Genomic DNA, 90815 nt, shown 5'->3' with positions numbered 1-90815 from the left:
CTCTTCCTTCAGCCCGTCATAGAGATCGTCGTGCATCTGCTGCACCAACTCGTCGTCGGAAAGTTCGGAAAGGATGATCTCGTCGTCGGACATTTTGCTGCCTGCGCGAATTGCTGCCAGTGTTTCACGGGCCGCCGGCACCTTTTGTGATGGGCGCCGGCAGCGTTTTCTTGCAAGTCTCGGGAATTATATCAGGCGTCGAGCCAGACGCTCTGGAAGTCCATCTCGTAGGTCTGGTGCATTCCGTAGTTCTTTACCTTCTTGTTCATGTGGCAGTAGAGCTTCTGCCAGAAGGGCTGGATGATGACGCCGGAATCCTGGAGGATCTGCTCGACGTCCTTCATCACCTCCTTGCGCTTGGCGGGATCGGCCAGCGAAAGCGCCTGCTTGAGCTTGGCGTCGAAATCCGGGTTGGCATAGGCCGTTTCGTTCCAGGCCTCGCCCGAGCGATAGCCGAGTGCCAGCACCTGGACGCCCAGCGGCCGCATGTACCAGATGGTCATCGAGTACGGATACTTCGTCCAGTCGTTCCAGAAGGTCGAGCCCGGCAGCACCGTACGCTTCACCTTGATGCCGGCATCGCGCAATTGGCCGGCGATCGCATCGCCGGTGTTCTTCTGCCATTCGTCCTCGACAGTGATGAGTTCATGCTCGAAGTCGGCCTGACCGGCATCCGCCATCAGCTTCTTGGCGGCGGCAGCATCGCGCGTCTTCTTGGGCAGCGGATAGTATTCAGGATGGATCGGGGCGACGTGGTGGTTCTCGCCGACCGTTCCGAGCCCGGCGTAGCCGAGTTGCATGACGGCATTGTTGTCAACGGCCATCTGCAGCGCATTGCGCACCCGCTGGTCGTCATAGGGCTTGTGGGTGATGTTGGTGCGGGCAACCAGCGTCGTCGCCGTCGCCACCTCCGATTTCACCAGATCCATCTTATCCAAGGCGTCGATGAAGTCGGCCGGCGTTTCGAAATCGAGGTCGATCTCGCCAGAATCGAAGGCATTCAGCGTGGCGTTGAAGTCGGTGCCGTAGTCGATGAACTCGACACCGTCGAGCGGCGTTTCGCCACCCCACCACTTGCCGTTCTCGCGACGCTTGACGACCGCCTTCGTACCCACTGCATAGGACACCAGTTCGAAAGGCCCGGTACCGATTGGCTTCTTGATCGGGTCGGCGCCATCCTTGTCGAAGTCGCGATGCACGACCAGAGCCGGATAGTCAGTGAAGCCCGGTATGATCGCGATGTCGGGTTCGGACAGCTTCAGCTTGACCGTCTGGTCGTCGACTTTGGTGATGGCGCCATCCTTGGCCTTGCCGGTCTTTGTGTCGATCAGCGCGCCGACGCGTGCCGCCATGGAGTTGCCGGAAGCACCCTTCTCGCACCAGCGGTTCAGATTGGAGACCACGTCATCGGCGTTGAAAGCATCGCCATTGTTCCAGGTGACGCCTTTGCGCAGATGCAGTGTGTATTCGGTGGCGTCGTCATTGACGTCCCAGCTTTCGAGCAGGACCGGCTCGAAAGTGAACTGGTGCGTGTAGCGGACCAGCGGCTCAAGCCAGGTCCGGGTGACGTTTGCCATTTCCGTCCAGTCATAAGTGCGCGGATCCTTCTGTGCCTTGACCGACATTGCGACACGCAGCGTTCCGCCCTTTTTCGGTTCATCGGCCAGGGCTTTTGTTGGCGCAGCGAGGCCAATCATGCCATAGGCGAAAGCCGTCGAGGCGCCGAAGGCGCTTGCCAGCGCCAGGAATTCGCGCCGGTCCATCCGGCCCGCGCGCGTCTCTTTCGCCATTGTCTCGATGGCACTTGGAACGCGGTCGCCATTGCTTCTGAAGAGCGTCATGTTTTCCTCCCTTGGTGGTTCCGTCAGGTCTTCGCCTGTCTTATCAACTAACGCTGTCCGGCAGTTTTTCCTCACGCCGCGCGATCAAATCCTTGAGACCCTCGGCGATGCCCTCGTCGAGCTTCGGCTCCTCATAATCGGCCAGCATGTTGCGCGCTTTCTCGCGACCGCGCGTGTCGTGGTCCTTTGCGCCTTCGGCCTTCCACTGCTCGTACGAATTGAAGTCCATGATGCTGGGCATGAAGAAGGCGGACTCGAAATGTTCGAGCGTGTGCTGGGTACCGAGAAAATGGCCCTGCGGGCCTACCTCGCGGATCGCCGCCATCGCTTCCTTGAAATCGTCGAACGGCAGCCCGCCGGCATATTTGTACCAGCCGATGAGCTGTTCGCAGTCCGTCGCGAATTTCGAATAGCCGCAGGTCAGGCCGGCCTCGAGCCATCCGGCGGAGTGCCAGATGTAGTTTGCGCCAGAGAGTATGGCGGCATGCATCAGCATGTTAGACTCGTAGCCGGCCTGGGCGTCGTTGAGCTTCGACCCGACATGGAAGCCGGACGTGCGCCATGGCAGCCGGTATTTCCGCGCCAGCGCTCCCATGAGATACATCATCTGCGCGGCCTCCGGCGTGCCGCCCATGGGGGCGCCGGTCTTCATGTCCACAGTGACCATGAACTGTCCGTAGATCTGCGGCGAACCCGGGCGCAGCAGTTGCGTGAAGGCGACACCGGCCAGCGCTTCCGCATTGACCTGCGCGACCGCGCCGACTGCGGAAGCCGACGTCGAGGCGCCGCACAACGCGAAGGGCGCCAGGATCAGCGGCTGGTTGCTCCGCGCATACACCTTCATCGCATCCAGCATGGTGGCGTCCCACACCAGCGGCGAGTTGCAGTTGGTGATCGACACCAGGACCGGGTTGTCGCGGACGAACTCCTCGCCGAACACGATGCCTGCCATCGCCATCGTGTCTTCCGCTCGCTCCTTCGAGGTGACGATGCCCATGAACGGCTTATCGGAATACTTCAGCGCCGAATGGATGATATGGAGGTGACGCTTCGGGACCGCGATTTCCATTGGCTCGCAGATGACCGAGCTCGACGAGTGCAGCGCCGGCGCCATATAGGCGAGCTTGTGGAAATTGTTGAGGTCGGCGAGCGAGCCGTAGCGCCGGTTATTGTCAAGGTCGCGCACGTAGGGTGCGCCATACATCGGCACGAAGATAGAGTTCTTGCCGCCGACGCGGACGGTACGATCGGGGTTGCGGGCATTGAGGGTGAATTCCGGCGGGACCTTCGAGACCAACTCCATCAAGAGCGCACGGTCGATGCGAACGCGCGTCTCGGAGACATCGGCTCCTGCGGCCTTCCACAGGGCGATCGCCTCGTCGTCGCGGAACTCGCAGCCCACCTCTTCGAGGATCAAGAGCGATTCCTGGTGGATCAACTCCACCGCCTCGTCAGGGACCATCTGATAGGCGGGAATCTGGCGCACCAGCGTCGGGAACGAGACTATGGGCGCGCCCCGTATCGCCTTGCGCCCCAGGCGGCCGCCGCTTCTGCGATTTGCGTGTTCGGTCACTGCAACGGCCGGTGCATTCATGGCAACTCATCCTCCAACTGCCCATCAACTTAGCGAGACGAAATGTAGCTGTGACGCTGGAAAATCCTGATCTCTTGTATAAACTCTCCTTATGCGAAGCCTACGCCATCTCCTGCCCTCCGCCGGCAGCCTGATCGTCTTCGAGGCGGCCGGCCGGCTGTCGAGCTTCACCGCCGCCGGGCGCGAGCTCGGCATGACGCAAGCGGCTGTGTCCTACGCCGTGCGCGGGCTGGAAGAACAGCTCGGAGCCCAGCTATTCCAGCGCCGCCACCGCCAAGTCGTCCTCACCGAGGCCGGCGAGCGCTTCCACGCCGATGTCTCGCTCGGGCTGTCGCATATCCGCAAGTCGGCGGAAGATCTGCGCCTGCAGGCGAGTGGCGGTCATGTGACGCTGGCCGCCTCGACCGCCTTCGGCTCGTTCTGGATGATGCCGCGCCTGCAGCAATTCCGCGACGAACTGCCGGGCGTTGATCTGCGCATCCAGACCGCCGACCGCGATCTCGACATCATCGCCGAAGGCATCCCGCTCGGCGTGCGCGGCGGCGTGCCGCGCGACTGGCCAGATTATCATTCGCTGTCGCTTGCCGACGAGGAGATCTTCCCGGTGGCGGGCCCCAGTTATCTGGCGAAGTTTGGGTTGCCGGAGACCGTCGCTGAACTTGCCATGCACCGGCTCATCCATCTCGAGGAGCCCTACCGCGAGGCGCCGAACTGGGACGAATGGTTCGCGGCAGCCGGAACCAGCCTCCGTAATGCCGAGCGCGGGTTGCGCATCAATGACTATGCCTTGGTGATTCAGGCGGTCATGGAGGGACAAGGCATCTCGCTCGGCTGGCGGCATCTCGTCGAGCGCCTCGTGGCATCAGGACTGTTGGTGCCGGTGACGGATCATGTGCTGAGGACCGGCATCGGATTCTACGTCATCTGGCCAAAGAACCGCGAGCTCAGCGACAATGCGCGGAAGGTGAGGGATTGGCTGGTGGCGCAAGCGTAATCCATGCCGCGAACTGATCCACCGCTTTCGCGACTATGCCTCTCCCGCAAGCCCCGAATCCGCCTATAGTGCCGCCATGCCCATTCGCCAGCTTTCAGAAACGATGATCAATCAGATCGCCGCCGGCGAAGTCATCGAGCGTCCGGCAAGCGTGGTCAAGGAACTGGTCGAGAATGCGCTCGACGCCGGCGCTTCGCGCGTCGAGATCGTCACCGCCGGCGGCGGACTGAGCCTGATCCGTGTCACCGATGACGGCTCCGGCATCCCTGAATCGGAACTGGCGCTGGCGATTGCGCGTCACTGCACCTCCAAGCTCACCGAGGATATCAACGATATCCGCTCGCTCGGCTTCCGCGGCGAAGCGCTGCCGTCGATCGGCTCGGTGTCGCGGCTGTCGATCCGTTCGCGTACGGCCGCCGGCGACAGTGCCGCCGAAATCGGCATCGAGGGCGGCCGCGTCTTGCCCGTCAGGCCGGCAGCGGCCAATCGCGGCACCACGGTGGAGGTGCGCGACCTGTTCTTCGCCACGCCGGCCCGACTGAAATTCATGAAGGGCGAGCGCGCCGAGAGTTCGGCGACCAGTGACGTGATCAAGCGCATCGCCATCGCCTTCCCCGCCGTGCGCTTCACGCTGGCCGGCTCGGACCGCTCGACGCTGGAATTGCCGGCCACGGACGACAGCGCGGCAGGCAGCCTGCGTCGCGTCGCCCAGGTGATGGGTGCCGATTTTCCCGACAATTCGATTGCCATCGAGGCGATGCGCGAAGGCGTGCATCTGACCGGTCACGTGTCGATCCCATCCTTCACCCGTGCCAACGCGCTGCAGCAATATGCCTACGTCAACGGTAGGCCGGTGCGCGACAAGCTGATTGCGGGCGCCATTCGCGGTGCTTATGCCGACGTTTTGCCGCGCGACCGCCATGCGGTGACGGTGCTGTTCCTGTCGCTCGATCCGGCCATCGTCGACGTCAATGTCCATCCGGCCAAGGCCGATGTCCGCTTCCGCGATCCCGGCCTCGTGCGCGGGCTGATCGTCGGCGCCATCCGCCAGGCGCTGGCCGATTCCGGCATCCGCGCCGCCACCACGGGTGCGGCCGGCATGATGGCGGCCTTCCGGCCCGGTGCTGCATCTTACGGCCACGGCGGCCCGGCAAACGGTCACCGCAGCTACGACGCGGCCTATCGCGCGTCAGGTCCGTCCGGCTTCGATCCGGCCCGGTCGCCGCAGCGGCCGTTCGACATGGGTTTCGAGGGCGCGGGCTTCGACCATCGTGGTTTGCGTGAGAACGAGCAGGCGGCGTTCGATGCCGGCCCGCTTGCCAGCGCCGATGTGCGTGCCGGGCAGGATGAGGCGGCCGAGACGCTGCTTGGCGCGGTGCTGGGCGCTGCGCGCGCCCAGGTGCATGAGAACTACATCGTCGCGCAGACCAAGGATTCGCTCGTCATCGTCGACCAGCATGCGGCGCATGAGCGCCTGGTCTACGAAGCGCTGAAGAATGCGCTGCATTCGCGCCCCGTGCCCTCGCAGATGCTGCTTCTGCCTGAGATCATCGACCTGCCGGAAGAGGATGCAGAACGGCTTGCGCTGCATTCGGAAACACTGGCCCGCTTCGGCCTCGGCATCGAGCGCTTCGGCCCGGGCGCCGTCGCAGTGCGGGAGACGCCATCGATGCTCGGCGAAACGAATGTCCAGCAACTGGTGCGTGACCTCGCCGACGAGATCGCCGACAACGACACGGTCGACACGCTGAAGGAACGGCTGGACAAGATCGCCGCGACCATGGCCTGCCACGGCTCGGTGCGTTCCGGCCGCCTGCTCAAGGCCGAAGAGATGAATGCATTGTTGCGGCAGATGGAGGCGACGCCCGGCTCCGGCACCTGCAACCACGGCCGCCCGACCTATATCGAGCTCAAGCTGGCGGATATCGAAAGGCTGTTCGGACGGCGCTAGGCGTGTCCTGGTTGTCCAACCGCCCACTGCAAGGCTGGGTACGCTGCGTCATTTCCTTTGCTGATACTTCCCAGTCGCACGGTTGAAGACGTAGTCCGTGGTGTGGCCGGCGCCACCGCCGCGAAAATTCACGGAAATGATGTCCTTGCCACGCTCCACCCCTTTCTCGACGTTCATATAGATGGACGTCATCAGCATGCCCGCATCGCAATCATCTTCATCGAAGGGGATTTTCTGCACGACCTTGCCGCTGTTCTTTTTGATGACCAGCATTTTCGTCATGCAAATGCCAGAGCTGGTATTCACGTAAACGCCGGAAAATCTGGCGGCGGCGGTCTCAGCCCAGAACGGAATCTCAACGGTCCCGTCGATCTTTGCCTCGCCCGTATCGTCCAGGCTGGCGACTTTCCTGAGGACAACCGGATATGCGTCCGCGCCCTTGCTCCAGGTCCCTGTTGCGCCGCTTTTGCCGACGTTGAGAGAAAACGGGCATCCGGTGATGTCGACGGGCGTTTTCTTCCCTATGGCCAGCACCCGCTCGAATTCCTTGTCGTCCGCAATCTCGCAAAGGGAGACGCTGGTGCCACTGATCTTGCCGTACACCGCTATCGGGATTTGCTTGGCGTCGTAGAAATAGTTCCCCTCGACCGTAATCCCGCTGCCGAAACTGTCATACCTCTGCAACGACAGATGGACTGGTTTGGCCCCGATCGACCCTTCGTAATTTTCGACCTGATACCAACCCGCGAAGGCTTCCGCGGTCAGCAGCAAAACGCAAAAGAGTGTCGATATGAAGAGTTTTCCCATTCCGTCCCCCAGCGAATGCAGCTCACCATAGCTGTCCTTGCCCTGGGTGTCTGTATGCGGGCGAAGGCGGTTCTCGCTTTGAGTCCGCAAACAGCTCCAGCCTTTTGTTTTACCTCTTCAAATTCACCACTATGACGCCGCCCAGCGCCAGCGCGCCGCCGAGGATGCCTAGCAGTGTCGGCACTTCGCCCAGCCAGAAGAAGCCGATCAGGGCAGACATGGGCGAAACAAGGTAGAGGAAGTTCGAGGCACGTGCCGCAGGCAGGCGCGACAGCGCGGTCGCCCAGGCGGCATAGGCGATCAGGCTGGGCACGATGCCGAGAAAGATCACAGCGCCGAGGCCGGCGGTGTTGGCAACCGCTGCCTGCGCAAAGCCGCTCGGCAGGAAGGGCGACAGGCAGAGCGCACCGAGCACCATGTTCGAAGCCGAAATGGTCAATGGATGGTGGCGGGCAAACAGCGGCTTCTGGACGATGGTGTTGACGGCCGAGCACAAGGCCGAGCCAAGCACCAGGAGAGCGCCGGCATTGAAATGCAGGCCATGCCCGTCGGCCATGGCGATGACGCCAATGCCGGCGAAGGAAATCACCGTGCCGGCCCAGGCCATGCCCGAGAAGCGTTCGCCGAGCAGCGCCATTGCCATGATGGCGGTGAAGATCGGGCTGACATTAATGATGAAGCCGGCGGCACCGGCCGAGACGGTCAATTCGCCGAAATTGAGCATTACGGTGTAGAGCGCGACGAAGATGGCCCCGCCAAAGACCAGGCGCCACACTTCGTCCAGCCTGGGCAGCGCCGGGCGCTTGACGGCGAGGAAGATCGCCGCCGGCACGGCGGCAATGGCAAAGCGCAGCGCACCCAGTTCCAGCGGTCCGAAGGCCGCGAGACCGGCGCGGATCGCCGGAAAAGCAGAGGCCCAGCCAACCACAGTCAGCGCCACCGCGATGGCCGCCGTGGTGTCCATCCGCTGTGTCGAATTCAACGTGCCCGTCATCGTGCTCATCTAACCACCCTCGTGTTCTTCGGTCCTGAAAGGCAGAAAACGCCTTTTCGAACCGATTGACAAACGACCAAATCAAGGATCACCTGTGACTATGGATCACAGCTCAGACACAATGGTGCCGCTTGAAACGCTGCGCGCCTTCGACGCGGCGGCGCGGACAGGCAGCTTTTCGGCGGCCGCCGAAAAGCTCAACATCACCCACGGCGCCGTCAGCCGGCAGATCGCCAAGCTTGAAGACTGGCTGGGATTGAAAGTGTTCGATCGCGGCGCGCGCGGCGTTTCGCTGACGATCGAAGGCAACCGGCTGCATTTGCGTACAGCGGAAGCTTTCGCGCTGATTTCCAGCCATTCCGACCGTTGGGTCGAGCCGCGCGGCACCGCCGTGGTGCGGCTGACCTCGATCCCCTCGGTCAGCGGGCTGTGGCTGATGCCGCGCATGGCGGCGCTGGAGAACAATCCCACCAAGCTGCGCATCGTACTCGATGTCGACATCCGCCAGGCCGACCTTGCTGATGAGGGTATCGATCTCTCCATCCGCTGCGGTCGCGGCGGCATTCCAGGCCGCATTTCGGTGCAGCTTTTCGAGGAACATGTCTTCCCCGTCGCGTCACCCGAGCTTGCCCGCGAGATCGGGCGCGGCGACCCTGCCCGGCTACTCAAATTTCCGCTGATCAACGATTCCGACGCGTCAGCCTGGCGCGCATGGTTTGCCGCGCAAGGCATGGACTACCGCCCGCGCCCGCAGGACCGCCGCTTCGAGGACTACAATCTGGTGCTCGACGCCGCCGCCTATGGGCTCGGCATCGCGCTGGCACGTCCGCCTCTGACCGGGCATCAATTGAAATCGGGCCGCATCACTCCCGTCGACGAACGCACCGCGCTCAATCCGGTGTCCTACTGGCTCGACCGGCCGATAGGACGGCCGCGTGCCGCCGCGGCGGAATTGGCGCGCCGCATCGCGGAGCAGGCCGGGCTGGCGCCGGAAAAGATGGAAGCCTTCATCGAGGCCGAGGGTTAGCGAAGCAACAACAGAACAAACCCAAGGATCACGGTTCCCAGCAACCCGGCCATTGTCGAAACGAAGCCGATCTTCACCAGCAGGTGCTCCGGGTTCGGCGCCGCACCATGGGATTGATTGGCCGGCCTGTGCCGGCCCGCCGGTGTATCCAAGGCGGCAGCGCTGCGCGGGACTGGAGCCTGCGGCGGGATAAGCGACAGCAATGACAACCCCGCAACCCGGGAGGGGGCATTGTCATTGGCCGTTGCCGAAGGCGGCAAGACGGCTCGTTGCGTTTCGGGTTCAGGCGTTGCCTTTCTTGCCACGACCGTTGCCAACGCCGCTTCTTCCCCCGTCTCGAGCTGGGCAAGATAGGCCTCGACGATGCCAGCCGAGGCGATCTGCTGCGATTTGATGACCATCGGCGCCGCCGGCAAAGCCAACAATGCCGGTGCTGCTTGTTGCGCAAGCATGGACGGCGCAGGCGGTTGGACCAGAGCCTTGACCAGTGCCGCCATGACTGGATCGGCCTTTGCCAACGGCACGGCTTGCGGCGTCATCGCTTCCCTGGACAAGGCGGCAAGGCGAGTGGAGGAAATGTCCATAGTGCCCCGACTTCAGCATTTTTCTCCCCAACAATAGGGGGTCAGCATTGTCTCAGGCTTGTCGCATGCTTGACCTCGCCGGGAATTTATGGCGATGAAATCCCCATGAACCTCGGCGTCCCTGCATGATGAACCGTTTCGAAGGCCCCGGCGGCAAGGAAGCCCGCATCCGTTACCTCGATGGCGACTTCCAGGTTACCAGCCCCGGCGCATTTGTGCGCTGCGCGGTAACAGGCGAAAGCATTCCGCTCGACGAGTTGAAATACTGGAGCGTTGCCAGGCAAGAGCCCTACATCAACGCCACCGCATCGCTGCGCCGCGAAATCGAGGTGCATCCGGAGCTGCGTAAGCGGGGCTAGTTGTTTTGACGCAATTCCGGACGGAAAACCGTTTCACACTTTTCTTGGAATTGCTTTAGCCCTTCAGCTTACGCTGGCGCCAGGCATCGAGCGTTTCGCCGATGATGCGCTCTGGAACATTGTCGAGCTCGAAAACCGTGTCGATCTCCAGCACCTCGAGCCGATCGAGAAAGTCCTGTGAGGCGCCGTGACGCAGCCGGGCGGCGTCCTTGGCGGTGGTGATGAGGCCGAGGCCTTCAGCACTTGCGGTCGCCGCCAGCTCGGCAAGTTCGTCCTCACCATAGAAATGATGGTCCGGAAACGGCCGCGTCAACGCCAGCTCGCCGCCCGCCTCGCGCACCGTGTCGAAGAATTTCTCGGGATGGCCGATACCGGCGAAGGCGAGGAACCGCTTGCCGGCAAGCCCTGCCTTACCGCTTGGCTCGGTGTGGGCCTCGAAGATCGGCCGGCCGGCGCGTGCCGCCTGGCGGACCACGGCGTCGGCCGCGGTGCCCTCGCCCATCTTCAACAGCCCGCTGGTGAAAACCAGTTGGTCGACGACCCTGGCCCGGAGCGGACCGCCCGGAATGACGCGGCCATTGCCGATCCCGTAGCGCGCATCGACGACGACCAGCGCGTAGTCGATGTGGATGCGGGCGCTCTGGAATCCATCGTCCATGATCAGGAAATCGCAGCCATGCCGTTCCAGCAGCAGCCGGGCGCCGGCGGCGCGGTTCGGCGTCACCGCCACCGGCGCGTGTTCGGCGAGGAGCAGCGGCTCGTCGCCGACATGCCTGGCGCTGTCATGATGGGCATCGACAACATGCGGCTCGGCGAACGAGCCGCCATGACCGCGCGACAGGAAGCCCGGCTTGAGATGCATGCGCTTGGCCTGTTCGGCGAGCGCGATGGCCACCGGTGTCTTGCCGGTGCCGCCGACCGTAAAATTGCCGACGCACAGAACCGGTGCCTCGATCTTCTCGCGCTTGGCCCGCCGCATGCCGCGGCCGGCGACGGCCGCATAGATGGCCGATAGCGGCGACAGAGCCAGGACCCGCCAGTCCGGCTCTTCCCACCAGAATGGTGGTGCTTCGGAAGCCACGCTAGCGCCCGTTAGCGCCCTTCAGGCGCGACTTGACGACCAGCGGCTGGATGTAGGGCTCAAGCGATTTCAGCGTGCGCGCCAGCGCACCGCGCATCTCGTCGACGGTCGCCACGCCCGCCGCCATCATCTCGTGGCGCGCCACTTCGTTGGTCAGGAGGAAATTGACGGCGCCGGCCAGCATGTCGCGATCGCGCACCAGCTTGGCGCCGCCGCTGTCGAGCAGACGCTGGTAGGCCTCGCGAAAATTCTGCACATTGCGCCCGGCAAGAACCGCCGTGTCGAGCATGGCCGGCTCCAGCGGGTTCTGGCCACCCTCGGAGGTCAGCGAGCGGCCGACGAAAGCGATTTCCGTCAGCCTGAGATAGAGCCCCATCTCACCGATCGTGTCGCCAAGCAATATGTCGGTATCGGCAGTGATCCTGTCGCCCTTGCTGCGCCGCGCGACCTTCAGGCCCATGCCGGAAATCTGTGCCGCCAGCGCCTCGGCGCGATCGGGGTGACGCGGAACGACGATCGTCAGAAGACCGTGGTGACGCTTGTGCAGTGTCGCGTGGACCTCGGCAGCGACCACCTCCTCGCCGTCATGGGTCGATATCGCCGCCCAGGTGGGGCGCGCGCCGATCTGCCGCCGCAGCGTCGCCAGCACCCGTTCGTCGACCGGCGGCGGCGACGTATCGACCTTGAGGTTGCCCGACACCGTAACCGGCCGCGCGCCGAGCGCCAGAAACCGCTCGCCATCGACATCCGACTGCGCCACCACATGAGCCAGGTTCTCGAACAACGCCTCGGCGATGTTGGCCCGTTTCTTCCACGACTTGAACGAGCGGTCGGACAGCCTGCCATTGACCAGCACCTGCGGCACCCGGCGCGCGCCAAGCTCGAGAATGGTCATCGGCCAGATCTCGGATTCAGCGATGATCGCCAAATCCGGCTGCCAGTGATCGAGGAACCGGCTGACCGCCGGCTTGAGGTCGAGCGGCACATATTGGTGGATGATGCGGTCGCCGAGCCGCTCGTCGGCGACCTGCGCCGAGGTGACCGTGCCAGTCGTCAGCACGATGTTGACGCCGTAGTCGAGAATGCTTTCGACCAGCGGCACGACGGCTATGGTCTCACCAACGCTCGCTGCGTGAATCCAGATCACCGGCCCTTCGGGGCGCGCGCGGCCGGCGACGCCATAGCGCTCGCGGCGGCGGTAGCGGTCTTCCTTGCCGCGCGAGGTGCGCCAGGCAACATAGGGTCCGACCAGCGGATAAGCGGCCGCACCCGCGAAACGGTATGCCGACAGCATGGCTCGCGCCCAGCGACCGCTCATCGCGGAGCATCCACGAGACGGTAGGCCTCGGCGGTCGCGGCATTGAGCGCGACGGTCACTTCCTGACGCTTGCGCTCCATTTCGGCTTCATCGGCGCCGGCCGCCACGAAGATCGGCGTGCCGATAACGATCGACGAGCGGCCGAACGGCAGGTTGATGGTGGTCTTGTCCCAGCTCTTCTCCAGCACCTTGCGGCGGCTGGTGGTGATGGCGACAGGCAGCAGTGGCCGACCGGAGAGCCGTGCCAGGAGAACGATACCAAGCCCTGCGTCTCGCGGCGTACCGTGCGGAATGTCTGCTATCATGGCGACGTTCTTGCCGGCACCGAGCGACTTTTTCAGGGCGATAAGTGCTTTTGCCCCGCCCTTGTCGAGGTGCCTGGCATTTTCTCGCCCACCCGAGCCGCGCACCGCTTCGATGCCGAATTTCTCCAGCATCAGCGCGTTGAGCTCGGCATCGGCGCTGCGTGACACCATGGCGACGAGCGGCTTGCGCTTGGGGTAGTAGGCTGGCGTCAGCAGATGCTGGCCGTGCCACAGGGCGATGATGCCAGGCTCGAACTCGGTATAGGCCCCGCCCGAAAACCGCGCCGATCCTTCGACGAGGCGATTGGTGAGGCGCACGAACCGGACGAACTGGGCGAACAGGCTGGCGATGGCGTTCTTGACGAATCGCGACTGCGCCAGCGGTTGGCGAATCTTGCGCCAGAAGGCCTTGGTCGTGCGGCTGCGTCCCCTGCCCGTGGGCGCGGCCTCGTTCGCTGGCCCTTTCGCCAGATCATGCTCCATCGAAGTCAACCGGCAGCCTTGTTGTCGGGGTCGAGCAGGCGATGCAGATGAACGACGAAATAACGCATGTGGGCGTTGTCCACGCTGGCTTGCGCCTTGGCTTTCCAGGCCGTGTGCGCGGATTGATAGTCCGGATAGATGCCGACGATGTCGAGCCCGTCGAGATCGCGGAAATCGGTGCCGCCAAGCTTCTTCAGTTCGCCACCGAACACCAGATGCAAAAGCTGTTTCTTTCCGTCTTCCGCGGCCATGTCGGTCCTTCACATATCGTGAGTTTGTGACAGGTCTAGACCAAAGCCGCCGACTTTGGAACCTTTAGAGCGAGATGAATTCACCTCGCTTAGGAAAACGCTTTCACGCATCCAGCCCGGCGATGACGCCGGCGAGCACGGCCAGCAATTCACCGCTGCCGGCGGCAAGCGCGCCGTGGCGGGTCACCTCGCCGGCATAGAGCGGAGCGCGGCCACGCTGGTCGAGCAACTGGCCGCCGGCCTCGCGCAGGATGAGATCGGCCGCCGCAATGTCCCAGTCATGCGCGTTCGGTTTGACGAAAGTGCCATCCAGCGCGCCATTGGCAATCATGGCCAACCGATAGGCGAGCGAGGGGCTGTAGGGCGCCCGCTTCAGCCGCGCCCGCCATTCGGCCGGCATCAGGTCGGTCAACTGCTTCAGCCCAGAAATCTCGGCCGTATCCGCCAGCTCGCGCACTGCAATGCGCTTGCCGTTGCGGAAGGCGCCCTGGCCGGGCAGCGCCCAATAGGTCTCCTCCATCGCCGGGCATTCCAGCACGCCGGCCAGGGTGCGGCCTCGCTCGACAACAGCAACGCTGACGCACCAGGTGCGCTGGCCTTCCAGGAAACCGCGCGTGCCGTCGATCGGGTCGACGACGAAGGTGCGGCGTGCCGAAAGCCGAACCGGATCGTCGACTGTTTCTTCCGAAAGCCAGCCATAGTCCGGTCGCGCTGCCAGCAGCGTTTCGCGCAGATAGGCGTCGGCGGCATGGTCCGCCTCGCTGACCGGCGATGTGCCACCCTTCATCCAGACTTGCGGCTTGTTGCCGAAATAGCGCATGGCGATGACCCCCGCCTCGCGGGCGGCATCGCGCAGCAGCGGCAAGTCTTCGGTGGCCCCGGCAGTGGTCAGGTCATGCTCCGGCAAGGGTCATGCCTTCGATCAGGAGCGTCGGTGCCGCGGTGCCGAAATTGCGGTCGAGATCGCTCGCAGGCACCATGTTGAGGAACATGGTCTTCAGGTTCGAGGCGATTGTGACCTCGGCGACCGGATAGGCCAGTTCGCCATTCTCGATCCAGAAGCCGGACGCGCCACGGCTGTATTCGCCGGTGACCATGTCGACACCCTGGCCGAACACCTCGGTGACGTAAAAGCCGGTCTTGAGCGATTTGATCAGCTCTTCCGGCGACCGCTCGCCAGGCTCTATGGCGAGATTGGTGGAGGATGGCGTCACGGAAGAGCCACCGCGCGCGCCGCGCCCATTGGTGGTCAGACCAAGCTCGCGCGCGGCCGATGTCGACAGGAACCAGTGGTTGAGCACGCCCTTCTCGACCATGAACAGCTTTTCGCCCTCAACGCCTTCGCCGTCGAACGGACGCGAGGCCTGGCCACGCCGCCGGAGCGGCTCGTCGGTGACGGTGATGGCGGACGCGGCCACCTGCTTGCCCATCATGTCGCGCAGGAACGACGTCTTGCGCGCCACCGAGGCGCCGTTGATGGCGCCGGCAAGATGGCCGGTGATGCCGCGCGCGACGCGCGGGTCGAACACCACGTCGATCGGCCCGGTCGCCGCCTTGCGCGCGCCAATGCGCCGCACGGCGCGCTCGCCGGCCTTGCGGCCGATGTCTTCGGGCGCGTCGAGGTCGGCAAAATGCTGGCGCGAGGAGAATTCATAGTCGCGCTCCATGCCGGTGCCCTCGCCGGCAATGACGCTGGCCGAGCGCGAGAAACGCGAGCCGATATAGTGGCCGAGGAAGCCGTGCGAGGTGGCCAGCACCAGGCCACCCAGCCCCGCACCGGCGCTGGCGCCGGCCGAATTGGTCACGCCCTTGACGGCAAGGGCGGCCGCTTCCGCCGCAAGTGCCGCCTCCTTCAACTGGTCGGCCGACACTTCGGTGGCATCGAACAGGTCGAGATCGCGCGTCTGTTTGGCGAGCAATGCCGGGTCGGCCAGCCCCTGATAGGGATCCTGGGGCGACACTTTCGCCATCGCCACGGCGCGTTCGGCCAGCACCTTCGGATCCGAGGCCGCCGTCGCCGAGACACTCGCCACCCGACCGCCGACGAAAACGCGCAACGCGACATCCTCGCTCTCGGACGATTCGGTGCCCTCGACCTTGCCGAGACGCACCGACACCCCGGTCGAGCGGCCGCGCACGGCCACCGCGTCGGCGGCATCGGCGCCGGCCTTCTTGGCAGCCTCGACCAGAGCCGCGACGCGGTCGGTTAATTTTGCTGCGTCTGATATATCGGTCATGCCTGAAATCCTGCTGGTGCGGCCGGCGTCTGGCCGTTGTCCACCCATCTATTGTTCCGGTCCGGCTTGTGCAATGGCATAGGCTTCAATCAAGATGCAGGGTTGACGGTTCAAATCGCGAACTGTCGCATCGCAACCTGGCCCTATCGCCCGCTCGGAGCATTTTCGATGACGCCTTTCCATCTCGCCTTCCCGGTCCGTGATCTCGATGAAACCCGCGTTTTCTATGGCGAGGTGCTGGGCTGCGCGATCGGCCGCTCGTCGGCGACCTGGGTGGACTTCGACCTGTTCGGCCACCAGATGTCGGCGCATCTGCGGCCGCAGGCCGCACAGGCTCCCAGCGACGGCAAGGTCGACGGCATCACCGTGCCGATCCCGCATTTCGGCGCCGTGCTCTTGATGGACGACTGGCAGCGCCTGGCGACGCGGCTGGAGGCGCGCGACGACATCGACTGGCTGGAACGGCCGATGGTCCGCTTCAAGGACGAGCCCGGCGAACAGGCGACGCTGTTCATCCGCGACCCCTCGGGCAATGCCTTGGAATTCAAGGGCTTTCGTTCGCTGGAGCAGGTTTTCGCGCATTAGAGCGGATCACCGTTTCACGGAAACCGTGAACCGCTCTAACTCTTTGTTTTGACGCAATTCCGGACGGAAAACCGTTCCACACTTTTCCTGGAATTGCTCTAAATCAGGACGCAGGCACCGGCCGATCAACGACCGAAACGATCCGCCGCAAAGGGTGCGAGGCGCGCGGGATCGCCGCGTCCGCCGATCAGGTCCGCGACCAGCCGCGCCGTGATCGGGGCGAGCGTCAGGCCGAGATGGCCATGACCGAAAGCATGGATCACCCGGGAACTGCCCTGTGAAGGGCCGATGACCGGTCTGGAATCCGGCAGGGACGGCCGGAAGCCGAGCCATTGCGACGACGGTGAGCCGAGCCTGGGGAAGATCTGCCTGACGCCACGGTCGAGCAGCGCCAGCCGGCGCGGATTTGGCGGCGCGGCGAGCCCGCCGAGCTCTACGGTTCCGGCGACCCGCAAACGGCCGGTCATCGGCGTCAGGTAGAAACCGAGATCGACGGGGCAGACGGGCCGGGTCAGCAGCGGCGCATCGGTCCGGAATTCCAGGTGATAGCCGCGCTCGGTCTCGAGAGGAATCCTGTCGCCAGCCTGCGCGGCCAGCGCGCGCGACCGCGCACCGGCGGCGATCACCACCGTACCCGCCTTGATGCGAAAGCCGGGGCCGCTGAGCTGGACACCGTCGGTCTCGACCTGCAGCCCGGTAATCTCAGCTTGTCTCACCGACACACCACGGGCGGTGGCCGCGCCCATCAGTCTCTGCATCACCGCCCTCGGGTCGGTGACATTCATCGAATCCGGGAAGTACAGCCCACGCGTCCCGCTCGCCGGCAGGCCGGGCTCAAGTGCTGCCACCTCGTCGAACGTCAGAATCTCCTGGTGAATGCCGAAGCCGGCGCGCATGGCCCGGCCACCGGCCCCGGCGGCAAAATCACTTTCGCGGCGATAGAGGTAGAGGCAGCCATTGCGGCGAAGCAGATCCTCCAGGCCGGCCTCGCCGGTCATCTCCTCCCAGGCCGGCAAGGCGTCGGCCAGCAGTCCGGCAAGCGCCAGCGCATTGGCGCGGGTGGCCGCCGGCAGCGATTGCCGCATGAACCGGACCAGCCACGGCGCCAGCTGCAGCAGTGCCGGCCAGCGCAGCGAAAACGGGCTGTCAGGATCGAGCAGCAGCTTTGGCAACGCGCGCAGCACGGCAGGCGTGCCGACCGGCATGCAAGCGTATTCGGCGATCGTTCCGGCATTGCCTGATGAGGCGCCGGAGCCCGGCTCGTTGGGGTCGATGAGCAGCACTTCGCGACCGTCCGCGGCAAGGCGGAGCGCCGTCGCCAGCCCGACCACGCCGGCGCCGACAATGGCGATTTCGACGGTTTCCTGTGCTGCCACTGCTGGATCTTCCCGATTGACCTTGAAATCCCGTACCGATCACGTGGTCTCTTGGTTCGGGGTCAGGGTCCAGCCTTCATCCTTGAAATCGAATGGGCCAGATCTTCGCGCGCGTCAGGCGACCGGCGTCCAGATGACGTCTTCGATCTTTTGCGCGCCGGTCGCCAGCATCACCAGCCGGTCGAAGCCGAGCGCGATGCCGCTGGCCGGCGGCATGATGGCGAGGGCGGCGAGGAAATCCTCGTCTAGTGGATAACGCTCGCCATAGATGCGCTGTTTCTCGTCCATCTCGATGATGAAGCGCCGGCGCTGCTCCTCGGCGTCGGTCAACTCGCCAAAGCCGTTGGCGAGCTCGACGCCGCAGCAATAGAGCTCGAAACGCTCGGCAACGCGCGGGTCGCGTGGGCTTGGCCGCGCCAGTGCTGCCTCGGCCAGCGGATATTCGCACAGGATGGTCGCCCGCCCTTGCCCGAGGAACGGCTCGATTTTTTCCACCATGACCCGGCTGAACAGGTCGGCCCAGCTGTCGTCGGGCGCGGTGCGCAGGCCGGCCCGGGTCAAGGCGGCGTATAGCGCGTCGCGGTCGGTGCTGCCGTCGGCGGCGACCGTGGCCAGCAGATCGATGCCGGCATGGCGAGAGAAGGCGTCCGCCACCGTCAGACGTTCCGGCTCGGCGAACGGATCGCAGTCGCGGCCCCGGAAGGAAAAGCGCGTCGCCCCTGCCCTTGTCGCGGCCAGCGCCAGAAAGGCGGCGCAATCCAGCATCAGGCTCTCATAGGCCTCGCCCACGCGATACCATTCGAGCATGGTGAATTCGGGATGGTGCAAGGGGCCCCGTTCCCGGTTGCGGTAGACCGGACCGAAGCTGAAAATGCGCTGCTCGCCGGCGGCGAGCAGCTTCTTGCAGGCGAATTCCGGCGAGGTGTGGAGATAGAGCGGCGACCGCACTCCGTCCGGCCCGACCGCTTCCGTGGCAAAAGCCGCCAGATGCGCCTCGTTGCCGGGCGAGATCTGCAAAGCCGCCGTTTCCACCTCGACGAAATCATGCGCCGCGAACCAGTCGCGCAGGCTGGCGGCGATGGCGTTGCGCAGCATCAGCCGCGGGCGGCGGTCGGCGTGGACATGCGGCGTCCACCAGGGCGAAGCTTCGGTCATGGGGCTCAGATCATGGTGGAATGGGGCTGGCGGCGGCGGCCAAGATGCGGTAGGCCCCCATCCAGCGCCGCACAAGCCGGCAAACGCCAGTCAACTCTTCTTGCAGGATTTAAAACCGTGGTGAAAGTCATCGCCAGTTCGCTCCGCAAAGGCAATGTCGTCGACAAGGACGGCAAGCTTTATGTGATCCTCTTTGCCGAAAACATCCACCCCGGCAAGGGCACGCCGGTAACGCAGCTCGACATGCGCCGCATCGGCGACGGGGTGAAGGTTTCCGAGCGCTACCGCACCACCGAACAGGTGGAGCGCGCCTATGTGGAAGAGCGCGAGCACACGTTCCTCTATCGCGACGGCGAAGGCTTTCATTTCATGAACCCGGAAAGCTACGACCAGGTGGCTGTATCGGAAGCCGTGGTCGGCGACATGGCGCCCTACCTGCTGGAAGGCATGGCCGTGCAGGTGTCGCAGTTCAACGGCATTGCCATTTCCCTGGTGCTGCCGCAGCGCGCCACCTTCGAAGTGGTGGAAACCGAGCCGACGACCAAGGGCCAGACGGCCTCGTCGTCCTACAAGCCGGCCGTGCTGTCCAACGGCGTGCGCACGCTAGTCCCCCCGCACATCGCGCCGGGCACCCGCGTGGTGGTGATGACGGCTGATGGGGCTTATGTGGAGCGGGCTAAGGACTGAGGCGTCTCGAGCTCGAAGGGCTTGCGAGCAAGGCCTTCCCATGCACAGGCGGGCAGCTTCGAGACACCGCCTATTGCTTGAAACAGTGCTCGCGGTGCCATTGCAAGAAATGAGGATGCGGGCGTTCGAGCTGTCGGCGAGGCCGAAGCGCGCGGCGCGTCTTGTTTATGAAGCCCTGCACGCTGTCGAAGTCATTGACCTGTCTGGAGATCAGGATTTCCAAATCGTCCGATAGGCTGATCAATCCACGGTCGAACATCCAATGCGCAGTGCCGGACAGCGCGATCCCGTTGTTGACGACATCAGGCCCGTTCGCTTCAACCGGTCGAATATGTGCGGCAGAAACCTCTGCCCGGCCGCCGCCATTTATCAGCTTGAGTCCGGTGATCGCGCAGCGCTCGTCATAGGCGCGTAAGACGATGCGACGAAAAATGCGGTCCCGCACGATTCGCGATCCGATGTAACTTACCCGATCACGACTCTGCTCTTCGAATGGCGCCTGCTCATCCTGAAAGCCGGCAAATGTGCCGACCTCATCAACGCGCGGCAGCAACAACTCATTCGTGTCCAGGCCCAAATCGATGATGCGGTTGAAGTCACTTGAGCTAAGTGGTCGGACGGCAGATTGGGCACGACCGGAAATCCGCCCCTCATCGTTGAGCAACCCTCGCTCGACGAGACCATCAGATCCGCTGAATGGAACAGGATTGACGAAATCGAGGTAAGTTCCGGGCTCAATCAGGGCCAGGTACATGTCTGGTATCACAGGATCGGGAATGATCTGCTGCACTTTCGCCACAGCATAGTAGCCCCGTGTATCGTTTACCTTGCTGGGCTCATAGTAAATGATCCACTTGCCGACACATGCTTCAACGCGGCGCAGATACGGGCGAGGAAACTGGTATTGCTCTGCGGGGCGGTCGTTGTATCGCGAATCCGAGCGGTGAATGAAGACCCCGAATTCCATGATCTCGTGCAATGCCTTCTTGGGAACAACCGCCTCGGATGTAACACCAAAATCCGAACTTGGGGATTTTAGTCTGGGCCTGCCTCACTTTCCCCGCGGTATTGGTTCTCGCAAGTTCGCGCTGGAAGTCCATCCTCCAACGAAGTGAAGCTATTTTTCGCGAAGCGTGTCGCAAACGGCCTGCGCAGGCCGTCCTCTGACGGAAGAAGGAGAGCACCATGCGAAAACTTATCGTCACCGAATTCATCAGCGTCGATGGCATTGCCGAGGTCGAGAAGCTGCCCAGCGTGACCTGGAATGATGAGATGAACAGGTTCAAGGAAGACGAGCTTGCCGACAGCGGCGCCATGCTTTTGGGGCGCACGACCTATGAGATCTTTGCCGGTTCATGGCCCACGGAAACCGGGGATTTTGCCGACCGGTTCAACGCGCTGCCGAAATATGTCGCTTCGACCAGCCTGAAGGCGCTCGACTGGAAGCCGGCCGAATTGCTGAAGGGACCGCTGCCGGAAGCGGTCAGGACGCTGAAGCAAGGCAGCGGCGGCAACATCTATGTGCATGGCAGCCTCAGCGTCGCGCAGGAATTGCTGCGCCATGGCCCGGTCGACCGGGTAAGGCTGCTCAGCTATCCCGGCACCGTCGGCCAGGGCAAGCCGCTGTTCCCAGCCGGCGAGCCGGTGTCGCTCGAATTGATTTCGGCCACGCCGTTCAGCAACGGCGTTGTGGCGCTGGAGTATGCGCCGGTGGCGACGAAGTCGTAGTCGGCTTCCATGCGTGGTGGTGATGACGGTTGATGGGGCGAGGACTGAGGCCTCCGACCAGCAGGCATGCCCCTCGCCGCTTGACCACTCCGTTTCGGACTGACCTGAGGTGGCGAAATCGCCTCATGGCCGGCTGAAGCGTTTTCAATTGCCGTTCGTCGCCAAAGCTCCTCAACTCCCCGCCTAAGATTGAACCTCTGCGGGGAAGCATGCGAACGACGGCCAGAGTGCGCAGGGTGCGCGACGGCAGACTGGAATTCTCCAGGGAATGGTTGCAACTGCGCAACCCGCATGCCCCGATCGAGGTGCTGACCGCAGAGCAGATCGAGGCGATACACGACGCTTCGATGTCGGTGCTCGAGGATGTCGGCATGCGCATCCAGGACGAGGAAACGCGAAAACTCTTCGCCAGCGCCGGCTTTGCCGTCGACCACGGCACCGAACGGGTCGTCTTCGATCGCGAGGGCCTGCTGGCGCTGGTCGCCAAAGCGCCGCCGGTCGTCACCGTGCGCGGCCGCGATCCGGCCAAGAAGCTGTTCATGGGCCAGGGCCAGGTCGCCTTCACAGCGGTCAGCGGCCCGCCCTTCGTGTCCGATCTCGACCACGGACGCCGCGCCGGCACGTTTCGCGACCAGGAAAACTTCCTGAAGATGACGCATATGACCGACGTGCTGCAGATCGAAGGCGGCACCAGCGTCGAAGCCCAGGACCTGCCGGCCGACACACGCTATCTCGATTTCTACCTCGCCTGCTGCAAGCTTTCGGACAAGCCGTGGAAGCCGCTGACCATCGGCCGCCACCGCGCCCGCGACGCCATCGAGATGGCCAAGATCTGGTACGGCGAGGACGAAGACAGCCTCGCCGCCAATCCGGTGTTCTTCGTCAACACCAACACCAACACGCCGCTGGTGCTCGACGGCGAGATCGCACAAGGCGTCATCGAATATGCGCGGCTCGGACAGGTCGTCTGTGTGACGCCCTTCGGCCTCGCCGGCGCGATGGCGCCGGCCACTGTCGCCGGCGCGCTGGTGATGCAGAATGCCGAGACGTTGGCTTGTTGCGCGCTGACCCAGATCATCCGCCCCGGCTGCCCCTACATCTATGGCGGCTTCATCTGCAATGCCGACATGAAGACCGGATCGCCGGCCTTCGGCACGCCCGAATTCACGCTCGGCGCGCAGGCCACCGGCCAGATGGCGCGCCGCTACGGCCTGCCGTGGCGCTCGTCCAACGTCAACGCGTCGAATGCGCCGGACGCGCAGGCGGCCTACGAATCCATGATGTCGCTGTGGGGTGCGCTGACCGGCCATGCCAGCGTCTTCAACCATGGCGCCGGCTGGCTGGAGGGCGGCCTGGTCGGCTCCTATGAAAAATTCATCCTCGACATCGAGATGGTGCGCATGATGTGCGCCTGGATGACGCCGCTCACCGTCAACGCCGATACGATCGGCCTCGACTCGATCAAGGAGGTCGGCCCCGGCGGCCACTTCTTCGGCACGGCGCACACGCTGGCGCGCTACGAAAACGCCTTCTACAAGCCGTTGGTTTCCGACTGGTCGAACTTCGAGAACTGGCAGGACAAGGGCAGCCCCGACGCCGCCCGCCGCGCCAACGGCATCTGGAAGCAGATGGTCAACGAGTATGAGGCGCCCGCCATCGACCCGTCCGTGATCGAAGAGCTCGAGGACTATGTCGCTCGGCGCAAGATCGAGCTCGAAGCCCTGCGCTAGTACCCTTTGAAAACAGCAAAAAGTGGATTTCTGACGGAATGGATACACATGCCCGCGTGGTGGTGATCGGCGGTGGGATAACCGGCTGCGCCATCCTCTATCACCTGGCCAAAAAAGGCTGGAAGGATGTGGTGCTGCTGGAGCGCTCGGAACTGACATCCGGCTCGACCTGGCACGCCGCCGGCAATCTGTTCTCGCTGACCAGGCCATCCAACGCCCAGCGGCTGCAGGTCTACACGATCAATCTCTATCCGGAGATCGAGCGCGAGAGCGGACAGGCCGTCGGCTACCATCCGACCGGCGGCATGCATCTGGCGGCATCGAACGACGAGGTCACGACGCTGGCGATTGCCCGGGCCCGCGCCCGGCGCAACGGCGTCGAGGCGGAATGGATCACCTTCGAGGAAGCCAGGGACCGAGCGCCGGTCCTCGACACCAAAAACCTCAAGGCGGTGCTGTGGGAGCCGATCAAGGGCCATGTCGATCCGTCCTCGGCGACCAATGCCTTTGCCGCTGCGGCGCGCAAGCTCGGTGCGAAGATCCATCGCCACACGCCGGTGACGGCAACGACGCCGCGCGCCGATGGCGGCTGGGACGTCAAAACACCAGGCGGCACCATCCACGCCGAATTCGTCGTCAACGCCGCCGGCCTGTGGGCGCGCGAGGTTGGCGCGCTGGCCGGCATCAAGCTGCCGCTGCTGCCGGTCGAACACCACTATCTGGTGACCGAAGCGATCCCCGAAATCGAAGCGATGGACCACGAGTTGCCGACGATCGGCGAGAGCGAAGCCGGCTATTACTCACGCCAGGAAGGCAAAGGCATCCTGCTCGGCGCCTATGAAAACACGTGCCATCACTGGGCCTTCGACGGCACGCCGCTCGATTTCGGCCACGAGCTGTTGCCCAACGACCTGGCCCGCATGGATCGCAATTTCGAGGTGGCGATGGACCGCATGCCGTGCCTCGGCGAAGCCGGCATCAAGCGCGTCATCAACGGACCGATGATCTTTTCGCCCGACCTCGGGCCACTGCTCGGACCGCATCCGGAGCTGAAGAACTATTTCTGCGCCTGCGGCGTGATGAGCGGCCTGAACCAGGGCGCCGGCATCGGCAAGGTGATCTCGGAATGGATCGTCGACGGCGAGCCGGAGATGGATGTGAATTTCTGGGACGTCGCCCGCTTCGGCCGCTGGGCCGGCAAGCGCTTCACCTTCGAGCGGACCAAATATTACTACGAGAACCGGCAGGAGCGCCCCTACCCGCATCTCGAATGTGCCGCCGGCCGGCCCTTGCGGACGTTTCCGGCCTATGCGGCACAGAAGGCCAGAGGCGCCGTCTTCGGCTTCAACAATGGCTGGGAGCAGCCGCTGTGGTTTGCGCGGCCTGGCGACGAACAGCGGGATATCTTCGGCTATAGCAGGCAGAACTGGTGGAAGACCGTCGGCGAGGAATGCAAGGCGGTGCGAAGCGCTGCCGGCCTGTTCGAAATATCGACCTTCGCCAAATACCGCGTCTCGGGAGATGCTGCCTGCGGCTGGCTGCGGTGGCTGCTGGCGGGACGGATTCCCGAACGACCCGGCGCTGTGGCGCTGTCGCCGATGCTGTCGGAAAAAGGCCGGCTGATCGGCGACCTGACCGTGTCGAAACTCGACGACGGCAGCTATCTCCTGCTTGGCGCCGGCACCATGCAGGGTCAGCATATGCGCTGGTTCGACGCCCACAAGACGCCAGGCATTTCGGTCGAGAACCTGTCCGACGGCTGGAGCGGGCTGATGCTCGCCGGGCCGAACGCGCGGCGGATTCTGGCCGGGATAACGCACAGCGATGTGTCGAATAATGCGTTTCCGTTCCTGTCGGTCAGGCACATGGAGCTCGAGGCGGCGACCGATGCGATCGTGCTCAGGGTCTCGTTTTCAGGCGAGCTCGGCTACGAGATCTACACGCCCGCAATGTACCAGGCCGGCCTTTACGATGCGCTGCTGCGCGCCGGCGCCGGCCTTGGGCTGGTGCCGGCCGGCAGCCGGGCACTGGCCAGCCTGCGCGTCGAAAAAGCCTTCAAGAGCTGGGGCCTCGATCTGGCGCCGGATTACACGGTCATGGAGACCGGCATGGACCGTTTCGTCGACTGGAAACGCTCCGGCTTCATCGGCGAGGAAGCGGCACGCGGTCATCGTGCGCAAGGGGCCGCCGAGCGCTTCGTCACCTTGTCCGTCGATGCCGGCGACGCCGATTGCAGCGGCGGCGAGCCGGTGTTCCGCGACGATGTCTATGTCGGCTACGTCTCCTCGAGTGCTTATGGCTACACGACAAATGAAAGCCTGGCACTTGGCTATCTCAAATCGCATATTGTCGATAGCGGCGCCGGCTTCGAGGTCGAGATCAACGGCAAACGCCGTGCCGCGTCGGTTTCGGACGGCCCGCGCTATGATCCGCAAGGGCTGCGCATGCGGGCGTGACGCTGCGGTTGGGCCTCCAATCTTCCACCGTCTCTTGAAAACCCCTATAGGTGCGGCGCTGGAGCAGTGGGTTCCGGCGCCCGGAGGAGTTGGCGAAAATGGCAAGGCGGTTACCTCCCTTTGCCGCGTTGCGGGCCTTCGAGGCAGCGGCCCGGGCCGGCAGCCTGGCCGACGCCGCCGAAGAACTGCTGATTTCGAGTTCCGCCGTTAGCCATCAGATCAAGTCGCTGGAGACCTTTGTCAGCGCCAGGCTTTTCCTGCGCGAGCAGACCGGCCTGAAGCTCACCGAGATCGGCGAGAAATATCTCGAAGGGCTGGGCGACGCGCTGGACCGCATCGAGGCGAGCACGCTGTCGGTGATGCAGGACACCAAGAATGGCGGGTTGACCATCCACCTGTTCCAGTCGCTGGCACAGATGTGGTTGATCCCGCAGTTGGACGATTTTTTGTCGTCCAATCCCGAGATAACCGTCAAGCTGATAACCAAGCCGGACGACATCGAATTCTCCGGCTCCAGCATCGACATCGACATTCGCTATGCCATGACAGCGCCGGCGGAACATATGTGCGAGAAGCTGATCGACGAGGTTATCGCACCGGTCGTCTCGTCGGACTATCTGCGCCACAACGGGCCGATCGAGACGCCGGAGGACCTGATTGGGCGGCGGCTGATCGGCTGCGAATACGTGCCGCATGAATGGGATTTCTGGTTCGAGAAAATGGGCGTTGCGGGCTCGAACCAGGTGCCGAAACTGATGTTCGATTCCCGCTCCCACGCCTTGCTTGCCGCAAGCGAAGGCATGGGCGTGGCGATGAACCGCCGCCCCTATGGCGATCTCCTGCTGAAGCGCGGCTCGCTGATCGCACCCTTTGCCGAGGATGTGCCGACCGGCGGCGCCTATTACTTCATCGCACCGAAGCGCTCGACCGGTCTCGCCCGCGTCAAGCATTTCAAGGCCTGGCTGCTGTCGCTCAGCACCAGCCTTCGCAGCGACTGACGGGCTTTCGCCACCGGTCCGAAATCAATTCATCGGCAGCGAAATTTTATTCGATTGAGACGCTTTGGGCGCGCCCCTAGGGTCGCCATGAAAAGCGGGGCGATCTTGCGAAACGGCGGTCAGATACTCATCAGCTCTCTGTTGCAAAACAGCTGCAAAGCCGTCTTCGGCGTGCCGGGCGAAAGCTATCTGACGGCGCTCGATGCGCTGTGGCAGCGCGCCAATTTGATCCGCTACATCACCTGTCGCCACGAGGGCGGCGCCTGCTTCATGGCGGCTGCCTACGCCGACGCCACCGGCGAGCCGGGCGTCTGTTTCGTCACCCGTGGTCCGGGCGCGATGAACGCCGCGATCGGCCTGCATGCGGCCTATCAAGGATCGACGCCGCTCATCCTTCTGGTCGGACAGATTTCGACCGCGCACCGTGACCGCGAAGCCTTCCAGGAACTCGACTATCGCCGCGTCTTTGGGCCGATGTGCAAATGGGTGGCGGAAATCGATCACCCGTCGCGCATCCCCGAATACGTCAACCGGGCCTGGCGAACCGCGATTTCCGGCCGCCCCGGCCCTGTCGTTCTGGTCCTGCCGGAAGATATGCTCAAGGCCGAATGCGACACGCCGGACCTGAAACCGGCGATGGCGACGCCCGTCGCGCCGCTGGCCGCCGACATGGCCGCGATCGAAACCATGCTGGCACGCGCCAAGCGGCCACTGCTGTTGCTTGGCGGCGCCAACTGGACGCAAGCCGGCCATGACGCCATCATCCAGGCAGCTGAAAACTTCGGCCTTCCCGTCGCCGTCGGCTTCCGCCGCCAGGGCCTGTTTCCCCATGATCATCCAAACTACATAGGCAACCTTGGCTTCGGTGGCGCACCGATGCCCAACGACTATTGCCGTGAAGCCGACCTCATCCTTGCCGTCGGCTCCCGGCTGGGTGACGGCACGACACTGAAATTCTCGCTGATACCATCGCCCGTTGCGCACTGCCCGCTGGTGCACGTGCATCCCGGCGCCGAGGAGCTTGGCCGGCTCTATCAGGCCGACCTTCTGGTGCAGGCCGACCCGAATGCTTTTGCAGTTGCCCTGGCGGCCATCGCGGCACCCGGCGGCACTCCAGGGCGCGCCGCGATCCGTGCCTCGGCAAGGCAGCGCTACCTGGCCATGCTCGATCTTGCCGTGCAGCCCGGCCCCGTCGACATGGGCGCGGTCATGCGGTTCCTAAGCCAGCGGCTGCCGGCCGATGCCTTCGTGACCACAGGGGCCGGCAATGCCTCCGACTGGCCCAACATCCATTTCCGCTATCGCCGGTTTCGCGGCGCGCTGGCGCCGGTGTGCGGCGCCATGGGCTTTGGCGTACCGGCAGCGGTTGCCGCCAAGATCGCCGATCCCGATGCGCCGGCCATCTATATCGGGGGTGACGGCGACTTCCTGATGAATGGCCAGGAGTTCGCCACCGCGATCCAGTACGGTCTCGATCCGATCTTCATCGTCGTCGACAACCGTTCCTACGGCACCATCCGCATGCACCAGGAACGCGCCTTTCCCGGCCGCAATTCCGGCACCGGCCTCACCAATCCGGAGTTCGCAACCGTGGCGATCGGCTATGGCGGCCATGGTGAAACGGTGGAAGCGACCGACGATTTCGAGCCGGCGTTCGAACGCGCTCTGGCCAGCGGCAAGGCGGCGGTCATCCACGTCAAGGTCGGCGCCGATCACCTTGGCCCGAATATGACGGTGTCCGCCTTGAACAGCCGGCGCACCGTCAGGCAGCGTCTGTCGAATTGAATGAGGGAGGTTTTAACGTGACCAGCTTTTCCGAGTTTGCCGGCAGCCTGACATACGACGCCATTCCCGAAGCGATGCGCGCCGTGCTGAGGCGCAGTTTTGCCGATACGCTTGGCGTGGCAGCGGTGGGCTCGACGACGGAGATATCGTCGATCACCAAGACAATCGCCGATCGGCTGTGGCGTTCGTCGCCCGAAATCGCGGCCCGGATGATCTTCGACGGGCGCCCGGTCAGCCCAGCGGGTGCGGCCTATGCCGGCGCCTTCACCATCGATTCCATCGACGGACATGACACCACCAGCCCTTGCAAGGGCCATGCCGGCTCGGCGGTGTTTCCGGCCCTGCTCGCCGTTGCGGATTCGCTCAGGGCCTCGGGCGCCGCACTCTCCGGCGAAGAGTTGATGGTTGCGCTGGCCGTCGCCTATGAGGTTTCCTACCGCGCCGGGCTGACCCTACACGGCACCGTGTCCGACTATCACACGTCAGGGGCGTGGACCGCGGTCGGCGTAGCGGCCGGAGTGTCCCGGCTGCTGCGGCTCAGCCAGGAGCAGACGCGCCATGCCGCCGGCATTGCCGAATACCACGGTCCGCGCAGCCAGATGATGCGCTGCATCGATTTCCCGACCATGCTGCGCGACGGCGTCGGCTGGGGCGCGCCGTCCGGCGTCATGGCGGCCTATATGGCGGAACTCGGCTTCACCGGGGCACCGGCGATCACAGCCGAAGGGCAAGCCGCCGCACCCTGGTGGAGCGACCTCGGACAGGCCTGGCGCGTCGTCGAAGATACCTCGTACAAACCCTATCCCGTCTGCCGCTGGGCGCACCCATCGATCGATGCCGCGCGCGACCTGATGCGCGACAACAAGCTTTCCAGCGAGGATGTCGCGCGCGTGCGCATCCAGACCTTCCACTATGCGGTGCGGCTTGCCGGCCACAATCCGAAGACGCTGGACGAGATGAGCTATTCGATCGCATTCCCGGTCGCGACGATGATCGTGCGCGGCAAGATCGGACCGCAGGAGCTGCTGCCGCAAGTTCTGCAGGACGAAGAGATCCGTCGCATTTCCAACGCCACCGAATTGGTGGAGACCGAGCACTATACCCGCATCAGCGTCGGCAAGCGCTGGGCCGACGTGACGCTTTACCTGAAGGACGGACGCGAAATCATGTCGGAGCCGCGCACGCCGAAAGGCGATCGCGACAACCCGATGAACGACGACGAGTTTCACCAGAAATATGCGACTTTCACCGACGGACTGATCGGCAAGGACCGGGCCGACGAAATGGAAGCGATGGCGCTGTCCTTCGATGCCCTGGACAGCCAAGGGCTTAGCCGGCTGATCGATCTGACTGTCGCGCCGCTCGACTGCTGAAGCCACGGACAATCGCTATCGCGGCGCCGGACGGAATTATTCTCAGCCGGCGCTGAATCCTTTTCGATCCCATCGCGCCGGCCAATGTCTACGATGAACCAACAAGGCCGCTGCAATCAACAGCGCATCAGGGATTGAAACCAAGGGGAGAACGCAATGACAATGTTCAAGAGCAATGGCGGCCGCATTCCTGATTTCGTCACGGCGATGGCCGAGAGCGCCAAGGCAGGCGCGGTCGACCGTCGCGAGTTCCTGGCGATCGCCAGTGCATTCGGCGCAACGACCGCAGCCGCCTACGCAATGCTTGGCCTCGCCGCGCCGACGGTTGCGCGGGCCGAGGAGCCGAAAAAGGGCGGCGTGCTGAAAGTCGCGACCAGCGTCAAGGAACAGAAGGATCCGCGGACCTATGACTGGTCGGAAATGGCCAACGTCACTCGGCAAACGCTGGAACCGCTGGTCAAATACACCAACGAATTCACCTTCAAGCCGATCCTGCTTGAAAGCTGGGAAATCAACGACGACGCCACCGAATACACGCTCAAGGTTCGCCAGGGCGTCACATGGAACAATGGCGACGATTTCAACGCCGACGACGTGGTCTTCAACCTGACGCGCTGGTGCGACAAGTCGGCCGAGGGCAATTCGATGGCGGCGCGCATGGGCGCGCTCATCGATGCCAAGACCGGCAAGCTGCTTGCTGGCGCCATCGTCAAGGTCGACGACTACACGATCAAGCTGAAGCTGCCGGACTCCGACATCTCGATCATCGCCGGCTTCTCCGATTATCCGGCGCTGGTCGTCCACCGCGACTATGAGAAGATGGGCAGCAATTTCGTGAAGAATCCGATCGGCACCGGACCGTTCGAACTGGTGTCCTACGATGTCGGCTCGAAAGTCGTGCTGAAGCGCCGCGTCAACGGCAAATGGTGGGGCGGCGAGGCGCATCTCGATGGCATCGAGTTCATCGACTACGGCACCGAGGCCAACGCGATGATCAGCGCCTTCGAATCCGGCGAGGTCAACACCAACTACGAGACGACAGCGGACTATGTCTCCATCCTCGACAAGATGGGCTTGGTCAAGCATGAGGTGGTGACGGCCAACACCATCGTGGCGCGCACCAACGTCAACAACAAGCCTTACGACGACCAGAAGGTGCGCCAGGCGATCCAGCTTGCCGTCGACAATGCGACCGTGCTGAAGCTTGGCTATGGCGATGCCGGCACGCTCGGCGAAAACCATCACGTCTGCGCCATCCATCCCGAATATGCCGAGCTGCCAAAAGTGTCGCGAGACATCGCCAAGGCCAAGGCCTTGATGACCGAGGCCGGCCAGATGGAGTTCGAGCACGAACTGATCGGGCTCGACCAAGACTGGCACAAGAACACTGCCGATTCGATCGCAGCCCAGCTCCGCGAGGCCGGCTTCAAGGTCAAGCGCACGGTCCTGCCGGGTTCCACCTTCTGGAACGACTGGACGAAATACCCGTTCTCGATGACCAACTGGAACATGCGCCCGCTCGGCGTGCAGGTCATCGCGCTCGCCTATCGCACCGGCGAATCGTGGAATGAGTCCGCCTATTCCAACAAGGAACTGGACGAGAAGATCGCCAAGGCGCTGACCGTCGCCGACGTCGACAAGCGGCGCGAACTGATGGTCGATATCGAGAAGATCCTGCAGAGCTCGGGTATCATCATCCAGCCCTATTGGCGCAAGATTTACAACCACTCGACGAAGTCGGTGAAGAACTACGGCATCCACCCGACCTTCGAACAGAATTTCGAGAATGTCTGGTTGGACGAAAGCGCCTGAACGAAGATCATGCGATGGGTCGGGAGACGATACCGGATCGTCTTCCGACCTGATCTTCCAAGTCATCTCAAGTGATCTGCAGGGATCGAACGACAGCTCAGCTGGCGATCCGCTTGCCGCTTTTGCGTTTGCTGCTCCTCGCCTCCAGCACCTTCTCCACCTGCCGCTTCAGCTCGTCCTTGATATCGACCGTCTCGTTCATCAAGGCGTCGATCTTCAGGAAATCGAGCACGCGGAACTTTGATACAGCCGGGCGGACCAGGATGTCGGGTCGGGATTGCTTCAGCTTGTTGGCGATGATCGACTGCATCATCAGCTGTGTCGCGCCGAACATCAGATCGACGGAGGTCGGCTGTTTGCGGTCGACCTCTTCCGGCGCGCCGACCACGTCGACGCCGATGATGATGTCGGCATCGTTTTCGATCAGGTCGAACGGCACGGGGTTGTAGATGCCGCCGTCGATCAGCAGCCTGCCGTCGCGCGTCACGGGACGGAACACGGCGGGTATGGCCGCTGACGCTGCAAGTGCGGAGTGCAAATCGCCGTCGTCGAACACGGCGAGCTTGTGGCCGAAATAGTCTGTCGCCGTTACCTTGAGCGGGATCTTGAGTTCGGCAAAGGTTTCGGGGATGGCCTCGGGCAGAAAGGCCTTCAGGATACGCTCGACATTGAACTGGCTGACGCGGATACCGCCCTGCATGGCTTCGGCGATCGTGCCAGGCCGTGCCCGCCACATGCGGCTCGCCACTTCGGCGCGGCGGCCGAGGATCGAGCGGGCATAGTCGTGGATGTCCTTGCCGGTCATGCCGGCGGCCATGCCGGCACCCATGATGGCGCCGATCGACGAGCCGGCAATGGCCACCGGCCTGATGCCCAGTTCGTCAAGCGCCTCGATGACATGGATATGCGCCAACCCTCGCGCGCCGCCGCCGCCGAAGGCAATGCCAAACGTCGGGCTCATCCCTTGCCGGCTCCGACCAGTTTCGGTCCTATGACCATGATGGTCGGCTCGGCCGACAGCAGCTTCTTCGCCGCCGCCTTGACCTGATCGAGCGTCACCGCGTTGATGTAGCCGGCGCGGCGCTGCATGTAGTCGATGCCGAGATCGTCGAGCTGCAGCTCGACCAAAGTCGAGGCAATGGAACTCGACGAGTCCAGATTGTTGATGGCATAGGCGCCGGTCAAATATTTCTTGGTTGCCGCCAGCTCCGCTTCGGTCGGGCCTTGCTCGGCCATCTGCTTGACCACGTCGCGGACGATGCCCAGCGTCTCGGCCGCCCGGTCCGACCGCGTCCCGGTGCTGACGATCAGCGCGCTGGCGTGGTCCTGGTTGATCAGCGAGGAGTTGACGCTGTAGGCCAGCCCGCGCTTTTCGCGCACCTCCTGGAACAGGCGCGAGGTGAAGGTGCCGCCGCCGAGAATCTCGTTCATCAGCACGGCGGGAAAGAAATCCGGCGCCTTGCGCTTCACGCCGGGAAAAGCGAGCTGCAGGGAGGTCTGCGGCAGGTCGTAGTCGACCTCGACATGCTGCGCCAGCTTTGGGTCGATATCGGCCACGGGGGCGAGCGCCTGGTTTTGCGGCAGGTCGCCGAACACCATGTCGAGCTTCTTCTTGAGCGTCTCAGGGTCGATGGCGCCGACGACGGCGACATGCAGCCCACCACGCGCGAACACCGCTTTGTGAAAGGCTTTCAGATCATCCGGCGTGATGGTGGCTATGCTCTCCTTGGTGCCCTGATCGGAGCGGGAATAGGGATGGTCGCCATAGAGGGCGCGCGCCCATTTGCTCTGCGCGACCGTGTCGGGATCGTTCTCGCCGGCGATGATGCCGGACAGGATCTGGGCGCGGATGCGGTCGATCGGCGCTTGGTCGAAGCGCGGCTGGTTGACCGCGAGCCGCAACAGCTCGAACGCCTCGTCGCGCTGCTCGGCCAGCATGCGCATGGAGCCGTAGATGCCGTCACGGCTTTCGTCGAAACTCATCTCGGCGCCGGCATCGTCGAGCTTGATCTGGAAGCCTTCCGAGTCGAGCGGGCCGGCGCCTTCGTCGAACAGACCGGTCATCAGGTTGGCCAACCCTTCCTTGCCCGGCGGATCCTGCGTCGAGCCGCCGCCGAAGACGAAGCGGATGGCGACGATCGGCACGGAATAGTCCTCCACCAGCCAGGCGGTGATGCCTTTTGGCGAGGTGACGGACTGGATGTCCATGGCGCGCGCCGTGAGTGCGGGCAGGATCAGGAAGAGGATGGAGAGGAAAAGGGTTGCGAGGGGCGCGCGTGCGCGTATTGCGTTCGTGCTCTTCATCATCAATTCCCCGCCTGTTGCTGCGGCAAGAGATAGCCGGTCGTCGACCGGGCGAGCACCAGATAGCGCGCGGCGACGGCCTTGACCTCGTCTGTCGTGACCTTGCGGATACGGTCCGGCCATTGCTGGACGTCCTGCACATTGCCGCCGGTGGCCAGCGTCGAGCCGTAGATGTTGGCCATCGAATCCTGCTTGTCGCGGGCAAAGATCATCGACCTGACATAGCGGTCCTTGGCCTTTTCCAGCTCCGAAGGCGTGACGCCATCCCTGACGATGCGTGCCACTTCGGCATCGACCGCCGCTTCGACGTCGGAGATTTTGGCATCGCCGCGCGGCGCGCCGTAGATGGTGAAATTGGTGTCGTCGAGCATCGTGCCCTGGAAAAAGGCGCCGGCGCTGGATGCGATGCCTTGCTGGACGACGAGCGCCTGGTAGAGCCGGCTGCGATTGCCGCCGCCGAGGATTTCCGCCAGCAGGTCGAGCGCTTCCGCCTCGCCCGGCTTGCCCGAATGATAGGATGGCACCACCCACTGCGTGGAAAAGCTCGGCACGCTGACGCGGGCATCGGCGAGCGTCACCGTGCGCTTGGTGTTCTGCTCCGGTTCGACCGGGCGGATGCGCGGCGGCAGATCGGGGCCGCGCGCCACCTTGCCATAGGTCTTTTCGGCCAGCGCCCGCACCGTGTCCGGCTCGACATCGCCGGCCACGATCAGCACGGCGTTGTTGGGCCGGTAGTATTTGTCATAGAAGGCGGCCGCGTCGGTGCGGTTCAGCTGCTGCATCTCCTGCATCCAGCCGATGACGGGAATGCGATAGGGCTGGTTCTGCCACAGCGTGGCATCGACCTCCTCGTCCAGCACGGCCTCGGGATTGTTGTCGATGCGCGAGCGGCGCTCCTCGAGGATGACATCGCGCTCGGTCTTGATGACATCGTCGGTGAGGATGAGGTTGCGCATGCGGTCGGCCTCGAAGCTCATCATCAGCTCGAGCGCGGACGGCGCCACCGTCTCGTGGAAGGCCGTGTAGTCGTAAGAGGTGAAGGCGTTGTTGGAGCCGCCGATATCGGAGATGGCGCGGTCGAACTCGCCCGCCGCATGGTGGGTCGTCGCCTTGAACATCAGATGCTCGAAGAAATGCGCGATGCCCGATTTGCCGGGCGGCTCGTCGGCGCTGCCGATCTTGTACCAGACCATATGGGTGACGATCGGCGCGCGATGGTCGGGAATGACGACGACCTCCATGCCGTTGTCGAGCAGGAAATCCGTCACCTTGAACGCGTCCGGCGCGCTCTCGGCCAGCGCCGAACCGGTGATCGTGAAAGCCAGCGACGTCGCCAGCAGCGTTGCGCGCAGCCATTCAGCCTTGGATGTCATCAATGGCTCCGGTTTTCTTGGCAGGACGATAGGCAGGGTCTGGACGACAAGCAAAGTGAATTGTTGGTCATGTTGCCGGCAAAGGCGGCGGCAAAGAGGCCGGCCGTGGATGCCTGGCTATGGATGGAGCGCGTATCAGGCCGCCTCGATGAAGCGGATGACGGTCTCGCCATAGTTGCGTTCGTCCAGCACGGCAAAGCCGGGGCCTGGTTCGAAGGGCGCCACCGCGGCCTCCTCGACCACACACAGCGCGCCGGGGCGGAGCCAGCCACCGGCTTTCGCCGACTGCAGCGCGCGCTCGCCAAGGCCCTTGCCATAGGGCGGGTCGGCGAAGACGAGACCGAACGGCGACAGCGTGCCGGCCTCACCGAGGCCGGTAGCGTCGCGGCGAAAGATCTTGGTACGGCCGGTCAGGCCGAAGGCCTCGACATTGTCGCGGATCAGGCCTCGGCCTTCCGCCGATTCTTCGATGAAGACGCCGTAGGAAGCACCGCGCGACAGCGCTTCGAGCCCGAGCGCGCCGGTGCCGGCGAACAGGTCGAGCACGCGCGCGCCGTCCAATTGCTCGGCAAAACGATGCGCCAGCACGTTGAAGACCGCCTCGCGGGTGCGATCGGTCGTCGGACGGATGGCGCTTGAGCGAGGCGTCGCCAAGGGACGCCCGCGAAACTCACCGCCGACGATTCTCATCTCGCTTTAGGCCTCATCTCGTTCTGGGACCTTTGGGACCACTGCGCGGCCGCTCGCCGCCAGCACCGCCCGGACGCTCGCCGCGCGGCTTGCCGAACGGCTTTGCACCGGCGGGTTTGCCATAGGACGGCTTGAACGACGCCTTGCGCGCCTTGGCGTCGGCCGCCTTGGCGGCGTCGGCTTCTGCCCTGCCCTTGCCGATCGGCCGTGCGCCCGGCGCCATCCAGACATTGGCCTTGCGCTGGCCGGGCGGCTCGATCGGCCGTTGCTCGCGCTCGGATTTCTTGCCGCCGCCCGGCTTACCGCCAAAAGCACCACGAGGCTTGTCGCCGAAGCCGCCGCGCGGCTTGTCGCCAAAATTGCCGCGGGGTTTGTCGCCAAAGCTGCGTTCGGGCCGCGGACCGCGCTCGCCAAAGCTCTTCTCGGATCCCGCGCTTCTGTCGGGGCTTGTCGACAGCTTGCCCAGCGCTTCGTCGCGACTGCCTTCGCGGCGTTTGCGGTTCTTGATCAACCCGCCCTCGCCGATCGGACGGCGCTCGCCGTCACGGGTGAATTTCGGCCGTTCCGGCTCCGGCTCGCGGATTTCGGTGCGCCGCACCGGCTTGTTGGAAAACGGTTTGGTGACATCGGCGTCGAAATTGGCGCCTGATTCCTCGACCAGGCGCTCGCCAAGCTGGTCGCGCAGCACCCTGCCCTTGATCTCCAGCACATGGCCCTCGGCGAGGTCATCAAGCTGGAACGGGCCGTAGGAAATGCGGATCAGCCGCGTCACGTCGAGGCCAAGCGAGCCGAGGATGTTCCTGACTTCGCGGTTCTTGCCCTCGCGCAGGCCGATCGTCAGCCAGGCATTGGTGCCTTGCTCACGGTCGAGCGTCGCTTCGATGGCGCCGTAAAACACGCCGTCGACGGCAATGCCTTCACGCAGGCCGGCAAGCGCGCTCTCCTCGACCTTGCCGTGGACGCGCACGCGGTAGCGGCGCAGCCAGCCAGTGGCCGGCAGTTCGAGCACGCGCGATAGGCCGCCATCGTTGGTGAGCAGAAGCAGGCCTTCGGTGTTGATATCCAGCCGGCCGATGGTCATCAGCCGCGGCAATTCAGCCGGCAGCACGTCGAAGACGGTCTTGCGGCCCTCGGGATCGCGGTTGGTGGTGACGACGCCGGCCGGCTTGTGGAACAGGAACAGGCGGGTGCGCTCGATTGGCGGGATTTCCATACCGTCGAGATGGATGATGTCATCAGGCATGACGTTGAAGGCCGGCGAGGTCAGGGCGCGGCCGTTGACCTTGACGCGGCCGGCGGCGATCAGTTCCTCGGCGTCGCGGCGCGAGGCCAGGCCGGCGCGGGCCAGCCGCTTGGCGATGCGTTCGCCGGCCTCTTCCGTCGCGTCCGCGGGACGCGGGCGCGGCTTGAAGCTGCCGCCTGACGCGCCTTGCGGCCGATCGCCAAAGTCGCGCTTGGGGCGGTCAGCGAAGTCACGCTTCGGGCGATCGCCGGCGTCGCGCGGCGCGCGGTCGCTAAAATCACGCTTGGGACGGTCGAAGCGCTTTTCGCCGCCCTCTGCCGCCGCAGCCGGCCGGTCGCCACGCGGTGCATAAGGTTTGCGCGGCCCTTCGCGCTTTTCATAGGACTTGCGCTCGCCCTCAGCGGCCACCGGGCGGTCGCCGCGCGGTGCGTAGGGCTTGCGTGGGCCTTCGCGCTTCTCATAGGGCTTGCGCTCACCTTCAGCGGCCACCTGGCGGTCGCCGCGCGGTGCGTAGGGCTTGCGTGGCCCCTCACGCTTTTCATAGGGCTTGCGCTCGCCCTCAGCGGCCACCGGGCGGTCGCCGCGCGGTGCGTAGGGCTTGCGTGGCCCCTCACGCTTCTCAAAAGGCTTGCCTTCGGGGCGCGGACCTTTGCTGAATGGCTTGTCACCGCCCTTGAAGTCGCGCTTCGGCCGCTCGCTATCGGCAGCCATCGGCCGATCGCCACGCGGTGCGTAAGGTTTCTTGGCGCCAAAGGACGGCTTGCCGCCTTTGCCGGCGGCGCCATCACGGCTGCGCGGTGCCGCGGCTTTCGAGCCGCTTCTGACCGGACCCTTCTTGGGTCGGAATTTCTTGTCGTTGTCGTCCATGTGGCCTTTGTCCGTTTGCGCTGCTACAGCGTGGCGCATCCTTTTGGGCGCGCAACGAACGCTGTAGCATTTTTGATGTGGCGCATGATCATTTCCGAAAACCGAGTCCGATTTTCGAGGTCATGCGCTCAATAACAGGATCACCAGAGTTTGTCAGGGAAAAGTGGTGACCGGTTTTTCCGAAAGGACAAACGAAAACCAAAAGCCTGGAGCAAGTGCGGTTCATTCTGAAACGGACTTGCTCCAGCGAGTGGCGAGGAGATAATCGGAATGGAAATCGCGTGAAGCGGCCCGATTTCATGGCGCTGGCGCTGAAGGAGGCCGAAGCTGCCGCCTTGCGTGGCGAAGTGCCGGTCGGCGCCGTCATCGCCAACGCCGATGGCGTTGTCGCCAGTGCCGGCAACCGCACACGCGAACTTGCCGACCCGACGGCGCATGCCGAGATGCTGGTCATCCGCGAAGCCTGCCGCAAGCTGTCGGCCGAGCGGCTCACCGGCCATGATCTCTATGTGACGCTTGAGCCTTGCGCCATGTGCGCCGGCGCCATTTCCTTCGCCCGGCTGCGGCGGCTCTATTTCGGCGCCGCCGACGACAAGGGCGGTGCGGTGGTCAATGGCGTGCGCTTCTTCGCCTCGCCGACCTGCCACCACACGCCCGACATCTATCCGGGCATCGGCGAGACCGAAGCGGCCGTGCTACTCAAAGGATTTTTCCGGGAACGGCGCGGCTGAACCGGGCGCCCTTCGGCAAGAAACAACAAAGGGGCAGTTTTTACAAGGACGGCATCCAGTCGAACCAGCCGCTGCCCTTCTTGCCTTCCGCCTCTTTCTTGAGACGACGTTCCTTCTTGTACTCGTCCTCACCAAGCTCATTCTGCGGCGCTGTGCCAGCTGCCACACGATACTGCACCGGCGGTTCGCTGAGATATTTGCGGGTGTTCGGGTCACCCTGCTTGCTATCGGCGAGGCGGCGCTGGATCTCGGCGGCACGACCCTTGTCGGAATCAGCGGGTGTCCACGCCGGCGGGTGGCTCGAACCTGAATCCGCCATCGCCTTCTTCACCGAGGCCGGATCGGTCTGCACGTCGTCGACGATCTCCGACTGATAGGCCGGATCGTTCTGATGGGCGGTGGCGTCGGCGCGCAAGCGGGCGCGGCGCTGCTCGGGCGATTCGGGCCATTCGGCGCTTGCCGTCTCGATGCTGTCCTGCGGCGCCGGCAGCGCTTCCTTCTGGCCTGGCGCCGGCTTCACCAGCGTCGGGCGCGGCTTGTAGTCGATCTGTTCCTTGCGCTTCGGCGCGAACGAAAAGGCGCCCGAAATATCGCCGGCCAGCTGTTCGCCGGCGGTCTTGTCGGTGCCATAGGTCGGAGACCCCATGCAGCCGGACAAAGCGAGGCCCGATGCGACAAGCGGCGCCAGCAGCGCCAGGCGCACGTTATATCTCTCGGTCATGCCAAAAAGTCCCACTGTAGACAGCCTCTCGATTGCCACCGGCCTTATGACCGGTCCCCATCGTCCAAGCACTTGCGACGGAAATCCGGCGACAATTTGTCTTCCGGAGTTTCGCGTGTTTACCTCAACCACTCGTTAAGGGCAACGCGCGGGCGGTTTTCGCCCGCCCGGCGTGGCATTTGTGCACCGATCAAGCTGGCCGGCCGGCCTGTTAAAGCCGGCCAAGCGCCTTCAATTCGTGCAGTACCGCCGCATCGCGCGCCGAAACATCCGGAAATTCCGGATCCTGGCCGACATCGGCGGTGTAGCGCCAGGACCGTGCGCATTTCACGAGGCCGCGATCCTCGGCCTTTTCGACCACCACGGCGACACCCCTGACGTCGTCAAGCGTGAAGGCACCCACAGGCGCTTCGCCATGAGCGATCACCAGATCGCTGGTGATCGCCATCTCGGCCATGTCGACATCGGATATCGCCGCTTCGAGCGCTGCATCGTTGATGGTGACGACCGGCACTGCTTCCAGCGACGACCCTATCACCTTCTGGGCGCGCGCGATCTCCAGCGCGCCGGTGACGACACGCCGCACCTGCCGCACCTTGCGCCACTTTTCCGCCAGCGCCTCATTCTTCCAGTCCGCCGGGATTTGCGGGAACTGGTCGAGATGCACCGAGACGGCGTCGGGATGACGATCGAGCCAGGCCTCTTCCATGGTGAAGGGCAGCATTGGCGCCAGCCATTTCACCAGGCAATCGAAGAGATGGCGCACCACTTGCACCGAAGCCTTGCGTTTTAGGCTCGACGGCGCGTCACAGTAGAGCGCGTCCTTGCGGATGTCGAAATAGAACGCCGATAGTTCGACCACCATGAAATCGAGCAGCATGCGGGTGATGCGCTTGAATTCGAAGGCGTCGTAGCCCGAGCGCACGACTTCATCGAGTTCGGAGAGCCGGTGCAGCATCAGCCGCTCCAGCTCCGGCATCTTCCCCAGCGGCACCTCCTCGCCATCGTCATGGGCGAGCGTGCCCAGCATCCAGCGGATAGTGTTGCGCAGCTTGCGATAGGCGTCGATGTTGGTCTGCAGCACGTTCTTACCGAGCCGCTGGTCCTCCCAGTAATCAGTCGTCACCACCCACAGACGCAGGATGTCGGCCCCCGACTGCTTGATGACGTCCTGTGGAACGACGGTGTTGCCGAGCGATTTCGACATCTTGCGGCCATCCTCATCCATGGTGAAACCATGGGTGACGACGGTGTCGTAAGGCGCCCTGCCCCTGGTGCCGCAGCTTTCCAGCAGCGAGGAGTGGAACCAGCCGCGATGCTGGTCGGAGCCTTCGAGATAGACGTCGGCCGGCCATTTCAGGTCAGGACGATCTTCCAGCGTGAAGGCGTGCGTCGAGCCCGAATCGAACCAGACGTCGAGGATGTCCATCACCTGCTTCCATTTGGAGGCATCGTGATTGCCGAGGAAACGCTCCTTGGCGCCGGCGGCGAACCAGGCGTCGGCGCCCTCCTGTTCGAAGGCGTCCATGATGCGCTGGTTGACCGCCTCGTCCTTCAGCACATTGCCATCGGCATCGGCGAAGACGGCGATCGGCACGCCCCAGGCGCGCTGACGCGACAGCACCCAGTCCGGGCGCTCCTCGATCATGGCGCGGATGCGGTTCTGGCCGGCGGCGGGCACGAAGCGGGTGTCGTCGATCGCCTTCAGCGCGCGGCTGCGCAACGTCGAGCCGTCGCCGAGGTCCTTGTCCATGTAGACAAACCATTGCGGCGTGTTGCGGAAGATGATCGGCTTCTTCGACCGCCAGGAATGCGGATAGGAGTGTTTCAGCCGACCCCGCGCGAACAGCGCGTTGCGCTTGATCAGCTCGTCGATGACCGCCTGGTTAGCGTTGCCCTTCTTGCCGTTGTCGTCGATGACGCGCGCCGGCCCACCCTCGCGATCCGGGCCAAAACCCGGCGCGTCCTTGGTGAAGAAACCGCCATCGTCGACGGTGAACGGGATGGCGCTGTCGATGTCGCGTGCGCGCAGATCCGCCGCCGCATCCATCCAGGCGTCAAAATCCTCGCGGCCGTGGCCGGGCGCGGTGTGGACGAAGCCGGTGCCGGCATCGTCGGTGACATGGTCGCCGGCGAGCATCGGAACGGCAAATTCGTAGCCGCCGCCAAAGCCCTTGAACGGATGCGAAAGCGTAAGGCTTCCAAGCTCTTGCGCCGAAACGCTGCGGAGACGATTCAAGGTGACCTTGGCCTTGGCCGAGGCGTCCTCGGCCAGTGCGTCGGCAAAGATCAGCTTTTCGCCCGGCTGCGGGCCAAACGCGTTCTCGGCCGCCGTCACCTCGTAGAGGCCGTAGCTGATGCGCGGCGAATAGTTGACGGCGCGGTTGCCGGGGATGGTCCAGGGCGTCGTCGTCCAGATGACGACGTGGGCCTGGAGCAGGTCGAGGGCTCCCTCCGTCAGTTTGGTCTCACCATCATCGATGGGACGGACCAGGCTGGCGACCGGAAACTTCGCCCAGATCGTGTCGGACTCATAATCCTGGTACTCGACCTCGGCCTCGGCCAGTGCCGTGCGCTCGACCACGCTCCACATGACCGGCTTGGAACCGCGGTAGAGCTGGCCCGACATGGCGAATTTCAAAAGTTCGCCGGCAATGCGCGACTCGGCATGGAAAGCCATCGTCGTATAGGGATTCTTGAAGTCGCCGATGACGCCGAGCCGCTGGAACTCATCGCCCTGCACCGTGATCCAATGCGCGGCGAACTCACGGCATTCCTTGCGGAATTCGTTGACCGGCACCTCGTCCTTGTTCTTGCCCTTGGCGCGGTACTGCTCCTCGATCTTCCATTCGATCGGCAGGCCATGGCAGTCCCAGCCCGGCACATAGTTCGAGTCATAGCCGCGCATCTGGAACGAGCGGGTGATGACGTCCTTGAGGATCTTGTTCAGCGCATGGCCGATATGGATGTTGCCGTTGGCGTAGGGCGGGCCGTCATGCAGCACGTATTTCGTGCGGCCGGCAGCATCCTCGCGCAGCTTGCGGTAGAGGTCCATGTCCTGCCAGCGCTTGACCAGCAGCGGCTCCTTCTCGGGCAAGCCGGCGCGCATCGGAAAATCCGTCTGCGGCAGGTAAAGCGTCTTGGAATAATCGATCGTTTCAGCGGTATCGGTCATTGGTCTGCCATGTGCATTGCCCGGCGGCAAAGGAGCTCGGGCGTTGAACTATACTTTTTGAGCATGTCGTTTTCCCAAAACCGGGGCCACTTTTGGGCGACATGCCTGATGATTTGGAAAAAGCGCGAGGGCGCACGCCAAGATTCCCGGCGGCTCCGGCGGCGCTCAGGCCGCCCGGAACACCGGGCTTATAATTCGTATGGTCGGCCGGCAAAGGCGCGAAAAGCTCGTCATGCCCCGGCTTTTAGCGGAGATAGGCGCAGGAATAAAGCGTCTCTCGTTCGATTCGCTTACATCGTGAAATCGAAGCGATAGGTGGTCGACACGCCGATCATGAACTGATTGCGGTCGCCTCGTTCCTTGACCAGGCTGGAATCGGCCGCCGGTCCCATCAGGCGCGAATATTCACCAAACAGGCTGGCAGTCATCGGCTCGGTCACCTTCCAGGTTATGGCGCCGCCGAGGCCGGTCGATTTCAGGCCGCCACCGGGATGATATTCGCTCAAGCCCGAGGCCACGGCTTCCTGCGCATTGACGCCATAATAGGCGTCGAAATAGTTGCCCGAGGCAAATGAAACACGCGGTCCACCCGAAATCCGCACGGTTGGCGTCACGTCGTAGAAGGCGTCGGCAGCGATGTCGGCGACAAAGCCGTTATGAGCGCGAATGCCGTGGCGCAGCTCGGCGCGCGCGCGCAGCCAATCGGTCGGATAGAATTCGAAGAAGCCGCCGACCTCGCCGCCCCAGCGCACCGGATCGAGACCCTTCAGCTCATCGGCGTTGTCATCGTCACGGGAAAACAGGAACTTGCCGGTCAGGCCAGCGCGGACACCGCCATCGTCGACTAGCGCCAGCGAGATGTTGTCGTTGCGCGAAGTGAAGCGTGCCGCCGGTCCGGCCTTGCCCAACGAAATGATCGGCGAGGCGCTGAGCAGGTACTCCTTGCCGCCCTCGAAATTCGGCGCCACCATGCCGGTGGCACCAACGGTCAGATACCAATCGCCGGACAGCCAACTGCCCTCGCCCGCATTGGCAGTACCCGCGCCGCTCAGCACCACAGCGGCCAACACCAGAGAGATTCTTCCGACCGGACTCATGGCCACTCCACTAACACAACACACACGGTTACCGATGACAGCTTTGACGGCCGTTTGGTAAAATTTGATTTAACCCGGAGACATCCGCTCACGGTTTGCCGCGATCCCGCTGCTGGTCATCGACTGGACGTTGGCCGGCGCCGGGACTAACTTCCATCCGGCAGTATCCCGTAGCCCTTGATGGAGACCGCGACAATGACCCTGCACGGCGACGCCTTGAAAATCGCGATCGAACAGACACGGACAAAATGGGGATGGTTTGTCGCGCTCGGCGTGCTGCTGCTCATCTTCGGCGGCATTGCCTTCGCCAATCTGTTCATCACCACGGTGGCTTCTGTCTATGTCGTGGGATGGCTGATGCTGATGGCCGGTGTCATCGAGATCGTGCATGCGTTCGGCGTCAAGACCTGGAGCCGCTTCTTCTACTGGCTGCTCAGCGGACTGCTCTACGCCGTTGCCGGCTTCTTCGCTTTCGACAATCCGCTGCTTGCTTCAGCGGTCCTGACGTTCCTGCTGGCGATCGCCCTGGTCGCGTCAGGGGTGCTCCGGGCCTGGGTCGGCTACAGCCACCGGCCGGAACGCGGCTGGGGCTGGGTCGTCGCGGCCGGTGTCATCAGCGCGCTTGCCGGCCTGATCATCGCCATGGGCTGGCCGGTCAACAGCCTGTGGGTGCTGGGTCTCTTCCTGGCGATCGACCTGATCTTCCAGGGCTGGACCTTCATCGCCGTCGGCCTCGCGCTGAAGAAATAGTCACGTCAGATTGAGCAGCGTCACCGAAACCAGCGCCAGCGCAATTCCAAGATATTGCGTCGAGGACAGTTCTTCGCCGAAGACAAGGGTGCCGACCAGCACGGCGCCGGCCACGACGATGGTGTTGACCAGCGCCCCGGTCACGGCGAGGTTCAGCTTTGTGTTGATAAAAGCGAATACTGAGTAGGAGAGCGGCGACAGCAGCATGACGTATGCCAGGCTGCGGCCGTTGCCGGTCTTGCCCCAATGCGCGCTCAGCCCATCGCAGAGGATAAATAGACCGGCGCAAACCAGCACCACGCTCCAGACAGACAGGTCGATTTTCATCGAGGAGTGTTGGGCGTTTTGGCGGCCACCTTCGATGAACTTCTTCACAGTTCGCCGCAGTTTCGGCGATTCCGTCAGAAGGCGATGGCGCGATCCAGGTCCGAGAGCGGCTTGACGCCGGCAAGCAGCGCGCGTGCCTCGGCTTCATCGCGCTTCATCTGCGCGACCAGCGCATAGAGCCCTTCGAACTTCACCTCCGGGCGCAGGAAACCGAAGAAGGAAACCTGGCAGACCTCGCCATAGAGGTCACCGGAGAAATCAAAGACGAAGGTTTCCAGCAGCGGCGCACCATTGTCGTCAACGGTCGGGCGACGGCCAAAGCTGGCGACACCGTCGTGAAGCGTGCCGTCGGCGCGGCGAAAGCGGACGGCATAGATGCCCTCCTTGAGTGCGGCTTCGGCCGACAGCCTCATATTCGCGGTTGGAAAGCCAAGCGTGCGGCCGAGCTGCTGTCCGCCGACCACTTCGCTTTCGACAGTGAAGCGATAGCCGAGCAGTCCGGCGGCCTCGGCCACCTCGCCCTCGCTCAGCAACCCGCGGATGCGGCTGGACGAGACCACCTCGGCACCCTCGTCACGGAAAGCGTCGACGAGCGTGACGCCGAAGCCGTGACGCTCGCCGGCCGCCATCAGGTAGGCTGGGCCGCCTTGACGATCCTTGCCGAAATGGAAGTCGAACCCGGTCACCGCGTGGGTAATGCCAAGGTTCCTCTCCAGCACATCGGTCACGAATGCTTCCGCCGACAGCGAGGCGAAGTCGCGCGTGAACGGCTGCTCGACGAGCGCGGCAAAACCCAGCAGCGACAGGAGCCGCGCCTTCATCGGCGGCGGCGTCAGCACGAACAACGGGATATCAGGCCTGAAGATCTTGCGCGGATGCGGTTCGAATGTCAGCACCAGGGCCGGCACTCCGCGCCGCCGGGCTTCAGTCGAGGCCCGCTCGAGCACCGCCTGATGGCCGCGATGGACACCATCGAAATTGCCGATCGCCACCACGCCGCCGCGCAGGTCTGCGGACAGCGGTGCGGTCGCCAGAATGCGCTGGAAGGCTGCCATCGTCACCTACCGCAGTCTGGGAATGACGGCCACCGGACGATACCCATGCTTTTCCAGGAAGGTCGCCAATCTTGCCGGATCCGGTTGCAGTGCATCGCCATAGTCGCGGGCATGGATACCGCCGGAGATATAGAGGACATCGAAGCCATTGTCGGCGGCGCCCTTCACATCGGTCATCACGCCGTCGCCGATGGCCAGCACCTGGCCGCGCTCGATCGGTCGGCCAAGAATCTCCGAAACCTCCTTCATCGCGAGGTTATAGATCGGCGCGTAAGGTTTTCCGGCGATCAATGTGCGGCCACCGAGCTGGGCATAATCGCGTGCCAATGCGCCGGCACACCAGATGATGCGTTCGCCACGCTCGACCACAATGTCGGGATTTGCGCAAATGAAAGGCAGGTTCCTGGCGCGCAGCCGCCGCAGAAGCTCGGTATAATCCTCGGGCTTCTCGACCTCGTCATCGAACAGGCCGGTGCAGACGACGCCGGACGCCTCGAACTCCTCGACAAGCTCGACGTCGAGACCGTCATAGAGCGTGAAATCGCGGTCGGCGCCTATATGGAAAATCTTGCGCGGACCTTCGGCGATCAGATCCCGGGTCACGTCGCCTGAGGTGACCACTCGGTCGTAGGCTGACGGTGGAACACCGATCGCGTTCATCTGCGCCACGACATCGGCACTTCGGCGCGGCGAATTGGTGATCAGGACGACGGGGATTTCCGCCTCTCGAGCCCTTGCCAGTGCCGAGGCCGCCACAGGGAAATGCCTCTCGCCATTGTGGACCACGCCCCAGACATCGCACAGGATTGCCGAATAGGCTTTCGACACGTCTTCGAGCGAGCCGATGATTTCAGGCGAATCCGCCATGCCGTTTCCTTCAGTCATGATCATTGCGACCGCCGCGACCGACGGTTCGCCGCAGCCGGTTCGGATTAGCCGAACCGCTCCGGCCTGTCACCAGCTTTCGCCGGGCATCTGCGCAGCGTCAGCGAGGGTGCCCATTGGTTAGCGGTTGGTGAAGTGCCGACCCTGCAATCGAGCGATTTCCCAAACACGGCCTTCAGCGTTTTGTGGGAAAGCTGGCGTCGACCGAGAATCCGTCGGCGGGGGCCGCTGCAAGACATGCATGAACTTTGGCGTCAGTTCTGCCGCGACAAACGCGGCAACTATGCTCTTATGACGGTCGTTGCGATGGTTCCGCTGATGGGCAGCCTGGCGATCGCGGTCGATTTCACCGAGATGAGTCGTGAAAAACAGACGGTGTTGAATGCGCTCGATGCCGCCAACTTCGCCACGGCGCGCCGGCTGACGGAAGGTGCTACCGACGACCAGTTGAGAGCCTATGCGCTCGACTTCTTCAATGCCAACCTCAACAAGGTCGATCCCGCCAACACGACGCTCAGCGTCACCTTGCCAAGCAATACCGTCGGCGGGGGTCTGCTCAAGATGAGCGCGCGGCTTGACTACAAGCCCTATTTCTATCCTGTCTTCGGCCAACTCGTCGGCAAATCCGAAACTGACGCAAACCAGAAGATCAGCTTCAACGTCACTTCGGAAGTGCGGCTTAAGAACACCCTGGAAGTCGCCTTGGTGCTCGACAATTCCGGATCGATGACCAAGACCGGAACGGGCTCTGGGCAAAAGCGCATCGACCTTCTCAAGACCGCGGCCAAACAGCTGGTCGACACGCTGGCCCTGCAGGCGGCGATGATCAAGCAGGTCGACAGGCCGGTGCAGTTCGGCCTCGTGCCGTTTGCCGCATCGGTCAATGTCGGTCCCGGCAACGGCAATGCGTCCTGGATGGATACCGAAGGCCTGTCGCCGGTATCGAACGAGAATTTCGACTGGTCGACGCTGAACACGGCCACCAAATACGCCCAGCAGACCAATGGCATCTGGTACAAGCGCGGTTCGGGATGGGGTGCCGACGAGGGCCAGATGCTGACCCGGTTCTCGCTCTACCGCGATATGAAGGTCGTCACCAACCATGAGCGTGTCACCAACAGCAAGCGTGTGGTTTGCGACGAATACAACTCGAACAACACCTGCAAACGAAACCACGACGAATATGACTACATCGATTCCTACGGCCCATTCGCCAGTTGGCAGGGTTGCGTCGAGGCCCGGCCCTATCCCTACAATGTCAACGATGCCGCGCCGTCCGGCGGCTCGGCGAACACCGGCATAGGGGTTGGCGATCCGGCAACGATGTTCGTGCCGATGTTCGCCCCGGACGAACCCGGCAATCATTGGAAGCTCACCCAGGATCCCGACGAGGCCGCGCCGACGGCCTATGGCGCGGTGAACAGCTGGTGGAATGACGACCCGACGAGCAGCACCGGCCAATCCCGGCTGCGCAACATGGCCAAATATTTCCAACCGCGGCCGATCGATGCGCCGGCGCTGCCGGCCGGCAACGGCCCGAGCTACAGCTGCTCCACCAACCCGATCACGCCACTGACCGACGTCAGCGTCACCGATGGGCTTACCGCTATCAAGGCCGCGATCGACCTGATGCAGCCGGATGGCGGCACCAATGTTCCCGAGGGCATGGCCTGGGGCTGGCGGGTGGTTTCGAGCGGCGAGCCGTTCACGCAAGGGCGCCCGGAAACCGAGAGAGGCAACGACAAGGTCGTGATCGTGCTGACCGACGGCGCCAACACCTACTACACGCCGTCCTCGCTGGGTTATTCCGACCCCGCCAGCTCGAAGTCGACCTATGCGTCCTACGGCTATCTTAACCCCGGCTACAACGGCACTTCGGTCGGCCGCCTGTTCTTGGGCACGTCGAGTGCCATCGGCCAGTTCGACTATTCGAACGGCAATTATACCAATGCGCTGAACCAGCAGATGGCGACACTTTGCAACAACGCCAAGGCAGCCAACATCATGGTGATGACGGTGGCGCTCGACCTGTCCACAACCAATACGTCCGACAAGCAGGCGATCGATGCGCTGAAATCGTGCTCGTCGGACTCACGCTTCCGCAAGGATCCGACGGACGCCAGCAAGCCGGCCAAACTGTTCTGGAATGCGACCGGCGCCACCTTGTCGAACGATTTCAAGGAAATCGGCAACGAATTGTCGAACCTGCGCGTCGTCGGCTGATCCGAAGGCACTAAACTGGCGCAACGGCTGGCGCCGCCATGCCCTTGCGCGCGCCTGCAGGGACAGGCACCTGTAGGCGGCTCGCGGCATTATGCATCCACGGCAGCGCGCGCTGGGGAACGAACCGATGCCCGAAACCGCCAATCATCTCGCCTTCGCGCTGGTCTGCCTCGGCATGGTGCTGACGCCTGGCCCCAACATGATCTATCTGATCTCGCGTTCCCTGTCGCAAGGACTGAAGGCGGGGCTGATCTCGCTTGGCGGCGTGGCGCTGGGCTTTCTCTTCTATGTGCTGGCTGCGGCCTTCGGCATCACCGCGCTGCTGCTCGCCGTGCCCTATGCCTATGACGCACTACGCTTTGCCGGTGTGCTCTATCTCCTGTGGCTGGCCTGGCAAGCGGTGAAGCCGGGCGGGCGTTCGCCATTCCAGGTGCGCGAACTGCCGAGGGATCGGCCGCGCAAGCTGTTCGCAATGGGCCTGATGACCAATCTGCTCAATCCGAAGGTGGCCGTGCTCTATCTGTCGCTGCTGCCGCAGTTCATCAGCCTGGACAAGGGCCATGTCCTGTCGCAGCTTCTGGTGCTGGGCGCGACGCAGATCACGATCAGCCTCAGCGTCAATGCCATCATCGCGGTGACGGCCGGTTCGATCGCCACCTTCCTCGCCGGGCGGCCATTGTGGCTGGTCATCCAGCGCTGGATGATGGGGACCGTGCTGGCAGCACTCGCGCTGAAGATGGCGACCGACGCGCAGCGCTGAGAGCGCTTCGTTACATCGGCCGCCTTATCTGCTGCGCCCGCTCCGGCTCGACCACCTTGCGGTAGAGATGCCAGGTGGCATGGCCGAGCACTGGCATGACCACGGCGAGCCCGGCAAACAGCGGGATAGAACCGATCACCAGAAGCACGGCGACCAACAAGCCCCACAGCGCCATCTGCAGCGGGTTAGCCATCACCGCCCGGGCCGAAGTCTCGATGGCCGAAACGGCGCCGACATCACGGTCGAGCAGCAGCGGGAAGGCAATCACGGTGGTGGCCAGCACGACCACGGCGAAGACAAAACCCGCGGCATTGCCGGCAAGGATCAACGTCCAGCCCTTGCCGGTCGTCAGCACCTCGCGGACGAAGCTGCCGATCGATGCCGGCGGCTGATCGCCGAACAGGCCGGTGTAGATCGACTGTGCGGTGTAGAGCCACAACAGGAACAGCGCGACCAGCATGATGCCGATCACCACGATCGACGGAACCGCCGGCGAGCGGCGCACATCGAGTGCATGCCGCCAGGAGGTGTTCATGCCGAGTTCTCGCCGGCGGCTGATCTCGTAAAGGCCGATCGCGGCAAACGGCCCAACCAGCGCAAAACCCGACATCAGGGGGTAGATCAGCTGGATGGCATTGGCGCCAGACGTCCACCTCGTCACGATCAGGCCGACGATGGGATAGATCAGGCACAGGAACACATAGTGCGAGGGTTTTGCCCAGAAATCCTCGGCACCGAGGCGCAGCGCATCCCAAAGGTCCGACGTGGTGATGCGGCGCACCGCTGGCTGCACATGCATTCCACGTGCGTCCGCCATGACATGAAAGCCGGCCATAACCTTCCTCCCGTGTGTCGGGGCGGTCACCGCCAGGATGGCCGCCAGAGCTGCCACTTCAAGAACGAAAGGCACGATAGCAGAGTTGGCGGCGATTGTCGCTGCGTCAATGGCCTGGGGAGCAGCTCGTTGTGCAGATTTCTCAGTATCGCCTCGCATATGGCCGTGCCTTGGCAGGCTTCGTTTTGGCCAATCATTATACTGCATTTTACCATTTACGTATTTTAGCATTTCCTTAAATAGCTCGTAGAGACCCATGGCGTATCACCTCAGCTTTATAAGTCTTGGCGAGGGGCGATGTTCGCATTGAGAGGCTTCTGGTCTTCGGAGCGTGGCAACTTTGCCATAACGACCGCCATAGCGATGCTGCCGATAATGATTGGTTTGGCTGGTGCCATTGATGTGGTCGGCACGAGCCATGACGCCTCGCAACTACAGAACTCGCTGGACGCGGCAGGGCTCGCCGTCGGCACGAAGTTCTCTCCCGAGATGGCGGCTGGCGATGTTCAGCAACTTGGGCTGCAATTCTTCGCGGCAAATTTGAGCGCGGCCGACCCGCAGGAATATTCGGGCGGCCTCTCCACTTTCGCGGCAACGGCCAGCGGCAGCCCAAGCGCTTACTTTGTCTCGCTGTCGTCCAGCATAAGCCACCCAAGCTTCATCGGCGACTCGGCTTCCTGGCAGGCCTACCGTTCGGCGTCGGTCAAGATAAAGCCTGGCGCGCAGGCCTGCGTGCTGGCGCTCGATCCGCATGCGTCCGCCGCCGTGAACCTACAGGGCTCGACCAACGTCTCGATGGCCAATTGCGTGATCGCGGCGAACTCGGACGCGTCCGATTCTGTCAATAGAGGCGGCTCCGCACTGGTTTCGGCGGGCTGTGTCTCAACCGTCGGTGGCACCAGCGGGCTGTTGCCACCCAGCGCCAGTCTCGCCTGCGGAACGCCGCACGAACATCGGTACGCGTCTTTTGATCCACTGGCCGACGTCCTTCCTCCCCCTTACACATTGTGTTTGCCGGTCCCGAACGGCAAAACCTACACCCTGTCGCCCGGCACTTATTGCGACAAGACATTGTCGGGGAACATCACGCTTAATCCGGGCGTCTACATCATGCGCGGCACCACCATAAAGCCAGGGGGAAACGGCAGCCTGACTGGCCAGGGCGTGACCATATTCCTCGTGGAAAACGCTCAGATCTACATAAATGCCAATGAGACCGTGAACCTTTCCCCACCCAGCAGCGGCCCTTATGCTGGTATCACCATTTTCCAGGATCGCGGCAATACGTCTGCCCTGACGTTGAATGGCGGCGCAAATTCCGTGCTCAGCGGCTTCATCTACGCGCCGAACGCGCCCATTTCCTACGCCGGAAATTCTGATATGAGCGCCCAGGGCGACTGTCTCAGGCTTGTCGGCAATACGGTACAGATGACCGGAAACTCGTCCGTCGCGTCGGACTGCACGGCTGCGCTTGGAAATCGCGCAATGTATGCTGACCGGATGATCACTCTCGTGAAATGAGAGACGGCTCCCAACATTTGACCTGACATCCGCAGGCGCCGGCGGTAGCGTTGAGAAGATGGCGGTCGCGTTCAACAACGCTGGAGTGCGGCAACCGCACTCCAGCAGATAAGTGCCTTTTCACAAAAGCACATCCAGTTGAAAATGAGCATCGTTACGGTTGCGCCGGTGCAGCGAAGCGATCGATCACATCGGCCAGAGGGACGTGGCCAAGGCAGGCGCCCGAACCGGCGGGCTGTTCGCCATCCTCGACAGCCAGGGCATATCGCACGACCGGATCGGCTTCGATGCGGCGGCGCAGCCCGGCCAACCTGGGATAGGCAGCGCCGTCGACCGCCTGGTGGAACTCCGCCCAACGTGCCACGCCAATCAGCGTGGTATCGGCCAGCGTCAGCCGATCGCCGACCAGGAAGTCCGTGTCGACGATCATCTCTTCGAGGCGATCGTGGCGTTCGGCAACGGCCTTGCGGCCGAAGTCGCGCAAGATCGCCTTCAGCGCCGGTTCATCCGCGGCCATTTCCAATGCCACCCAGAGCGGGCTGAAAGCGGCGGTGAAACCGGTGTTCACGAAGGCCATCAACTGATGCATGCGGTCGGCTTGCGGCGTGCGCGGGTCGAAGCTGATGCGACGTTGCGTGTCACGCGCCTCGAGCCACGCGGCGATGGCCATGGTCTCGGTGACCACCGTGCCTTCGTCGGTGATCAAAACCGGCGTTTCCTGACGGCCGTTGATGCTGGCATAAGCATCGTTCTTCATCTCGGTGAGCATGTCGACGCGGCACAGGCGATAGGGCTGTCCGACGCGTTCAAAGGCAGCGACGAGCCCCATCGAGCTTCCCGCCGGGAAGCCATAAAAGAGGATAGGTTCCATTTGTTTTCTTCCATGATTGAAGGGATCACGCCGCGCAGCGAAACTTGACCCTAAACACTGGTCGCCCCATGTAAATTACGCACAATTCTGTAACCAGGACCCGCCCATGAAAGACGTCGTCTCGCGCTGCCCGATCGAAGAGACCATGCGCGTGCTCAGTGGCCGCTGGCCCACACTGCTGCTCTATTATCTGAAGGACGGAACCAAGCGATTCAGCGAGCTGAGGCGCGACAACCCGACTGTGTCGCACCGCATTCTGGCGCTGGAACTGCGCAAGCTGGAGGACGCCGGTATCGTGCGGCGAACGGCGCGCCCGGGCTATCCGCTGCATGTCGACTACGACCTGACTGCGCCGGGTCGCAGGCTTGTACCGCTCATCGACGCGCTGGGCTCGTGGTGGGAACGGACCGAAGACGACCGGACCGGCCAAGTCTCACCAATGCTGGAAACCTATTCCGGCACGGCGACAGTGGAGACAATCACTTCGGCAAGTTGAAAACCGCCTCGATGTGATGTCCATCCGGATCGACGACGAAGGCGGCATAATAATACGGACCGTAGTCGGGGCGCAGGCCGGGCGCACCGTTGTCACGGCCGCCATGTGCAAGCGCGGCCGCATGAAATTGTGCGATGCTCTGGCGATCCGGGGCGGCAAAAGCCAGATGAAAACCCGGACCGGGCGGACGCTGCCCTTTCGGGCAAAGTTTTATCGCCAGCTTGTCGCCGCCACCGGCAGGCCCGTAGCCCACCGCCTGATCGGGCTCGCCGGGTCGGAGATCGTCCCAGACTCTGATATAACCGAGCGGCCCCAGCACGGCGTCGTAGAAGGCAGCCGCGCGTTCGATATTCGAAACGCCGAAAGAAACGTGATGGAGCATCTTGGCAAAAAATCCCTTTTTGAGAGGCATGGTCGAACGACTTCGAATAGCCAGCATGCTGTTCAGTTCTGGCCCGCGTGATCGCCGGCCAGTCGTCCAAACATCCTGAAGTCGTGGTAGGCGCCTTTGAACCGGGCTTTCTGCCGCAGGGTTCCCTCGTAGCGGAACCCGGCTTTCTCCAGCACACGGTCCGATCCGGTATTGCCCGGCAGCGTCCACGCCTCGATGCGATTGAGCCCGAAAAACCGATGGCCGCAAAGAGCGACGGCAGCAGCCGCTTCGGTCATCAGACCTTTGCCCCAAAAATCCGGATGCAGTTCGTAGCCGATCTCGCCGCACTTCGATCTGTTGACGAACCAGTTGTACCGAATCGCACCGGCCATGGTCTTCGAAGCGCGATCCTCGATTATCCAGGCGCACCCTTTGCCAGTGGGAAAGGCCTTGCACATCCATCTCATCGCCCGTTCAGCCACCACCTTGGCCGGCGCATCCGGCCAGTTCGAGAATCGGGTGACATCGGGGATCGACAGGATACCCCGGAAGGCGGCGGCATCTTCGGCGGTCGGGGCGCGCAGCAGCAGGCGGGAGGTGGAGAGCGTCGGAAAGGCACGGGCAGGTTTTGGCATCGGATTCTCACGTCACATGGGCCGTCTGGACTATGCTGGCCGAACGGGTGTGCTTCGACACTTCAACACTACGCGATGCATTTCGCGAAAACCAACGCATGGGTTCTCGCGCAATTTTCACCGCTTGCCCGTCAAAAGCCATGATCGCGACTATTCAGACAAGAATGGCCATTGATCATTCCCATTCCATCGAACCGCGCCCAATGCCGAGCAGGCGCATGGTGCTGACCGGCCTCGTCGCGCTGGCCGGTCTCGCCGCCTGCAGCACCGTTTCGCTGCCAACCGGCGACGGTGCCGGGGTCTCCTCATCCGCCACCGGCACGCTTGCCAGCATCCGCGCCACGGCCGGGCTGGCGCCGCTGGTCCCCGACCGGCAGCTCGAGCAGGCCGCCCTGCAGCAGGCCGGCTATATGGCGCAGCGCCGTCGCATGAGCCACACCACCGCCTGGGGCAAGGATTTCGCCTCGCGCGTCAAGGGCAATGGCATTGCGGGTGCGGCCGCCGAGAACATCGCCGAGGGCCGTTTCGACCAACAGAAGCTGTTCGACATCTGGGTGCATTCGCCTGGCCATCGCCGCAACATGCTCGACCCGCGCTTCACCCGCTTCGGCCTTGCCTATGTGCGCGACGGCAGCGACGGCAACCTCCGCTACTGGAGCCTCGTGCTCGGGAAATAAGAGCAGGCTTGTCGCTGCCGGCCGCGATCTTCGTCGAGCCGCACGGGAGACCGCTGGCTGACCAGTCCGTCAATTCTTGTGGTTGAGCAATTTCTCGATATCTTGGGCAGAGACCGGTCTGCTGAAATGGAAGCCCTGCATTTCGTCGCAATTGTTTTTGAGCAGGAAGGCCACCTGATCGTCTGTTTCGACGCCCTCGGCAATGACTCTCATATTCAGCTTTTGACCCAGCGAAATCACGGCGCTGGTGACAGCCTGATCATTCTCATCGGCAGCGAGATCGTTGATGAAGGACTTGTCGATCTTCAGCCGTGCGACTGGAAAGGTCTTGAGTGCACTGAGGCTGGAATAGCCCGTTCCGAAATCATCGATCGATATCTGAACGCCCAGGGCTTGCAGTTCGTTCATCGTGGCGACCGCCAATTCGATATCCTGCATGATGAGGCTTTCTGTCACCTCCAACTCGAGATATCTGGCCTCCAGACCGCTATCCTTAAGCGCGTTGACGACACGGCCGACCAGGTTCCTTTCCCTGAATTGCCGTGCAGACACATTCACGCAAACAGTCATCGGCGGCAGACCCGCATCCTGCCAGGCCTTGTTCTGTCGACAGGCCTCATGCAGAACCCAGTCGCCGATCGGCACGATCAGACCTGTCTCCTCGGCCGTCGGAATGAACGTCATCGGCGAAACCACGCCCAGTGTCGGATGGTTCCAGCGTATCAACGCTTCGACCGCAAAGACGCGCCCCGAGCGAAGATCGACCTGGGGCTGATAGAGCAGCGCGAATTCCGAACGGGCCAAGGCGTTTCGCAATTCCTCCTGAAGCACGAATTTTTCATGAGCCCTCGAGTTGAATTCAGGAGCGTAAAACTGGAAATTGTCGCGGCCGAGCTCTTTTGCGCGATACATGGCCGCATCGGCATTGGCCAGGAGCGTTTTCGGGCTCGCTCCATCCTTGGGGTAGTTCGCGATACCGATGCTGGCCGTCGTCCTCAGGTGATGCTCTTCGATATGAACCGGCGCTGCAATCGCTGCCCGGATCGTTTGCAAGGTCTCCGAGATGCGATCGACATTCGTAGGCTGGTCGAACAGAACGATGACAAATTCGTCGCCGCCAAGTCGCACAACCGTATCGGTCGCCCGTACGCATTCAACCATACGGCTGGCGACAGTCTTCAGGAGTTCGTCTCCGGCATTGTGGCCGAGCGTGTCGTTGACGAGCTTGAAGTTGTCCAGATCGATGAACACCACCGTCACCCAGCGATCGTATCGCTGCGCATACAGGACCGCTTGCGACAGCCGGTCCTCCAGCAAGGCGCGATTGGGAAGCCCGGTAAGCACATCATGGTTGGCCATGAAATGGATCTGGTCTTCAGCCAGTTTGCGCTCGATCGCGATTCCGGCGATGCGGGTTGTGAAATCAATCAGCCGGGTCTCGGCCTCGGCCGGTCCGCGCACCGTCATCGAATACATCGCAAATACGCCCAACACGGCGCCCTGATGCGACAGGATCGGGGTCGACCAGCAGGAACGATAGCCGTAGACCGCCACCAGTTCGCGGTAATCCTCCCACAGCGGATCCTGCATGACGTCGGTGACAATGACAGGCTCCCGCCTGTAGACTGCGGTCCCGCACGATCCCACCTTGGGACCGATGGCGATCCCGTCGATGGCGTTCGTATAGTCTTTCACCAAGCTCGGCGCCGCACCGTGCCGCAAATGGCTGCCGTCCTTGTCGAGCAGCAAGACGGAACCGAATATGCCTGTCAGCTGGGATTCAACGAGGCGCATGAGGCGGTCGAGCACATCTTCGAGCGGAGCGCTCATCGCGATCATTTCCAGGATATGCGCTTGCCCGTCACGAAGGACGTCCGCTTGCTTGCGGACAGTGATGTCATGGGCGATGCCAACCAGACCGAAGATCTCATTTTGAACATTGTGCAGCGGAACCTTCGTCGACGAGAGCCACTTGCCGGCGCCCGACGCATCGACAACGAACTCCTCCTCGTCGATCATCGGTTGTCCGCTGTTGAGGACGTTCTGCTCGATGAGGCGAAATTTCTGCGCAAGTTCGGGGGCATGAAGATCAAAATCGGTCAAGCCGATCATGTCGCTCGTCTTCTCTCGGCCACTGTCGGACGCAAGGGCCTTGTTGACCACGACGAAGCGGCTTTCGGTGTCCTTGACCCACAGATAGCCGGGTACCCAGTCGATCAGCGTTTGCAGCGAGATGCGCTCGTCCGCAATCAGACGATTCGCAGTGAACTCCGTAATGTCCTCATGCGTGGAAACCCAACCGCCGTCGGGCATTGGCTGATGGCAGACCTGAATCGTCCGGCCGTCGGCGATATTGGCGGTCCAGATCCTCGAAGTGGTACTCGAATTGACCGACCGGGCCAATGCGAGATAGGCGTCGGCAGCCATAGCGGATGTCCCGGCAGCGACGCGGCGTTCGACTATTTCGCCCAATGTCAGGCCCGGTTGCAATTGTTCGGGCACAATGCGGTAAATCTCCGCATAGCGACGGTTGGACAGGATCAGCCGTTCATCGGCGCCGAAAAAGCAGATGCCTTGCGAGATGTTGTCGATCACCATCTCGAATCGAAGCGCCTGCCCCTCGAGTGCGGCGATTGTAGCCCGAAGCTCGCGTTCGAGGATTTCATGCGAGACGGCCGCCAATTTTGTCAGGGCGGCCAGACCGGTCGACTCGGGCGCTTCGGCGGGTCTCCTGGATGATTTCGTAACCAACAGACCTCCTCCGGTTTGGCGCCTAGAAAAAGACGATTGTTTTGTAAAACGAAAGTCGATCGATAGTGTTACAGATGTACTAACGACAGATGAACCGGTCCGAGACCGATTCGGCGCAACCTGGATACCTGAGACTCAAGCGCTGTTATCGAGCCGATTTTGAACTTTCGGGCTCAGTATTCTTCGACATCAGGATGAATTCGGTCGGCCACCGCCGCAACATGATTCGCACTTCAACCGGCGCGTGACACCATCAGGCCTGCGCCCATTCTAGGGCGAAGCTAGTCCATGTGCGCGGCTGGTGCGCCACCGGCAGGCGCCTGCTTTGGCTTGCGCAGCAGGAAAACAAACGGGATGGCAAGCAGCGTCATTACCATGAGTATTTTGAAATCATTGACGTAGGAGATCATCATCGCCTGGAGATTGACCATGCGATCGACCTGCGAAAGCGCCATCGGATCGCCGCTTGCGGCTGCCGGAGAAACCGCCCACAGATTTGGGTTGAACGGGTTGATGAAGGCCGAAAGCTCGGTGTGATTGATCTGCGTGTTGCGCACCATCAGGACCGTCACGACCGACACGCCAATGGACGAGCCAAGATTGCGCACCAGGCTGAACAGAGCCGTAGCATCGGTGCGGAAGCGCACGTCAAGCGTGGCGAAGGCGACGGTCGACAGCGGCACGAACACCATTCCCATACCCAGGCCCTGGATGACGCCGGAGCTGATGATCAGCCAGTTGTCCATCTGCGGGGTGAAGCTGGACATGGTGTAGAGCGACTGCGCGGTCAGCAGGAAGCCGATGACGACGAGGATCCTGGCGTCGATCTTGCTCATGAGCCGCCCGACGACGAGCATCGAAATCATGGTGCCGACGCCGCGTGGCCCCATGACGACGCCGATGGTGACGGTCGGATAGCCGAAGATGGTCGCCAGCATCGGCGGCAGCAGCGACATGCTCGCCAGGATGAGCACGCCCATGACGAAGATGAACGCCAGCCCGGTCACGAAATTGCGGTCGAGGAAGATCTTGGGATCGATGAAGGGGTGTTCCGCCGTCATCGTGTGAATGATGAACACCCAGAAGCCGGTGAGGGAGAGACCAAGCTCGATCCAGATCTCGACCGATGAAAACCAGTCGACCTCACCGCCGCGGTCGAGCAGCAGCTGAAGCGCGCCGACGCCGAGCGATATCATGGCGAAGCCGAAGAAATCGAAGCCGCGCACGCGCCGGGCAACGGCCGGCAAATAGGCGGCCATGCCGAGAAAGGCGACGATGCCGACCGGCAGGTTGATGAAGAACACCCAGCGCCAGTTGAAATTCTCGGTCAGCCAGCCACCAAGCGTCGGGCCCAGAATCGGCCCCAGCATGATGCCTGCGCCCCAGATGGCCATCGCCTGGCCATGGCGTTCCCTGGGATTAATGTCGAGCAGGAAGGTTTGCGACAGAGGCACGATCGCGGCGCCGAACACGCCTTGCATCAGCCGGAAGAACACCATGGTCTCCAGGCTCCAGGCGATGCCGCACAGCATCGAGAACACGGTGAAGCCGACCACTGCCGTCAGGAACAGTTCCTTGCGGCCGAAGCGGTCGGCCAGCCAGCCGGTGACCGGCGTCATGATGGCGGCGGCAACGATATAGGAGGTCAGCACCCAGTTGATGTTGTCCGGCGAGGCGCCGAGATCGCCCGTCATGGTCGGCAGCGCGACGTTGGCGATCGTCGTGTCGAGCGCCTGCATGATCGTCGCCAGCATGAGCGCGACCGTAATCAGGCCGCGATGCGGCACTTCTTTGAAGGGTTCAGGCGTGCTCATGACAGGGAACTTCCAGCAGGTAACAAAAACGTGTACAACGGGTTTCCGGGCGGCAACGCCTTCCGTTGAGAGACCCTCATCGCGGTGGGACGCGATTATCGATGTGGGGGTTACATCGACTGAGAGTCTCTGATGAGCGGATGCCTGCCGCCCGGAAACATGAGGACCGACGGGTCTGCGTCGAAGATTTCAGATTTCAGTCGAGCTGCGATGCGGCTTCGCCCAAATTCTGATCCTTCCAGCTCCTCCCATCAGACCAATCCTGCTATTCACCTCCACCCGCTGATCCCAGCGGGATTCTGTTGATTTTTACTGCGCGGCCTCGCCGGCCGTGGCGTGACCGAAGATCGACGGCAGGCCACGCACCACGCCGGTGTCGACGGTAACGGTGGCGCTCATGCCGGTGCGCAACGCCATCTTGGCGTCGGCATCGGTCAGTTCGAGACGCACGGGAATGCGCTGCGTGACCTTGACCCAGTTGCCGGTGGCGTTCTGGGCCGGCAGCAGCGAGAATTCGGCACCGGTGCCGGCGCCAATCGCCTTGACCGTCGCCTCGAAGGTGCGTCCCGGATAGGTATCGACCACGATATCGGCCTTCTGCCCGGGCTTCATGTGGGTGAGCTGCGTTTCCTTGAAATTGGCGGCGATCCAAGTGTCGCCGGTCTCGACCAGTGAAAACAGCGGCGTGCCGGAACCGACATACTGGCCGACCTTGAACGACGAGGCCTGGCTGATGACGCCGTCAGCCGGCGCCTTGACCGTGGTCTGCGCCAGATCGTAGGCCGCCTTGTCGCGTGCGGCGAGCGCGGCCATCACAGTCGGGTGCTTGTCGGTCTCGATGTCGGGATTGCCGCCAAGGGCTGCCTTGGCGCTGATGATGCCTTGCTCGGCAACGGCGAGCTGCTGCTTGGCCTTGTCGAGGTCGTTCTTGGCTTCGTCCAGCGACGACTTGGCGTTGATGCCCTTCTGGGCAAGGTCGGCGGCGCGGTCGAACTGCGACTGGGCGAAGGCGACCTGACTGGTGTCGGATTTCTGCTGAGCCATCGACTGGCCGTAAGCCGCGCGCAGCTGCTCGACATTGAGACGCGCGCCCGCCACCGCCGCGTCGGCCTGCGCCAAAGCGATCCGGTAGGGCTCGGGATCTATGGCAAACAGCTCGTCACCCTGTTTGACCAGCTGGTTATCGAAGATGTCGACTTTAACGATGCGGCCAGCCGTGTCGGAAGCGATCGACACCTTGGCCTGCTGCAGATTGGCGTTCTCCGTCTCCTGGTAGCGGCCGCCGGTGACCCAGACGTAACCGCCGCCGACAGCCAGCGCGGCGGGCAGCGCGACCATCAGCAGGAGACGGCCCAGCCGGCGCTTTTTCTTCACCGGCGCCAGGGCTGGCTGGACCGGAGGAGCAACCGCCACCGGGGGCGCGGCCGGCTTTTCCGGTGCTTCCATCTCCAGCTCTGTCACTTTCTCGTCTATCTTGGCTACCGCGTTCATGCTGCTGTGCCTTCTGTATTCTTTACTTTTTCAATGGACGGCGTCTCGTCGTCAGTCAGGTTCCGGACCATCGCCTCGAGCCCCTCGACAAGGACACGGCGGGCTTCCGGCTTCACGCCGACCAGTGATTCCTCATAGACTTCCCCGGCAATGCTCTTGATCACGGCGTAGGCATCGCTCGCCTTGGGCGTCAGGAAAATCATGCGGACGCGGCGATCGGTGGCGTCGGGTCGACGCTCGATCCAGCCGCCCTCCTCCATGCGATCGACCAGGCGCGAAACGCTGATCGGCTCGATTTCGAGAAGTTCGGCCAGCCGCGCCTGCGCGACACCGTCTTCCTTGGCAACACGGACCAGAAGCCGCCATTGGGCTGAAGAAAGCCCCAAGCCGCTGGCCCTCGCCTCGAAGCGCTTGCGCATCAAGCGCTGCACGTCGTGGATCAAGAACCCCAATCTGTCGATGCCATCGGAAACCATGAGCGGTATATATAATAAGCGTGCTTACTATTCAAGATGCCGCGCTGCACAAGAAGCCGGCAAATGTGCATGAGAGCCATGCCGGGCCAATCATGGTTAGCGATTTGGCAACGGCCGGCGCGGGCCGTGGCAGTCGAACCGTAGCGTCCTCTGCTCTGGTCGCGTTTGACATATTAATGTACAGCCGCTGATCAGGATCGGGGGATCACGAAAATGCCGACGCTTTACGCTCTCAAGCCGGCTTTCCAGGGACGACTGCGGCCGCTGGTCAACCGGCTGGCGGCAATCGGGGTAACCGCAAACAGCGTAACCATGCTGGCGGCGCTGATGTCGGTCGCGGCCGGGACGGCCATCGCGATCCTGCATGAATGGCGCTGGCTGCTGTTGCTCATTCCCGCAGTGATGTTCGTGCGCATGGCGCTGAATGCCGTGGATGGCATGCTGGCGCGGGAACACGGGCAGGCCTCGACGCTCGGCATGTATCTGAACGAGTTGTGCGACGTCGTTTCGGACCTCGCGCTCATTCTCCCCTTTGCCGTCTTTCCGCAGTTTGCCCCATGGGGCGTCGTTGCCTTCGCGATATCAGCCGTGCTGACCGAGTTCGCCGGCGTGCTCGGCATCGCCGCCAAGATCGGACGTAACTATGCCGGGCCGTTCGGCAAGAGCGACAGGGCGCTGGCGCTCGGTGTTGTCGCCGTGCTGTGCGCCACCGGGCTCTGGCCGGCATCCATCGCGCCATTTGTGTTTCCGGCCATGGCAACGCTTTCGCTGCTGACCGCCATAAACCGGATACGCGCCGGCCTTATTGGCAGCGCCAGCTGAGCATCGAGGCTCGCCATGCCGCCAAAGGGAAAGACCATGATGCACGAACCGATCGCCGCCGCGGCCACGGAAAACCTTGAGCGGCAAGCGCAGGAGCGGGTATTCAGCAGCCATGACGGGACGGAGATCTTCTACCGCTTTTGGCCGGCAGCTTCCGCCGGTGCCAAGGGCGCGGTGGTGCTGTTCCATCGCGGCCATGAGCATGGCGGCCGCATGGCCCATCTCGTCGATGAATTGCAGATGCCGGATCACGCCTTCTATGCCTGGGATGCCCGCGGCAATGGCCGTTCGTCCGGCGAGCGCGGCTATGCCCCTTCCTTCTCGGCGCTGGTGCGCGACATCGACTGCTTCATGCGCGAGATCGCCGCCAGGGATGGCTTCGCCACGCAGGATATCGCGCTGATCGCGCAATCCTTCGGCGCCGTGCTTGCCACCGCCTGGGTTCATGACTATGCGCCGAGACTGCGCGCCATGGTGCTGGCCTCACCCGCCTTTTCGGTAAAACTCTACGTGCCCTTCGCCAAGGAAGGCATCGCGTTCTGGCAGAAGATCAAGGGCCGCTTCTTCGTCAATTCCTACGTCAAGGCGAAGTTCCTCACCCATGATCCGGTGCGCATCGCCTCTTTCGAGAGCGATCCGCTGATCACGCGGCCGATCGCCTCCAACATCCTGGTCGAACTCTACCAGCATGCGGCACGCATCGTCGCCGACGCCCGCGCCATCACCGTGCCGACGCAGCTTCTGCTCTCGGGCAGCGACTGGGTGGTGCGCCACGGCCCGCAGCACGCGTTCTTCGTCAATCTCGGCAGCCGCACCAAGGAACGCCATGTGTTGCCGGGTTTCTTCCACGACACGCTGGGCGAACGCGACCGGGCAAAGGCCCTCGACCTGATCCGGCCATTTCTGGCGAAGCAGTTCGCGGCACCGGACGCGCCGGTCGACCTGAAGCAGGCGGACATCGCCGGCTACACCCGCGACGAGGCCGACAGGCTTGCCTCGCCGCTCGATCTGTTGTCGCCCAAGGGCCTCTATTGGGCATTCAGCCGCGCCTCCATCCGCATGGGCGCCTGGGTCTCCCAGGGTATGAAGACCGGCATCGCCACCGGCTTCGATTCCGGCTCGACTCTGGATTACGTCTACGAGAACGACGCGCGCGGTCTGACACCTGTTGGCCGCGTCGTCGACCGCATCTTCCTGGAAGCCATCGGCTGGCGCGGCATCCGCCAGCGCAAGCTGCATCTGGAAGAACTGATCGGCTCTTGCCTGGCGACGCTCAAGGCCGCTGGCCGGCCGGCGCACATTCTCGACATCGCTGCCGGCCACGGCCGCTATGTTCTCGATGCCATCGTGAAGAGCCCCGACCAGCCGACGAGCGTGCGCCTGCAGGATTATTCCGACCTCAATGTCGAGCTTGGCCGCAAGCTGATCGCTGAGCGGCAATTGTCGGCTGATGTCTCGTTCCAGCGTGCGGACGCCTTCGATGCCGACATGCTCGCCTCGATCGATCCGACGCCCGATCTCGCCATCGTTTCCGGCCTCTACGAACTGTTCTCCGAGAACGCGATGATCGTCCGCTCGCTCGGTGGATTGGCCAGCGCCATGCGGCCGGGCAGCCTGTTGCTCTACACCAACCAGCCCTGGCACCCGCAGCTCGAAATGATCGCCCGCAGCCTGACCTCGCATCGTGGCGGCGAAGCCTGGGTGATGCGCCGGCGTACGCAAGGCGAGATGGACCAGCTCGTCGAAGCCGCCGGTTTCGACAAGCTCGAGCAGCGCATCGACCAATGGGGCATCTTCACCGTCTCGGTCGCGCGGCGCCGCTGACCAGCATGGTGTCATCGCTTGCATCCACAGCGCGCGCCGAACCCTACGGACGGGTGGTCGTCAGGGCAGCTCTTTGGCTGGCCTTCCTGGCGCCGTTCTTCTACCTCAGCTACGGCTTCGCCAACTGGCTAGCGTCGCGGCGCGACGACGTCGGCAGCATCGTGTTCTCCTGGGAACACGGCATCCCCTTCATGGCCTGGACCATCGTGCCCTACTGGTCGATCAACCTGTTCTACGGCCTGTCGCTGCTACTCAACGGCAACAGGCAAGGGGTCGACCGCCTGGCCGGGCGCTATCTCACCGCGCAGGTCGTCGCCGTTGCCTGCTTCATCCTGTTCCCGCTGACCGCGACATTCGTGCGGCCCGCGACGACCGGCCTGCCCGGCTTCCTGTTTGCCGTGCTCGGCGGTTTCGACAAGCCGTTCAACCAGGCGCCCTCGCTGCACATCGCCCTTTTGGTGATCATCTGGGATCATTGGCGCCACCGGCTCAGCGGATTGCTCCTGCCGCTCTGGCATGGCTGGTGCTTTCTGATCGGCGCCTCGGTGCTGACGACCTGGCAGCATCACTTCATCGATATCCCGACCGGCGCGCTGCTCGGGTTCTTTGCGCTGTGGCTGTTTCCGCGCAGCGGTGCGTTGCCGTTTTCAGGCTTCCGGCTGACCAGCGACGCGAAAGCGCGGCGTCTGGCGCTGTTCTATGCGCTGGGCGCCGCCCTTGCGCTGGCGGGTGCCGCGCTCGGCGCCTTGTTTTGTGCCGTCGCGCTGTTCCTGCTTTGGCCGGCGCTGGCGCTGGCAATCGTCGCCTTCGCCTATGCCGGGGCCGGCGCAAAGGTGTTCCAGAAATCCGCCGATGGCAGCATCACGCTTGCAAGCCGTATCCTGCTCTTGCCTTACCGCCTCGGCGCTCGGGCAAACATATGGGCCTGGACGCGCAGTCTTGCTCCTCAGGTGGCGGTTGCCGATGGCGTCTTTCTCGGGCGCTTTCCCACAGCACGCGAAGCCAACAGCTTCGGCACGGTCATCGACCTCGCCGCTGAACTTGAAAAGCCGGCGCGAGCCGATTGCCGCTGGATCAGCTTTCCGATGATCGACCTGTTGCCGCCGCCAGTGGCGATGCGGCAACAGGCAGCCAGCGCGCTGGAGAGTGCGCGCCGCGACGGCCCCGTGTTGGTGTGCTGCGCGCTCGGCTTCCAGCGCAGCGCTGGCGTTGTTGCCGAATGGCTGGTGGCGACCGGCAGAGCCAGGACGCCGGCGCTTGCCCGCGAGATGCTGATGACGACCGGCCGGCCGGTTCATCTTGCCGAGGCTGCGGAGCGGGCAGCGTCATGACCGGCAATGCCTACCAGGAACGCGCCGGTCGTTTCGCCCGCATGCTGATGCGGCAGGCCGCATGGCCGGCGGCAATTGTGGTGGCCGCCAATATCCTTACGCCCTTGACTGCTTCGCCGCGCGGCGCCTTCGGGAGCCTACGCGCGGCCATCCCATTGTCGGTCTCAGCCGCGATCGCGGTTGTCGTGCTCGTGTTGTCGGCGTTGCTGGTGTTCGATGCGCTGCTGTTCCGGCTGATGGCCAGCCACAAGGACGAGGCTTCCGGCGGTGCGGCGGTGGATGACATATTGGCGCGCATGCGGCTAAAACCCTCCCCGTCCACGACACGCTCGCTCGACGACCGCATGGCCGGCACAAGCCGCTTGCTGTTCAAGCAGCGCGCCGCCTTGGCCCTGTTTGCCGCAGCGCTTCTGGCGGCGGGGTTTTGGGCGCCGCGATGAACAAGCTTTCGCTCAAGACCTTCACCTTGCTGCAGACGGTAACCTCCGTCGGCCTCTCGGCGCTGGCCTGGATGGTGACCGGGGTGCGTCCGATCTGGAACGGCAGCCTGCCGTCCGACCGGCAGCGCATCTATTTCGCCAATCACACCAGCCATGGCGACTTCATCTTGCTGTCGGCCTGCCTCAGCGAAAAGGAGCGCGCGATCACCCATGCGGTGGCTGCCGGCGAATACTGGGGAAAGTCGCGGCTGCGCCGCTTCATCGCGCAGGACATGCTGTCGTCCGTGCTCATCAACCGGCAATGGACGAAGCCCGAGGAAAACCCGATCGAGATCATGCTCTCGGTTCTCGACCAGGGCCATTCGCTGATCCTGTTTCCCGAGGGCACCCGCAACATGACCGAGGAGCCGCTGCTGGCCTTCCGCTCCGGCCTCTACAACCTATCGATGGCGCGGCCTGAGGTCGAACTGATCCCGTGCTGGATCGAGAACATGTCGCGCGTGCTGCCCAAGGGCCAGTTCCTGCCGGTACCGCTGCTGTGCCGCGTCGTCTTCGGCGCGCCGGTCGCGGTTGGCCCGGGCGAGGAACGCCGCGCCTTTCTCGAGCGCGCTCACGCCACGCTTCTGGCGCTCAACCCGCGTCCCGAGCGAGACGATTGATGCGCCACGAGATCTCCATCCTGATCATCGGCCTGCTGGCGGTTTTGACCACCGCAAGCGTTGTCGCCGCTATCCTTTCGGCGCGGGCGCCGAAGCCGCTCAGCTCGACCCTGGTCAATCTCACCCAGCGCATCAACGCCTGGTGGGTGATGGTGGCGCTGATGACGGTCGCCTTCTTCTTCGGCCGCTACGGCATGACCATCCTGTTCGCGCTGATCTCCTTCGCCGCGCTGCGCGAATTCGTGACGCTCACGCACACCCGCCGCAGCGACCATTGGGTGCTGCTTGGCATGTTCGGCATCATCATACCGTTTCAATACTGGCTGGTGTGGACCGCCTGGTACGGGCTCTTCGTCATCTTCATTCCGGTCTACTGCTTCCTGCTGATGCCGGCCATCACGGCGCTGCATGGCGACACGGAACGCTTCCTCGAGCGGATCGCCGCGCAGCAATGGGCGGTGATGATCTCGGTCTATTGTGTCAGCCATGTCCCTGCCCTGCTGACACTCAACGTGCCGGGCTTCGAAGGCCGCACCCTGTTGCTGATCGCCTTCCTGATCATCGTCGTGCAAGGCAGCGACGTGCTGCAATACATCTTCGGCAAGCTGTTTGGAAAACACCGTTTTTCGCCGAACGTCTCGCCGTCGAAAACCTGGGAAGGCCTGATCGGCGGACTGGTGTCGGCGAGCCTGCTCGGCGCGCTGTTGTCGTTCGTGACGCCCTTCTCGCCGCTGCAGGCGGCGGCCGTGGCGTTCGTCGCCTGCTCGATGGGATTTCTGGGCGGGCTGGTCGCCTCGGCCATCAAGCGCGACCAGGGCGTCAAGGACTGGGGCCACCTGATCGAAGGCCATGGCGGCATGATGGACCGCACCGATAGCTTGGTCTTCGCCGCGCCGGTGTTCTTTCACATTGTGCGCTATTTCTGGACGGTCTGAGAGCCTGTTTGGAAACTCTACTCCGGCGGCCATCTGGAGGCGTTTTCTGCGCTTCCGGTGCTCACGTACTCAATGTACGCTCCGCTCCGGTTCTCGAAACCACCACCATATGACTCGCCAGAGCGACTTTCGAAACAGGCTCGGAGCTGGCGAACTCTTGCCCGTCAGAGCCGGTTGCGGATGAGCATGGTGACGACGAAGAACGCGCCGACCGAGCTGGTGATGATGCCGATCGGCAGTTCCTGCGGCGGCAACAGCGTTCGGGCCAGAAGATCGCTGGCCAGCAACAGCACCGCGCCGAAGACGGCACAGCTGGCAACCAGGCGCAGATGCAAGGGACCCGCCAGCGGCCGCGACAGATGCGGGATCATCAGCCCGACGAAGCCGATGACGCCCGCGACAGAGACCAGGATCGCCGTCGAGAAGGCGGCGACGAGAAAGGTCATCCTGCGCATCCGCGCCACCGGCACACCAAGGCTTTCGGCGGCATTTTCGCCGGCCAGGAAAGCGTCGAGCCGGCGGTGGTTCCATAGCGCGTAGGCCAGAATGGTGCCCGCACCCAGTGCGCCGACCCAGATATTGTCCCAGCGCGCCAGGCCAAGGCCGCCCATCGTCCAGAACAGCACGGAGTGGGCGGCGCGCTGGTCGCCGGCAAAGACCAGATAGTTGGTCAAGGCGGTGAATAGGAACGAGACGGCAAGGCCGGCGAGGATCAACCGCTCAGGGCCTTGCCCCCTCACCCGCGCGACCAGCAGCAGGACGACACCGGCAGCCAGTATGCCGCCGGCGAAGGCCGCGACCGGCAACGTCCAGATGCCAAAACTGTCGCCGAAGACGGTGATGACGGAAACCGCACCCGCGGCGGCGCCCGACGACAGGCCGAACAGGAACGGATCGGCAAGATCGTTGCGGGTCACCGTCTGCAGCAGCGCACCGACGACGCCGAGGCCGGCGCCGACGCAGATGGCCAGGATGCTGCGCGGCAGCCGCAGATCGACGACGATCTTGCCGACCGGCCCGGCCACGTCGTGCCCACTGAAGCCGATTGCACGACCAAGCGCGGCAACGACGTCGGTCAACGGGATCAGCGTCGAACCATAGGCAATCGACAGCAGGGCGAGAGCGGCGATCGCCGCGGATCCTACCATCATGGCCAGTGCGAATGCCCTGTGCCGCAAGCCTGGAAATGCGTCGCGTCTATCAGGACTCATGCGACGCACTTCCAGGATCTTTTGTTCATGCATGTCGTTGCCCCAAAACCGCTGCGCACTTTTGGGCGACATGCATCAGAACGCTTCCGGATGCATCGCCTTTGCGATCTTGTCGATCGCTTCGATGTTGGCGGGTCCCGGCGCCAGCTCGGCATAGCGCAGGGCGACGAAGCGCTCGTTCTTGACCGCGTCCGTCTCTTTCATGGCCGGATGCGCCTTCAGGAAATCGAGCAGCTTCCTGTAGCCGCCACCGTCCTGGTAATCGAGCAGGATGAGGAATTGCGGATTGCGCGACGCCACCGTTTCCCAGTCCGTGTTGCCCCAGCTGGTGTCCATGTCGGCCATGATGTTGTCGCCGCCGGCGGCTGATATCATTGCGCTGGGGATGGCGAACTTGCCTGCGGTAAACGGCTTGTCCTCGCCGGAATCATAGAGGAACACCCGGGTCCCTTTGCGGTCGCCGACCTTGGCGGTGATATCGGCGAGCTGCGTCTTCCAGCCCGAAACGAGCTTTTCAGCCTCGGCCTCCTTGCCAAAGATCTTGCCCAGCTTTTCGACGTCGCCATAGAGCAGGTCCATCGAGGCGGCCGGGCGGTTCTTGTCGAGATGAACGCAGCTTTCCGTCAGCACCAGCGTCTTGATGCCGTGCGGGGCAAGCGTATCGGGTGTCACTTCGCCGCCCGGCTTCATGCCGTAGTACCAGCCGGCGAAGAAGAAATCGGGCTCGACGGCGACGAGGTTTTCGAGTGTCGGGTATTTCGGCGCCAGTTCCGGGATCGAGCCCTGCTCGGCCTTGAACTCGGGACCGACCTTGTACCATCCGGTGATGCCGGTCAGGCCGACGATCGACGGCTGCAGTTTCAGCGCGAAAGCCATCTCGGCCATGTTGAGATCATGGATCACGGCGCGCTTCGGTGCGGCATCGAAGGTCAGCGGTTTGCCGCAGCTGTCGACGGTCACGGGGAAGGCCAGGGCTGTCGAGGCCAGCAGCGAGAAGGCAAGCGAAAAGGCAAGGCGTTTCACGGGGTGTTGCTCCTTTGTGGATGGGATGGGTCGAATACGGAATGGCTTCAATCAGGACGGCGGCGCGGCACGGTTTGGCACTTCGAACACCGTCAGTTCGCGGTCTTCGGTCGGATGGCGCAGACGCAGAACATCGATGCCGAAAATCTCGCGGATCAGTTTTTGGGTCAGCGCTTCGCGCGGCGCGGCGAGCGCTTGCAGACGCGCGTGGTTCATCACCGCCACCTTGGTGGCGAACGGCGCGACCAGCGCCAGATCGTGCAGCACCGCGATCACGGTCATGCTAAGGCCGGCCACGAGTTCGAGCAGTTCGCCGCGGGCGCGCGGATCGAGATGGTTGGTCGGCTCATCAAGGAACAGGATCTTTGGCTGCTGGGCGATGGCGCGGGCCAGTTGGGCACGCTGGCGCTCGCCGCCCGACAGCGAGCCGATGGTGCGGCCAAGCAGCGGCAGCAGGCCGGCCCGGCGCAGCGCATCGACGACAATATCGCGTTCCTCGCTCCTGCGTCTCAGCCCGGCGTGCGGGACCCGGCCAAGCTCGACATAGTCGATCACCGCCAGCCGCGGATCGGGCTGGTCGGTCTGGCCGACAACGGCCATATGCAGTGCCCGCTCGGCGGCCGAAATCCTGTCCAGCCGGCGCCCAGTGAGCTTCACCTCGCCGGAACTCGGCCGCAGCATGCCCGACAGCATGCGCAGCAGCGTCGTCTTGCCGGCGCCATTGGGACCGATGATGGCAAGGCGGTCGCCAGCGGCCACCGACAGGCTGACCGCCTGAACCAGATCCCGCCCATTCGCCATGGCGCAGAGGTCATGGGCTTCGAGGAGCGCTGCGGTCATCGGCTGCCGCCCGCCGGATTGCCCGAACCGGGAATGCGGGCCAGCGTCTTGCCGGCCAATCCCGCCGGACGCTGACCGGAACTGCACCAGCCATCGGCGAGCGACGCGTAGAGTCTGGCGAATCGCACGAGGTCGCCGACATCGGCGCGCGCGTCGATGGAGCCGAAGAGATAGGCAGCTTTACCGTGTGCCTGAAACGCGACGGTCAGCGGCCGCGAGCAGCCCGCCATGCAGGCCACGCCTTCGACCGCGAAGCCGCGCGCAACGGCCGGCTCATGCTGGGCCGAAAGCCGGGAGCGCAAATCGGTGCAAAGGTCTTCCCCGGACCTGACCCCGGTCACAAGGTCACGGCAAAGCGTGCACACGATGATGCGATGGATGGGATCGATGGAGCCGTCCAACTTTCCGTCACTTTCCAAAACTGGCGACGGAAGGAAGCTGGCGAGCCGGCCGACAAGACCGAGATTCGCGTTTCCTCCCGGCACACCCCGTCCGGTCAACTCATGCTGATGGCAGGTCTCCTGGCTCGCGGGTCGTTGCGCCATCCAGCCTTCCCAGCCTTGCCGGCCAGTGGCATTCATGGATTTTGCTCGCCGCTTACAGTTGCGGGGGCAGCCACGGCCTCGATCCCTGGGGATCTCACCGCGTTCCCTTTTCACCCCTCGCCTTTCGACTCGGGGACCATCACCGCCTCAGCGTAGTTTTGCGCCGATCGCATCGCAACGGATTTCTCGGATGGAGTGATGGGCCACGTGAGGGAGGCAGACATTGCACGCTCGCGGTGTGTAATAATATAACGTTCTATAAAGTGTCGCCTGGCGCTGTCAAGCGAAGCGCTTGACGTGCTGGGCCATATCGGTGCGCGAACTGCGACGGGATTGGCGCGGATTGCGCCGGATGCGCAATTTCGATCAAACTGGCCGCGCCAGGGAACGGCATCATGATCTGGCCAATGCGAGAAGAAAAATGAACCCGACCGAGAAAGCGCTGTGGTTCGTCGAGAGCCATCTGCCGGAAGCGATCTCGCTCGACGATGTCGCCCAAAGCAGCGGCGTGTCGCGTTTTCATGTGACGCGGGCTTTCGGCGCTGCCACCGGCCGCTCGGTGATGGGCTACATGCGCTCGCGCCGGCTGACCGAAGCGGCGCGCAAGCTGGCCGGCGGGGCGCCCGACATCCTCAGCGTTGCGCTCGATGCCGGCTACAACTCGCATGAGGCGTTCACCCGTGCCTTCCGCGACCAGTTCGGCACCACGCCGGAACTGGTGCGCGCGCAAGGCACGACTAAGACCCTCGACCTTGTGGAGCCAATCCTGATGGACCATTCCCTGCTCAGCACACTCGAACCGCCGCGCTTCGAGACCAGCCGGCCCTTCCTTATCGGTGGCTTTGGCGAACGCTACAGTTGCGAGAGCAGCGCCGGCATTCCGATGCAGTGGCAGCGCTTCAGTCCCTATATCGGCAACATCCCCGGCGAGATCGCCGGCGTTTTCTACGGCGTCTGCCTCAACGGCGACGACGCGGGCAATTTCGACTATGTGGTCGGCGTCGAAGTGTCCGATTTTGCGGACTTGCCGAAGGAGTTCTACCGGGTGAGGGTGCCGGCGCAGAAATACGCGGTGTTCTCGCATCGGGAGCACATCTCGACAATCCGCCGCACGATCAACACGATCTGGAACAGCTGGCTACCCGCCTCCGGTCATGACATCGCAGATGCACCGGAATTCGAGCGCTATGGTCCCGAATTCGATGCCCACAGCGGCAATGGCGGGTTGGAGATCTGGGTGCCGGTCAAGGCGTAGGCGATCATGCCATTGGCAGCGCCGGCCAGCGATCGACTATCCTGCCGCCGGAAAACACCGCGATCGATCCAAACTGCTGCAGCACGGCCTCGCTCTGCGTCGGGCGCAGGAAGGCGTAGTCGCCTGGCCTTGCGGTAGCAACGGCCGGCAGGCCCATGAATTGCTGGTTCGAGGACAGGCCAAGCAGGCCGTTCGTCATCATGCCTTTGGGGAACACCGGCTCGGCCATCCACTTGCCGCCATAGAGATAGCAGCCCTTGCGGGGAAACCGGCCGAGCGCCTGCAGCAGGCGAGTGATGACCGGCGGGCCGGGCAGCATCGGCTCGACCACTTTCAGCATCGGCGTCGCGATGAAGGCCGCTGGCTGGAAGCCGTCGAGACCTGATGTATCGAAGTCGCTGGGCAGCACGAAGGCCGAGCCCATCGACACTTCATTGGCGACGCCGCCATGATGAAGCAGCGCGGTCTTGCTGCCGCCGATGTTCAGGATGCGGCGCTGGTCGGCGCCGAGACGAGCGACGAACGCCTTGGCCTGCGCCGACGCCTTTGCCAAGGCTTTCGCCGGCCCGCCGAACAGACCCGGAATAAGCGGCGCATGCGCCTCGTAGGCCATGACGCCTTCGCAATGCAGCCGTTTGTGGGATGGCAAAGCGCTCAACGCCTTCGACAAGGCTTCGGGATCGGCAAAGCCGCCGCGATGCAGCCCAACATCGATCTCGAAGGCAATGCGCAGTTCGATGTCGAGTTCGGCAGCGAGCGCGCCATATTCCGCCAGCCGCTCCTCGCTGTCGATCAGCCAGCAGACACGCGACCAATCGGCGCCACCTTTCGCCAGTGCCGCCCTTGCCGCATCGACAGGCATCGGCTTGCCATACAGCAGATCGGCATCCGGAAACGCCTTCAACACGGCTTGCGTGATCGGCGGATGGAAGGTCATGACGTGATTGGTGCCAAGCGCCTTGCCGATATGCGCAAGCAGCGGCAGGCAGGCGAGCGATTTGTCGACCAATCGCACGGCAAGGCCGGGATCCAGTCTCTCCTTTACCAAGGCGATGTTGCCGTCCAGCCGGTCGCGATCGAGCAGCAGGCAGGGCTGGAAGATGCCGGCTTGCTTCAGCGCATCCGACAGGGTGGAAAAATAGGCGCTCATTTCTCGATGCCGAACAGGCCGGCAATGTAGGGCGAGACGAAGCGGTTTTCCGGATCGATGTCGCGGCGCACCGCCATGGCATCGTCCCAGCGCGGGTAGAGCTTTTTCAGATCCGCCGCTTTCAGGCTGTGCATCTTGCCCCAATGCGGCCTGCCGCCGTATTTGCGGAAGATCGGCTCGGCCGCCCGCATGAACGGCAGCGGATCGTTCGCCGCGTCATGGTGGATGGCGATCGAGCAGCTCAGCCTGTTGTAGAAGGGCGAGAGCCAGAATTGATCCGGTGCGACCGAGCGCACCTCCATCGGGAAATACACCTCGGGAAAGCGCTTCTCGGTCAGTTCGATGACCTCGGCCAGCGCCTTCGGCCCCTCCTCGAACGGCAGATGATATTCCATCTCGTTGAACTTGGTCTGCCTGTCGCTGGCATAGACATTGAGCCAGTCCTGCACGTAGTCCTCGGCCGGCAATTTGGCGATGGCGCCCAGGATCAATCGGCGGCGCAGCGATGGCAGCCAGACAAGCCCGGTGCGCAGCCGGCGCAGCGTCCTCAACCCAGCCTCATCCGCTTCCGGAGGTCGCGGGGTCGGTGCTGCGTCGCTGAGATCGCTGGCGATGAACTGCGCATAACCGGAAAACGGAATGTAGTAGAATTCGGCCGAGCGATGCGCGGCCATCATCGCCTCGAAATCGCGCAGCATGTCGGCGATCGGCAGCACCCATTTGCGGCGGCGCAGCCGGTAAGTCGCAATGTTGTTCAGCGTCACTTCGCTGAGCACGCCGAAGGCGCCGAGTGCGACGCCGATGGCATGGATCATGTCCTGATCCCCTCCCCGCTTGAAATCGCGGACCTTGCCAAGCCCGTCGACGATCTGCACCGTCTCCAGCTGCGCGTGATAGGCGCCGAGCGTCGGTCCCGAGCCATGCGTGGCGGTGCCCAGCGCGCCGCCGATCGCCTGACGGTCGATGTCGCCCATGTTGGGCAGGCCCTGGCCAATGCCTTGCAGGATGTGCATGAGCGGGCCAAGCCGGGTCCCTGCCCGCACCCGCGCCTGATGTTTTTGCGCGTCATGCGAGACCAGCCCTTCCAGTCTCTCCAGGGACAGGATCGTGCCCTCGGATTCTACCAGCGGGGTGAAGGAATGACCGGCGCCGGCGACGCGGACCGGGCCGGGTGCGGTACGAATGAGATCGCCAAGCTCGCCGGCGTCAGTGGGGCTGGCGATCAGCTTCGGTTCAGCAGTGACCAAGCCCGACCAGTTGCTCCAACGGTTCGACATGGCGCTCCCCCGCTCAGGCAACGGCGCGGCGACGCCGCGACACCAGGACGAACAGACCAAGCAGCGCGACGCTGGCAACGGCACTGGCGGCGGCAAATTCCGGCACCGGCCGGAAATCCTTGCCGTCGATGAGCAGCGACGCCGCGATCGGCCCGATCGCCAGGCCGAACAGCTGGGCTGCCGGCACCAGCAGCACGGCGGTGCGCGTCTCGTCGGCGGTGATCGCCAGCCGGATCTGGTAGGGCACGATGAACAACAGGATGAAGCCCATGACCAGGGCGGCCATCCAGAATGTGGTGAGGCCAGGCCCACTGGCCAGAACCAGGGAGCAGACCAGCGCCACGACACCGATCGTGGCGATGGCAGCGCGATAATCGATGCGCGCTTCGAACACGGTGGCCGTCATCGCACCCAGGACCTGCACCGCCAGGCTGGCCGACACGATCAGGCCGACAGTGCGCCCATCGATGCCGTATTGGGCGCCAAGCGGCTCCAGAAAGGCCCAGACCGCGCCGAAGAACATGAAGTAGCAAAAGACCGACAACAGCGCGGTCATCGAAGGAACCGTCAGCACATTGGCCAGATTCTCTTCCTTGGGCAGGTCGGCATAGTCACCGGGTACGGTGAAGGCGACCGCCAGCGACACGACGCAGACGACGGCGAGAACGATGAAGCCGCCCGCCGACCCGGCGGCCGGAATGACATAAAGCGCCAGCAACAGGGCAAGCGCGCATTGCGCCAGCGTCTGCATGGTGACGAAATAACCGCCGATGCGCTCGGCGCGCCGCGAACGGGCGATCAGTTCGGTGGCGACCGCGACCAGACCGCCTTCGGCGAGCCCGGCCAAGGCGCGGGTCGCAATCAGCGTGCCGGCGCTTGCGGCATAGGCCGTCCACACATTGGCCAGCGCCAGCAGCAGCAGAAGGATGGCACTTTTCCAGCGCATGTTGCGCGCCGAGAGCAACATCGCCACGACAGCCGAACCGATGGCGATGGCGATCATCTCGGCGGTGGCGACCAGCGCCAGTTCATCGCCGCTGACATGGCCCTCGGTGTAAAGGGCCCCGAGCAGCACCGGCTGCAGGCCTAGAATGAGCAGGCCGACCGAACCGATCCACAGGGCCGAGGCAAGTTGTGCGCCGGTCGGATTGCCGACCAGCCAGTCGCCATTGCCTGCGTGGCCGGTAGTTGTCGAAGTCAAAGGCGCCTCCCAACGTCCTTGCCGTGCGGCAAAAAAGCTGACAACCTGTCAGTATTCCAGAAACTGATACTTGATCATATTTCTTGTCAACCGGAATTTGAAAAACCCGTGCGAAAGATCGGTGCATGACCGAAGTGAAGAGAATGGCGACCGAGCCCAGGCGCAGGCCCAAGCAGGAACGCAGCCGCGAGCGCATCGACGCGATCCTGTCGACGACCATGCGGCTGATCGGCGAGAAGGGCATCGACGCCGTTACCATGAAGGAGGTCGGCATGCTGGCGGGTGGGCCGATCGCCACCGTCTATCACTATTTTCCCAACAAATCGGCCATCCTGGCAATGCTCTATGAGCGGTTCTCCGAGGTCAGCCGCGCACGGCTGACGACGATCATCGCCGATGTCCACGAAGCGAAGGACGTGATCGCGGCAGCAGACCGGCTGCTTGACGACTATCTCAGCCGCGTCGCCGGCGATCCGGCCATCCAGGATCTGCAGAACGCCATCCAGGCCGACAAGGCGCTCAAGAACCTCGACATCGCCGAAACCCGACATCAGGCCAAGATGTTCTGCGACCATGTCATCGCCCTGCTGGAGCCCGAGAAGCGCGAGCAGTTCGAACGCATTGTCCTTCTGATCTTCCAGCTCGCCGGCGGCGTGGTGCGCCTGGCGCTTGCCGAGGGCGAAGCAGAAAGCCGCCGCACGATCGAAGATTACCGTTCGATCATCCACACGCAGCTGCGGCTGTTTTTGTAGCCTTGGTGATCATCGTCAAGCTGCCCGGGCGGCGTGAGCACCAGAACGCCCGCTATGCAACCTGGCGGATAAGGCTTTCGAAGCCGTCGGCGAGATTGGCATTGCCGGCAGCGAGAAACGCAGAAAGATTGCGGGCGCCACCGGGTGTCTTGTTGGCATCAAGCAGCACCGCCCTGCCCTCATGCATGACGAAATCGAACTTTCCGTAGTCAAAGCCAAGCTGGCGCCTCAGCGCGCGAAGCTCCTCGGGAACCGGAACCGGCTCATGACGGATCGTATCGTCGCCCTTGACGAGGCTCTGCGGCGAGACATGGCGGGTGCAGCGCTCGCGCTCGCCGCAGAATATCCAGAAGCGGGCTCCAAAGCCGTCCGACTCCGGCTCAGGAATGAATTTTTCGACGACGAGATCGCTGCGGTCGAAGACCGCCGGCGCAACATCCGAAAGGGATGCATAGACGCGATAACCCTCGATAAGCTTGACGCCGGGAAACGGCCTCGGCTTTCCGGCACGCAGCGATCGCCGGTTGAGCGCCTGCTCCCGCACCCCGAGATTGTTGAGATTACTCTTGACGATGACTGGCCCTTGCCAGTCGTCATCCTTGCCGATCAAGGCGCCACTGACGCGTCGTTTGGAGATGTCGGCAGCCCCGATGTTCAGGCAGAAGGGAAAAGCGCGTGCGTATTCGACATATTCGGGTGGCGTCACGGTCGCATCGACGTGCAGCACCGCGATGTCGGCCTCCGGCTTTGCCGACGTTCCGGCGATTATGCGGACGGAATGACCGCGTCGCTTCAGTTCCTTCAGCAGATCGAAAAGCATATAGGAACTGCCGCGGCGAAACAGCGGGCCGCGCCAGCGTTCGAACCTGTCGAACTCATGCGTAATAACCGCGATGCGTGTCATGCGTCCCCCGCTTGGTCTCATTAGCGTCCTCGATTATAGCTGCAAATACAATGCCGGCTTGGGGCTGTGGATGACCGACCATTGGAATGCCATTCGAGGGCACTGGCAGTTGCTCGGACCACCGTTGCGGCCGCCGGCTGAAGCGGTTGAGGCCTATGAGCGCGAGCTCAACCTTTCGAAGGCGCACGTCGTTCTGCTTGGCGTGACGCCGGAACTCGCCGGGCTCGGGACGACGATGACGGCCGTTGACGAATCTTCCGACATGATCGCCGGTATCTGGCCAGGCGACACCGCGTTGCGAAAGGCAATCAACGGCGACTGGCTCGACTTGCCGGTGTCGAACGCAAGCGTCGATGCGGTGATCGGCGACGGCTGCCTGTCGGCGCTCGGCCTTTCAACCGGGCGCCGGGCGCTGTTTGCGGCAATCGCTGGCGTACTGCGCACCGACGGCCGCGCGGGACTGCGTCTCTTTGCCGGTCCGGAAACACCGGAAGACCCGGCGGCGCTGCCGGCGTTTGCACTGTCGGGCGGTGTCTCGACCTTCCATGAACTCAAATGGCGCGTCGCCATGACCGCGACGGGCGATGCGCCCGACCATGCCATTCCGGTCAGGACGATCGCGGAAAGTTTCGATGCGTTGTTTCCTGACCGCGAAGAGCTTTCGGCTCGCACGGGCTGGGACCTGCCCACCATCGGCACCATCGATGTCTATCGGAACTCGCCGGCCATCTACAGCTTCGCGCCGGCGACGACACTGGTGAGCGAGGCGAAAGCGTTCTTTGGCGATGTCCGCATCGCTTTAACCGGGAGCTATGGGCTTGCCGAGCGATGCCCGCTGTTGGTGCTGCGAGCGCCAAGACACTGAAGACAGCAGGACGGCGTTTCAAGCCGGGGCGCGCGCAACCCAGGCTTTCTGAAATCGTGCGGCAGCATGAGAAAAATTTCGCGCGCATCGCAGTCTTCGCGCACCTTGACTCTCAAAGGTCGGCGGCCTATTTCAGCGCCACGTTAGCACTCTCCATTGGTGAGTGCTAACCATAGGTCCGGCGCCGCCGGATGGAGGAACTGTTTCTCACCGTTCTCATCGAGGAAGAAAAAATGGCAAAGTCGAAGTTCCGCCCGCTTCATGACCGCGTGGTCGTTCGCCGGGTCGAATCCGAATCCAAGACCGCCGGCGGGATCATCATCCCGGATACGGCAAAGGAAAAGCCGCAGGAAGGCGAGATCATCGCTGTCGGCTCCGGCGCTCGTGACGAAGCTGGCAAGCTGGTCCCGCTGGACGTCAAGGCTGGCGACCGCATCCTGTTCGGCAAGTGGTCGGGCACCGAAGTCAAGCTCAATGGCGAAGACCTTCTGATCATGAAGGAATCCGACATCATGGGCATCATCGGCTGATTATCGGCCTCACCGTCAACTGAATTCCCGGGCTTACTCCAAGCCCTTGCCAGGAGCTAAAAATGGCTGCCAAAGACGTAAAATTCTCCCGTGATGCCCGCGAGCGCATGCTGCGCGGCGTCAACATCCTCGCCGACGCGGTGAAGGTCACGCTCGGCCCCAAGGGCCGCAACGTCGTCATCGACAAGTCGTTCGGCGCCCCGCGCATCACCAAGGACGGCGTCACCGTCGCCAAGGAAATCGAGCTTGAGGACAAGTTCGAGAACATGGGCGCGCAGATGGTCCGCGAAGTTGCTTCGAAGACCAACGACATCGCCGGCGACGGCACCACGACCGCAACCGTTCTGGCACAGTCGATCGTCCAGGAAGGCCACAAGGCCGTTGCCGCCGGCATGAACCCGATGGACCTGAAGCGCGGCATCGATCTGGCCGTGACCGAAGTCGTCGCGGCGCTCGGCAAGGCTGCCAAGAAGATCAAGACCTCCGAGGAAGTTGCCCAGGTCGGCACGATCTCGGCCAATGGCGACGAGTCGGTCGGCAAGATGATCGCGGAAGCGATGCAGAAGGTCGGCAACGAAGGCGTCATCACGGTTGAAGAAGCCAAGACCGCCGAGACCGAACTCGAAGTCGTCGAAGGCATGCAGTTCGACCGCGGCTACCTGTCGCCCTACTTCGTCACCAACGCCGACAAGATGGTTGCCGAGCTCGAGGACGTCTACATCCTCCTGCACGAGAAGAAGCTCTCCAACCTCCAGGCCATGCTGCCGGTTCTCGAAGCCGTCGTGCAGACCTCGAAGCCGCTGCTCATCATCTCGGAAGACGTCGAAGGCGAGGCTCTGGCCACGCTGGTCGTCAACAAGCTGCGTGGCGGCCTGAAGATCGCCGCCGTCAAGGCGCCGGGCTTCGGTGATCGCCGCAAGGCCATGCTGGAAGACATCGCCATCCTCACCGGTGGCCAGGTCATTTCGGAAGACCTCGGCATCAAGCTCGAGAACGTCGGCCTCAACATGCTCGGCCGCGCCAAGAAGGTGTCGATCTCCAAGGAGAACACCACCATCGTCGACGGCGCCGGCAAGAAGGCCGAGATCCAGGGCCGCGTTGCCCAGATCAAGCAGCAGATCGAAGAGACCACCTCGGACTACGACAAGGAGAAGCTGCAGGAACGTCTCGCGAAGCTCGCGGGCGGCGTTGCGGTGATCCGCGTCGGCGGTGCGACGGAAGTCGAAGTCAAGGAAAAGAAGGACCGCGTCGATGACGCCCTCAACGCGACCCGCGCGGCCGTCGAAGAAGGCATCGTTGCTGGTGGTGGCGTCGCGCTGCTGCGCGCTTCGGCCAACATCAAGGCCACCGGCGCCAATGCCGACCAGGCCGCTGGCATCAACATCGTTCGTCGTGCGCTGCAGGCTCCGGCCCGCCAGATCGCGGCCAACGCCGGTGCGGAAGCATCGATCGTTGCCGGCAAGATCCTTGAGAACAAGGGCGCGACCTTCGGCTACAACGCCCAGACCGGCGAATATGGCGACATGATCGCCATGGGTATCGTCGATCCGGTCAAGGTCGTTCGCACGGCTCTCCAGGACGCGGCCTCGGTCGCCGGCCTGCTGGTCACCACCGAAGCCATGATCGCGGAGGCTCCGAAGAAGGAGTCGGCTGGCGGCGGCATGCCTGGCGGCATGGGCGGCGGCGGCATGGGCGGCATGGGCGGAATGGATTTCTAATCCAGCCAATCTGGCTAAGCTTACTGAAAGGGCGGCAGCGATGCCGCCCTTTTTGTTTTGCGCAGCGGTCGTTGTGGACGTCTCTCAGACGGCGGCATCCGCGCGTTGCTTTACCTCGCCGGCAAGCACGGCCGCTTCGATCAGTGCCGCCACCTCGTCGGCCACGGCTTGTACCGGGGCGCGGTCGCGGGTGGCGCGGGCGATCACCATCAGCCCTTCCAGCGACGATTCGACCAGCAGCGCCAATGCATGCGCGCGGCGCTCGGGCACCCCTGCCCTGACGAAGGCGTCCCGCAGCAGGCCTATCCACTGTTCGAAGGCCGAGCGGCACAACTCCGCCAGTTCCGGCACGTCGGTCGGCGAGTCCAACACGACAGGCGCGATCGGACAGCCGAGCGAAAACTGGTTGTCCTCCAGCATGCGCCCGACCGACTGGTAGATATGATGGACAGCGACCGCCGGATCCTTTTCGGCGGCCAGCGCTTCGCCCAACCTCTCCGTTACGTCGGCAACGCTGCCGCGCGTCACCTCGATAACCAGCTGGTCCTTGCCGCCGGGGAAATGGAAATAGAGCGAGCCGCGCGGCGCGCCGCTGGCGCTCAATATGTCGTTGAGCGAAGTGCCGTGATAGCCGCGCTGCCTGAGCAGCAGCGCCGTCGTCTCGAGAATGCGGGTGCGGGTGTCGTTGGCCATGTCAACCTCTGTCAGGAGGAATCATTATAGGCCTTGCCTCGAATATGACAATCGGTCTACATAATATATAGATCAGTCTACATATTTCTGAGGAGAATCGACATGCGCAGCTACCGTCTCGAAGGGCCCGGCGGGACCGAATGCCTGGTGATGCGCGACGAGGGGCAGCCGGAGCCGAAACCGCATGAGATCGTGGTGCGCGTTCGCGCCACCTCGCTCAACCGGCGCGACACGATGATCCTCAACGGCACCTATCCGCTGCCGCCGCGCCAAGGCGTCGTTCCGCTGAGCGATGGGGCCGGTGACATTGTCGCCATCGGCGATGCCGTCACTCGCTTTGCCGTCGGCAACCGTGTCACCGGCAGCTATTTTGCCCGCTGGATCGACGGCGGCATCCATGCCGGGCTCATCGACCAGCTCGGCTGCACGCTGGACGGCATGCTGGCCGAATACGCGATCCTCGACGAACAATGGGCGGTGCGGCTGCCCGATCATCTCGACTGGCATGAGGCGGCAACGCTGACCTGCGCTGGCTTGACTGCCTGGAATGCGGTGACGGGCGCCGGAATTCCGAAGCCTGGGCAATGGGTTCTGGTCATCGGCTCGGGCGGTGTCTCGCTCTTTGCACTGCAGTTCGCCAAGCTGCTCGGCTGCCGTGTCGTCGCCGTCACCTCGCGCGGCGAGAAAGCCGACAGGTTGCGGGCGCTGGGCGCCGATCTGGTGATCTCGACATCGGATATGCCGCAATGGGGTGCGACCGTCCGCGATCAGACCGGCGGCATCAATCTCGTCGTCGAGACCGGCGGCCCGGCGACCTTCGCACAGTCGCTGATTGCCAGCACGCTTTACGGGCACATCGTGCTGCTGACCCTGCAGGATGCGAAAGGCGGATCGATCCAGCTGCCGGCGGCACTCTACCAGCGCAGCCTCGCCACCATCAGCCGCCTCTTCGTCGGCAACCGGACCAATCTCGAAGCCATGCTGCGCGGCGTCTCGCAGCACCGCCTGCGGCCCGTCATCGACAGGGTCTTCGCCTTCACCGAGGCCGGCGATGCCTACCGCTATTTCCAGCAGGGCGACGTCTTCGGGAAAGTGATCATCGACGGCGCCTGACCCATCAAGTCCTCAAACCAAGGGAGAACGACAATGACATTCGTGAAGCCTCAGCCGAGTGGCAAGGAACGCTGAAGGAAGGTTCGGGCCGATTGCGGCTCGGCAGCGGCGCCTTCGAAGGCGCCTATTCCTTCCCATCGCGTTTCGAGAACGGTCCTGGCACCAATCCGGAGGAACTGATCGCCGCAGCGCACGCCGGCTGCTTCTCGATGGCGCTGACCGCCATCCTCGGTCGGGAAGGCCATATCCCCGACAGCATTCGCACCGTGGCGAAGGTGCACCTCGGCGCCACCGCGGCGGGACCGACGATCACCCGTATCGAGCTCGAAACCGAGGCAGAGGTCGCGGGACTCGCCGAAGATGAATTCGAGCGCCTTGCACAGTCCGCCAAGGCAGGCTGCCTCGTCTCGCGGGCCCTTGCCGGCGTGTCTCAGATCACCCTCAAGGCGACGCTCGTCGAAGCCATCAAAGGCCAATGAAGCCAGGAGAAAGAAGATGACACAGGAGCTTGTCATGGATGCAACCGCGTACGATCTCTCACAGCAAACGGCCGAGATCATGCGGCGCTACAACGACGTATTCCAACGCCATGATCCCTCGGCACTCGCCGAGCTGGTGGCTGAGGACTGCGTGATCGAAAACACCGTGCCAGCGCCGGACGGCGCCCGTCATGCCGGCAAGGCGGCGTGCGTCGGGCTTTGGACGGCAATCGCAACCCAGGCCGGCACGCGCTTCGATATCGAGGAAACCTTCATCGCCGGCGAGCGGGCGACGATCCGCTGGCGCTATTTCATGGCCGACGGCAATTCGCTGCGCGGCGTCAACCTCATGCGTGTCGCCCACGGGCGGATCGTCGCAGCAATGGGCTACGTCAAGGGGTAGCGCCGGCCGGCGCTACCGATCCGCCGGTGCCAGCCTGGCGCCGAAGGTGCAGCGAACCAAGTCAGCGCGATGAGCCGGCAGGCCTTCCTCTAATCCATATTGACGTACGAGGACGCCCGATCGCAGCCATATGAGTTACTCCAAAGGTATCTCAATCTGTGCTAAAATCGAGCGCGACCGCCATTCGACGATCGAGAAAGACCATTAGGGAGGACTCGTGTGATGAACATCAGAACCACCTGCTTTGGAGCACTCGCATTGGCTGTCTTCAGCGGCACGGCGTTTGCCGGGGCGCTCGACTCGCCCAAAATGATGGAACCGTTTTTCACCGATTCGGGCATGAAGACGATGAAATCCGACGATGAAATGAAGGCGGCCTGGGCAGCGATGTCCAAGGACGATCAGGCCATGATGATGAAGGAATGCCAAGACGCTGCGATGAGCAAACCATACGCACCGTTCTGCGAAAAATTGAAGGCCCTCGGCGGCGCAAACAAATGACTGCCCTCGCCCAGAGCTGAAGAGCAGATGAAGGCGGGCGCTAAAGCGCGTCGCGTTTGAACGGATTCAGGCGACGCGCTTTAGGTCTTTGTTTTTATGCATGTCGTTTTCCCAAAACCCAGGTCACTTTTGGGCGACATGCATTAGGCTCGCCTTCTGACTATCTGGGCAGGGATTTTGTGCAGAGACGACAGGATCCGCGAACCGGTTTCTACCGATCCGCCAGCGCCAGTTTTGCACCGAGCATGACGAAGGCACCGGCGAAGGTCCGGCGCATCCAGGTCAGCACCATCGGCCGCGACACGACATGGCTGCGGATCGAAGCGGCGAAGATGCCGTAGCCGACGAAAACAACGAAGGTCAAAAGCATGAAGACGGAGCTGAGCTCCAGCATCTTCGACAGCGCATTGGGCTCGGTGGTGCTGACGAATTGCGGCAGGAAGGCGAAGAAAAAGATCGACAGTTTCGGATTGAGCACGTTGACGAGGATGCCGGTGGCAATCACCTTGCCGGCCGAGCGTGGCGTCACATCCTGCTCGACGCTGAGGCCGCCCTTTTCCTTCAGCGTGTTCCAGGCCATATAGAGCAGATAGGCGACGCCGAGATATTTCAGCGTCTCGAAGGCGACCGCACTGGTGTGCAGCAGCGCCGCCAGGCCGGTGATGGCGGCGGCCATATGCGGGATGATGCCGAGGGTGCAGCCGAAAGCGGCGATGATCGAGGCACGCGCGCCGCGCGAGAGGCCGGCGCTTAGCGTGTAAAGAACGCCGGTGCCGGGCGAAGCCACGACGATCAGCGACGTCAACAGAAATTCGATGCTCACGATGGTTTCCTCCGACGCCCTGCCCTGTCGCAGCGTAGCCAGCAAGGAGGATGCGCACAAGCGCCGGAAACCTTGCTAAGCTGTCGGCAATCCGTGCGCCCGGCGTGCCATCAGGCAATCGTCGTCACCAGGCATGCAGGCGCGGCAGACATCCGGGCGGACATCATAGATGCCGCAAGCGGTCGACTTGCCGATTTCGCCGGACAACGCCGAGCAACGCACGCCCTCGCAGCGCATGCCGGACAGATTGGCCGCTACATATTTCTCCGGGATACGGTCGAGCTGCGCGTCATCCTCGGTGGAAAAGCGTGGCCACTCGGCCGAATAAGAGCAGCAGGCGCCGCAGCTCTGGCAGTCGAACAGAGCAGCGGTGCTGCGTTGCGACAAAAGGCTTGCAGCGGTCACCAGGGCAGACAGCCCCGGCGCGGCAGGATTGCGATCGGTGTCTTGCGGCAAGGCGCTATTTCTTCTTGCCTGTCATTTCTTCTTGCCCGCCTTGCGCGACGACGCTTCGGCCGGCGACTTGAACAAATCGGTCGCAGTCTCGGCCGACCCGTCGCCTTTCGGCGCGGCAACCGGCTTGGTCGGTTTTGCGGCGGCAGCCGGGGCTGCCGGCTGGTCCTTGGCGGAGAATTTTATGGCCATGTCAGTCCTCGTCGACGAAGCGCGATGATGGTGCGCGCGGATTGCGCAGGCGGCCGATCAGCGCCGAAACCGCCGTGATGTTCATTTCCTCGGGCGACCAGTTTCTGACTTCCGCGATGTGGTGCACTGCCAGCTCGCGATGCGTGCTGCCGCTGTAGGCGGCGTCCTGATGGGTTACACGCTCATGGGTCTTGGCGTCTTCACGGACATATTCGATCAGGTAGTTCGGACATTCGGCGCGACCGCGCACACCGAGCCGCACCTGGGCATCGCCATGGGCGCGCTTGCAGCGCTCCAGCTTCTCCAGCACCCGGCGCACATATTCGACCGGCTTGTTGAGGCCTTCGACCACGTCGGCGATGGTCGAGTCGGCGGCGATCAGTTTCGGAGGCACGCGCTTGGTAGCCATCAGCGTCTTCCGGCTCGCTTCGGCAAAGCGGCCAGCGCCGCGGCGGCGGCCAACTCATCGGCCTCCTTCTCCAGGCGCTGTTCACGCAGGCGCGCGGTCTTGGCTTCCCGCGCCTCGCTGACGGCATCGCGTTCGGAATTGATGCGGTTGAGTGACATCGACTGGGTTTGCGTCTTGCTGAACAAGGACACGGCCTGTTCGACTGTCTTCGAATGAGCGGTCAAAATCTTTCTCCTGTCAGGAGCCTGTGCCGATGGAGCGAGACCGGGTCTTCGGTCAAGACGACGCACAGAGCAAATACGGCAGCGGATTCAAATTGCTGGAGCGTCCTTTAGCACGTCCAGGCCGGCGCGCAGCGCACTTTCGGCGACAAGACGCGCAAAATGAAAAAGGCCAGGCACCGCCTGACCTTCCGTAAGAGAACGCCGTGCATCCAGACGGATGCACAAGGCACGCTCCTCTCATGCGCATGACATGCCGTGGAAACTCAGGTCTCCGCGGCCATGCGCCCGAATTCGCCACTCACCGGTGCCAGTACATCCGTGGTCACCGGGAGAGCTGAATTCTTTTTTCAGGCCGCCTTCAACTGGTCGGCGGACATCTTGCCCGACTTGTTGTCGCGGACCATCTCGTAGCCGAGCTTCTGGCCCTCGACGATGTCGCGCATACCGGCGCGCTCTACGGCCGAGATGTGGACAAAAACGTCGGCTGAGCCGTCGTCAGGCTGAATAAAACCAAAACCTTTGGTGGCGTTGAACCATTTAACTGTGCCGGTGCTCATGACGAACCCTTTCCATGGCAAATATTCGTTCGACGCCATGCGGATGCACAACGTCGTTTGTCCCGATTTTTGATGTGGGAAGTTCGTCAAAGGCGCGCTCGAAAGCGCGGATAACAAAAGTCAGTCAAACAAATATCGACGAAATGCTTTTAGGCTTCTTTTGGCGCGCTGTCAAATCTGCATCCGCCACACCTGCGCAATTCTCCCAAAACACCTGGCCAAAACACCTGGCATGACGGCAAATCGGACGCCAAACGGCGCGCTTGCGCCAACTCAAAAAAATTTCGCGGCATCCGGGAACCATCTGCGCAAACGCGCATTTATTCCGTGTCATCAGCAATTCATGAGAGCAATCGAAGAAAGGTTGATGGCAAAGACGCCCCCGCACGATAAAAGGTGCGAGGGGCGTTTTCGTTTGGATCACCTATTCGTCCGGGCCGGGTTCCGGCCACGTCTCCTTGGCCGCCTCGGCATACCAGTGCCGCATCGCCGGCGTTGCCAGCACGGCATCGACATAGGCTCGCATATCCGGCGCAAGCGTGCCGCCATAGGTGTCGAAGCGGGTCACGACCGGTGCATACATGGCGTCGGCCGCGGTGAAATGGCCAAACAGGAACGGACCGCCCTTGCCGTATTTTTCCCGGCACTCGCGCCACAACGCCTCGATGCGCTCGCGTTGCGCCTCGCCTTCGGCATCGAGCGGCTTATGGCCCTTCGGCCGACGCAAATTCATCGGCCAGCCGTAGCGAACTTCACGGAAACCGGAATGCATCTCGGTCGCGGCAGAGCGCGCCAGTGCGCGGGCGTCGATATCGGCCGGCCAGAGATTTTTTTCCGGAAACAGGTCAGCCAGATATTCAAGGATGGCAAGGGTTTCCCAGATGATCTTGCCATTGTGATTCAAGACGGGCACCTGGCCGGTCGGCGACACTTTCGCCAGATTGGTAAAGGTCTCAGGCGTGCGCAGCCGCACGAAACCCTCCTCGAACGGGATTTCCAGATGTCTCATCGCGACCCATGGCCGGAGCGACCATGAGGAAAAGCACTTGTTGCCGATGAAGAGTGTGAATTCAGCCATTTGTCTCCCCCGCATGCGCGATCACCCAAATCCTTTGGTCGGCGCGCGTCACCAGCCTATAGCCTGCCCGCCTTGCCACAGGAAGCGGCTGCCCGAGCTCACCTGTCGACCGGGAACGCGTGGAACCTAAACGACACCGGCTCGTTTGCTTTCGCGGATGAATTCCGCCGAATTCAAAACTCCCAGGAGATGCGAAAAATGGTGAACAAGGATCAGGTCGCGGGCGTGGCCAAGCAGGTCAAGGGCTCGATCAAAGAAGCCGCCGGCAAGGCAACCGGCAACAGGCAGACCCAGGCTGAAGGCACGGCCGACAGGATCGCCGGCAAGGTGCAGAAGGCCTAGGGCGACGTGAAGGACAAGGTCAAGAAGGCGCTCTGATCCGACATCGAGAACGCTCTTTTATTGGGAAAGGCGGTCGCGAGGGCCGCCTTTTTCATGTGCTCCAGCCTTTGCTGAAAGCATAGGTGAAGGCGACCTCGCCATGATCACCGGTCGCCTCGCCCAGCACCACATCCATGCCGTCGCTAGTCACCCTGGCCAGTGCGAAACCGCCCATATAGGCGGCCTTCGGCTTGAACAGATCGAGCCCGTCACGGCGATAGATCAGCGGCGTTTCGTGCTGGTGGCCATGGAAGATGCCGACGACATTGTAGCCCTTGAGCGCCGCCAGAAGCGCCTGCCGGTCGGCCTCGCTCCACCAATGCGGCGCGCCAGCGCCGTCATCGTCGAAGTGCCTTTTGGCGGCATCCCAGCGTTCTATCGAGAAGGTGTCCCAACCATAGTGCTGGAACAGAATGACCGGACGGCCGTCCGCCGCATAGGTCGCCAGATCCTGCTTCAGCCATGGCAGGCTGCTCTCGGCGCCATGGCCAGTGTCGCCGGCGAAACGATGCGTCTGGATCAGATGCAGGCCGCCCCAGTCCCAGGAATAGCAGTCGGTGTCGACATCATAGTCGGTGGCCGGCACTGGCGGCTTGAAGAACACGCCGGCGCGATGGTTGACCTCGACATAGTCGCGCAGTTCGCGTCGGTACCAGTCGACATGGTGCGGCGGCCCGTTCTGGTCGAGATCATGGTTGCCGAGCCCGACATAAACCGGCATGTGCACGCGATCCGGGCCGACGCCCTGCTGGTAGCGCTGGCTGAACTGGAGCAGTTGGGTGCCCTCGCTCGGCTGCGTAATCTGGCCGCCGCCGTCATCGGTCATGTCACCGCCGACGACGAGGCCGAGCGGCGTGCCGATGCGGCTGCCCGCCGAGCGCAGGCCGGTGGCGACGCCGTTGATCTCGACCGGCCAGTCCTTGTCGCCAAGATCGTTGAGCGCTGCCACGTTGCGCAGCAGCGCGGCGTCGGTCTTGCCTTCCTGCAGGCAGTTGGGGCTCAACCCGCTCGCCATGCGGCAGGCATGGACATCGGCGATGAACAGGAAGGTAGCGTCGATGGACTGGACGCGTTGGCCGGTCTGGCTGAATGCCGGACGCGAAAATGCACCGGCCGCGGCAAATCCTGCCATCTGCTTCAGCAGGCTGCGCCGGGAAATCGAGTGGATCGGCAAGCGAGTCATCATGCGCGAAATTCAGCACAGGCGGCCCCCTGCCGTCCAGTTGCCGTCACCGCGCATCGACACCGCCGCCGCTCGCTCGGTAGCGCCGCAACGTCAAAGCGGCCGCGTCGAAATCCCTCGTCGCTGCGGTATCAAAGGGTTCTTGGTCGTAGCAGCACCCTGCGGCGGCGCCTGGCTGCCAATCCGCCCTGCGAAGGCGACAGCGCGCTCCGCTCCAGTCCTGCCAGGCAATCCCGCAGCACGCTCGCATCCTGCGCCGTCTTGGCCATCGACATCGCCCCGGAATAGGCGGCGACCGCCAGCGCGGCGAAGCGCTCGGGATCCGTGCCCTCCTCCCTGCCCGCCTGCTGGTCGGCTCGCAGCTTGTCGGAAATCGCGCGCCGCCACCCGACAAAAATACCGGCAAGGGCAAGGCGGAAATCCGGATCGGCAAGCGACAGTTCATGCGCCAGATTGTTGAGCGGGCAGCCGCGCACGAAACCCTGCTGCTCCAGTTCCGCCGCCACGGCCTCGAACACCGCGCGCACGCCTTCACGTGCTGTGTTGGCCACCAGCACCGGCGCGATCCATGTCTCTTCGACCGCCGCCGCCACGCGCTCGTCAATCACCGCCAGCGCCAGCGCCTTCTTGGTCGGGAAATGGTGATGTAGCGCGCCACCGCTGACACCCGCCGCCGCCATCAGGTCGCCGAGGCTGGAGGCGTGATAGCCGCGCGCCTGGAACGCAACCTCGGCGACATCGAGCACTTTCTTGCGCATGCCTTCAGGGTCGTTGATGCGTTTTTGTGGGCGCGGTTTGGGTCGAACGGTCATCTCTGCTGACATTGCCGGACTTTAGCATATTGACAAAACAGGACAACCGGTCTGTTTTATAAACAGGATGACTGCCCTGTTTTGAGGAGAGACCGATGAACATGCCCCTGAATGTCACGCCGAAACCCGCGGCGCTCGCCTCGCCTGTGGTAGAGCTTCGGCAATACACGCTGAATCCCGGCCAGCGCGACACGCTCATCGACATCTTCGACGGCGGACTGATCGAGGGCCAGGAGGACGCCGGCATGACCATCATCGGCCAGTTCCGGGATCTCGATCGGCCAGACATGTTCGTCTGGATGCGCGGCTTCGACAGCATGAATGCGCGGAAAAATGCTCTCGCCGATTTCTATGGCGGGCCGGTCTGGGCGGCGCACCGCGATGCGGCCAACGCAACAATGATCGATTCCGACGACGTGCTGCTGCTGAAGCCGGCGTGGCCGGGTGCCGGCTTCGACCTCGCGGGCGCGCAACGGCCAAGTCTGGCCACCGACGAAAAGCCCTTTCAAAACAAGCCGCTGACTGGCATCGTTGTCATCGAGATTCATCATTTGCAGCGCGGCACGGAGGCTGACTTCGC

88 protein-coding genes, 1 pseudogene and 1 riboswitch (1 of these 90 cut by a window edge) are annotated in these 90815 nt (G+C 63.2%); of the genes and pseudogenes, 37 read left to right on the top strand and 52 right to left on the bottom strand.

All coding sequences use genetic code 11. The features are described from left to right. The 3 genes and pseudogenes from C8D77_RS38325 to C8D77_RS13370 all read right to left on the bottom strand — a co-directional run. Nucleotides 1–93, bottom strand: a pseudogene (locus C8D77_RS38325) (cobalamin-binding protein); the annotation flags it as partial. 98 nt (nucleotides 94–191) lie between these two features. Next, on the bottom strand, nucleotides 192–1841 hold the full coding sequence (locus C8D77_RS13375) for an ABC transporter substrate-binding protein (protein ID WP_109663188.1): 1650 nt from the start codon (nucleotides 1839–1841) through the stop codon (nucleotides 192–194). 43 nt (nucleotides 1842–1884) lie between these two features. Further along, nucleotides 1885–3435 carry a trimethylamine methyltransferase family protein gene (locus tag C8D77_RS13370; RefSeq protein ID WP_109663186.1) on the bottom strand — a complete coding sequence of 517 codons (1551 nt, stop codon included), beginning with the start codon at nucleotides 3433–3435 and terminating at the stop codon, nucleotides 1885–1887. Nucleotides 3436–3526: 91 nt separating this feature from the next. Between C8D77_RS13370 and C8D77_RS13365 the strand changes: the two genes are divergently transcribed. Together C8D77_RS13365 and mutL are read left to right on the top strand one after the other, a co-directional pair. Then, complete coding sequence (locus tag C8D77_RS13365) at nucleotides 3527–4429, top strand: LysR substrate-binding domain-containing protein (protein WP_109663184.1); 903 nt, start codon at nucleotides 3527–3529, stop codon at nucleotides 4427–4429. A 76-nt stretch (nucleotides 4430–4505) separates the two neighbouring features. Next, nucleotides 4506–6380, top strand: coding sequence for a DNA mismatch repair endonuclease MutL (mutL, locus tag C8D77_RS13360; protein WP_109663182.1), 1875 nt, complete (start codon nucleotides 4506–4508; stop codon nucleotides 6378–6380). A gap of 48 nt (nucleotides 6381–6428) precedes the next feature. Here the strand turns inward: mutL and C8D77_RS13355 are convergent, their stop codons facing one another. Further along, complete coding sequence (locus C8D77_RS13355) at nucleotides 6429–7187, bottom strand: hypothetical protein (protein ID WP_109663179.1); 759 nt, start codon at nucleotides 7185–7187, stop codon at nucleotides 6429–6431. 109 nt (nucleotides 7188–7296) lie between these two features. Next, nucleotides 7297–8190, bottom strand: a complete 894-nt coding sequence (locus C8D77_RS13350; RefSeq protein WP_109663177.1) for a DMT family transporter — start codon at nucleotides 8188–8190, stop codon at nucleotides 7297–7299. A 91-nt stretch (nucleotides 8191–8281) separates the two neighbouring features. Between C8D77_RS13350 and C8D77_RS13345 the strand changes: the two genes are divergently transcribed. Next, nucleotides 8282–9208, top strand: coding sequence for a LysR family transcriptional regulator (locus C8D77_RS13345; protein WP_109663175.1), 927 nt, complete (start codon nucleotides 8282–8284; stop codon nucleotides 9206–9208). On the opposite strand, the gene C8D77_RS13340 is transcribed toward C8D77_RS13345, so the two are convergent. Beyond that, nucleotides 9205–9705: a hypothetical protein gene (locus C8D77_RS13340; RefSeq protein WP_245951762.1), complete on the bottom strand. Its 501-nt coding sequence runs from the start codon at nucleotides 9703–9705 to the stop codon at nucleotides 9205–9207. The two genes, C8D77_RS13345 and C8D77_RS13340, sit on opposite strands and share 4 nt — an antisense overlap. A 212-nt stretch (nucleotides 9706–9917) precedes the next feature. Between C8D77_RS13340 and C8D77_RS13335 the strand changes: the two genes are divergently transcribed. Beyond that, a complete protein-coding gene (locus C8D77_RS13335; RefSeq protein WP_109663170.1) occupies nucleotides 9918–10151 on the top strand; it encodes a DUF2093 domain-containing protein in 234 nt (77 codons plus the stop codon). Between the two features lie 55 nt (nucleotides 10152–10206). Here C8D77_RS13335 and lpxK read toward each other — a convergent pair whose 3' ends face one another. The 6 genes from lpxK to C8D77_RS13305 form a co-directional block, all read right to left on the bottom strand. Then, entirely contained in the window at nucleotides 10207–11232 is a 1026-nt protein-coding gene (gene lpxK / locus C8D77_RS13330; RefSeq protein WP_109663167.1) for a tetraacyldisaccharide 4'-kinase, read from the bottom strand. A gap of 1 nt (nucleotide 11233) precedes the next feature. Further along, complete coding sequence (gene waaA, locus C8D77_RS13325; RefSeq protein WP_109663164.1) at nucleotides 11234–12550, bottom strand: lipid IV(A) 3-deoxy-D-manno-octulosonic acid transferase; 1317 nt, start codon at nucleotides 12548–12550, stop codon at nucleotides 11234–11236. Next, entirely contained in the window at nucleotides 12547–13338 is a 792-nt protein-coding gene (locus tag C8D77_RS13320) for a lysophospholipid acyltransferase family protein (protein WP_109663161.1), read from the bottom strand. The genes waaA and C8D77_RS13320 overlap by 4 nt, the downstream gene beginning before the upstream one ends. A 5-nt stretch (nucleotides 13339–13343) precedes the next feature. Continuing rightward, nucleotides 13344–13589 carry a DUF4170 domain-containing protein gene (locus tag C8D77_RS13315; protein ID WP_056593794.1) on the bottom strand — a complete coding sequence of 82 codons (246 nt, stop codon included), beginning with the start codon at nucleotides 13587–13589 and terminating at the stop codon, nucleotides 13344–13346. A gap of 103 nt (nucleotides 13590–13692) precedes the next feature. Further along, entirely contained in the window at nucleotides 13693–14496 is an 804-nt protein-coding gene (locus C8D77_RS13310; protein ID WP_109663158.1) for a 3'(2'),5'-bisphosphate nucleotidase CysQ, read from the bottom strand. Further along, complete coding sequence (locus C8D77_RS13305; RefSeq protein WP_109663156.1) at nucleotides 14483–15826, bottom strand: TldD/PmbA family protein; 1344 nt, start codon at nucleotides 15824–15826, stop codon at nucleotides 14483–14485. Before C8D77_RS13305 ends, C8D77_RS13310 begins: the two co-directional genes overlap by 14 nt. Before the next feature lie 168 nt (nucleotides 15827–15994). Here C8D77_RS13305 and C8D77_RS13300 point away from each other — a divergent pair, with 168 nt between their 5' ends. Beyond that, nucleotides 15995–16411, top strand: coding sequence for a VOC family protein (locus tag C8D77_RS13300; protein WP_109663154.1), 417 nt, complete (start codon nucleotides 15995–15997; stop codon nucleotides 16409–16411). A gap of 125 nt (nucleotides 16412–16536) precedes the next feature. On the opposite strand, the gene C8D77_RS13295 is transcribed toward C8D77_RS13300, so the two are convergent. Both C8D77_RS13295 and epmA read right to left on the bottom strand, forming a co-directional pair. Next, nucleotides 16537–17787, bottom strand: coding sequence for an NAD(P)/FAD-dependent oxidoreductase (locus C8D77_RS13295; protein WP_109663151.1), 1251 nt, complete (start codon nucleotides 17785–17787; stop codon nucleotides 16537–16539). A gap of 114 nt (nucleotides 17788–17901) precedes the next feature. Beyond that, nucleotides 17902–18942 (bottom strand): EF-P lysine aminoacylase EpmA, encoded by a 1041-nt coding sequence (gene epmA / locus C8D77_RS13290; protein WP_109663149.1) that lies wholly within the window; start codon nucleotides 18940–18942, stop codon nucleotides 17902–17904. Nucleotides 18943–19059: 117 nt separating this feature from the next. Here epmA and efp point away from each other — a divergent pair, with 117 nt between their 5' ends. Beyond that, nucleotides 19060–19629, top strand: a complete 570-nt coding sequence (efp, locus tag C8D77_RS13285) for an elongation factor P (protein ID WP_027038615.1) — start codon at nucleotides 19060–19062, stop codon at nucleotides 19627–19629. A gap of 70 nt (nucleotides 19630–19699) precedes the next feature. Here the strand turns inward: efp and C8D77_RS13280 are convergent, their stop codons facing one another. Next, nucleotides 19700–20596: an HNH endonuclease gene (locus C8D77_RS13280; RefSeq protein WP_109663147.1), complete on the bottom strand. Its 897-nt coding sequence runs from the start codon at nucleotides 20594–20596 to the stop codon at nucleotides 19700–19702. Nucleotides 20597–20814: 218 nt separating this feature from the next. Here C8D77_RS13280 and C8D77_RS13275 point away from each other — a divergent pair, with 218 nt between their 5' ends. The 7 genes from C8D77_RS13275 to C8D77_RS13245 all read left to right on the top strand — a co-directional run bounded on the left by C8D77_RS13275 (nucleotide 20815) and on the right by C8D77_RS13245 (nucleotide 31511). After that, the gene (locus C8D77_RS13275) at nucleotides 20815–21357 is read left to right on the top strand and encodes a dihydrofolate reductase family protein (protein ID WP_109663144.1); all 543 of its coding nucleotides are present in this window, start codon (nucleotides 20815–20817) and stop codon (nucleotides 21355–21357) included. A gap of 209 nt (nucleotides 21358–21566) precedes the next feature. After that, nucleotides 21567–23087 (top strand): trimethylamine methyltransferase family protein, encoded by a 1521-nt coding sequence (locus C8D77_RS13270; RefSeq protein WP_109663141.1) that lies wholly within the window; start codon nucleotides 21567–21569, stop codon nucleotides 23085–23087. 38 nt (nucleotides 23088–23125) lie between these two features. Beyond that, nucleotides 23126–25543, top strand: a complete 2418-nt coding sequence (locus tag C8D77_RS13265) for a GcvT family protein (protein ID WP_109663139.1) — start codon at nucleotides 23126–23128, stop codon at nucleotides 25541–25543. A 98-nt stretch (nucleotides 25544–25641) separates the two neighbouring features. Continuing rightward, complete coding sequence (locus C8D77_RS13260) at nucleotides 25642–26541, top strand: LysR substrate-binding domain-containing protein (RefSeq protein WP_109663136.1); 900 nt, start codon at nucleotides 25642–25644, stop codon at nucleotides 26539–26541. A gap of 87 nt (nucleotides 26542–26628) precedes the next feature. Beyond that, nucleotides 26629–28326 carry a thiamine pyrophosphate-dependent enzyme gene (locus tag C8D77_RS13255; protein ID WP_109663134.1) on the top strand — a complete coding sequence of 566 codons (1698 nt, stop codon included), beginning with the start codon at nucleotides 26629–26631 and terminating at the stop codon, nucleotides 28324–28326. A gap of 17 nt (nucleotides 28327–28343) precedes the next feature. Further along, on the top strand, nucleotides 28344–29699 hold the full coding sequence (locus tag C8D77_RS13250; protein WP_109663131.1) for an MmgE/PrpD family protein: 1356 nt from the start codon (nucleotides 28344–28346) through the stop codon (nucleotides 29697–29699). Nucleotides 29700–29855: 156 nt separating this feature from the next. Next, nucleotides 29856–31511, top strand: coding sequence for an ABC transporter substrate-binding protein (locus tag C8D77_RS13245; RefSeq protein ID WP_109663129.1), 1656 nt, complete (start codon nucleotides 29856–29858; stop codon nucleotides 31509–31511). Nucleotides 31512–31608: 97 nt separating this feature from the next. On the opposite strand, the gene C8D77_RS13240 is transcribed toward C8D77_RS13245, so the two are convergent. From C8D77_RS13240 to C8D77_RS13220, 5 genes are all read right to left on the bottom strand, one after another. Then, complete coding sequence (locus tag C8D77_RS13240) at nucleotides 31609–32472, bottom strand: patatin-like phospholipase family protein (RefSeq protein ID WP_109663126.1); 864 nt, start codon at nucleotides 32470–32472, stop codon at nucleotides 31609–31611. Continuing rightward, nucleotides 32469–33815, bottom strand: coding sequence for a M16 family metallopeptidase (locus C8D77_RS13235; RefSeq protein ID WP_425453731.1), 1347 nt, complete (start codon nucleotides 33813–33815; stop codon nucleotides 32469–32471). The genes C8D77_RS13240 and C8D77_RS13235 overlap by 4 nt, the downstream gene beginning before the upstream one ends. A gap of 2 nt (nucleotides 33816–33817) precedes the next feature. Beyond that, nucleotides 33818–35188 (bottom strand): M16 family metallopeptidase, encoded by a 1371-nt coding sequence (locus C8D77_RS13230; RefSeq protein ID WP_109663121.1) that lies wholly within the window; start codon nucleotides 35186–35188, stop codon nucleotides 33818–33820. Between the two features lie 135 nt (nucleotides 35189–35323). Continuing rightward, nucleotides 35324–35878 (bottom strand): 16S rRNA (guanine(966)-N(2))-methyltransferase RsmD, encoded by a 555-nt coding sequence (gene rsmD, locus C8D77_RS13225; RefSeq protein ID WP_109663119.1) that lies wholly within the window; start codon nucleotides 35876–35878, stop codon nucleotides 35324–35326. Between the two features lie 13 nt (nucleotides 35879–35891). After that, nucleotides 35892–37988: a pseudouridine synthase gene (locus C8D77_RS13220; protein WP_109663421.1), complete on the bottom strand. Its 2097-nt coding sequence runs from the start codon at nucleotides 37986–37988 to the stop codon at nucleotides 35892–35894. A gap of 281 nt (nucleotides 37989–38269) precedes the next feature. On the opposite strand from C8D77_RS13220, the gene C8D77_RS13215 reads away from it, so the two are divergent. Then, on the top strand, nucleotides 38270–38719 hold the full coding sequence (locus C8D77_RS13215; RefSeq protein WP_109663117.1) for a nucleoside deaminase: 450 nt from the start codon (nucleotides 38270–38272) through the stop codon (nucleotides 38717–38719). A gap of 40 nt (nucleotides 38720–38759) precedes the next feature. Here the strand turns inward: C8D77_RS13215 and C8D77_RS13210 are convergent, their stop codons facing one another. From C8D77_RS13210 to C8D77_RS13200, 3 genes are all read right to left on the bottom strand, one after another. Then, nucleotides 38760–39440, bottom strand: a complete 681-nt coding sequence (locus C8D77_RS13210) for a hypothetical protein (RefSeq protein WP_109663115.1) — start codon at nucleotides 39438–39440, stop codon at nucleotides 38760–38762. A gap of 211 nt (nucleotides 39441–39651) precedes the next feature. Further along, nucleotides 39652–42615 (bottom strand): isoleucine--tRNA ligase, encoded by a 2964-nt coding sequence (gene ileS, locus C8D77_RS13205; protein WP_109663113.1) that lies wholly within the window; start codon nucleotides 42613–42615, stop codon nucleotides 39652–39654. A gap of 290 nt (nucleotides 42616–42905) precedes the next feature. Then, nucleotides 42906–43712: a MipA/OmpV family protein gene (locus C8D77_RS13200; RefSeq protein ID WP_109663111.1), complete on the bottom strand. Its 807-nt coding sequence runs from the start codon at nucleotides 43710–43712 to the stop codon at nucleotides 42906–42908. Between the two features lie 195 nt (nucleotides 43713–43907). Between C8D77_RS13200 and C8D77_RS13195 the strand changes: the two genes are divergently transcribed. Next, nucleotides 43908–44462, top strand: a complete 555-nt coding sequence (locus C8D77_RS13195) for an HdeD family acid-resistance protein (RefSeq protein ID WP_109663419.1) — start codon at nucleotides 43908–43910, stop codon at nucleotides 44460–44462. On the opposite strand, the gene C8D77_RS13190 is transcribed toward C8D77_RS13195, so the two are convergent. The 3 genes from C8D77_RS13190 to C8D77_RS13180 all read right to left on the bottom strand — a co-directional run bounded on the left by C8D77_RS13190 (nucleotide 44463) and on the right by C8D77_RS13180 (nucleotide 46711). Then, nucleotides 44463–44789 carry a hypothetical protein gene (locus C8D77_RS13190; RefSeq protein ID WP_109663416.1) on the bottom strand — a complete coding sequence of 109 codons (327 nt, stop codon included), beginning with the start codon at nucleotides 44787–44789 and terminating at the stop codon, nucleotides 44463–44465. It lies immediately after the preceding gene. A gap of 74 nt (nucleotides 44790–44863) precedes the next feature. Further along, on the bottom strand, nucleotides 44864–45844 hold the full coding sequence (locus tag C8D77_RS13185; protein ID WP_109663413.1) for a bifunctional riboflavin kinase/FAD synthetase: 981 nt from the start codon (nucleotides 45842–45844) through the stop codon (nucleotides 44864–44866). 6 nt (nucleotides 45845–45850) lie between these two features. Beyond that, nucleotides 45851–46711, bottom strand: a complete 861-nt coding sequence (locus tag C8D77_RS13180; RefSeq protein ID WP_170136730.1) for a TIGR01459 family HAD-type hydrolase — start codon at nucleotides 46709–46711, stop codon at nucleotides 45851–45853. Nucleotides 46712–46966: 255 nt separating this feature from the next. Between C8D77_RS13180 and C8D77_RS13175 the strand changes: the two genes are divergently transcribed. Further along, on the top strand, nucleotides 46967–48952 hold the full coding sequence (locus C8D77_RS13175) for a TadE/TadG family type IV pilus assembly protein (RefSeq protein WP_164548667.1): 1986 nt from the start codon (nucleotides 46967–46969) through the stop codon (nucleotides 48950–48952). Between the two features lie 127 nt (nucleotides 48953–49079). Then, complete coding sequence (locus C8D77_RS13170) at nucleotides 49080–49712, top strand: LysE family translocator (RefSeq protein ID WP_109663408.1); 633 nt, start codon at nucleotides 49080–49082, stop codon at nucleotides 49710–49712. A 10-nt stretch (nucleotides 49713–49722) separates the two neighbouring features. Here C8D77_RS13170 and C8D77_RS13165 read toward each other — a convergent pair whose 3' ends face one another. Next, entirely contained in the window at nucleotides 49723–50547 is an 825-nt protein-coding gene (locus C8D77_RS13165; RefSeq protein ID WP_109663405.1) for a DUF2189 domain-containing protein, read from the bottom strand. A 297-nt stretch (nucleotides 50548–50844) separates the two neighbouring features. On the opposite strand from C8D77_RS13165, the gene C8D77_RS13160 reads away from it, so the two are divergent. Beyond that, nucleotides 50845–52068: a TadE/TadG family type IV pilus assembly protein gene (locus C8D77_RS13160; RefSeq protein ID WP_109663107.1), complete on the top strand. Its 1224-nt coding sequence runs from the start codon at nucleotides 50845–50847 to the stop codon at nucleotides 52066–52068. 154 nt (nucleotides 52069–52222) lie between these two features. On the opposite strand, the gene C8D77_RS13155 is transcribed toward C8D77_RS13160, so the two are convergent. After that, nucleotides 52223–52939, bottom strand: a complete 717-nt coding sequence (locus tag C8D77_RS13155) for a glutathione S-transferase family protein (protein WP_109663104.1) — start codon at nucleotides 52937–52939, stop codon at nucleotides 52223–52225. Nucleotides 52940–53045: 106 nt separating this feature from the next. Between C8D77_RS13155 and C8D77_RS13150 the strand changes: the two genes are divergently transcribed. After that, nucleotides 53046–53435, top strand: coding sequence for a winged helix-turn-helix transcriptional regulator (locus tag C8D77_RS13150; protein ID WP_109663102.1), 390 nt, complete (start codon nucleotides 53046–53048; stop codon nucleotides 53433–53435). Here the strand turns inward: C8D77_RS13150 and C8D77_RS13145 are convergent. Both C8D77_RS13145 and C8D77_RS13140 read right to left on the bottom strand, forming a co-directional pair. Further along, nucleotides 53419–53817 (bottom strand): VOC family protein, encoded by a 399-nt coding sequence (locus C8D77_RS13145; RefSeq protein ID WP_109663403.1) that lies wholly within the window; start codon nucleotides 53815–53817, stop codon nucleotides 53419–53421. The genes C8D77_RS13150 and C8D77_RS13145 overlap by 17 nt on opposite strands. A gap of 62 nt (nucleotides 53818–53879) precedes the next feature. Further along, nucleotides 53880–54443, bottom strand: coding sequence for a GNAT family N-acetyltransferase (locus C8D77_RS13140; protein WP_109663099.1), 564 nt, complete (start codon nucleotides 54441–54443; stop codon nucleotides 53880–53882). Nucleotides 54444–54646: 203 nt separating this feature from the next. Here C8D77_RS13140 and C8D77_RS13135 point away from each other — a divergent pair, with 203 nt between their 5' ends. Next, nucleotides 54647–55120: a CAP domain-containing protein gene (locus C8D77_RS13135; RefSeq protein WP_425453730.1), complete on the top strand. Its 474-nt coding sequence runs from the start codon at nucleotides 54647–54649 to the stop codon at nucleotides 55118–55120. 69 nt (nucleotides 55121–55189) lie between these two features. Here C8D77_RS13135 and C8D77_RS13130 read toward each other — a convergent pair whose 3' ends face one another. From C8D77_RS13130 to C8D77_RS13115, 4 genes are all read right to left on the bottom strand, one after another. Beyond that, complete coding sequence (locus C8D77_RS13130; RefSeq protein ID WP_109663094.1) at nucleotides 55190–57871, bottom strand: EAL domain-containing protein; 2682 nt, start codon at nucleotides 57869–57871, stop codon at nucleotides 55190–55192. A gap of 281 nt (nucleotides 57872–58152) precedes the next feature. Continuing rightward, the gene (locus tag C8D77_RS13125) at nucleotides 58153–59685 is read right to left on the bottom strand and encodes a DHA2 family efflux MFS transporter permease subunit (RefSeq protein WP_109663092.1); all 1533 of its coding nucleotides are present in this window, start codon (nucleotides 59683–59685) and stop codon (nucleotides 58153–58155) included. A 309-nt stretch (nucleotides 59686–59994) separates the two neighbouring features. Then, nucleotides 59995–61176 (bottom strand): HlyD family secretion protein, encoded by a 1182-nt coding sequence (locus C8D77_RS13120; RefSeq protein ID WP_109663089.1) that lies wholly within the window; start codon nucleotides 61174–61176, stop codon nucleotides 59995–59997. Next, complete coding sequence (locus C8D77_RS13115; RefSeq protein ID WP_109663087.1) at nucleotides 61173–61652, bottom strand: MarR family winged helix-turn-helix transcriptional regulator; 480 nt, start codon at nucleotides 61650–61652, stop codon at nucleotides 61173–61175. The genes C8D77_RS13120 and C8D77_RS13115 overlap by 4 nt, the downstream gene beginning before the upstream one ends. Before the next feature lie 213 nt (nucleotides 61653–61865). On the opposite strand from C8D77_RS13115, the gene C8D77_RS13110 reads away from it, so the two are divergent. Genes C8D77_RS13110 through C8D77_RS13085 form a run of 6 tightly spaced genes read left to right on the top strand, consistent with a single transcriptional unit; the run spans nucleotide 61866 to nucleotide 67663 of the window. Then, a complete protein-coding gene (locus tag C8D77_RS13110; protein ID WP_109663085.1) occupies nucleotides 61866–62474 on the top strand; it encodes a CDP-alcohol phosphatidyltransferase family protein in 609 nt (202 codons plus the stop codon). Between the two features lie 39 nt (nucleotides 62475–62513). Further along, a complete protein-coding gene (locus tag C8D77_RS13105; RefSeq protein WP_170136739.1) occupies nucleotides 62514–64298 on the top strand; it encodes a bifunctional alpha/beta hydrolase/class I SAM-dependent methyltransferase in 1785 nt (594 codons plus the stop codon). Between the two features lie 5 nt (nucleotides 64299–64303). After that, nucleotides 64304–65629: a phosphatase PAP2/dual specificity phosphatase family protein gene (locus tag C8D77_RS13100; protein WP_109663401.1), complete on the top strand. Its 1326-nt coding sequence runs from the start codon at nucleotides 64304–64306 to the stop codon at nucleotides 65627–65629. Beyond that, entirely contained in the window at nucleotides 65626–66069 is a 444-nt protein-coding gene (locus C8D77_RS13095) for a hypothetical protein (protein WP_109663079.1), read from the top strand. The genes C8D77_RS13100 and C8D77_RS13095 overlap by 4 nt, the downstream gene beginning before the upstream one ends. Beyond that, nucleotides 66066–66728 carry a lysophospholipid acyltransferase family protein gene (locus tag C8D77_RS13090; RefSeq protein ID WP_109663076.1) on the top strand — a complete coding sequence of 221 codons (663 nt, stop codon included), beginning with the start codon at nucleotides 66066–66068 and terminating at the stop codon, nucleotides 66726–66728. Before C8D77_RS13095 ends, C8D77_RS13090 begins: the two co-directional genes overlap by 4 nt. Further along, the gene (locus C8D77_RS13085) at nucleotides 66728–67663 is read left to right on the top strand and encodes a phosphatidate cytidylyltransferase (protein WP_109663073.1); all 936 of its coding nucleotides are present in this window, start codon (nucleotides 66728–66730) and stop codon (nucleotides 67661–67663) included. The genes C8D77_RS13090 and C8D77_RS13085 overlap by 1 nt, the downstream gene beginning before the upstream one ends. Before the next feature lie 164 nt (nucleotides 67664–67827). On the opposite strand, the gene C8D77_RS13080 is transcribed toward C8D77_RS13085, so the two are convergent. The 4 genes from C8D77_RS13080 to C8D77_RS13065 all read right to left on the bottom strand — a co-directional run bounded on the left by C8D77_RS13080 (nucleotide 67828) and on the right by C8D77_RS13065 (nucleotide 71138). Then, nucleotides 67828–68814: a FecCD family ABC transporter permease gene (locus C8D77_RS13080; RefSeq protein WP_109663070.1), complete on the bottom strand. Its 987-nt coding sequence runs from the start codon at nucleotides 68812–68814 to the stop codon at nucleotides 67828–67830. Nucleotides 68815–68949: 135 nt separating this feature from the next. Further along, on the bottom strand, nucleotides 68950–69897 hold the full coding sequence (locus tag C8D77_RS13075; RefSeq protein ID WP_109663068.1) for an ABC transporter substrate-binding protein: 948 nt from the start codon (nucleotides 69895–69897) through the stop codon (nucleotides 68950–68952). A 51-nt stretch (nucleotides 69898–69948) separates the two neighbouring features. Next, nucleotides 69949–70737 (bottom strand): ABC transporter ATP-binding protein, encoded by a 789-nt coding sequence (locus C8D77_RS13070; RefSeq protein ID WP_109663066.1) that lies wholly within the window; start codon nucleotides 70735–70737, stop codon nucleotides 69949–69951. Next, entirely contained in the window at nucleotides 70734–71138 is a 405-nt protein-coding gene (locus C8D77_RS13065) for a DUF1636 family protein (protein ID WP_245951759.1), read from the bottom strand. Before C8D77_RS13065 ends, C8D77_RS13070 begins: the two co-directional genes overlap by 4 nt. A gap of 93 nt (nucleotides 71139–71231) precedes the next feature. Further along, a riboswitch (cobalamin riboswitch) is annotated at nucleotides 71232–71438 on the bottom strand. A gap of 265 nt (nucleotides 71439–71703) precedes the next feature. Between C8D77_RS13065 and C8D77_RS13060 the strand changes: the two genes are divergently transcribed. Then, nucleotides 71704–72537, top strand: coding sequence for an AraC family transcriptional regulator (locus C8D77_RS13060; protein ID WP_109663396.1), 834 nt, complete (start codon nucleotides 71704–71706; stop codon nucleotides 72535–72537). A 4-nt stretch (nucleotides 72538–72541) separates the two neighbouring features. On the opposite strand, the gene C8D77_RS13055 is transcribed toward C8D77_RS13060, so the two are convergent. Genes C8D77_RS13055 through C8D77_RS13045 form a run of 3 tightly spaced genes read right to left on the bottom strand, consistent with a single transcriptional unit; the run spans nucleotide 72542 to nucleotide 76165 of the window. After that, a complete protein-coding gene (locus C8D77_RS13055; protein WP_109663063.1) occupies nucleotides 72542–73687 on the bottom strand; it encodes a DSD1 family PLP-dependent enzyme in 1146 nt (381 codons plus the stop codon). Then, a complete protein-coding gene (locus tag C8D77_RS13050; protein WP_109663061.1) occupies nucleotides 73684–74964 on the bottom strand; it encodes a D-arabinono-1,4-lactone oxidase in 1281 nt (426 codons plus the stop codon). Before C8D77_RS13050 ends, C8D77_RS13055 begins: the two co-directional genes overlap by 4 nt. Before the next feature lie 13 nt (nucleotides 74965–74977). Further along, a complete protein-coding gene (locus C8D77_RS13045; RefSeq protein ID WP_109663059.1) occupies nucleotides 74978–76165 on the bottom strand; it encodes an MFS transporter in 1188 nt (395 codons plus the stop codon). Between the two features lie 125 nt (nucleotides 76166–76290). On the opposite strand from C8D77_RS13045, the gene C8D77_RS13040 reads away from it, so the two are divergent. After that, complete coding sequence (locus tag C8D77_RS13040) at nucleotides 76291–76917, top strand: TetR/AcrR family transcriptional regulator (protein ID WP_170136728.1); 627 nt, start codon at nucleotides 76291–76293, stop codon at nucleotides 76915–76917. Nucleotides 76918–76969: 52 nt separating this feature from the next. Here C8D77_RS13040 and C8D77_RS13035 read toward each other — a convergent pair whose 3' ends face one another. Next, nucleotides 76970–77821, bottom strand: a complete 852-nt coding sequence (locus tag C8D77_RS13035) for an ATP-grasp domain-containing protein (protein ID WP_109663058.1) — start codon at nucleotides 77819–77821, stop codon at nucleotides 76970–76972. 70 nt (nucleotides 77822–77891) lie between these two features. On the opposite strand from C8D77_RS13035, the gene C8D77_RS13030 reads away from it, so the two are divergent. The 3 genes from C8D77_RS13030 (at nucleotide 77892) to groL (ending at nucleotide 80934) form a co-directional block, all read left to right on the top strand. Continuing rightward, entirely contained in the window at nucleotides 77892–78686 is a 795-nt protein-coding gene (locus C8D77_RS13030; protein ID WP_109663056.1) for a class I SAM-dependent methyltransferase, read from the top strand. Between the two features lie 233 nt (nucleotides 78687–78919). After that, the gene (groES, locus tag C8D77_RS13025; RefSeq protein ID WP_006203049.1) at nucleotides 78920–79216 is read left to right on the top strand and encodes a co-chaperone GroES; all 297 of its coding nucleotides are present in this window, start codon (nucleotides 78920–78922) and stop codon (nucleotides 79214–79216) included. A gap of 62 nt (nucleotides 79217–79278) precedes the next feature. Further along, nucleotides 79279–80934 carry a chaperonin GroEL gene (gene groL, locus C8D77_RS13020; RefSeq protein WP_027042159.1) on the top strand — a complete coding sequence of 552 codons (1656 nt, stop codon included), beginning with the start codon at nucleotides 79279–79281 and terminating at the stop codon, nucleotides 80932–80934. Nucleotides 80935–81018: 84 nt separating this feature from the next. Here groL and C8D77_RS13015 read toward each other — a convergent pair whose 3' ends face one another. After that, entirely contained in the window at nucleotides 81019–81627 is a 609-nt protein-coding gene (locus C8D77_RS13015) for a TetR/AcrR family transcriptional regulator (protein WP_109663053.1), read from the bottom strand. 102 nt (nucleotides 81628–81729) lie between these two features. Here C8D77_RS13015 and C8D77_RS13010 point away from each other — a divergent pair, with 102 nt between their 5' ends. From C8D77_RS13010 to C8D77_RS12995, 4 genes are all read left to right on the top strand, one after another. Further along, nucleotides 81730–82740: a zinc-dependent alcohol dehydrogenase family protein gene (locus C8D77_RS13010; RefSeq protein WP_109663051.1), complete on the top strand. Its 1011-nt coding sequence runs from the start codon at nucleotides 81730–81732 to the stop codon at nucleotides 82738–82740. 38 nt (nucleotides 82741–82778) lie between these two features. After that, nucleotides 82779–83219 carry an OsmC family protein gene (locus C8D77_RS13005; protein WP_109663390.1) on the top strand — a complete coding sequence of 147 codons (441 nt, stop codon included), beginning with the start codon at nucleotides 82779–82781 and terminating at the stop codon, nucleotides 83217–83219. Between the two features lie 16 nt (nucleotides 83220–83235). Then, nucleotides 83236–83622: a nuclear transport factor 2 family protein gene (locus tag C8D77_RS13000; protein ID WP_109663049.1), complete on the top strand. Its 387-nt coding sequence runs from the start codon at nucleotides 83236–83238 to the stop codon at nucleotides 83620–83622. A 222-nt stretch (nucleotides 83623–83844) separates the two neighbouring features. After that, entirely contained in the window at nucleotides 83845–84123 is a 279-nt protein-coding gene (locus tag C8D77_RS12995) for a hypothetical protein (protein WP_109663047.1), read from the top strand. A gap of 211 nt (nucleotides 84124–84334) precedes the next feature. Here the strand turns inward: C8D77_RS12995 and C8D77_RS12990 are convergent, their stop codons facing one another. The 7 genes from C8D77_RS12990 to C8D77_RS12965 all read right to left on the bottom strand — a co-directional run bounded on the left by C8D77_RS12990 (nucleotide 84335) and on the right by C8D77_RS12965 (nucleotide 87859). Further along, the gene (locus C8D77_RS12990; RefSeq protein ID WP_109663387.1) at nucleotides 84335–84946 is read right to left on the bottom strand and encodes a LysE family translocator; all 612 of its coding nucleotides are present in this window, start codon (nucleotides 84944–84946) and stop codon (nucleotides 84335–84337) included. Nucleotides 84947–85021: 75 nt separating this feature from the next. Then, nucleotides 85022–85402, bottom strand: a complete 381-nt coding sequence (locus C8D77_RS12985; RefSeq protein ID WP_109663045.1) for a YkgJ family cysteine cluster protein — start codon at nucleotides 85400–85402, stop codon at nucleotides 85022–85024. Between the two features lie 21 nt (nucleotides 85403–85423). Next, a complete protein-coding gene (locus C8D77_RS37600; protein WP_170136727.1) occupies nucleotides 85424–85591 on the bottom strand; it encodes a hypothetical protein in 168 nt (55 codons plus the stop codon). Between the two features lies 1 nt (nucleotide 85592). Continuing rightward, nucleotides 85593–86000, bottom strand: coding sequence for a hypothetical protein (locus tag C8D77_RS12980; protein ID WP_056593642.1), 408 nt, complete (start codon nucleotides 85998–86000; stop codon nucleotides 85593–85595). Beyond that, nucleotides 86000–86224, bottom strand: coding sequence for a hypothetical protein (locus tag C8D77_RS12975; RefSeq protein ID WP_109663043.1), 225 nt, complete (start codon nucleotides 86222–86224; stop codon nucleotides 86000–86002). The genes C8D77_RS12980 and C8D77_RS12975 overlap by 1 nt, the downstream gene beginning before the upstream one ends. 347 nt (nucleotides 86225–86571) lie before the next feature. Beyond that, on the bottom strand, nucleotides 86572–86781 hold the full coding sequence (locus C8D77_RS12970) for a cold-shock protein (RefSeq protein WP_010915421.1): 210 nt from the start codon (nucleotides 86779–86781) through the stop codon (nucleotides 86572–86574). Nucleotides 86782–87205: 424 nt separating this feature from the next. After that, nucleotides 87206–87859: a glutathione S-transferase family protein gene (locus C8D77_RS12965; protein ID WP_109663040.1), complete on the bottom strand. Its 654-nt coding sequence runs from the start codon at nucleotides 87857–87859 to the stop codon at nucleotides 87206–87208. A gap of 189 nt (nucleotides 87860–88048) precedes the next feature. Here C8D77_RS12965 and C8D77_RS12960 point away from each other — a divergent pair, with 189 nt between their 5' ends. Further along, nucleotides 88049–88201 carry a CsbD family protein gene (locus C8D77_RS12960; RefSeq protein ID WP_170136738.1) on the top strand — a complete coding sequence of 51 codons (153 nt, stop codon included), beginning with the start codon at nucleotides 88049–88051 and terminating at the stop codon, nucleotides 88199–88201. 91 nt (nucleotides 88202–88292) lie between these two features. Here C8D77_RS12960 and C8D77_RS12955 read toward each other — a convergent pair whose 3' ends face one another. Next, nucleotides 88293–89426 carry a metallophosphoesterase gene (locus C8D77_RS12955; RefSeq protein WP_109663035.1) on the bottom strand — a complete coding sequence of 378 codons (1134 nt, stop codon included), beginning with the start codon at nucleotides 89424–89426 and terminating at the stop codon, nucleotides 88293–88295. A gap of 128 nt (nucleotides 89427–89554) precedes the next feature. Then, nucleotides 89555–90235, bottom strand: a complete 681-nt coding sequence (locus C8D77_RS12950; RefSeq protein WP_109663033.1) for a TetR/AcrR family transcriptional regulator — start codon at nucleotides 90233–90235, stop codon at nucleotides 89555–89557. A 95-nt stretch (nucleotides 90236–90330) separates the two neighbouring features. Between C8D77_RS12950 and C8D77_RS12945 the strand changes: the two genes are divergently transcribed. Next, on the top strand, nucleotides 90331–90815 hold the 5' portion of the coding sequence (locus tag C8D77_RS12945; protein ID WP_109663031.1) for an NIPSNAP family protein. 298 nt of this gene lie beyond the right edge of the window; only the first 485 of its 783 coding nucleotides appear in the window; the start codon lies at nucleotides 90331–90333; its stop codon lies beyond the right edge, outside the window.

Source organism: Mesorhizobium loti (genome assembly GCF_003148495.1).
GTDB lineage: Bacteria > Pseudomonadota > Alphaproteobacteria > Rhizobiales > Rhizobiaceae > Mesorhizobium > Mesorhizobium loti.
The sequence above is the reverse complement of the archived record's forward strand: the minus strand, read 5'-3'. Positions and strand labels throughout refer to the sequence as shown.

Coding starts and splice junctions, on each gene's coding strand:
- mutL (WP_109663182.1), top strand. CDS start 4,506: ATGCCCATTCGCCAGCTTTCAGAAACGATGATCAATCAGATCGCCGCC.
- C8D77_RS13070 (WP_109663066.1), bottom strand. CDS start 70,737: ATGACCGCAGCGCTCCTCGAAGCCCATGACCTCTGCGCCATGGCGAAT.
- C8D77_RS13255 (WP_109663134.1), top strand. CDS start 26,629: ATGAAAAGCGGGGCGATCTTGCGAAACGGCGGTCAGATACTCATCAGC.
- C8D77_RS13305 (WP_109663156.1), bottom strand. CDS start 15,826: ATGACCGATATATCAGACGCAGCAAAATTAACCGACCGCGTCGCGGCT.
- C8D77_RS13230 (WP_109663121.1), bottom strand. CDS start 35,188: ATGACATCCAAGGCTGAATGGCTGCGCGCAACGCTGCTGGCGACGTCG.
- C8D77_RS13175 (WP_164548667.1), top strand. CDS start 46,967: ATGCATGAACTTTGGCGTCAGTTCTGCCGCGACAAACGCGGCAACTAT.
- C8D77_RS12970 (WP_010915421.1), bottom strand. CDS start 86,781: ATGAGCACCGGCACAGTTAAATGGTTCAACGCCACCAAAGGTTTTGGT.
- C8D77_RS13110 (WP_109663085.1), top strand. CDS start 61,866: ATGCCGACGCTTTACGCTCTCAAGCCGGCTTTCCAGGGACGACTGCGG.
- rsmD (WP_109663119.1), bottom strand. CDS start 35,878: ATGAGAATCGTCGGCGGTGAGTTTCGCGGGCGTCCCTTGGCGACGCCT.
- C8D77_RS13340 (WP_245951762.1), bottom strand. CDS start 9,705: ATGGCGGCACTGGTCAAGGCTCTGGTCCAACCGCCTGCGCCGTCCATG.
- waaA (WP_109663164.1), bottom strand. CDS start 12,550: ATGAGCGGTCGCTGGGCGCGAGCCATGCTGTCGGCATACCGTTTCGCG.
- C8D77_RS13015 (WP_109663053.1), bottom strand. CDS start 81,627: ATGGCCAACGACACCCGCACCCGCATTCTCGAGACGACGGCGCTGCTG.
- C8D77_RS13300 (WP_109663154.1), top strand. CDS start 15,995: ATGACGCCTTTCCATCTCGCCTTCCCGGTCCGTGATCTCGATGAAACC.
- C8D77_RS12960 (WP_170136738.1), top strand. CDS start 88,049: ATGCGAAAAATGGTGAACAAGGATCAGGTCGCGGGCGTGGCCAAGCAG.
- C8D77_RS13200 (WP_109663111.1), bottom strand. CDS start 43,712: ATGAGTCCGGTCGGAAGAATCTCTCTGGTGTTGGCCGCTGTGGTGCTG.
- C8D77_RS12995 (WP_109663047.1), top strand. CDS start 83,845: ATGAACATCAGAACCACCTGCTTTGGAGCACTCGCATTGGCTGTCTTC.
- C8D77_RS13165 (WP_109663405.1), bottom strand. CDS start 50,547: ATGGCCGGCTTTCATGTCATGGCGGACGCACGTGGAATGCATGTGCAG.
- C8D77_RS13140 (WP_109663099.1), bottom strand. CDS start 54,443: ATGCCAAAACCTGCCCGTGCCTTTCCGACGCTCTCCACCTCCCGCCTG.
- C8D77_RS13375 (WP_109663188.1), bottom strand. CDS start 1,841: ATGACGCTCTTCAGAAGCAATGGCGACCGCGTTCCAAGTGCCATCGAG.
- C8D77_RS13000 (WP_109663049.1), top strand. CDS start 83,236: ATGACACAGGAGCTTGTCATGGATGCAACCGCGTACGATCTCTCACAG.
- C8D77_RS13345 (WP_109663175.1), top strand. CDS start 8,282: ATGGATCACAGCTCAGACACAATGGTGCCGCTTGAAACGCTGCGCGCC.
- C8D77_RS13335 (WP_109663170.1), top strand. CDS start 9,918: ATGATGAACCGTTTCGAAGGCCCCGGCGGCAAGGAAGCCCGCATCCGT.
- C8D77_RS13315 (WP_056593794.1), bottom strand. CDS start 13,589: ATGGCCGCGGAAGACGGAAAGAAACAGCTTTTGCATCTGGTGTTCGGT.
- C8D77_RS13115 (WP_109663087.1), bottom strand. CDS start 61,652: ATGGTTTCCGATGGCATCGACAGATTGGGGTTCTTGATCCACGACGTG.
- C8D77_RS13090 (WP_109663076.1), top strand. CDS start 66,066: ATGAACAAGCTTTCGCTCAAGACCTTCACCTTGCTGCAGACGGTAACC.
- C8D77_RS13060 (WP_109663396.1), top strand. CDS start 71,704: ATGAACCCGACCGAGAAAGCGCTGTGGTTCGTCGAGAGCCATCTGCCG.
- C8D77_RS12950 (WP_109663033.1), bottom strand. CDS start 90,235: ATGACCGTTCGACCCAAACCGCGCCCACAAAAACGCATCAACGACCCT.
- C8D77_RS13270 (WP_109663141.1), top strand. CDS start 21,567: ATGCGAACGACGGCCAGAGTGCGCAGGGTGCGCGACGGCAGACTGGAA.
- groES (WP_006203049.1), top strand. CDS start 78,920: ATGGCAAAGTCGAAGTTCCGCCCGCTTCATGACCGCGTGGTCGTTCGC.
- C8D77_RS13035 (WP_109663058.1), bottom strand. CDS start 77,821: ATGACACGCATCGCGGTTATTACGCATGAGTTCGACAGGTTCGAACGC.
- groL (WP_027042159.1), top strand. CDS start 79,279: ATGGCTGCCAAAGACGTAAAATTCTCCCGTGATGCCCGCGAGCGCATG.
- C8D77_RS13055 (WP_109663063.1), bottom strand. CDS start 73,687: ATGAGCGCCTATTTTTCCACCCTGTCGGATGCGCTGAAGCAAGCCGGC.
- C8D77_RS13185 (WP_109663413.1), bottom strand. CDS start 45,844: ATGGCAGCCTTCCAGCGCATTCTGGCGACCGCACCGCTGTCCGCAGAC.
- C8D77_RS37600 (WP_170136727.1), bottom strand. CDS start 85,591: ATGGCCATAAAATTCTCCGCCAAGGACCAGCCGGCAGCCCCGGCTGCC.
- C8D77_RS13030 (WP_109663056.1), top strand. CDS start 77,892: ATGACCGACCATTGGAATGCCATTCGAGGGCACTGGCAGTTGCTCGGA.
- ileS (WP_109663113.1), bottom strand. CDS start 42,615: ATGACCGATACCGCTGAAACGATCGATTATTCCAAGACGCTTTACCTG.
- C8D77_RS13240 (WP_109663126.1), bottom strand. CDS start 32,472: ATGAGCCCGACGTTTGGCATTGCCTTCGGCGGCGGCGGCGCGCGAGGG.
- C8D77_RS13280 (WP_109663147.1), bottom strand. CDS start 20,596: ATGGAATTCGGGGTCTTCATTCACCGCTCGGATTCGCGATACAACGAC.
- C8D77_RS13275 (WP_109663144.1), top strand. CDS start 20,815: ATGCGAAAACTTATCGTCACCGAATTCATCAGCGTCGATGGCATTGCC.
- C8D77_RS13235 (WP_425453731.1), bottom strand. CDS start 33,815: ATGAAGAGCACGAACGCAATACGCGCACGCGCGCCCCTCGCAACCCTT.
- C8D77_RS13220 (WP_109663421.1), bottom strand. CDS start 37,988: ATGGACGACAACGACAAGAAATTCCGACCCAAGAAGGGTCCGGTCAGA.
- C8D77_RS12955 (WP_109663035.1), bottom strand. CDS start 89,426: ATGATGACTCGCTTGCCGATCCACTCGATTTCCCGGCGCAGCCTGCTG.
- C8D77_RS13180 (WP_170136730.1), bottom strand. CDS start 46,711: ATGGCGGATTCGCCTGAAATCATCGGCTCGCTCGAAGACGTGTCGAAA.
- C8D77_RS13355 (WP_109663179.1), bottom strand. CDS start 7,187: ATGGGAAAACTCTTCATATCGACACTCTTTTGCGTTTTGCTGCTGACC.
- C8D77_RS13350 (WP_109663177.1), bottom strand. CDS start 8,190: ATGAGCACGATGACGGGCACGTTGAATTCGACACAGCGGATGGACACC.
- C8D77_RS12965 (WP_109663040.1), bottom strand. CDS start 87,859: ATGGCTGAATTCACACTCTTCATCGGCAACAAGTGCTTTTCCTCATGG.
- C8D77_RS13120 (WP_109663089.1), bottom strand. CDS start 61,176: ATGAACGCGGTAGCCAAGATAGACGAGAAAGTGACAGAGCTGGAGATG.
- C8D77_RS13370 (WP_109663186.1), bottom strand. CDS start 3,435: ATGAATGCACCGGCCGTTGCAGTGACCGAACACGCAAATCGCAGAAGC.
- C8D77_RS13135 (WP_425453730.1), top strand. CDS start 54,647: ATGCCGAGCAGGCGCATGGTGCTGACCGGCCTCGTCGCGCTGGCCGGT.
- C8D77_RS13080 (WP_109663070.1), bottom strand. CDS start 68,814: ATGATGGTAGGATCCGCGGCGATCGCCGCTCTCGCCCTGCTGTCGATT.
- epmA (WP_109663149.1), bottom strand. CDS start 18,942: ATGACCGAAGCTTCGCCCTGGTGGACGCCGCATGTCCACGCCGACCGC.
- C8D77_RS13125 (WP_109663092.1), bottom strand. CDS start 59,685: ATGAGCACGCCTGAACCCTTCAAAGAAGTGCCGCATCGCGGCCTGATT.
- C8D77_RS13100 (WP_109663401.1), top strand. CDS start 64,304: ATGGTGTCATCGCTTGCATCCACAGCGCGCGCCGAACCCTACGGACGG.
- C8D77_RS13105 (WP_170136739.1), top strand. CDS start 62,514: ATGCACGAACCGATCGCCGCCGCGGCCACGGAAAACCTTGAGCGGCAA.
- C8D77_RS13245 (WP_109663129.1), top strand. CDS start 29,856: ATGACAATGTTCAAGAGCAATGGCGGCCGCATTCCTGATTTCGTCACG.
- C8D77_RS13265 (WP_109663139.1), top strand. CDS start 23,126: ATGGATACACATGCCCGCGTGGTGGTGATCGGCGGTGGGATAACCGGC.
- C8D77_RS13050 (WP_109663061.1), bottom strand. CDS start 74,964: ATGTCGAACCGTTGGAGCAACTGGTCGGGCTTGGTCACTGCTGAACCG.
- C8D77_RS13150 (WP_109663102.1), top strand. CDS start 53,046: ATGAAAGACGTCGTCTCGCGCTGCCCGATCGAAGAGACCATGCGCGTG.
- C8D77_RS13160 (WP_109663107.1), top strand. CDS start 50,845: ATGTTCGCATTGAGAGGCTTCTGGTCTTCGGAGCGTGGCAACTTTGCC.
- C8D77_RS13195 (WP_109663419.1), top strand. CDS start 43,908: ATGACCCTGCACGGCGACGCCTTGAAAATCGCGATCGAACAGACACGG.
- C8D77_RS13040 (WP_170136728.1), top strand. CDS start 76,291: ATGACCGAAGTGAAGAGAATGGCGACCGAGCCCAGGCGCAGGCCCAAG.
- C8D77_RS13155 (WP_109663104.1), bottom strand. CDS start 52,939: ATGGAACCTATCCTCTTTTATGGCTTCCCGGCGGGAAGCTCGATGGGG.
- C8D77_RS13010 (WP_109663051.1), top strand. CDS start 81,730: ATGCGCAGCTACCGTCTCGAAGGGCCCGGCGGGACCGAATGCCTGGTG.
- C8D77_RS12980 (WP_056593642.1), bottom strand. CDS start 86,000: ATGGCTACCAAGCGCGTGCCTCCGAAACTGATCGCCGCCGACTCGACC.
- C8D77_RS13260 (WP_109663136.1), top strand. CDS start 25,642: ATGGCAAGGCGGTTACCTCCCTTTGCCGCGTTGCGGGCCTTCGAGGCA.
- C8D77_RS13170 (WP_109663408.1), top strand. CDS start 49,080: ATGCCCGAAACCGCCAATCATCTCGCCTTCGCGCTGGTCTGCCTCGGC.
- C8D77_RS13145 (WP_109663403.1), bottom strand. CDS start 53,817: ATGCTCCATCACGTTTCTTTCGGCGTTTCGAATATCGAACGCGCGGCT.
- C8D77_RS13365 (WP_109663184.1), top strand. CDS start 3,527: ATGCGAAGCCTACGCCATCTCCTGCCCTCCGCCGGCAGCCTGATCGTC.
- C8D77_RS13320 (WP_109663161.1), bottom strand. CDS start 13,338: ATGGAGCATGATCTGGCGAAAGGGCCAGCGAACGAGGCCGCGCCCACG.
- C8D77_RS13190 (WP_109663416.1), bottom strand. CDS start 44,789: ATGAAAATCGACCTGTCTGTCTGGAGCGTGGTGCTGGTTTGCGCCGGT.
- C8D77_RS13085 (WP_109663073.1), top strand. CDS start 66,728: ATGCGCCACGAGATCTCCATCCTGATCATCGGCCTGCTGGCGGTTTTG.
- C8D77_RS13210 (WP_109663115.1), bottom strand. CDS start 39,440: ATGACCGAGAGATATAACGTGCGCCTGGCGCTGCTGGCGCCGCTTGTC.
- C8D77_RS13095 (WP_109663079.1), top strand. CDS start 65,626: ATGACCGGCAATGCCTACCAGGAACGCGCCGGTCGTTTCGCCCGCATG.